The organism is Picosynechococcus sp. NKBG042902 (assembly GCF_963864045.1).
GTDB lineage: Bacteria > Cyanobacteriota > Cyanobacteriia > Cyanobacteriales > MRBY01 > MRBY01.
This window is the reverse complement of the sequence record NZ_CAWLTV010000077.1, coordinates 1-115,343: the sequence shown is the minus strand read 5'-3', so window position 1 is coordinate 115,343 and position 115,343 is coordinate 1. Positions and strand designations below refer to the sequence as shown.

General features: G+C 50.1%; 111 protein-coding genes, 2 tRNA genes, 2 pseudogenes and 1 riboswitch (1 of these 116 running past the window's edge). Of the genes and pseudogenes, 54 read left to right on the top strand and 61 right to left on the bottom strand.

Going from position 1 to position 115,343, the window contains the following annotated elements:
- From AACR41_RS15645 to AACR41_RS15590, 12 genes are all read left to right on the top strand, one after another.
- Positions 1–230, top strand: the end of a protein-coding gene (locus AACR41_RS15645) for a D-alanine--D-alanine ligase family protein (protein ID WP_030005887.1). 925 nt of this gene lie to the left of the window's left edge; the window shows 230 of its 1,155 coding nt (coding positions 926–1,155); its start codon lies off the left edge, out of view; it ends in the stop codon at positions 228–230.
- Positions 231–298: 68 nt separating this feature from the next.
- Positions 299–445, top strand: a riboswitch (cobalamin riboswitch).
- Positions 446–810: 365 nt separating this feature from the next.
- Complete coding sequence (locus tag AACR41_RS15640) at positions 811–2,781, top strand: TonB-dependent receptor plug domain-containing protein (RefSeq protein ID WP_030005886.1); 1,971 nt, start codon at positions 811–813, stop codon at positions 2,779–2,781.
- Between the two features lie 40 nt (positions 2,782–2,821).
- Positions 2,822–3,589: a metallophosphoesterase gene (locus AACR41_RS15635; protein ID WP_030005885.1), complete on the top strand. Its 768-nt coding sequence runs from the start codon at positions 2,822–2,824 to the stop codon at positions 3,587–3,589.
- A gap of 11 nt (positions 3,590–3,600) precedes the next feature.
- Entirely contained in the window at positions 3,601–4,815 is a 1,215-nt protein-coding gene (locus tag AACR41_RS15630) for an ABC transporter substrate-binding protein (protein ID WP_030005884.1), read from the top strand.
- Positions 4,812–5,864, top strand: coding sequence for an iron ABC transporter permease (locus tag AACR41_RS15625; protein ID WP_030005883.1), 1,053 nt, complete (start codon positions 4,812–4,814; stop codon positions 5,862–5,864). The genes AACR41_RS15630 and AACR41_RS15625 overlap by 4 nt, the downstream gene beginning before the upstream one ends.
- 199 nt (positions 5,865–6,063) lie before the next feature.
- Complete coding sequence (locus tag AACR41_RS15620) at positions 6,064–6,873, top strand: TIGR04255 family protein (protein WP_030005882.1); 810 nt, start codon at positions 6,064–6,066, stop codon at positions 6,871–6,873.
- Positions 6,870–7,586: a helix-turn-helix domain-containing protein gene (locus AACR41_RS15615; RefSeq protein WP_030005881.1), complete on the top strand. Its 717-nt coding sequence runs from the start codon at positions 6,870–6,872 to the stop codon at positions 7,584–7,586. The genes AACR41_RS15620 and AACR41_RS15615 overlap by 4 nt, the downstream gene beginning before the upstream one ends.
- A complete protein-coding gene (locus AACR41_RS15610; RefSeq protein WP_045441377.1) occupies positions 7,576–8,421 on the top strand; it encodes a hypothetical protein in 846 nt (281 codons plus the stop codon). The genes AACR41_RS15615 and AACR41_RS15610 overlap by 11 nt, the downstream gene beginning before the upstream one ends.
- Positions 8,422–8,645: 224 nt before the next feature.
- On the top strand, positions 8,646–9,131 hold the full coding sequence (locus AACR41_RS15605; RefSeq protein WP_030005879.1) for a crossover junction endodeoxyribonuclease RuvC: 486 nt from the start codon (positions 8,646–8,648) through the stop codon (positions 9,129–9,131).
- A gap of 93 nt (positions 9,132–9,224) precedes the next feature.
- Positions 9,225–11,039: a threonine--tRNA ligase gene (gene thrS, locus AACR41_RS15600; protein WP_030005878.1), complete on the top strand. Its 1,815-nt coding sequence runs from the start codon at positions 9,225–9,227 to the stop codon at positions 11,037–11,039.
- 19 nt (positions 11,040–11,058) lie between these two features.
- A complete protein-coding gene (locus AACR41_RS15595; RefSeq protein WP_152550957.1) occupies positions 11,059–11,652 on the top strand; it encodes a hypothetical protein in 594 nt (197 codons plus the stop codon).
- A gap of 9 nt (positions 11,653–11,661) precedes the next feature.
- On the top strand, positions 11,662–13,581 hold the full coding sequence (locus tag AACR41_RS15590; protein ID WP_030005876.1) for an ABC-F family ATP-binding cassette domain-containing protein: 1,920 nt from the start codon (positions 11,662–11,664) through the stop codon (positions 13,579–13,581).
- A 74-nt stretch (positions 13,582–13,655) separates the two neighbouring features.
- Here AACR41_RS15590 and AACR41_RS15585 read toward each other — a convergent pair.
- Positions 13,656–13,742: transfer RNA gene (locus AACR41_RS15585), tRNA-Ser, on the bottom strand.
- 71 nt (positions 13,743–13,813) lie between these two features.
- Between AACR41_RS15585 and AACR41_RS15580 the strand changes: the two genes are divergently transcribed.
- From AACR41_RS15580 to AACR41_RS15550, 7 genes are all read left to right on the top strand, one after another.
- Positions 13,814–14,182, top strand: a complete 369-nt coding sequence (locus tag AACR41_RS15580; RefSeq protein ID WP_012306254.1) for a 2Fe-2S iron-sulfur cluster-binding protein — start codon at positions 13,814–13,816, stop codon at positions 14,180–14,182.
- Between the two features lie 95 nt (positions 14,183–14,277).
- The gene (locus AACR41_RS15575; protein ID WP_030005875.1) at positions 14,278–15,120 is read left to right on the top strand and encodes an inositol monophosphatase family protein; all 843 of its coding nucleotides are present in this window, start codon (positions 14,278–14,280) and stop codon (positions 15,118–15,120) included.
- Positions 15,121–15,191: 71 nt separating this feature from the next.
- Complete coding sequence (locus AACR41_RS15570) at positions 15,192–16,124, top strand: J domain-containing protein (RefSeq protein WP_030005874.1); 933 nt, start codon at positions 15,192–15,194, stop codon at positions 16,122–16,124.
- A 34-nt stretch (positions 16,125–16,158) separates the two neighbouring features.
- Positions 16,159–17,373, top strand: coding sequence for an ATP phosphoribosyltransferase regulatory subunit (locus tag AACR41_RS15565; RefSeq protein WP_030005873.1), 1,215 nt, complete (start codon positions 16,159–16,161; stop codon positions 17,371–17,373).
- A gap of 43 nt (positions 17,374–17,416) precedes the next feature.
- A complete protein-coding gene (gene hisG, locus AACR41_RS15560; RefSeq protein WP_012306250.1) occupies positions 17,417–18,049 on the top strand; it encodes an ATP phosphoribosyltransferase in 633 nt (210 codons plus the stop codon).
- A 136-nt stretch (positions 18,050–18,185) separates the two neighbouring features.
- Positions 18,186–19,505, top strand: coding sequence for a 30S ribosomal protein S12 methylthiotransferase RimO (rimO, locus tag AACR41_RS15555; protein ID WP_030005872.1), 1,320 nt, complete (start codon positions 18,186–18,188; stop codon positions 19,503–19,505).
- Positions 19,506–19,685: 180 nt separating this feature from the next.
- Complete coding sequence (locus AACR41_RS15550) at positions 19,686–21,149, top strand: DEAD/DEAH box helicase (RefSeq protein ID WP_012306248.1); 1,464 nt, start codon at positions 19,686–19,688, stop codon at positions 21,147–21,149.
- Between the two features lie 156 nt (positions 21,150–21,305).
- Here AACR41_RS15550 and AACR41_RS15545 read toward each other — a convergent pair whose 3' ends face one another.
- From AACR41_RS15545 to AACR41_RS15500, 10 genes are all read right to left on the bottom strand, one after another.
- Positions 21,306–21,692, bottom strand: coding sequence for a RidA family protein (locus tag AACR41_RS15545; RefSeq protein WP_030005871.1), 387 nt, complete (start codon positions 21,690–21,692; stop codon positions 21,306–21,308).
- 39 nt (positions 21,693–21,731) lie between these two features.
- Positions 21,732–22,166, bottom strand: coding sequence for an NUDIX domain-containing protein (locus AACR41_RS15540; protein WP_030005870.1), 435 nt, complete (start codon positions 22,164–22,166; stop codon positions 21,732–21,734).
- 71 nt (positions 22,167–22,237) lie between these two features.
- Positions 22,238–23,884: a DUF3685 domain-containing protein gene (locus AACR41_RS15535; RefSeq protein ID WP_030005869.1), complete on the bottom strand. Its 1,647-nt coding sequence runs from the start codon at positions 23,882–23,884 to the stop codon at positions 22,238–22,240.
- Between the two features lie 161 nt (positions 23,885–24,045).
- On the bottom strand, positions 24,046–24,273 hold the full coding sequence (locus AACR41_RS15530) for a DNA-directed RNA polymerase subunit omega (RefSeq protein ID WP_012306244.1): 228 nt from the start codon (positions 24,271–24,273) through the stop codon (positions 24,046–24,048).
- A 72-nt stretch (positions 24,274–24,345) separates the two neighbouring features.
- Positions 24,346–27,354, bottom strand: a complete 3,009-nt coding sequence (locus tag AACR41_RS15525; RefSeq protein WP_030005868.1) for a DEAD/DEAH box helicase — start codon at positions 27,352–27,354, stop codon at positions 24,346–24,348.
- A gap of 26 nt (positions 27,355–27,380) precedes the next feature.
- Positions 27,381–27,453, bottom strand: a tRNA-Arg gene (locus tag AACR41_RS15520).
- Between the two features lie 498 nt (positions 27,454–27,951).
- On the bottom strand, positions 27,952–29,175 hold the full coding sequence (locus tag AACR41_RS15515; RefSeq protein WP_030005867.1) for an ABC transporter permease: 1,224 nt from the start codon (positions 29,173–29,175) through the stop codon (positions 27,952–27,954).
- Between the two features lie 81 nt (positions 29,176–29,256).
- Positions 29,257–30,705, bottom strand: a complete 1,449-nt coding sequence (locus AACR41_RS15510; protein WP_030005866.1) for a bifunctional orotidine-5'-phosphate decarboxylase/orotate phosphoribosyltransferase — start codon at positions 30,703–30,705, stop codon at positions 29,257–29,259.
- Positions 30,696–30,983, bottom strand: a complete 288-nt coding sequence (locus AACR41_RS15505) for a DUF3288 family protein (RefSeq protein WP_030005865.1) — start codon at positions 30,981–30,983, stop codon at positions 30,696–30,698. Before AACR41_RS15505 ends, AACR41_RS15510 begins: the two co-directional genes overlap by 10 nt.
- A 71-nt stretch (positions 30,984–31,054) precedes the next feature.
- A complete protein-coding gene (locus AACR41_RS15500) occupies positions 31,055–31,753 on the bottom strand; it encodes a response regulator transcription factor (protein WP_012306239.1) in 699 nt (232 codons plus the stop codon).
- A gap of 94 nt (positions 31,754–31,847) precedes the next feature.
- On the opposite strand from AACR41_RS15500, the gene AACR41_RS15495 reads away from it, so the two are divergent.
- The gene (locus tag AACR41_RS15495) at positions 31,848–32,261 is read left to right on the top strand and encodes a gamma-glutamylcyclotransferase family protein (RefSeq protein ID WP_012306238.1); all 414 of its coding nucleotides are present in this window, start codon (positions 31,848–31,850) and stop codon (positions 32,259–32,261) included.
- Here the strand turns inward: AACR41_RS15495 and AACR41_RS15490 are convergent.
- The 4 genes from AACR41_RS15490 to AACR41_RS15475 form a co-directional block, all read right to left on the bottom strand.
- Complete coding sequence (locus tag AACR41_RS15490; protein WP_030005864.1) at positions 32,258–33,400, bottom strand: 5-(carboxyamino)imidazole ribonucleotide synthase; 1,143 nt, start codon at positions 33,398–33,400, stop codon at positions 32,258–32,260. The two genes, AACR41_RS15495 and AACR41_RS15490, sit on opposite strands and share 4 nt — an antisense overlap.
- An 89-nt stretch (positions 33,401–33,489) precedes the next feature.
- The gene (locus AACR41_RS15485) at positions 33,490–34,662 is read right to left on the bottom strand and encodes an iron-containing alcohol dehydrogenase family protein (protein ID WP_030005863.1); all 1,173 of its coding nucleotides are present in this window, start codon (positions 34,660–34,662) and stop codon (positions 33,490–33,492) included.
- 56 nt (positions 34,663–34,718) lie between these two features.
- On the bottom strand, positions 34,719–35,240 hold the full coding sequence (locus AACR41_RS15480) for a Ycf51 family protein (RefSeq protein ID WP_012306235.1): 522 nt from the start codon (positions 35,238–35,240) through the stop codon (positions 34,719–34,721).
- 331 nt (positions 35,241–35,571) lie between these two features.
- A complete protein-coding gene (locus AACR41_RS15475; RefSeq protein WP_030005861.1) occupies positions 35,572–36,561 on the bottom strand; it encodes a phosphotransferase in 990 nt (329 codons plus the stop codon).
- Positions 36,562–36,809: 248 nt separating this feature from the next.
- Between AACR41_RS15475 and AACR41_RS15470 the strand changes: the two genes are divergently transcribed.
- From AACR41_RS15470 to AACR41_RS15460, 3 genes are all read left to right on the top strand, one after another.
- The gene (locus AACR41_RS15470) at positions 36,810–37,022 is read left to right on the top strand and encodes a high light inducible protein (protein ID WP_012306233.1); all 213 of its coding nucleotides are present in this window, start codon (positions 36,810–36,812) and stop codon (positions 37,020–37,022) included.
- A 162-nt stretch (positions 37,023–37,184) separates the two neighbouring features.
- Positions 37,185–37,760, top strand: a complete 576-nt coding sequence (gene rdgB / locus AACR41_RS15465) for an RdgB/HAM1 family non-canonical purine NTP pyrophosphatase (RefSeq protein ID WP_030005860.1) — start codon at positions 37,185–37,187, stop codon at positions 37,758–37,760.
- Positions 37,761–37,762: 2 nt separating this feature from the next.
- The gene (locus AACR41_RS15460) at positions 37,763–38,566 is read left to right on the top strand and encodes a M48 family metallopeptidase (RefSeq protein ID WP_030005859.1); all 804 of its coding nucleotides are present in this window, start codon (positions 37,763–37,765) and stop codon (positions 38,564–38,566) included.
- Positions 38,567–39,011: 445 nt separating this feature from the next.
- On the opposite strand, the gene argS is transcribed toward AACR41_RS15460, so the two are convergent.
- From argS to rseP, 8 genes are all read right to left on the bottom strand, one after another.
- Positions 39,012–40,769 (bottom strand): arginine--tRNA ligase, encoded by a 1,758-nt coding sequence (gene argS / locus AACR41_RS15455; RefSeq protein ID WP_030005858.1) that lies wholly within the window; start codon positions 40,767–40,769, stop codon positions 39,012–39,014.
- Positions 40,770–40,920: 151 nt separating this feature from the next.
- Complete coding sequence (locus AACR41_RS15450; protein ID WP_030005857.1) at positions 40,921–41,304, bottom strand: DUF4346 domain-containing protein; 384 nt, start codon at positions 41,302–41,304, stop codon at positions 40,921–40,923.
- 103 nt (positions 41,305–41,407) lie between these two features.
- The gene (locus AACR41_RS15445; protein ID WP_030005856.1) at positions 41,408–42,013 is read right to left on the bottom strand and encodes a Uma2 family endonuclease; all 606 of its coding nucleotides are present in this window, start codon (positions 42,011–42,013) and stop codon (positions 41,408–41,410) included.
- A gap of 116 nt (positions 42,014–42,129) precedes the next feature.
- Positions 42,130–44,178, bottom strand: a complete 2,049-nt coding sequence (bchD, locus tag AACR41_RS15440) for a magnesium chelatase ATPase subunit D (protein ID WP_030005855.1) — start codon at positions 44,176–44,178, stop codon at positions 42,130–42,132.
- A 109-nt stretch (positions 44,179–44,287) separates the two neighbouring features.
- Positions 44,288–45,013: a triose-phosphate isomerase gene (tpiA, locus tag AACR41_RS15435; RefSeq protein ID WP_030005854.1), complete on the bottom strand. Its 726-nt coding sequence runs from the start codon at positions 45,011–45,013 to the stop codon at positions 44,288–44,290.
- A 66-nt stretch (positions 45,014–45,079) separates the two neighbouring features.
- Positions 45,080–45,985, bottom strand: coding sequence for a S66 peptidase family protein (locus tag AACR41_RS15430; RefSeq protein ID WP_045441404.1), 906 nt, complete (start codon positions 45,983–45,985; stop codon positions 45,080–45,082).
- 42 nt (positions 45,986–46,027) lie between these two features.
- Positions 46,028–46,294 carry a DUF3493 domain-containing protein gene (locus tag AACR41_RS15425; RefSeq protein WP_030005852.1) on the bottom strand — a complete coding sequence of 89 codons (267 nt, stop codon included), beginning with the start codon at positions 46,292–46,294 and terminating at the stop codon, positions 46,028–46,030.
- Positions 46,295–46,348: 54 nt separating this feature from the next.
- A complete protein-coding gene (gene rseP / locus AACR41_RS15420; protein ID WP_030005851.1) occupies positions 46,349–47,440 on the bottom strand; it encodes an RIP metalloprotease RseP in 1,092 nt (363 codons plus the stop codon).
- Positions 47,441–47,625: 185 nt separating this feature from the next.
- Here rseP and AACR41_RS15415 point away from each other — a divergent pair, with 185 nt between their 5' ends.
- The 7 genes from AACR41_RS15415 to AACR41_RS15385 all read left to right on the top strand — a co-directional run bounded on the left by AACR41_RS15415 (position 47,626) and on the right by AACR41_RS15385 (position 56,842).
- Positions 47,626–48,888, top strand: coding sequence for an efflux RND transporter periplasmic adaptor subunit (locus tag AACR41_RS15415; protein WP_045441402.1), 1,263 nt, complete (start codon positions 47,626–47,628; stop codon positions 48,886–48,888).
- A gap of 28 nt (positions 48,889–48,916) precedes the next feature.
- Complete coding sequence (locus AACR41_RS15410; protein ID WP_030005849.1) at positions 48,917–49,234, top strand: ArsR/SmtB family transcription factor; 318 nt, start codon at positions 48,917–48,919, stop codon at positions 49,232–49,234.
- Positions 49,235–49,309: 75 nt separating this feature from the next.
- Entirely contained in the window at positions 49,310–50,449 is a 1,140-nt protein-coding gene (gene arsB / locus AACR41_RS15405; RefSeq protein ID WP_012306220.1) for an ACR3 family arsenite efflux transporter, read from the top strand.
- 16 nt (positions 50,450–50,465) lie between these two features.
- Positions 50,466–50,864 (top strand): arsenate reductase, glutathione/glutaredoxin type, encoded by a 399-nt coding sequence (gene arsC / locus AACR41_RS15400; protein WP_030005848.1) that lies wholly within the window; start codon positions 50,466–50,468, stop codon positions 50,862–50,864.
- A gap of 115 nt (positions 50,865–50,979) precedes the next feature.
- Positions 50,980–54,174 (top strand): efflux RND transporter permease subunit, encoded by a 3,195-nt coding sequence (locus AACR41_RS15395; RefSeq protein ID WP_030005847.1) that lies wholly within the window; start codon positions 50,980–50,982, stop codon positions 54,172–54,174.
- Positions 54,175–54,243: 69 nt separating this feature from the next.
- Positions 54,244–54,687 carry a VOC family protein gene (locus AACR41_RS15390; RefSeq protein ID WP_030005846.1) on the top strand — a complete coding sequence of 148 codons (444 nt, stop codon included), beginning with the start codon at positions 54,244–54,246 and terminating at the stop codon, positions 54,685–54,687.
- Between the two features lie 382 nt (positions 54,688–55,069).
- On the top strand, positions 55,070–56,842 hold the full coding sequence (locus AACR41_RS15385) for a TolC family protein (protein WP_030005845.1): 1,773 nt from the start codon (positions 55,070–55,072) through the stop codon (positions 56,840–56,842).
- Positions 56,843–56,845: 3 nt separating this feature from the next.
- On the opposite strand, the gene AACR41_RS15380 is transcribed toward AACR41_RS15385, so the two are convergent.
- Positions 56,846–58,615, bottom strand: coding sequence for an N-acetylmuramoyl-L-alanine amidase (locus AACR41_RS15380; RefSeq protein WP_030005844.1), 1,770 nt, complete (start codon positions 58,613–58,615; stop codon positions 56,846–56,848).
- A 73-nt stretch (positions 58,616–58,688) separates the two neighbouring features.
- Positions 58,689–59,963 carry a glutamate-5-semialdehyde dehydrogenase gene (locus AACR41_RS15375; RefSeq protein WP_012306214.1) on the bottom strand — a complete coding sequence of 425 codons (1,275 nt, stop codon included), beginning with the start codon at positions 59,961–59,963 and terminating at the stop codon, positions 58,689–58,691.
- Positions 59,964–60,224: 261 nt separating this feature from the next.
- Between AACR41_RS15375 and AACR41_RS15370 the strand changes: the two genes are divergently transcribed.
- Positions 60,225–60,422, top strand: a complete 198-nt coding sequence (locus AACR41_RS15370; RefSeq protein WP_012306213.1) for a hypothetical protein — start codon at positions 60,225–60,227, stop codon at positions 60,420–60,422.
- An 83-nt stretch (positions 60,423–60,505) separates the two neighbouring features.
- On the opposite strand, the gene AACR41_RS15365 is transcribed toward AACR41_RS15370, so the two are convergent.
- The 6 genes from AACR41_RS15365 to AACR41_RS15340 form a co-directional block, all read right to left on the bottom strand.
- Positions 60,506–61,699 (bottom strand): homocysteine biosynthesis protein, encoded by a 1,194-nt coding sequence (locus tag AACR41_RS15365; protein ID WP_030005843.1) that lies wholly within the window; start codon positions 61,697–61,699, stop codon positions 60,506–60,508.
- A 42-nt stretch (positions 61,700–61,741) separates the two neighbouring features.
- Entirely contained in the window at positions 61,742–61,891 is a 150-nt protein-coding gene (locus tag AACR41_RS15360) for a DUF2256 domain-containing protein (RefSeq protein WP_071819459.1), read from the bottom strand.
- A gap of 62 nt (positions 61,892–61,953) precedes the next feature.
- On the bottom strand, positions 61,954–62,925 hold the full coding sequence (gene sds, locus AACR41_RS15355; protein WP_012306211.1) for a solanesyl diphosphate synthase: 972 nt from the start codon (positions 62,923–62,925) through the stop codon (positions 61,954–61,956).
- A gap of 151 nt (positions 62,926–63,076) precedes the next feature.
- On the bottom strand, positions 63,077–63,916 hold the full coding sequence (gene murI, locus AACR41_RS15350; protein ID WP_030005842.1) for a glutamate racemase: 840 nt from the start codon (positions 63,914–63,916) through the stop codon (positions 63,077–63,079).
- A gap of 104 nt (positions 63,917–64,020) precedes the next feature.
- A complete protein-coding gene (locus AACR41_RS15345) occupies positions 64,021–65,838 on the bottom strand; it encodes an N-acetylmuramoyl-L-alanine amidase (protein WP_030005841.1) in 1,818 nt (605 codons plus the stop codon).
- 147 nt (positions 65,839–65,985) lie between these two features.
- Entirely contained in the window at positions 65,986–67,293 is a 1,308-nt protein-coding gene (locus tag AACR41_RS15340; RefSeq protein ID WP_223209845.1) for a cation:proton antiporter, read from the bottom strand.
- A gap of 287 nt (positions 67,294–67,580) precedes the next feature.
- On the opposite strand from AACR41_RS15340, the gene AACR41_RS15335 reads away from it, so the two are divergent.
- On the top strand, positions 67,581–68,456 hold the full coding sequence (locus AACR41_RS15335) for a GDSL-type esterase/lipase family protein (protein ID WP_152550956.1): 876 nt from the start codon (positions 67,581–67,583) through the stop codon (positions 68,454–68,456).
- Positions 68,457–68,506: 50 nt separating this feature from the next.
- On the opposite strand, the gene AACR41_RS15330 is transcribed toward AACR41_RS15335, so the two are convergent.
- The 6 genes from AACR41_RS15330 to AACR41_RS15305 form a co-directional block, all read right to left on the bottom strand.
- Positions 68,507–68,710 carry a hypothetical protein gene (locus AACR41_RS15330; RefSeq protein WP_030005839.1) on the bottom strand — a complete coding sequence of 68 codons (204 nt, stop codon included), beginning with the start codon at positions 68,708–68,710 and terminating at the stop codon, positions 68,507–68,509.
- Positions 68,711–68,866: 156 nt separating this feature from the next.
- The gene (locus AACR41_RS15325) at positions 68,867–70,879 is read right to left on the bottom strand and encodes a ribonuclease catalytic domain-containing protein (protein ID WP_030005838.1); all 2,013 of its coding nucleotides are present in this window, start codon (positions 70,877–70,879) and stop codon (positions 68,867–68,869) included.
- Positions 70,880–70,950: 71 nt separating this feature from the next.
- Positions 70,951–71,166 (bottom strand): 30S ribosomal protein S18, encoded by a 216-nt coding sequence (rpsR, locus tag AACR41_RS15320; RefSeq protein ID WP_012306204.1) that lies wholly within the window; start codon positions 71,164–71,166, stop codon positions 70,951–70,953.
- A 63-nt stretch (positions 71,167–71,229) separates the two neighbouring features.
- Positions 71,230–71,424, bottom strand: coding sequence for a 50S ribosomal protein L33 (rpmG, locus tag AACR41_RS15315; protein ID WP_012306203.1), 195 nt, complete (start codon positions 71,422–71,424; stop codon positions 71,230–71,232).
- A 52-nt stretch (positions 71,425–71,476) separates the two neighbouring features.
- Positions 71,477–72,016, bottom strand: coding sequence for an RDD family protein (locus AACR41_RS15310; protein WP_012306202.1), 540 nt, complete (start codon positions 72,014–72,016; stop codon positions 71,477–71,479).
- Positions 72,017–72,082: 66 nt separating this feature from the next.
- Entirely contained in the window at positions 72,083–72,592 is a 510-nt protein-coding gene (locus AACR41_RS15305) for a hypothetical protein (protein ID WP_030005837.1), read from the bottom strand.
- A 46-nt stretch (positions 72,593–72,638) separates the two neighbouring features.
- On the opposite strand from AACR41_RS15305, the gene AACR41_RS15300 reads away from it, so the two are divergent.
- Positions 72,639–72,998 carry an NAD(P)H-quinone oxidoreductase subunit M gene (locus tag AACR41_RS15300; protein ID WP_012306200.1) on the top strand — a complete coding sequence of 120 codons (360 nt, stop codon included), beginning with the start codon at positions 72,639–72,641 and terminating at the stop codon, positions 72,996–72,998.
- Positions 72,999–73,133: 135 nt separating this feature from the next.
- Here AACR41_RS15300 and AACR41_RS15295 read toward each other — a convergent pair whose 3' ends face one another.
- The 3 genes from AACR41_RS15295 to AACR41_RS15285 all read right to left on the bottom strand — a co-directional run bounded on the left by AACR41_RS15295 (position 73,134) and on the right by AACR41_RS15285 (position 74,970).
- Entirely contained in the window at positions 73,134–73,670 is a 537-nt protein-coding gene (locus AACR41_RS15295) for a CHRD domain-containing protein (protein WP_030005836.1), read from the bottom strand.
- A gap of 401 nt (positions 73,671–74,071) precedes the next feature.
- Complete coding sequence (locus tag AACR41_RS15290) at positions 74,072–74,422, bottom strand: phenylpyruvate tautomerase MIF-related protein (protein ID WP_030005835.1); 351 nt, start codon at positions 74,420–74,422, stop codon at positions 74,072–74,074.
- Positions 74,423–74,487: 65 nt separating this feature from the next.
- Positions 74,488–74,970: a flavin reductase family protein gene (locus AACR41_RS15285; RefSeq protein WP_030005834.1), complete on the bottom strand. Its 483-nt coding sequence runs from the start codon at positions 74,968–74,970 to the stop codon at positions 74,488–74,490.
- Positions 74,971–75,030: 60 nt separating this feature from the next.
- Between AACR41_RS15285 and AACR41_RS15280 the strand changes: the two genes are divergently transcribed.
- From AACR41_RS15280 to AACR41_RS15270, 3 genes and pseudogenes are all read left to right on the top strand, one after another.
- Positions 75,031–75,543, top strand: coding sequence for a MogA/MoaB family molybdenum cofactor biosynthesis protein (locus AACR41_RS15280; protein ID WP_030005833.1), 513 nt, complete (start codon positions 75,031–75,033; stop codon positions 75,541–75,543).
- A gap of 40 nt (positions 75,544–75,583) precedes the next feature.
- A complete protein-coding gene (locus AACR41_RS15275; protein ID WP_030005832.1) occupies positions 75,584–76,573 on the top strand; it encodes a vitamin K epoxide reductase family protein in 990 nt (329 codons plus the stop codon).
- A 203-nt stretch (positions 76,574–76,776) separates the two neighbouring features.
- Positions 76,777–79,421 (top strand): annotated as a pseudogene (locus tag AACR41_RS15270) (chloride channel protein).
- A gap of 34 nt (positions 79,422–79,455) precedes the next feature.
- On the opposite strand, the gene trpA reads toward AACR41_RS15270, so the two are convergent.
- The 3 genes from trpA to ndhL all read right to left on the bottom strand — a co-directional run bounded on the left by trpA (position 79,456) and on the right by ndhL (position 80,926).
- Positions 79,456–80,250, bottom strand: coding sequence for a tryptophan synthase subunit alpha (trpA, locus tag AACR41_RS15265; RefSeq protein ID WP_030005831.1), 795 nt, complete (start codon positions 80,248–80,250; stop codon positions 79,456–79,458).
- Between the two features lie 70 nt (positions 80,251–80,320).
- Entirely contained in the window at positions 80,321–80,641 is a 321-nt protein-coding gene (locus AACR41_RS15260; RefSeq protein ID WP_030005830.1) for a DUF3007 family protein, read from the bottom strand.
- Positions 80,642–80,692: 51 nt separating this feature from the next.
- Positions 80,693–80,926, bottom strand: a complete 234-nt coding sequence (ndhL, locus tag AACR41_RS15255) for an NAD(P)H-quinone oxidoreductase subunit L (protein WP_030005829.1) — start codon at positions 80,924–80,926, stop codon at positions 80,693–80,695.
- Between the two features lie 181 nt (positions 80,927–81,107).
- Here ndhL and AACR41_RS15250 point away from each other — a divergent pair, with 181 nt between their 5' ends.
- From AACR41_RS15250 to AACR41_RS15235, 4 genes are all read left to right on the top strand, one after another.
- Positions 81,108–83,591: a glycosyltransferase family 39 protein gene (locus tag AACR41_RS15250; RefSeq protein WP_030005828.1), complete on the top strand. Its 2,484-nt coding sequence runs from the start codon at positions 81,108–81,110 to the stop codon at positions 83,589–83,591.
- 79 nt (positions 83,592–83,670) lie between these two features.
- Entirely contained in the window at positions 83,671–84,258 is a 588-nt protein-coding gene (locus tag AACR41_RS15245) for a peroxiredoxin (RefSeq protein WP_030005827.1), read from the top strand.
- A 69-nt stretch (positions 84,259–84,327) separates the two neighbouring features.
- A complete protein-coding gene (gene rlmD / locus AACR41_RS15240; RefSeq protein ID WP_030005826.1) occupies positions 84,328–85,686 on the top strand; it encodes a 23S rRNA (uracil(1939)-C(5))-methyltransferase RlmD in 1,359 nt (452 codons plus the stop codon).
- A 169-nt stretch (positions 85,687–85,855) separates the two neighbouring features.
- Positions 85,856–86,320 (top strand): ATP-binding protein, encoded by a 465-nt coding sequence (locus AACR41_RS15235; protein WP_012306187.1) that lies wholly within the window; start codon positions 85,856–85,858, stop codon positions 86,318–86,320.
- 228 nt (positions 86,321–86,548) lie between these two features.
- Here the strand turns inward: AACR41_RS15235 and AACR41_RS15230 are convergent, their stop codons facing one another.
- Complete coding sequence (locus AACR41_RS15230) at positions 86,549–86,869, bottom strand: hypothetical protein (RefSeq protein WP_012306186.1); 321 nt, start codon at positions 86,867–86,869, stop codon at positions 86,549–86,551.
- A gap of 115 nt (positions 86,870–86,984) precedes the next feature.
- On the bottom strand, positions 86,985–87,167 hold the full coding sequence (locus tag AACR41_RS15225; protein WP_152550954.1) for a hypothetical protein: 183 nt from the start codon (positions 87,165–87,167) through the stop codon (positions 86,985–86,987).
- On the opposite strand from AACR41_RS15225, the gene mtnB reads away from it, so the two are divergent.
- From mtnB to mtnC, 3 genes are read left to right on the top strand one after another with little or no spacing between them, the layout of a single operon-like run.
- Positions 87,168–87,806 carry a methylthioribulose 1-phosphate dehydratase gene (gene mtnB / locus AACR41_RS15220; RefSeq protein WP_030005825.1) on the top strand — a complete coding sequence of 213 codons (639 nt, stop codon included), beginning with the start codon at positions 87,168–87,170 and terminating at the stop codon, positions 87,804–87,806.
- Positions 87,803–88,333, top strand: a complete 531-nt coding sequence (locus AACR41_RS15215) for a 1,2-dihydroxy-3-keto-5-methylthiopentene dioxygenase (protein ID WP_030005824.1) — start codon at positions 87,803–87,805, stop codon at positions 88,331–88,333. Before mtnB ends, AACR41_RS15215 begins: the two co-directional genes overlap by 4 nt.
- Positions 88,330–89,016 (top strand): acireductone synthase, encoded by a 687-nt coding sequence (gene mtnC / locus AACR41_RS15210; protein ID WP_030005823.1) that lies wholly within the window; start codon positions 88,330–88,332, stop codon positions 89,014–89,016. Before AACR41_RS15215 ends, mtnC begins: the two co-directional genes overlap by 4 nt.
- 86 nt (positions 89,017–89,102) lie before the next feature.
- On the opposite strand, the gene AACR41_RS15205 is transcribed toward mtnC, so the two are convergent.
- The 4 genes and pseudogenes from AACR41_RS15205 to chlG form a co-directional block, all read right to left on the bottom strand.
- Positions 89,103–90,059 carry a M48 family metallopeptidase gene (locus tag AACR41_RS15205; RefSeq protein ID WP_030005822.1) on the bottom strand — a complete coding sequence of 319 codons (957 nt, stop codon included), beginning with the start codon at positions 90,057–90,059 and terminating at the stop codon, positions 89,103–89,105.
- A gap of 42 nt (positions 90,060–90,101) precedes the next feature.
- Positions 90,102–91,571 carry an amidophosphoribosyltransferase gene (gene purF, locus AACR41_RS15200; protein ID WP_030005821.1) on the bottom strand — a complete coding sequence of 490 codons (1,470 nt, stop codon included), beginning with the start codon at positions 91,569–91,571 and terminating at the stop codon, positions 90,102–90,104.
- A 243-nt stretch (positions 91,572–91,814) separates the two neighbouring features.
- Positions 91,815–92,504: a PHP domain-containing protein gene (locus tag AACR41_RS15195; protein WP_030005820.1), complete on the bottom strand. Its 690-nt coding sequence runs from the start codon at positions 92,502–92,504 to the stop codon at positions 91,815–91,817.
- Positions 92,505–92,751: 247 nt separating this feature from the next.
- A pseudogene (chlG, locus tag AACR41_RS15190) lies at positions 92,752–93,754 on the bottom strand (chlorophyll synthase ChlG).
- Positions 93,755–93,956: 202 nt separating this feature from the next.
- Here chlG and pyrF point away from each other — a divergent pair.
- The 4 genes from pyrF to AACR41_RS15170 all read left to right on the top strand — a co-directional run bounded on the left by pyrF (position 93,957) and on the right by AACR41_RS15170 (position 95,850).
- On the top strand, positions 93,957–94,646 hold the full coding sequence (gene pyrF / locus AACR41_RS15185; protein ID WP_030005819.1) for an orotidine-5'-phosphate decarboxylase: 690 nt from the start codon (positions 93,957–93,959) through the stop codon (positions 94,644–94,646).
- 96 nt (positions 94,647–94,742) lie between these two features.
- A complete protein-coding gene (locus AACR41_RS15180; protein ID WP_012306177.1) occupies positions 94,743–95,003 on the top strand; it encodes a BolA family protein in 261 nt (86 codons plus the stop codon).
- 60 nt (positions 95,004–95,063) lie between these two features.
- Positions 95,064–95,393, top strand: coding sequence for a Grx4 family monothiol glutaredoxin (grxD, locus tag AACR41_RS15175; protein WP_012306176.1), 330 nt, complete (start codon positions 95,064–95,066; stop codon positions 95,391–95,393).
- 118 nt (positions 95,394–95,511) lie between these two features.
- Positions 95,512–95,850, top strand: coding sequence for a hypothetical protein (locus AACR41_RS15170; protein WP_030005818.1), 339 nt, complete (start codon positions 95,512–95,514; stop codon positions 95,848–95,850).
- A gap of 50 nt (positions 95,851–95,900) precedes the next feature.
- On the opposite strand, the gene AACR41_RS15165 is transcribed toward AACR41_RS15170, so the two are convergent.
- The 3 genes from AACR41_RS15165 to AACR41_RS15155 form a co-directional block, all read right to left on the bottom strand.
- Positions 95,901–96,158, bottom strand: coding sequence for a DUF6761 family protein (locus AACR41_RS15165; RefSeq protein ID WP_012306174.1), 258 nt, complete (start codon positions 96,156–96,158; stop codon positions 95,901–95,903).
- Positions 96,159–96,555: 397 nt separating this feature from the next.
- On the bottom strand, positions 96,556–96,831 hold the full coding sequence (locus AACR41_RS15160; protein WP_045441371.1) for a hypothetical protein: 276 nt from the start codon (positions 96,829–96,831) through the stop codon (positions 96,556–96,558).
- Positions 96,832–97,248: 417 nt separating this feature from the next.
- Positions 97,249–97,896, bottom strand: a complete 648-nt coding sequence (locus AACR41_RS15155) for a DciA family protein (RefSeq protein WP_152550953.1) — start codon at positions 97,894–97,896, stop codon at positions 97,249–97,251.
- A gap of 135 nt (positions 97,897–98,031) precedes the next feature.
- Here AACR41_RS15155 and AACR41_RS15150 point away from each other — a divergent pair, with 135 nt between their 5' ends.
- Positions 98,032–98,517, top strand: a complete 486-nt coding sequence (locus AACR41_RS15150) for a J domain-containing protein (protein ID WP_030005815.1) — start codon at positions 98,032–98,034, stop codon at positions 98,515–98,517.
- A gap of 85 nt (positions 98,518–98,602) precedes the next feature.
- Positions 98,603–98,878, top strand: a complete 276-nt coding sequence (locus AACR41_RS15145; RefSeq protein ID WP_030005814.1) for a DUF3143 domain-containing protein — start codon at positions 98,603–98,605, stop codon at positions 98,876–98,878.
- On the opposite strand, the gene AACR41_RS15140 is transcribed toward AACR41_RS15145, so the two are convergent.
- Positions 98,835–99,359, bottom strand: coding sequence for an AAA family ATPase (locus AACR41_RS15140; protein WP_030005813.1), 525 nt, complete (start codon positions 99,357–99,359; stop codon positions 98,835–98,837). The genes AACR41_RS15145 and AACR41_RS15140 overlap by 44 nt on opposite strands.
- A 130-nt stretch (positions 99,360–99,489) precedes the next feature.
- On the opposite strand from AACR41_RS15140, the gene AACR41_RS15135 reads away from it, so the two are divergent.
- Together AACR41_RS15135 and AACR41_RS15130 are read left to right on the top strand one after the other, a co-directional pair.
- The gene (locus AACR41_RS15135) at positions 99,490–101,925 is read left to right on the top strand and encodes an O-antigen ligase family protein (protein WP_339367645.1); all 2,436 of its coding nucleotides are present in this window, start codon (positions 99,490–99,492) and stop codon (positions 101,923–101,925) included.
- Between the two features lie 38 nt (positions 101,926–101,963).
- Positions 101,964–103,196 carry an MDR family MFS transporter gene (locus AACR41_RS15130; RefSeq protein ID WP_030005810.1) on the top strand — a complete coding sequence of 411 codons (1,233 nt, stop codon included), beginning with the start codon at positions 101,964–101,966 and terminating at the stop codon, positions 103,194–103,196.
- A gap of 35 nt (positions 103,197–103,231) precedes the next feature.
- On the opposite strand, the gene AACR41_RS15125 is transcribed toward AACR41_RS15130, so the two are convergent.
- From AACR41_RS15125 to AACR41_RS15110, 4 genes are all read right to left on the bottom strand, one after another.
- Positions 103,232–104,656, bottom strand: coding sequence for a glycosyltransferase (locus tag AACR41_RS15125; RefSeq protein WP_030005809.1), 1,425 nt, complete (start codon positions 104,654–104,656; stop codon positions 103,232–103,234).
- 130 nt (positions 104,657–104,786) lie between these two features.
- Complete coding sequence (locus AACR41_RS15120; RefSeq protein WP_030005808.1) at positions 104,787–105,368, bottom strand: Uma2 family endonuclease; 582 nt, start codon at positions 105,366–105,368, stop codon at positions 104,787–104,789.
- Between the two features lie 24 nt (positions 105,369–105,392).
- A complete protein-coding gene (gene pcrA, locus AACR41_RS15115) occupies positions 105,393–107,759 on the bottom strand; it encodes a DNA helicase PcrA (protein WP_030005807.1) in 2,367 nt (788 codons plus the stop codon).
- Between the two features lie 68 nt (positions 107,760–107,827).
- Positions 107,828–108,250: a tellurite resistance TerB family protein gene (locus AACR41_RS15110; protein ID WP_012306161.1), complete on the bottom strand. Its 423-nt coding sequence runs from the start codon at positions 108,248–108,250 to the stop codon at positions 107,828–107,830.
- A 242-nt stretch (positions 108,251–108,492) separates the two neighbouring features.
- On the opposite strand from AACR41_RS15110, the gene zds reads away from it, so the two are divergent.
- Positions 108,493–109,956, top strand: coding sequence for a 9,9'-di-cis-zeta-carotene desaturase (gene zds, locus AACR41_RS15105; RefSeq protein WP_030005806.1), 1,464 nt, complete (start codon positions 108,493–108,495; stop codon positions 109,954–109,956).
- Positions 109,957–110,172: 216 nt separating this feature from the next.
- On the opposite strand, the gene AACR41_RS15100 is transcribed toward zds, so the two are convergent.
- The 3 genes from AACR41_RS15100 to AACR41_RS15090 all read right to left on the bottom strand — a co-directional run bounded on the left by AACR41_RS15100 (position 110,173) and on the right by AACR41_RS15090 (position 112,627).
- Complete coding sequence (locus tag AACR41_RS15100) at positions 110,173–110,316, bottom strand: high light inducible protein (RefSeq protein WP_030005805.1); 144 nt, start codon at positions 110,314–110,316, stop codon at positions 110,173–110,175.
- A gap of 163 nt (positions 110,317–110,479) precedes the next feature.
- On the bottom strand, positions 110,480–111,109 hold the full coding sequence (locus AACR41_RS15095; RefSeq protein WP_030005804.1) for a precorrin-8X methylmutase: 630 nt from the start codon (positions 111,107–111,109) through the stop codon (positions 110,480–110,482).
- 222 nt (positions 111,110–111,331) lie between these two features.
- Positions 111,332–112,627 (bottom strand): D-alanyl-D-alanine carboxypeptidase, encoded by a 1,296-nt coding sequence (locus tag AACR41_RS15090; protein WP_045441395.1) that lies wholly within the window; start codon positions 112,625–112,627, stop codon positions 111,332–111,334.
- A 146-nt stretch (positions 112,628–112,773) separates the two neighbouring features.
- Here AACR41_RS15090 and plsX point away from each other — a divergent pair, with 146 nt between their 5' ends.
- Positions 112,774–113,871, top strand: coding sequence for a phosphate acyltransferase PlsX (gene plsX / locus AACR41_RS15085; protein WP_030005802.1), 1,098 nt, complete (start codon positions 112,774–112,776; stop codon positions 113,869–113,871).
- Positions 113,872–113,921: 50 nt separating this feature from the next.
- Entirely contained in the window at positions 113,922–114,926 is a 1,005-nt protein-coding gene (locus AACR41_RS15080; RefSeq protein ID WP_030005801.1) for a beta-ketoacyl-ACP synthase III, read from the top strand.
- A gap of 33 nt (positions 114,927–114,959) precedes the next feature.
- Here the strand turns inward: AACR41_RS15080 and AACR41_RS15075 are convergent.
- Positions 114,960–115,343: hypothetical protein (locus AACR41_RS15075; RefSeq protein WP_030005800.1), on the bottom strand; the 384-nt coding region annotated here is incomplete at its 5' end.

The following is a 115,343-nucleotide window of genomic DNA, read 5'->3' as shown; positions in this document are numbered from 1 at the left end:
TCGATGCCCGGATGGATGCGGCGGGAAATATCCAAATTTTAGAGGCTAATCCCAAGCCCGATCTTAAGCGGCCCGCTGCCAATGTCACCAGCCTCGTTGCCCAGGGGCTATCGGAACAGGGGATGACCTATGAGGACTTGATTTTGTCGCTGATTAGCGATCGCCTGGATTATTTATTGACCAACCATACCCAGATTATTCCCCACATTACGGCCCTGCTTAATCCCTAAAGGTGCTTTTCTCCCAAGGCTCAAGGGGACTTCATAAATCTATTTACATCGGGGGCGATCGCCTGCTATATAATTAGACTCTGTTCGGTTTTATCGGGGATCAGCCGATAAAAGCAATGGGGAAAGAACGGTGCAAATCCGTCACTGTCCCGCAGCTGTAAAGAAGTTTCTAATAATTTCTAAGTCAGAATGCCCGCCGAGCCAAGCATAAACGTTTTAGTAATTACCCATCTGCGAGGTACGGATGATGTTTTCTTTTAGCACTCAATCTTTTTCTGCTGCCCATAATTTCTATCTTTTGAGACTGCAATATCGCCGCAATCAGCAAACCCAGTCTCGTTAGCGAGTTTGTCTTAAATATTGCTTTAACCCGTTATTCCATCAGCATTAGCCTCATTCAATGAGGTTGAGAAATGCATTGATTTTGGCAAATCAGAAAAAAATCGACGATATTTTAATCGCTCAACTGCTTTGCTTTTCTTAAGGTTATTGACCAAGGCTTTTTATGACTTAAAAGTCTTGCTACTACTCCATGAATTCTCCCTTCATTACATTAAAAATTAGCCCAAAATATTCTTAGATGACGTCATTTTTTACGCCCCAGACGATTTGCTTTACTATTCTTTGTTTTCTCTGTAGTAGTATCGCTGTTTTTGCTCAAGAAGAGAACGATCTAGATGATGAACAAGAGACCGTTGATTTTGAACTAACGGTCATTGACCAGCTATTAAATCAACCTGTATATGCTCCGTCGCGCCAGGAAGAAACGGTTCAAGATGCAACCCGTGCGGCCTATGTGATTAACCGGGAGCAAATTGAAGCCCAAGGGTATCGCACCGTCAACGAAGCCTTGAAATATTTCCCTGGGATTTTTATTGATAGCACGGCTGGATCTCGCCTCGGTGCCCAAAGTTCTCAGATTTTTCGGGGGGCTAATAGTTCTTCCCAAACATTAATTTTGCTTGATGGCAGGCCGCTTAATCGTTTCGATTCAGGGAACTTCGATCTGTCTAATTTGACTACCGATAATGTCGAACGCATTGAATTAATCCCTGGGGGCAGTTCGGTGCTGTTTGGTTCCAATGCCATCGGCGGCGTGATTAACATCGTCACGCGACAGCCGGAATTTAATCAGCCTGTGGTCGTAGAAACGGGGTTAGATGTCGGTAATTTTGGTTATAACCGCCAAAAAGTGGGCGTTAGTTTTGGGGCAGAAAACCAAGCGGTACGGATTGCCTATGACCGAACCGCCGCAACGAATGATTTTGATTATGATATCCGAGCGCGTAATCTATCCGGAACTCGGGACAATGCCGCCAGTAATATTCAAAACATCAATCTCCAGGCGGTGAGTCAGTTGGGCGATCGCCACCGGTTGCGCTTTAACGGCATCTACAGCAGTAAGGATTTAGAAATTCCGAGCAGTGTTTCTTCCCCAAGTCCAAATGCGACCCAATACGACAATAATTGGTTGTTGTCCCTGGATTTAGAGTCTCGCCTGGGGAATAGCGATGATTCTCTGCTGACGACAAGATTATTTGCGGATCTGAATGATTTTCGTTTCTTTGATGAGAATCAATTTGGGACAACCGATGCCCGCTATGAAAACAATTCTTTTGGTGCCCAGATTCAGCACAATTGGCAACTGAATGAAACCCAAAATCTCACCTATGGTTTTGATTACCGCTATTTGACTGCAAAAGCAGAAGATCCTGGTGTATTTGGCTTTAGTTACGACGAAAACCTCAGTCAAGGGGCCATTTTTGCCCGCTATGGCCTGGATGTTACCCCGGAACTGGCTTTAAATCTGGGCGTGCGCCAGGACTTTAATAGTTTGGCCGATGGTTCGGTCACATCACCCAGCGCAGGGTTTGCCTGGCAAGTGGGAGAATCGACTCGCATTCGGGGTAACTATGCCCGCAATTTCCGGGTTCCGACTGCCGTGGATCTCTATTTTCCTGGGTTTAGCAATCCTGATTTAGTGCCGGAACTGGGTAATAGTTTTGATCTGGGCATTGACCATCGCTTTTCGGATCGTGCTTTGGTGCGCCTGACTTATTTTAATAACACCCTCGATGATGCCATCGTTTTTGATCTTGGGACATTCACTCCTCAAAATGTCCGGAAAGCCCGCAATCAAGGTTTAGAAGCAGAGGTGACGTTGCAATTGTCCCGATCTTTTTCTGCTTTTGCTAACTACACTTGGAACAACTCAGAAATTCTTGCCGATGCGGATCCGACGGTGGTTGGTAATGAGGTCGCCTTTGCGGGGACAGATTATTTCAATGTGGGTCTTGCCTACGAAAATCCCCAGGGAATTTATGCCGGAATTTTCCTGAAACGGGTGGGCGATCGCCTGACGAATAATGCCAATACTGAATCCTTGGCAGGCTACACAAACCTGGATCTGCGGGCGCGCTATCCCATCAGTGATACCGTAAATTTAACGGCGAGTGTGGAAAATTTGTTTGATGCGGATTTTGAAACATTCCCCGCTTACCCTGGAGTGGGGCGTCGGTTTCAGATTGGTGTCAATGCTCAATTCCGTTAAGCTGCTTTGTTTCGTTTCCCAATTTTGCCCACAATTTCCTATGGTTCTCATTGCCCAAATTACTGATACCCACCTCCTCGACCATCCCGATGCCGAAATGCGGGGCGTAAAAACGGATGCGTCGTTTCAGGCAGTATTGGCGGCGGTGCAACGGTTTAAACCGGATTGCTTGATTTTGACCGGGGATTTAGCCCACCACGGTGAGGCGATCGCCTACGAACGGCTACGGGATTTAGTCGAAGCAACGCAGATTCCTAGCTATTGGCTGCCAGGGAACCACGACGATCCAGAAGCAATGGCCGGGATTTTGCAGGGAGATTATCTTTCGCCAGACAAGAACATTTCTTTGGGGAACTGGCAACTGTTGCTGTTGGATTCGTTTCTTGAGAACCCAGAATATGGCGAGGGTTTTTTAGATACAGCGCAACTGGCTTGGCTCGCGGAAAACCTGGAACAATCTTCACACTCTCCGGTGGCGATCGCCATCCATCACCATGTGGTGCCAGCAGGCGTTGATTGGCTCGATCAAATCGATGTGACCAACCGCGCCGAATTTTGGCAGATTGTGCAACATCATCCCCAGGTGAAAACGGTTTTCTTTGGCCATGTGCATCTGGAATACAGCGTCACCCAAGGGGGCATTTCTTGCTTTGGTACGCCATCAACCTGTACCCAAGTGACCCCCCCGGATCAAGAATTGCGGGAAGGCGATCGCCAACTGTGGGAACAACCGGGTTTCCGTCTGTTTGAACTCCAGGACGATGGTCGCTTCCAGACAAAAGTCCAACGCATTCCGTGGTTTGCGTAGGAGAAAAAACGATGCGTTTCCCCTTCTTGCCACACCGTTCGATTCCTCTGCTGGGCCTGGGTTTATCCCTGTGGCTAGGGGGGTGTGGCCCCACCCAACAAACCGTAGAAACCCCAACTTCGACGGCGGCCTGTGTCGAAAATTATGACCCGGCGGTGGATTATTTCCCCGATAAGGTGACACCAGAATTTGCCAGGGGCTTTCAGGTGACATACCACGACCATTACAAAGTGGTGACGGTGCGGCAACCCTGGGAAACGGCCCAGCAGGATTTGACCTATGTTTTCGTGCAGTGTGGTACGCCCATTCCAGAGGATTATCCAGGGGCGACCATTGTTGAAGTGCCTGTAAACCGGGTGATTGCCCTTTCGACGACCTATTTACCCCATTTGGAAATTTTAAAGCAGTCGGAAAATTTGGTGGGGGTAGGCGATCGCCAATTGATTTACAGTCCTGAGATCCGGGCGGCCATTGAAGCAGGTGAAATCAAAGAAGTGGGCAACCTCCAGCTAGACCGGGAAGCGATCCTCAGTCTCCAGCCCGATGTGATTTTGAATTATCGCCTCGATGCCAGCGAGGGGAACAATACCAGCGCCTTGGATTCTTTGGGGTTAACGGTGGTTTTAGACGCAGCGCACCTGGAACCGACTCCCCTGGGCCGGGCGGAATGGCTTAAGTTTACGGCTCTATTATTCAACGCAGAAAAAAACGCCAACGCAACCTTTGGGGCGATCGCCAACCGTTACCAAGCCCTCGTGAACCAAGTCAAAGATTTAGACACCACGCCGATGGTGCTGAGTGGGTCGCCCTACCAAGGGGTCTGGTATGTGCCGGGGGGCGAAAGCTATGTGGCCCAACTGCTGCGGGATGCGAACGTGAATTACCCCTGGGATGCGACAACGGCCCGCTTGAGCTTACCTCTAGATTTTGAGGCTGTTCTAGGTCGGGCAAAAACAGCGGATCTTTGGCTGAATGTGAATCCTGATTGGCAAACCACCGCCGATATTTTCCAGGAAGACCCGCGCTATGAACTGTTTGAGGCAGTACAAAACCAGCAAGTCTATGCCGCCAACAACCGGGTTGCGTCTGGGGGAGGTAATGATTTTTGGGAAGGGGGCATTCTCAATCCCGATGTGATCCTCGCCGATGTGATTAAAATCGCCCATCCGGATCAATTACCTGACCACGAGCTTTATTATTACCGTCACTTGCAAGATTCCCCGTGAAAATTCCCTACACCACGACCCCTCTAACTTGTTTGTCCCTACCGGAACTGCGGTGGCGATCGCCCTCGTTATTTATCCTGCTGGGGGGATTATGGGGGATTTTATTTTTCCTCAGTTTGAGTTTGGGCTCGACGACCATTCCCTGGGATCAACTTTTGGCGATCGCCTTGGGTCAACCCATTGACAATCCGGTGTGGGCAGAAATCGTTTGGCAACTGCGCTTTCCACGGGCGATCGCCGCCACCTTTGCCGGAGCAGCCCTAGGGATTAGCGGCCTCCAGATGCAAACCCTATTTAATAATCCCCTCGCTGGCCCCTTTGTGCTAGGCATCAATTCTGGGGCGAGTTTGGGGGTGGCTCTGGTGCTGTTGGGAACGGGTTTTATGGGCGGTCTTTTTGGAAATTTGAGTGTGGCGATGGCAGCAAGTTTGGGGGCGGTGGCGGTGTTGCTGCTCGTTTTGGCGATCGCCCGTCGGATTCCCCACAATGGCACCCTATTAATTTTGGGGTTGATGCTCGGCTATGTCAGCAATTCCCTCGTTACATTGCTGTTGCACTTTAGCCCCACAGAAGCGCTGCGCCTGTATCTCAGTTGGACGTTTGGCAGCTTTGCGGAAATCCAGCGGGAACAGTTGCCTATTTTTATGGTGTTAATTTTTGCGGGGGGACTCCTGGCTTTTTTTCAGGCGAAACCTTTGAATGCGCTTCTTCTCGGCAAGCAGTACGCCCAAAGCGTTGGCCTCAACCTGAAGGCAACCCGCCGTCACATTATTGTTAGCACTGCTCTTCTAGCGGGATCTGTCACGGCATTTTGTGGCCCGATTTCTTTCCTAGGGATTGCGGTGCCGCACCTCTGCCGGGGCTTACTGAAAACGGTTGATCATCGGCTTTTGGTGCCAGCGGTAACTTTATTGGGATCTAGTCTGGCGTTGCTGGCGGATATTATTGTGCAATTGCCGGGCAGTGAATTAACGTTACCCTTGAATACGGTTACAGCGATGTTTGGTGCGCCGATTATTGTGATCTTAATTTTGCGTCGCCATCGTTAGCGGAACGTAATACGAAAAGGAGATGAAGTAGCAGATGAGCACATCGCAAAAACGCTATGGTTGTTTGAAAATTTTTGTTTATACTTCACACTTTAATTCACATTAGTGAATTAAAATAGCATTACACAAAATAGTAAACGCCTTGTGTGTAGTTCTTTGGTACTAAAAATGCTTATTTTTGTCCACAATTTTCAAAAGGATGCAAAAAGTGGCTAGTATCAACAATCCACTTATCGATTCACCTCCTTCAGAAGTGCCTTTAGCAAATGCACCTCTTGTTCGCGTGATTGCCCAAGTACGTTTTCCACTTATTCTTGCAATTGAAAAAGGCGATATAGTGAGTCAATTTCAAGAAAAAATTCGAAAAAAATATCCTATTCTTAAGCCTGAAAAAACGCAGGGACTTATTCTTGGTAGGCAAGGTTTTGAACAAACACCTCCTCAAATAACTTGGCGATTTTCAGATGTTGAAAATCGGTGGCGAGTATCATTAACACCTAACTTTATGGCACTTGAAACTACTAATTATTTAAGTCGTACTGATTTTCTGGAACATTTGCGATTTCTGTTGGTAGCACTTCAGGAGACTTTTAATCTTAATGTTATTGAACGATTTGGATTGCGATATATAGATAGGCTAGTTGGACAACATACACAAGATATTTCATGTCTTGTCAGATCTGAGATAGCTGGCATTACAAATTCTGAATTAAAAAGTTATATTCAAGAAAGTATTAATCAATCTTTGTTTATCATTCCAGAAGAAGGTGGGCAAATTCTTGCCAAATGGGGACTGATAGCGGCAAATACGACTTTCGATCCAAGCGTACTCGAGCCTATTGCCGAACCAAGTTGGATACTAGATCTAGATATGTCTCTTTCCAAGAACCGAGAGTTCAGTGTTGAGAAACAAATGGCTGAAGCCAAGCGGTTTTCGGAGCGATTATATACGTTCTTTCGATGGATTGTGCAAGATGAATTTTTACGACGTTTTGGAGGTGAAGGATGAATAATCTTTTAGAGAAGAAATCAAATGATTTGACTAGCACCTCTGCTCGTGGTTCTATGATAGACTCACAATCTCAATCAATGATTCCTAGAGGTTTTTTTGCCAGAGATAATACTATTGCTTTAGACACAATTGTTGATTTGGATTGGTTAACAGCTTCAGATTCTACAACAAGTGGGGTTAATCCAACTGCGGTCTACTATTATCTTAAAACACCTCATGAAATTCAGAGTAATACGCAAAAGTCCATTAATGAACTAAGAAGACTAAGTGGATTAACTTGGGAACAGCTTGCTAGATTATTTAATGTTTCACGCAGAACCCTTCATTTCTGGGCAAGTGGACAACAAATTAATAGCTCCAATGAAGAAAAGCTTAATCGATTGTTGGGTGTTATTAAATACATTAACCGAGGTAGTGCGAGTCTCAATCGTAATCTTTTGTTGATGCCTATTAAAGATGGAATACTTCCTTTCGATTTATTAGTAGATGGGAAATACCAAGAAGTTAAAAATATTTCAGGTTCGGGCAATGCACCTCAAAAACCAAAGCTCAATCCTTTATCTGAAGATGCTCTTGAACTACGTAGACCCGTAAGTCCAGAAAATCTTATTGATGCTTTACAAGATCCTATTGAACCTATTCGTCGCGAAGCTAGACGTTCTAGACCTGCTAAATCAGTAAGGAGTCGCAAGAATAGTAGTGGAAAATGAGCGCGATACTTGGATTCGAGAAATAGATGCTGTTCTTCAGGAATGGTGTCAGGGGGATTATGTGCTTGGAGAATATTGGTTTGTTCAACGGTGCGATCCCAAAAGACCATTAACAAAAGAATCTGAAGAAGCAGCAACAGAAGAAATCAATTTAGCAGAAGTACCAATTCCTGGTTTTGTCGTAATTACGCAAACTTGTGATATTGTTCGTTCTTGTAAAGAGCGTCCATTTATTGAAGTTTCTCCTCTTTTTGAGGTTGATCCACAGAGATTATTAGAAATTCAAAAAGCAAGAAGACCACAATATACTTATATTCCAGGGGTTGCAGAGCTTAATTTAGTTGCCGACCTCGATCGCGTGATGACAGTAGAAAAAGCTGTTGTTGCTGAATGGAAACGCCAACAAGGATGTCGAGACGATGAGGAAATTAGAGCATTAGGTCAAGCATTGGCGCGAAAACGAGTTAGGTTTGCTTTTCCTGATGACTTTGTTGGATTTGTGAGCGAACTCCAAAAACGTATTAAGAATAAGCATAATAAATCAAGCAATGAGGGTGATGCTTTACGTGCTTTGCGTGAAATTAGGGTAAGAGCATCGCCTTCTTGGAATTCTCCTAATATTGAATTAATGTTTTGGTTTATTCGTGATGAAAACCAAGTCGATTTTCAAGGATTGGGATGGAATCAATTATTAGAAACATGGTTGCAATTAATTCCTAAACATGGTCGTTTTCAAGATGTAAATGGTTCAGTTGTAACTATGGAAGATATAACAGCAAAAGACTACCTTGAAAGCGATCCACTAGATTTAGACCACTTATCTTCTCAAAATTAGACAATATAATTCTTAAGCTGATTCTATCTAATTGTCTCTTTAATCTCAATTTAGATCGATGCAAAATTGAGATAATAGTTTTTATCTAAATGCGATCGCATCGTTTTTAAATATTTGCTATGGAAACTATGAGAGCCTTGACAGCTCAAATGCACAGTCAGTGTACTTTGAATGTCGTGCTAAATTTGTGACTGAATAAATACCCATATAAAAATTTTTTCGCTATGAAGCGTTGGCTTGGCATTGATCCTGGTTTAGCAATTATTGGTTGGGCGGTCCTCGAAGAACAGGGACAAACGCTGCCACAAATTCTTGATTACGGCATTATCGAAACAGCCAAAAATTTATCGACGCCCCAACGACTCCTAGAAATTGAACAGGACTACACAGAAATTTTGGGGGAATTTCACCCAGAGGCGATCGCCATCGAGATGCCCTTCTTTAGCCGTCAGATCAAAGCAGCAGGGGGCGTATTACAGGGTCTAGGCATTTTAAACTTGGTTAGCCTGCGAGAATTAAACATCGAACCGATTTATCTGCACCAATCCAGTTGGAAATGCCACATCGGTAATGCAAAGGCCGATAAGCGGGAAGTAGCGACCCTCGTGCAGTCGATTTTTGGGATGGAGACGATGCCTATCGATGACAGTGTCGATGCCATTGCGATCGCCTATGCCGCCGCCTGTGGTTTGCGTAATGAGATTCGGTAAGTGAAAATTCCCCAGTCCAGCAGAGACAACGGATAACATAGAATGGCGACCTGCTAAACTTTTTGGAGCAATTTTAAGGAGCATATTTCAACCATGGATCAGGTGAATGGTGAACAACTCGAACCGATGAAACTTCCCAAAACCAGTGAATCAGACACCCTCAAGCGGATTCGCCACACCACCTCCCACGTCATGGCGATGGCTGTCCAAAAGCTATTTCCCGACGCCCAGGTCACCATTGGTCCTTGGACAGAGAATGGGTTTTACTACGATTTCGACAAGCCAGAACCTTTTACGGAAGCGGATCTCAAGGCGATTAAAAAAGAGATGGTGAAAATCGTCAAGAAAAAATTGCCTGTGATCCGTGAAGAAATTTCCCGGGCCGAAGCCGAAAAACGGATCAAGGAAATCAACGAACCCTACAAACTCGAAATCCTCGCAGGGATTCACGACCCGATCACCCTCTACTACCTCGGTGATCAATGGTGGGATCTTTGTGCTGGCCCCCACGTGGAAAATACTGGTGATATTAACCCCAAGGCGATCGCCCTCGAATCGGTCGCCGGAGCCTATTGGCGGGGTGACGAAAATAATCAACAACTGCAACGCATCTACGGCACCGCTTGGGAAACCCCCGAACAGCTCAAAGAATACCAACGCCGCAAAGAGGAAGCCCTCAAACGCGACCATCGCAAACTCGGCAGAGAACTGGGTTTGTTCATGTTCTCCGATCAAGTCGGCCCTGGTTTACCCCTCTGGACGCCGAAGGGAACGTTGATCCGTTCCACCCTCGAAAATTTTCTTAAAACGGAACAAACTAAACGCGGTTACCAAGGTGTCGTGACTCCCCACATCGCCCGCGTGGATCTTTTTAAAGTGTCCGGTCACTGGCAGAACTACCGCGAGGACATGTTTCCGATGATGGCGGACGGCGACGCAGAACGGGCGGCGGAACAGGGTTTTGTGATGAAGCCGATGAACTGCCCCTTCCACATCCAAATTTATAAAGATCAACTGCGCTCCTATCGGGAATTGCCGATCCGTCTGGCGGAATTTGGCACGGTTTATCGTTACGAGCAATCCGGTGAATTGGGCGGTTTAACGCGGGTGCGGGGCTTTACTGTGGACGATTCCCACCTTTTCGTTACGCCAGATCAACTCGAAGAAGAATTCTTTAACGTTGTCGATTTAATTTTGACCGTCTTTAAGAGTCTGCAACTGAAGAATTTCAAGGCGCGACTGAGCTTCCGTGACCCCAACTCCGATAAATATATTGGCTCCGATGAGGTCTGGGAAAAGGCACAAAACGCAATCCGTAAAGCCGTCACCAAGCTGGATATGGACTACTTTGAAGCCGAAGGGGAAGCGGCGTTCTACGGCCCGAAACTCGACTTTATTTTCCAAGATGTCCTCGAACGGGAATGGCAATTGGGTACAGTACAGGTGGATTACAATCTCCCTGAACGCTTTGAATTGGAATATGTTACCGAGCATGGCGATCGCCAACGGCCGATTATGATTCACCGAGCACCCTTCGGTTCCTTGGAGCGATTGATCGGCATTCTGATCGAAGAATATGCGGGTGATTTTCCTCTATGGCTCGCCCCCGAACAGGTCAGAATTCTCCCCGTTAGCGATGAATTTTTCGACTACGCCAAAGCCCAAGCGGATAAACTGCAAGCCGCTGGCATCCGGACGATCGCCGATGCCTCTGGGGAACGTCTGGGCAAATTGATCCGCAACGCCGAAAAACAGAAGGTTCCTGTGATGGCGATCGCCGGGGCGAAGGAAGTCGAAGCCAATAGCCTCAGTATCCGCACCCGTGCCTCTGGAGAACTCGGCGCGATTCCGATGGAGGAAGTGGTTCAACGCTTAGTTGAAGCAAACATGAGTCATATCAACTTCTAAAAAACGTCTCGTCAATTATTTGGGGCGATTTGAAGCAGAAAGATACTTTGGCTTAAAATCGTCCTATTTTTTAAATTATTATCGAAAAGTGCTTATGATACTTGAGTCACTTAAAATTTTAATTTCTAATACAACTCATTCTATAAATCCTTCTTTTTTTGCAGCATTTGCCTCTGCAATTGCTGCATGTATTTCAGCTTACGTCGCATGTCAGCAGTATACAATCAATAAATATCGGCTTAAATTTGATTTATATGAACGACGGCTAAATATTTTTAGTGCAGTGATTAAATTTATGGTTTCTGTTCGTAATCATCCATCACTTCTTGATCCAGAAGCATTTTATGATGCTCGTTTAATAGAGTTAGACTTAAATACTAGAGACGCTACTTTTTTATTTGATGAAAACACTTGTAAATACATAAAAAAGATCAGAAAAGAGTCTTTGGACATACTGACTATCGGCCATTCACTTGCTGAAAAAGATTTATCTCAACATGATCGAGATATTCATGCGGAAAAAAAAGCAAAAAAATTGATCTGGTTAACTAACCAGTTAGAAGAATCACAAAATGAATTTAGAAAATATTTAAATCTAGGCATACTTAAATAAATTCTTGATATGAGTATCATTACCCTCCAATCCATTAAAAAAGATTTCGGTATTAAAGAAATTCTCAAAGAGGCGAGCTTGAGCATCGATGATGGTGAAAAAGTCGGCTTGATTGGGGTAAATGGGGGGGGCAAATCAACCCTTTTAAAAATGATTGCGGGGATTGAACCCATTGATGGAGGACAGCGGCTCGTTCGTTCTGGGGCAAGGATTATTTATCTACCACAACAACCAGAAATTGATCCAGAAAATACCGTTTTAGATCAGATTTTTGCCAATTGCAGTGAACAAATGAAATGGGTTAAGGCCTATGAAGACTTATCCCACAAAATGGCAAAGGCTTCTGGTGATGAATTGAATAGTCTCATGGGCAAATTATCTAGTATTACCGAAAAAATGGATGCCCTGAATGCTTGGGAAGTGGAAACCAATGCCAAGATTATCTTGAGTAAATTAGGCATTGATGATTTTGAGACAAAAGTAGGGGATTTGTCCGGTGGTTACCGCAAACGCATTGCCCTTGCTTCAGCATTATTATCGGAACCTGATTTGCTCCTAATGGATGAACCAACGAACCACCTAGATGCCGATTCAGTGGAATGGTTAGAGGGCTATTTAACTCAATTTTCAGGGGCATTACTATTAATCACCCACGACCGTTATTTCCTTGACAAAGTCACCAACCGCATCATCGAAATTGATCGCGGCGATCTGTATACCTACGCCGGAAATTATTCCTATTACCTAGAGAAAAAAGCCCTGGCAGAAGAGGCAGCGGTTAGCAGCCAACAGAAACATAAAGGGGTATTGCGACGGGAATTAGAATGGCTCAAACGGGGGCCGAAGGCGAGGAGTACCAAACAAAAAGCGCGCATTGATCGAATTGCCGATATGCAAAATACAACCTTCAAAGAAGCCCAAGGTAAAGTTGAAATTGATACACCGGGGCGACGGATTGGTAAAAAAGTTGTTGTCGTCGAAAATCTCTGTAAAAGTTTCGATGATAAAACGATCATTAAAGACTTTAGTTATGAATTTAATCCCGGCGATCGCCTCGGTATTATCGGCGGCAATGGGGCGGGTAAATCGACCTTTTTAAATCTGATTACAGGACGACTCGAACCCGATAGCGGCACAGTAGAAATTGGCAGTACGATTCATATTGGTTATTTTGACCAACATTCCGATGATTTACTTGATGAAGCCACACAAAATCAACGGGTGATTGATTACATCAAAGATGTTGCTACCTATGTGCAAACGGCGGATGGCACACAAATTACAGCATCCCAAATGTTGGAACGATTTTTGTTTCCGCCTGATCAACAATATGCGCCGATTCAGAAACTTTCTGGGGGTGAAAAACGGCGTTTATTTCTGCTAAAAGTGCTGATGGGTGCGCCGAATTTACTCATTCTTGACGAACCTACGAATGATTTAGACGTACAAACCCTGTCGATTTTGGAAGATTACCTCGAAGACTTTAATGGCTGTGTGATTATCGTTGCCCACGACCGTTATTTTCTCGACCGGACAGTGAACATGATTTTTGCCCTCGAAGGCAATGGACTGCTGAGACAATACCCCGGCAATTATTCCCTTTATTTAGACTATAAACAGGCAGAAGCCGCCCAAAACCCACCGGAAAATCCTCCTCAAAAAGAGGCGATCGCCAAACCACAAACCCCTAGCAAGCCAAAAGCAGCCCCATCCCGTCGCCTGTCAAACTACCAACGGCGTGAACTAGCACGTCTCGAAAATGAGATTATTCCTGAGCTAGAAATTCAGCGGGAAGCATTGCAAACAGAACTCAGTAACCAAGCTGACTATGAGCAATTGCAGGCCCTTTCTTTAAAATTAGAAGCCCTAAATCAAGACATCGAAGCAAAAACAGAACGGTGGTTAGAACTGGCAGAAATGGAGCATTAACCATCGTCTTTCAAGCCACAAAAAAGCCCTAGACAACACATCTAAGGCTTTTGTAAATAGGTTCTAAATTAGAACGGAGAGAGAGGGATTCGAACCCTCGTTAGAGTTACCCCTAAACAGCATTTCCAGTGCTGCGCCTTCAACCGCTCGGCCATCTCTCCAGATGGGGCACGGTTAATGATTATACAATAACTAAAGGAAAAGGCAAATTTTTATTTTTTCTGCTGTAACCATGGCTAAAACTCACAAAATCACGATTAATTACCGGCAAATTAACGAAACCCAGACTTTTACCGTCCCTGAGGACGAATTCATCCTGCGGAGCATCGAAAAACAAGGGTTTCAGATTCCCTTCTCCTGTCGCAACGGGGCCTGTACGACCTGCGCTGTGCGGGTTTTGTCCGGGGATCTCGAACAAAAATATGCCATGGGACTTTCCCCGGATCTGCAACGCCAGGGTTATGCGCTGATGTGTGTGAGCCATGCCAAAAGTGATTTGGTGGTAGAAACCCAGGATGAGGACGAAGTGTATGAACTCCAGTTTGGGCGCAACTTCGGTAAGGGTAAGATTCGCTTTGGTCTACCCCTTGATGAAGACTAACGGTATTTAGACACCCCCATTATCAACTCTGATCCTGGGGCGATCGCCACTTTCTTGGATTCAAACTTTGCCCATCTCCTTTTATAAATATCTCTATGGCCCTTCCCTCCCTACCCGAACGCCAAACTTACCTCGACATTGCCACAGAAGCCGCCCTCAGTGCTGGCGCAATTCTCAGAAAATACTACGGCAACCTCCAACAAATTCGGGAAAAAGCAACCCCAGGCGATCTGATCACAGAAGCGGATACCACCTCCGAAGCCGCCATTATCGAGCTGCTCCAAAGACATCTACCGGATGTGCCGATCCATGCCGAAGAAGCAGGCCAGTTAGCCACAAATCAGCCCAGTCCTTACCTCTGGATGATCGATCCCCTCGATGGCACAGTGAACTACGCCCATGGCTATCCGATGTTTTCAGTTTCCATTGCTCTGTTATATGCCGGCGAACCGTTAGTGGGCGTTGTTTACAATCCCTACCGCGATGAACTCTTCCGCGCCGCCCAAGGATTAGGGGCCACCCTAAATCGCCAACTGATCCAAGTTTCAAAAACAGATCAGCTACAAAATAGTCTCCTTACCACTGGCTTTGCCTATGATCGCCGGCAAACGAAGGATAATAATTACCGTGAATTTTGTTACCTCACCCACCAAACCCAGGGGGTCAGACGGGGCGGATCGGCGGCCCTTGATCTCGCGGATGTGGCCTGTGGTCGCCTAGATGGTTACTGGGAACGGGGCATCCAACCCTGGGATATGGCGGCGGGCATCTGCATTTTGCGGGAAGCGGGCGGCCTCGTCACCAGCTACGATCAAGCCCCCCTCGATATGGGCAGTGGTCGGCTCTTGGCGACGAATGGCAAAATTCATACCCCGTTGAGTGTCGCCCTCCAAGAGGCCCAAGGATGGTTTCAGAGTTATTACGCTGCGGATTCATAAAAACCATCATTAAACGGTTGTACCTTTTTTAGAATCAGTCATAATTAGGTCAATGGGACCCCCACAAACATATGTCGCTTGCCATTAACCAAGGATTATTTGCTCGAAAAATTGCCGACCATTTTGCGGTGCTCGGCTTGCCCATTGATGCGAATCCAAAAGTCGTGCGCAAAGCCTATTTACAAATTGCCCAACGGCTCCACCCGGATACCTGTACCCTAACCCAGGCTCTGGATAAACGCTTGGCCAGTGAATTTTTGTCAAAGCTCGTGAATCCGGCCTACGAAAAACTATCTAAGCCCGCTTCCTGGTCAGAATACCAAGTGATTCTGGTGCAATTGAGTCAGCAATTGAGTAATGAGACAGATAACCTTGTCCTCACCACGACGGAAGCCCAGGAACTCCTCGATACCCCAGGGAATATTTCGGCGCTCTACCGGGAGAAGGTGGCCGCTTTGGCCCAGGCAAATTACCAAACGATGGCCACAGTCCCCCAGGCGATCGCCACCTTAAGCGAACTGAACCTCGTCTATCTCCAATACCTCGGCAAGGTTAAAAAAGTCGAGACCAAAGAAACCATGCCCCAATATCCTGGGGAAACCATGGCGACATCAGGCACTACCGTCAGCCCGCCGCCGCCGAAAAATACCAGCACATCTTCCCTAGACGCAGCCCTTTGGCGGGGAGAAGAACACCTAAAAAAGAAAAACTATGCCAAGGCCGTGCTGGAATTCCGAGATGCCCTCCAGCTCGATCCCAACTGCATCAAGGCCCACGCCCTCATGGGACTGTCCTATCTCAGCCAAAACCAACTGGCAATGGCCAAGGTGCATATCAAAAAAGCTTACCTCTCCAAACCAACAGATCCCCTCGTTCGCCAAGCCAAGCAAGCCCTCGAAAAAGTGATGGGCAGCGCCCTAGAGACCCAACCAGGGGCCAAGAAAGGGAGCTCCGATAAACAAGGGGGTTTATTTGGCGGTTTGTTTGGCGGGAAAAAGAAGTAGAATAGGCGACGGCAAAGCTCAACATACGGATTTCATGATTCATCAACCCCCCGCAGGTGCCAGGGATTTATTACCCCTCGAAGTTGCTCAAAAGGCCTGGATTAATGACAATCTCCAACGGGTTTTTCAACAGTGGGGCTACCAGCGGATCGTCACCTCTACTTTGGAATGGTTGGAGACGCTCACGGCTGGCGGGGCGGTGGATCGCACAAAGGTCATTCAACTACAAACGGCAGAAAGTCAAGCTTTGGGTTTGCGCCCAGAGTTAACGGCCTCGATCGCTAGGGCGGCTGTCACCAGAATGGCCGAAAATACCTTTCCCCAACGGCTTTGTTACCGGGCCAATGTGTTTCGCCATCCCCCCCGGGGCAGCCACGGCAAACAGATGGAGTTTTACCAAGCGGGAGTAGAGTTACTCTTTGCGGCAGGAATTGTGGCGGATGCAGAAATTTTATTGCTTCTAGCAGATTCCCTCGATGCCCTGGGTTTAGAAGATTGGCAGTTAATTTTAGGGGAGGCGGCCCTGGGGCGATCGCTCTTGGATCCGTTTCCTGAACCAGTAAGAGAAACAGTTCGTCATTGTGTGGCCAATTTAGACCGGGTTGGGTTGCAGGAATTACCCCTGGATGAGGATCTCAAGGCCTATGCCCTGGACATTTTTGATCTGCGTGGCGAGCCGGAAACCGTATTGGCGCGGGTGAGTCAGTTTGATCTGGGGCCAGAGGCGCAGGAAATCGTCGCGAATCTTAAGGCTCTCTTTGCGTTATTGGCTGGGAGTACCCAGAAGCAACTGCCAATTATCTTGGATTTAACCCTAATTCAGACCTTTGATTACTACACGGGCATTGTGTTTGAGGTGGTTAATTTTGCCAATCATCAGTCCTATATCTTGGGTCAAGGCGGCCGCTATGATCAGCTTCTGGGCCTGTATCATCCCCAACGGGAAAATCACCCCGGTATTGGCTTTTGCTTGAATATTGAAGAACTACACACCTGCCTTTTGGCGAGTCCCCAATTGCCAAAACAACTCGCTGGCAGTGCTTGGTTGGTAATTGCGACGGAACCTGAGGCCCAACAACAGGTATTTCACTATGCCCAAACCCTGCGTCAAGGGGATGAAATGGTGCGCGTCGAAGTGGAACTGGGAGGGCGATCGCCTGCCGAAATTTATGCCTACGCCCGCAGTAGCCACATCACCCACCTCGCCTGGATTGACCCCAGTGGCGAACCCAAACTCGAAACCCTCTAAATCCCGTTTTTTAAAAGATTTTTGAATCACTGCTAACGAAAAAATGCTTACCATTGCCATTCCCAAAGGTGGCCTCCTCCCAGAGGCGATCGCCCTCCTCCAACAAGTCGGGTTAGACTTTAGCGCCTTCCTCGATAAAAAAAATCGCCAACTGCAAATCACCGATCCCACTGGCACTGCCCGGGCGATGCTCGTGCGCACCCATGACGTTCCCGTCTATGTCGAATATGGCCAGGCCCAACTGGGCTTTGCGGGTTACGATGTCCTCCGGGAGAAAAAACCCGATGTCGCGAATCTGTTAGACTTAGGGTTCGGTGGTTGTCGCCTCTCCGTTGCCGTCCCCAAGGCCAGCCCCTACAAAAATCCCCGGCAACTCCCCCCCAACTGCCGTGTAGCCTCCAAATTTGTTAATTGCGCCAAAGACTACTTCCGCGATCTCGATCTCCCCATTGAAGTCATCCCCCTCCACGGCTCCGTCGAACTCGGCCCCATTACCGGCATGTCCGAGGCGATCGTTGACCTTGTTTCCACTGGGAATACCCTTAGGGAAAATAACCTCGAAGAAGTTGAAGTGCTCTTTCATAGCACCGTCCGCCTCATTGCCCACCCCACCAGCTACCGCGCCAACCGTCACAATATGCTCGATTGGGTGCAAAAATTGGAGCAAATCCTCTAAATTTTTGGGCAAATGGTAACAAGGTTTGCTGACAAATTCCTAAAAAATATTTCAGCATCGCCCCAAGATCCGTTACAATGCATTAAGAAATCGTTCCTAGATCTTGACCTAAACTCCGTTCTTTACTAGAAACTGCATGACCACAAAACCGACAATCGCCATTTCCCATCTTGGTTGTGAAAAAAACCGCATCGATTCCGAACATATGATTGGGCTATTGGTAAATGCTGGTTATGAGGTTGATGCAAACGAAGAACTAGCCGATTACGTCATCGTCAACACCTGTAGCTTCATCGAAGATGCCCGCGCCGAATCTGTGCGTACCCTAGTGGAATTGGCAGAGGCAAACAAGAAAATTGTCATTTCCGGTTGCATGGCGCAGCACTTCCAAGAGCAACTCTTAGAAGAATTGCCTGAAGCCGTTGCTCTCGTAGGCACTGGGGACTATCACAAAATCGTTGACGTGATTCAACGCACCGAACAGGGCGAGATTGTAAAGGAAGTTTCCCAAGAAATTACCTATATCGCTGACGAAACTGTGCCCCGCTACCGCACCACCAACGAAGCGGTGGCTTATCTCCGGGTAGCGGAAGGCTGTGATTACCGATGTGCCTTTTGCATCATCCCTCACCTCAGAGGGGATCAGCGATCGCGCCCCATTGAGTCCATCGTGGCCGAAGCCAAACAATTGGCTGAGCAAGGCGTCCAGGAAATTATTCTGATTTCCCAGATCACCACCAACTATGGCAAAGATATCTACGGCAAACCCAAATTGGCAGAACTCCTCAGAGCCTTGGGTGCAGTCGATGTGCCTTGGATCCGCATCCACTATGCCTATCCGACGGGGTTGACCCCTGAGGTGATCACGGCGATGCGTGATACCCCCAACGTTATTCCCTATCTGGATCTCCCGCTACAACATTCCCATCCAGATATTCTTCGGGCGATGAATCGTCCTTGGCAAGGTCGCGTCAATGATCGAATCATTGAAGACCTGAAAGAGGCGTTACCCGATGCAATTTTGCGCACCACCTTTATCGTGGGTTTCCCCGGCGAGACGGAAGAACACTTCCAGCACCTCGTGGATTTTGTGAAACGTCACGAGTTTGATCATGTGGGTGTGTTTACTTTCTCGGCTGAGGAAGGAACCCCTGCCATTGATTTACCGAACCAACTACCGCAATCTGTCAAAGATAGCCGTCGGGATGCTCTGATGGAAATTCAACAACCGATTGCTGCCCGCCGCAATGAACTTTGTGTCGGACAAACGGTGGATGTGCTGATCGAACAGGAAAACCCAGCGACTGGTGAATTAATCGGGCGATCGCCTAGATTTGCCCCAGACGTTGACGGACTGGTATATGTCACCGGAGAAGCCTCCCTCGGCAGTATTGTCCCTGTTCAAATTACCGCTGCGGATATTTATGACCTCTACGGCACCATCGTGGAAGCATAACTAGACCGTCCAGCCACACCCCCGGCATTGTCCAGACTGCCAAGAAGCATCCAATCGGTTTTATTTCAAAGAACCCAGTTTGGGAAAAGGGTTGGGGGAGGGATTGCCCTTAGATAAGACGCATTCCCAATTTTTGTCAAACCTTAGCAAAAACCCATCCATAAACCTTACAACTTTTTTATGACCACTTCTTTTCAAACCATCGGCTTATCCGACGCCCGCGTTGACCTATTAGAAAATATTGGCTTCGAGAAGCCCACCGAAATTCAAAGTAAAGCGATCCCCGCAATCCTCGAAGGACGGGACGTGGTGGGACTATCCCAAACAGGTACAGGTAAAACCGCCGCCTACTCCCTGCCTTTCCTCGAAAAAATTGACCTGGAACAAAAGACTGTCCAGGGATTGATTCTGACCCCTACCCGTGAACTGGCGGTGCAGGTGACCCAGTCCCTTAAGGAATTCGCCGTGGATCGTCGTCTCTGGGTGCTCACCGTCTGCGGTGGTCAATCCATGGAACGGCAAATTCGCAGCCTGCAAAAGGGCGTCCACATTGTTGTGGGCACGCCGGGCCGGGTCATCGATCTTCTCGAACGGGGTAAGTTGTCTTTTGAAGAACTCCGTTGGGCAGTGCTTGACGAAGCCGATGAAATGCTCAGTATGGGCTTCATTGATGATGTGAAAAAGATTTTGCGTCAGTCCCCCAAAACACGCCAAACGGTTTGTTTCTCGGCGACCATGCCCCCCGCAATCCGGGATCTGGTGGAAAATTTCCTCAATGACCCGATCAACATCACGATCAAACAGCCCCAGGTTACGCCTGACCGCATTGCCCAAGAGGTCTACATGATTCCGCGCGGTTGGTCAAAAACTAAAGCCCTCCTGCCCATCTTGGAAATGGCAAACCCAGAGTCGGCGATTATCTTCGTGCGCACGAAACGGACGGCTTCGGAGTTGACCAATGAGTTGGTTGAAGCGGGCCAAAGTGCCGATGAGTACCACGGCGACCTCAACCAAAACCAACGGGAAAAACTGGTACGTCGCTTTAAAGACGGCAAGATCAAGATGATTGTCGCCACGGATATTGCGGCGCGGGGTCTGGACGTGGAAAACCTCAGCCACGTGATTAACTTTGATTTACCGGATAATACGGAAAGTTATATCCACCGGATCGGTCGGACGGGCCGAGCTGGTAAAACGGGTACTGCGATCGCCCTCGTCGAACCCAGCGATCGCCGGTTGTTGCGTCAAATTGAACGGCGCGTCAAACAGTCCCTCAAGGTTTCGACTATTCCGAGCCGCACTGAAGTAGAAGCCCAACGGGTGACCCGCCTGGAAACCCAAGTACGGGAAGCCTTGGCTGGAGAACGGATGGCCTCTTTCTTACCGATTGTGAAGCGTTTGGGTGATGAGTATGATCCCCAGGCGATCGCCGCAGCGGTATTGCAGATGATGTACGACAATAATTCCCCCGAATGGCTCAACGAAGATTGGGAAGTACCGGAAGTCAACACCAAGACAGGTCTCCCCAAGCCGACGAAAAAAGGTGGCCGCAGCGGACGTCGTTCTAACTACAAAGGGAGTGGCGGTGGCTACAAAGGTGATCGCTCCCGGGGACGCCGTTCCTACAGTTCCAACCATTCCTAAAAACGTGATATCGCTGACTTCCCAGGTGATCCAACTCACTAAATCTAGGGGAATGCGACAAGCATTATAGAAATAAAAAAGAGCCTCCATTTCCGATGAGAAGTGGAGGTTTTTCTTTGGGTAAAGCTTTATAAAAATGCAGCTTTAGTGGTGTGTTTAAAGCACGGCAATACATTCAATTTCGACGAGGACATCCTTCGGCAGACGCGCCACCTCAACGCAAGCGCGGGCGGGGGCAGTGGCTTCATCAAAGTAGGTGGCATACACAGCATTAACCGCCGCAAAATCATTCATATCCTTGAGAAAAACGCCCGTTTTTACAACATTTTCCCAGGTGGCGCCAGCTTCTTTTAGCACCGCCGCTAAATTTGCCATGACTTGTTTCGTTTGGGCTTGGACATCCCCCTCAATAATTTGGCCCATGGTTGGATCAAGGGCAATTTGGCCAGAACAAAATAACATCTTGCCTGAAGCGGCGATCGCCTGGTTATAGGGGCCAACGGGGGCGGGGGCATGATTAGTTTGAATAACTTGTTTTTCCATCACTAAATTCTTAAAACCGTTAAAAAATTGCAGATCACGTTAAGCACCCAAACGGGGACGCATCCCGTGGTGGCGGTAAGACCAATAATCCTGCAAAATGCGCCCATGATCAAAACATAAATTTTGCGGAACTTCCCACGGCTGAAAAATGCCGACCGTTTTCGCATCATCTGCCGCTTTGGGGTCTCCCGTTGCCGTAGCGATAAAGACCACACTAATGGTGTGTTGGCGCGGATCACGGGCGGGATCAGAGTACACACCCAATTGCTCAACCAATTGCACCTCTAGGGAAATCTCCTCTAAAGCTTCCCGTTTGGCGGCTGTCTCTACTGTTTCGCCATAATCCACAAAGCCCCCTGGAATTGCCCAACCAAAGGGTTCATGTTTGCGTTCAATCAAAATAATTGGTCGATGGGGGCGATCGCAGAGTTCAACAATGATATCGACAGTGGGAGCGGGATTACGGTAAGCCATGGCAGAGAAAGGCAATTGCAATCAGGATCATAGCAGTTTCTCTGAAGCCAGTTTGCAGACTTATTGTCTTCTTAGGAATTTTTTCGGGTCATGTTCGCTAGCTCAATTTGGCGCGCCCGGAGATGTTGCCAACTGCTGCCAGCTCCTTCGACGATGCCCCTAGCGATTAATCCAAGGGCTCGGCCAATCACATTGGTCAGCACATAAACTAAAATTTCACCGAGCCAGGCCACGAGGGCGCGAATCCGGGGGGCAAGGGCATCCCTGAGTTCCAGGAGAATCGTCACCAGCCAGGGAATGCCCTCAAGGTTGGCGAGTTCCGCGGAGCGGGGCTGGTAAACGGCCGTTTGCACGATGCCGACTGGACTAACGCTCAAAAATTGATGTTGACTTTCAAAAATGGCCTTCGGTTCTAACCAATATTTGCGCAGGCGATAGGCCCACGATAGATCATTGCGAAAACGGGCAATGTTGCGGGAAGAGCGCAGTTTTGGCTGATAAATTTCTGCCTTGAGTAATTCTGGCTCCGGTAGGGTATTTAAAATAAATTGCAGGATATCGTTACCGACGGTGATCAACAAATTTTCTAAAATGAGTTGGCTGCGTAATAAGGCTTCCCTAGACTCAAGGCGATAGGTGACATTATCAATCTTGAGGGGCTGGTCTTGCAGGAGATAGGCGAATAAGTCGTCGCTTTGGGGTAGTCTTTGGTTTAGGTCTGGGGCATTGGCGATCGCCACCCGATTGAGCAATTCTAAAAAGCCTTCAGCCTGATTGTCAGCGGTGAGATGGTAGCGGCCAATAAATTCCTGGGCACTAAATTTCCAGAGGTTACGAATGCTGCGTTGGTATTGGGCTTGGAAGGCTTCGGGATCTAAATTTTTCCACTGGGGATCATTAAAAATAAAATTGAGTTGTTGCAGAATGATGTAAAGCAGTTCCCGCCGTTTTTCTGGGGTGACAATCTCTAGTTCTAGGCTACTGCCAGTGGCATTTTTCAGGGAGCCATTGAGCTTCACAAAGGTCTTTTCGAGGAGGGTTTGCCAGCGGCTATTGGTCGTCGTGATCTCTACGGGCGAGGCAATGGCGATCGCCCCGGCAGGAGGCGTTTGGGGCTGGGCGGGAGGAACTGTATTGAGGAAAATGGCACTTTGGGGCAGACAATGGCGCAGGAGCCAGGCTGCTGTTTTGAGTTCCCGTTGTTGTCCAGCGAAAACTGCACGGTACAGGGGCGGGAGATTCTCTTGGGCGAGGTAAGTTTCGACGCGATCTAGGGCTGTGTAAATCTGGTTGAGGCCCCGGCGACGCATCCCAGCGAACAAATTTTGGTTAATATCCTGGGGACGTTGGGACCAAACTTTACCACCAGCGGCGATGGTACTCAGCTCCGGGACGAGATCGGCGATCGCCAAGCCTTTCGGGAAATAACCCGCCAGTCCATCCCGTTTTGCCTGTAAGATCCGCTCCGAATCCAGTTGTGCCGTACAGAGGACTAGGGGTGTTGTCGGGTAAAGAAGTTGCAGTTCGCGGTATCGACACCAATGACGATCCCCCTGCCAGGCGGGATCACAGAGAATTAGATCCAAATCCTTGCGGGGGGATGCTGCCAAAATGGTGCTGAAATTTTCTGCGGCGATCGCCCAATCTGTTTCCTGGGCCAAAGCGGTACAAAAGCCTAGACGAAAAATGGGATCATCATCTACCAACAGCAGTTTCATGGGAAGCTTACGAATGTCTCACACTGAGTTACCAATGCTCCCAGTGTACTGGTTGACGCCTGTAATACATCGCTCCCCACAAACTTCTTGTGGATTTTTTGCTTAGGGGCTACCTGTTAACCCCTTCAGGACGACGAAACTAGATGAGCACGGAGTTTGAATTATTCCCCAATAATTTCAGGCTGGGTCAGTTCGTCGGACATCTCGATAATGGCGCGGATCGGCGGCTTCATTAACGGATCTTCAACAGCATCAAATTCTTCGTAACGGCGGCGCTTAGCCCGCTGAGCCACCTGCACAGTAATGCGGTAACGATTGGATGCGGCCTGCATGAGATCTTCAGCCCGGTGCATAATTTCTGCAGAATCGAAGGAGCTACGTTTTTGCATACGAGGTGGTAATAAATCTGTGGGTTGGGTGTTCAGGCTTTCCATTATAACGGTGTGGGGGAGTTCGCCTGGTTATTCTTCCATGAGGCGATCGCGCTCTAGGAGCAGTAAATCTCGCAGTTGATTCGTATCCAGTTCCGTCAGCCAATTTTCTCCCGTATCAACGGTTTGTTCGGCCAGTTCTTTTTTGCTGGCGATCATGGCACTAATTTTTTCTTCGAGGGTGCCGGTACTGACGAATTTATGCACCTGGACATTTTGCTTCTGGCCAATGCGGAAAGCGCGGTCGGTGGCCTGGTCTTCTACCGCCGGATTCCACCAGCGATCGACGTGGAACACATGGTTGGCGCGGGTTAAATTCAATCCGGTGCCCCCTGCTTTGAGGGACAGAATGAAAATGGGGGGGCCATTGGGATCATTTTGGAAGCGATCACACATCTGTTGGCGGGCCTCCCGTCGGGTCGCCCCATAGAGAAAGAGGACATCCTGGCCGAGGCGTTCCTGGAGGTAGGGTTGGAGCAGTTTCCCCCATTCAGAAAACTGGGTGAAGATCAAAGCGCGATCGCCTTCGGAGATTAATTCTTCGAGCATTTCTTCAAGGCGGAGTAGCTTGCCGGAACGGGGGGCGAAATTTTTGCCGAGTTTGGGTTTGCTCTGGAGCAGTACAGGGTGATTACAAAGCTGTTTGAGCCGTAGCAGCAGGGTGAGAATTAAGCCGCGCCGTTGGATGCCGTCGGTGTTTTCGATTTCCGCAAGGGATTCATCCACCAGTTTTTGGTAAAGGTTGGCTTGGTCTTTCGAGAGGCTACAAAAGACTTCCATTTCCTGTTTTTCGGGCAGGTCTTGGATAATTGTCTTGTCGGTCTTGAGGCGACGCAGGATAAAGGGTTGGGTCAGCTTACGGAGGCTCTGGAGGGTTTGGCGATCGCCATATTTTTCGATGGGAATTGCAAAGCGCCGTTGGAAAAATTGTTGCGTACCAAGGAAATTGGGATTGAGAAAATCAAGGATTGACCAGAGTTCCTTGAGGCGATTTTCCACAGGGGTTCCCGTGAGGGCAATGCGAAAACCACTGTCGAGGGCGCGCACCGCTTGGGACTGTTTTGCCTGGGGATTCTTGATATTTTGGGCTTCATCGAGGATCATGCCCTGCCAAGACACCGTTGCTAAATCTTTTTGATCCCGAAAAACCAAGGAATAGCTGGTGAGAATCACATTATATTTTTGGGCCGTGCTCGCAAAGGTCTTTCCTTTGGCGCGGCGATCGCCATGGTGAATCAAGGTTTTTAAGCTGGGGGCAAACTTGTGAAGTTCTCGTTCCCAGTTACTGACTACGGAGGTGGGACAGACCAATAGCACTGGCTGGGTTAGTTTTTTGTTTTCCTGGAGGGTCAATAAAAAGGCGATCGCCTGAATCGTTTTCCCTAGGCCCATATCGTCGGCGAGACAAGCCCCCAAGCCCCATTTTTGTAAAAAGCTCAGCCAACTCATCCCCTTGTGCTGGTAGGGCCGGAGCGTACCTTGCAGAGAGTCAGGCGGCTCAATTAGCTTCAGGGCTTCATTATTCGCCAGATGATCGAGGAGTTCCCGTAACGCCCCCGACGCCTCAAAGCCAACCACGGGCAACTTCGCAAACACCTGGCCCGGTTCTGCCCCCAAGCGCAGGGCGTCCTCGACCCGCAGTGGTTGTTCAGCCATTTTTGTTTGGTAAATTTCCTGGGCGGCCCGCACATCGGTGGGTTGGAGGGCGAGCCATTGACCATTGACTTCTACCAAAGGCGATCGCCGCGCGAGGAGAGCCTGAAATTCCTGTTCGGTCAGGGTCGTTTCGCCAACGGCCACCTCTAGTTTGTACTGCAATAGACTCTGGAGGTTTAAGCGACTTTCATCTTTGACCTGGGCAGAAATTTTAATGCCCAGGCGTACTTCATTACTCCCGGCCTCTAAACCCGCTGGCAGGATGACCCCCAGGCCCTTATCGCGCAGTTGCCAGGCCACCGAACGGATAAACTCATAGGCTTGGATCGCATCGAGGGGACAACCACAGGGCTGCGGCCCCCCTAAACTTTCACCAATGGGTTCGTACAACCGGGACGCCAGGCCTAGACCCTTTAATAAAATTTCCTGGGGTTGGCTGGGATCTTGCCAAACTTGATCCGCCGTGACAATACTTGCCGCATTTCCCAAGGCCTGCAAACCATATTGCAATTGCCAATGGTCTTGGGCGGTGGTGGGGGGCAACAGTTGGAAACAGGCGCGAAATAGGGGCTGATTCAGGGCAAAATCCGGCGGATTTACCAAATATTCCCGCACGGGGAATGTCCAATTTTCGTAGGCATGGCCCAGTTGGCGGGGCAAATCTTCAAAGGTCGCTTTGGCTTTGGAAAGGCGATCGCACCAGGGAAAAACCACAGAGGTTTTCGGAAAATTTTGTAGGGGCTTGGCATGGGGACGCACCTGGGCATCGACCATCGCCGTGAGAAAACTCAATAACACCTGGGCTGGCGTTTGACCGACCGCACAAATGCCCGGCATCTGTTGCAAAAACTGGGCAAACCGCTGTTGTTCTGTGACGCTATCTAACAAAGGTACCCACGTCGCCAGGGCTTCTCCCGTTGGGAGGAGGGTCACATGGGGCAGAAATTTACGCCGCACAACTAAATCAAGGCTCCAGCGGCACACCTGCCACCAAAACCGGAGATCCCCCGCGAGGGCGTCATCGGTGAGGGGTAATGTTTGAATAATATTCGTTGCTTGGCGGGCGTTTAGGGCGAGGCCCATAATTTGCCAGTCGGCCCAATCAAGTTGATCGGGAATCTGGGTTTGATTAGACAAGAGTGGGATCGAGGGTTTGGTCTTGGTGCCTTTGGTACTGGGTAGAGAAAGCGTCGTTTCTAACCACTGGGCATTTTCCGGCACCGTCACCCCATAGGCCTGGAGTTGGGTTTCGAGGCTTTGGCGATCGCCCCCAAAAGGATAAGCGGGCGGGCTGACTGCGGACTCACTGCGCCAGGCCTCACTCCACAGAAAAAAGTAGGATTGCTGTGCCTGAAAAATCCAAGTGCCGTGTACCAGTGCCATAGACGATATGTATTTGTCGAGAAAAACGGACGCAGCAGGATTCGAACCTGCGACCGACCGCTTAGAAGGCGGTTGCTCTATCCACTGAGCTATGCGTCCAAGGGTTTTGGGCTAATAAAGTATAGCAGATTGAAGTTTGGCTGTAGACCCTAATCTATCCCTGTAAATTAGGGGCAAAATTTTACCAGAATCCGTCGCAGTGCTCTGCCCATAGCCAAAGGCTTGGGGGGGGAAGCGACGGGCGACCAGAGGGAGTAACCTGCTATGATCGACAAAACACAGGGTTGGCGACCCATGCAGGATATCCATAACCGGACTCCGAGGGCAGAAACGCACCAAGGGAGTTGTGCCCCTTTTGAACCTTGACAACAAAGTATCGGGTTCCAGAACTGAAGCGTGTTCTGGGTAAAACTTTGTGCGTAAGAGGTTGAACATGCAGTTTTTGTACTTGTTCATCGTCTGCGGTGGGGCGTATCGTGGACGTTAAATTAAAATGCCTGCGGAGACGGTCTGGCGGGGGTTGGGGCAACTCAATCTAGTTAAGAGTCTTTGAAACAGGAATCTCCGACCATACCCGCCAGGGTTGGGGGGAGAGCGTCAATCGCTGCGGAGGGCAACAATCGGATCTAAACGAGCCGCTTGCCGCGCCGGAAACACCCCAAAAAATAAGCCAATTCCCCCAGAAACGCCCACCGCCATCACAATCGCTGTCACAGAAATAGGGGCCGCCAGGGGGGTCAAGACATTGGCGAGAAATACGCCCCCCAAGCCTAGACCTGTCCCAAAGATCCCACCAATCCCTGCCAGGATCACCGATTCAATCAGGAATTGATACAAAACGTCGTTTTCTGTGGCACCAAGGGCTTTACGGAGACCAATTTCTTTTGTGCGCTCGGTGACAGACACCAACATAATATTCATGATGCCAATCCCACCAACGAGGAGAGAAATACCGGCGATCGCCGCCAACATTGTGGTTAAAGCCCCGGTAATTGTATTCGCCACGTCCAATAAATCCTGTTGACTTTGGACGCTAAAATCATCCTCATCGACGATCTTATGGCGGAGCCGCAATAGGTTTTCGATCTGAAACGTCATCGCCCTGACCCGGTCTTCACTTTCGCCGGAGACGGAAATAAAGGTTAACTCGGTGCCATAGGGAGATGTGCGTCCCACCACCTGGTTGGACATCGTGGTTAGGGGCATATAAACGGCGTTGTCCTGGTTGGTGCCAAAGGAAGCTCCTTTTTCTTCTAGAACGCCAATCACATCAAAAGTTAGATTTTTAACCCGGAGTTTTTGACCCACCGGCTCGATATTTGGGAAAAGTTCCGTGGCAATCTCAGACCCAATCACAGCGACACGCTTATTGCGTTCCACATCACTGTCGGTCACAAACCGTCCTTGGGCCAGGGTGAATTCGCGCACATCAATGAATTCGGGGGTAATGCCCAAGAGCAGAGAATCTTTATTAATCCCCCGAAATGTGACTAGACCGCGACTATTAATCTGGGGCGCCACCGCCGCCACATTCGGCACTTGTTCGGCGATCGCCTGGGCATCTTCCCAAACGAGGGTCTTGGGTAAATCAATGGTGGTGCGTTGGGCCGCCCGGGAGCCGGGAATGATAAATAAAACATTGGAACCGAGGGATTCAAACTGCTCTGTGGCTAATTTTTGGGCACCTTGGCCTAAGCCAACCATGGCAATCACAGACGCATTGCCGATGATGATGCCGAGCATCGTTAAACCACTGCGCATTTTGTTGGTGCGGAGGGTGGCGATCGCCATTTGTAAATGCTCAAACAGATGTAATCCCATGGGGCCGTCGTCGATAAAGGTGCTTCTTCTCTACTGTACGCAAAAGACCCAAGCCCTGGCAGAATTTTGTCCGAAAAAAGCTCAATGGTTCACGAGGCAATCGTACTGACTCTGGTTAATGCGGCCCGCTTGGAAAAGGGTTTCGGTGATTTCAGAAATGGTTAAAATGGCGTGGGCTTGATATCCCTGGGCCTGGAGCCGATCCTTAACGCCCGCTTCGTGGTCAATGAGAACCACCATCTCCTTCACGGTAAGGCCCGCCGACTCCAGTTTTTTCGCCCCCTCAACGATACTTTTGCCCGTAATCAGCACGTCATCGACGACCAAAATCGTTTCCCCTGGCTCAAAATGGCCCTCAATCACCCGCCTCGTCCCGTGGGCCTTAACTTCCTTACGGGGGAAAATCATCGGGTAATTTAATTTCAGGGCCAGCCCCGTTGCCGTCGGGAGCGAACCATAGGGAATCCCGGCGATACGGTCAAATTTCAGGTTTTTGGCGATCGCCCCGTAGGCATTGAGCACCTGGTTAAAAACCTGGGGGTTAGAAATAATTTTGCGCAGATCAATGTAATAGGAAAACGTCGCCCCAGAGGCCTGGACATATTCCCCAAAGAGCAGACAGCCCAGGTCAAACAACTGCACGATCAACTCCGCCTGGGGGTGCGCTGCGGGGAAATTTGTCGGTACTTGGAGCAAATCACAGCGGGCATTACTGGGGGTATAACGCTGGCGAATGTCTTCAATCTTTTGCCGTAGCTGGGCGACGGGTTGCCGACAATCGGTTTGACTCAGGTCATCGTTAGGAATGGGAATTAAGAGGCCAGACCCATTGGAATTTAAGCCCTGGTGAATGATTTCTTCGAGGTTTTCGCTCCGTTGCCAGATACTGCGAGCGAGGATCCACCGTTCTGGGGCAATGGCACGCACTTGACGAAAAACCGCCGGGCGATCGCCCCCAATTTCTAGGAAAAGTTGTTCGGGGGTGCCCCACTGTTTAATTTCTTGGATCAGGTGCAGATAAAAAGGCCGTTGCGGGTCGGGGTAATTTTGCAGGGGAAAGGCGCCGGGGTTAGAGGTGCGACATTGCAAGAAAACGCCTTTGTCGGGATAGAGCAGAAAAGGGGCAACGTGGTCTTGGCCGGGGTAGGCGCTGAGGGTGACTGCATCCACTTGCCACGCCTCAAAAATCGCCTGGGCGAAAAGGCTGCCGGTATTGAGATCGGCGTGTTTCGCATCGAGAATAATGGGGATATCAGGCGGAATATGGGCTAAAACCGTTTCTAACAGTTGCAACCCCGGCACCCCTAAGGCTTGATAAAAACCGAGGGTCGGCTTGTAGGCACAGACGAGATCCTGGGTCTGGTCAATGATCCCCAAAAGCCACGTTTTCAGGTTCTGAATTAAATCTCCGGTGCGCAAAGAATCCGGCAGCATTTCCGGGTTCGGATCGAGGCCCGCCACGAGGAGGGTCTTTTGGGCGGCGATCGCCCCGGTGAGTTTTTCGGTGAAAGTTGCGGGTGCTAGCTCCAATCTTGTTGCTCCTCGCCATGGCGTAGATGTTTGTAGGCCCGCCCGGCCGCATGGATTTCCCTTGTTTTGGCGAATAAAGCTTCCTCTGTCAGGCCCCACTGTTGGAACAGCAATTTCAAATCCTGTTGAATTTCCCTTGCCCCAGGGAAACCGTCATAGCGCAGATGGAGCCGTGCCAATTCCACCAGAGCATTTTCTGTGGGTTCTCCCTTGAGGAGACTATCCACAATCAGGCGATCGCGGTTGGCTTGGGGATGGACTTGATCTTGTTGGGGCATCGGCGCGAATGGAACTAACAGTGCAAAAAGGGCTAAATCATGGCGCGAGACTGAAGGAATGTCTTCGTCAACTATTGCGTTAAGCCGTGCTTGAGGGCGTAGCGTACCAATTCTGTCCGACTATTGGTTCCCGTTTTGCTAAATAGGCGACTAACATACTTTTCGACGTTGCGGACGCTGGTTTCTAGCTCCTTGGCAATTTCTTTATTCATCAGTCCCTGGGCCACGAGATCGAGGACACTTTGTTCCCTAGGGGTCAGGTCAATTTTTAAAGGCGGTGGGGTGGTGACCAGTTGATTTTGCTGGCCGAGGAATTGCTTAATCTCCCGGAGATCCTGGGCGATGCCTTCGAGATTGCTGCCGCCACCGTCTTGTTGTTCGGCGATCGCCGCCTCCCGGGTCAGGAGATTTTTGACAATCGCTTCGAGTTCTTCGGGTTCAAAGGGTTTCGGTAAATAGGCATCACAGCCTGCTTGGTAGCCTTGGATGCGATCGCCAGTCATGCCACGGGCCGTTAGAAAAATTACCGGAAGCGTTTTAAAGCGCGGATCTTCGCGCAGTTGCCCCAAAAACTGATAGCCATCCACCTGGGGCATCATAATGTCAGAAATGACCAGATCCGGTGTAAACGTTTGCAAAACATCCCAGGCTTTTGTGGCATTCTCAGCGGTGGTGACGGTTAGGGCTTCATCATCTTCTAAATAGGCTTGAACCGCCTCCCGGACGCCCGGTTCATCATCGACAAGCAAAATATTGTAGCGTTTATCCATCGCCCATTTTCCCCTTACGAAAGCGCATGATCTTGCCCCTGATTATAGCTTTTCACGGTTTCGCCCTCTGTTGTTTTTTGTCGGAAATCACACCATGCTCAAGGTTTTCGTGTATGGCACCCTCCAGCCAGGAGAAGCAAATTTTCCCCGCTACTGTGCCCCCTATCACCCCCACATTGAGAAGGCTTTCATCCCAGGGAAGCTTTATCAGTTACCGGTGGGTTATCCGGCCCTCACCCCAGAACCGGGTTGGGTAGAAGGTTGTCTGTTGCGATTCAGGGATCCCAATGTTTTAGGGAAACTAGATGTCCTTGAAGATTATCAACCGGGGCGATCGCCAAGCCTCAATGAATATCAACGGCGTCAAGCGCCTGTTTACACGGAGACAAAAACGCTCCTGACGGAGGCTTGGGTCTATGGGATGACCCCAGAAAAGGTTGCCCAACTGGGAGGGACGCCTTTCTCTGGTTCCCGCTGGACGGCTAACCAAAACTTCTCGAACTTCTAGGTGGGGCTAGAGTCACCATACCAAATGGCTTCAATTTGCTGGGCGATCGCCGCCAATGTTTCTCGGTCATTCGTCTCACTTAAAACTGTGACATGACCCAGTTTGCGGCCTGGGCTGGCGCTGGTTTTGTCGTACCAGTGGACATGGCTATGGGGAAACTGGGTCAACATCTGCCGTTTGTGGGCATAGTTCCCCGTACTGTGCTCAAACCCTAGTAAATTAACCATTACCGCCCCAGGGGTGATCATCTTGGGGTTCCCTAAAGGCAGATCGGCGATCGCCTGGAGTTGCATTGCAAACTGCGAAGTCTGACAAGCATCCAAACTAAAATGGCCGGAATTGTGGGTGCGGGGGGCGATTTCATTCACCAACACCTGTCCTTCGGGAGTGAGAAACAACTCAATCCCCATAATGCCCACCAGATTTAACCCTTCAGCTAAGGTGCGGGCAATCTTTTCGACCTGATTCACTACATCTTGAGCGATCGCCGCAGGGGCCAGCACCCAACGACACACTTGATCAATCTGTTGGGTTTCCACCGTCGGAAAGGTGCGAATTTCTCCCCGGCGGTTGCGGGTCACCATCACCGCTAATTCCTGCTCAAAGGGCACAAACGCTTCTAAAAGTAAGGGAATATCAGCTAAATCCGTTGGTAAAGTCTGTAACGCCGCAGCATCTTTCACGATAAATGTCCCTTTGCCGTCATAACCATGGCGACGGGCCTTCACGACCAGTGGAAATTCCCAACCAGAGGGCAGCGGTTCCCCCAGTTGCCAAGGGACAAAGGTCGGCACCGGAATGCCGAACCGTTGACAACAGCGCCGTTGATCATATTTATCCAAGAGGGCAGCGAGAAAAGGCAGAGAAGGGAAGAATTTTGCCCCCCGTTTAACGAGGGTATCGAGGGCTTCGAGATCAACAAATTCATTTTCAAAGGTGACCACATGGCAGTTTTCCACCAGCTTGGCCGTAGACTCTAGATCGTCGATCGCCCCAATGATCACCTGATCGGCATTAGAAACCGCCGGATCACTGGCGTTGGGTGTTTGTACCCACAGTTCCATGCCGAGGCTCCGGGCTTCTGCTCCCATCATCCAGGCGAGTTGTCCGCCGCCAATGACACCCACTTTATGTTTCATGCTCTTGTTTTGCCGTTTTTATATGGATTGCCCGTGCCCCATTAAACCCTAGGAGGGCTGCCGGATGTCAATTGTCTAGATCCGCGAGCCTAAGCCTGAGCTTTAGTTGCCTCTGGGGCAGACTGGGTCTCAGAGGCGTTACTCTCTCTAGTTGCTTCTGTGGAAACCATCGCCGCCATTAACTGGTCTGGGTTGACGGTAAAGGGTAAACGGTGGATGTCTGACTGAGGCTGACAGGTGATCTCTGCCACCTGGCGCAGCTCGGCCAAGGTCATTGTATTTAGACCGAGATCAGCGAGGCTCTTTGGTAAGCCAATATCGCGGTAAAACTGGAGGAGCTGTTGGCGGGCGGTCTCAGCCAGTTGACTTTTTTGGCAAATTTCTTCGAGGCGGAGTTGCACCAAAATGCCGTAGGCAACTTTTTCACCATGCAAAATGCCATGGGCGGCGGACAGATGGGTTAACCCATTGTGAACCGCGTGGGCGGCCACGGTGCGACAGTTGGCCCCTCCCAAGCCACCGATCACGCCAGCGAGGAGAACCGTTGCATCAACGACTTCCTGCCATTCGGGACTGTGGACATCGGCGATCGCCTGGGAGGATTTTTGAAAGAGGAGATCCCGGAGAATCCGCGCTTCTTGGACGGCGGCAATGGTGAGGGTCTGGGGGGAATGGCCACTGCTGACAGAAGCTTCGTACCATTTGGCGATCGCATCCCCAATCCCGGCAATGAGAGTCCGTTGCGGCGCCGTGCGTACCAACTCGTAGTCCAGGATCAACAGATTTGGGCATTGCTCCAAGGCCACATCATATTGAAAGGCCCCTTGATCAGAATAAATATTCGACAGAGCCGTCCAAGCAGCGCAGGTAGCCGCCGAGGTGGGCACGGTCACAATGGGGCAACGTTGCTGATGGGCAAGGAGCTTGGCCGTATCTAGGGCCTTACCGCCGCCGATACCGATGACAAAATCTGCTTTGTGGGCTTTGAATTTTTTGTTGAGTTCCTTGAGGGACGTTTCGGAACAGTCAGGACTATAGCTGCCACTGGCGAGATCGAGTTTTTCTTGCTCGGCTAGGGTTTGGAGCGGATCTGCCAATTTTTCGAGGCTCTGCTGCCCTCCCACCACAAAAGGACGTTTTCCCCAACGGGCGATCGCCGCACCAGCTTGGGCTAGGGCGTTATTTCCCTTGAGCACTTGGGCCGGCGCAATCAGCACTTGCATGGGAACAGTTTGGGTTTGGGTAGCAGCAGGCTTTTTCATGGGTATTGGTAGCGAAGAAATGGCGACGAAACGGTTGAGAAAAACTTCCCTAGATCCTAACTAATCGCATTGGGTTGGGGCAGCTTTTTGAGATTTTCTGGATAAAGCTGGATGTCCAGGGCTCCATTTTCACGGTCAGCAATGGCGCGTTGGACTTGACCCAGATAGAGGGGTTCGGAAACGCCGGGTTCGGGGTGACTCATGACCCGGAGGCGCACGGTAAATTTATTATCGCCATTGCCAATGCGTCCGTAGGAAAAGAGGTCATTAGAAGCTTGGCGGAGGGTTGCATTGACTTCCTCGGCAGTCACTTCAGGCTTCACGGAGACAACGGCTAGGTTTGCACCATTGTCATAAACCAGGGCATAGCGCACGGCCCCCGGCACGACACTACGGCTAAAGAGTCCTAAGCTGAGGCCAAACAAACCAATGGTAAGCACAATCATAAAGCCGGTGGTGCCGACTAAGCGGAAACGGATGCCCCACTTAAAAAGAAACGCGGCGATCGCCAAGACCGCAAAGAACAAGGTGGCGTAGGCAGACCACTGGGTATAAAGGGCAAAATCTAAATTTTCCATGGGTCAGTTCGGTAAAAACGTTTTGGCACAAGGCCAGTGCAGTTAATTAAGGGATCATTAAAAGTTGTGGCTTCCATTATCCCAGCAAGGGCCCCAAGAAAAAACCAGCGAGGCGATCGCTGGCATGACTCAAGCTTGTTGTTGTTTTTGCATCGAAAAAATACAAGATTTCAAACCACGCGTTCCCAGCACGAAGCTCGAAATATTTCTTTACACAACGCTAAGTGTAGCAGAACATACCATTTTTGATCAGGGAATTTTTCAACTTTTCGCGACATTTTCCCTCAGCCTGGGTCATGTCACGCAGATCTATATGCTGGAGAGATTTTCTTTAGAATAATTGCCAATCCCGCGAAGATAAAGCCTTGAGTCGTTCTAGCCGCTGGGTGAGGTAATGACGATCCAGTTGGCTGTTGTTAAAAATTTGAATACTAGTGAGACTGATGCGCCACGACCAAATATAAGCCAGTTGGGTGAGAGCTTGGAGGGCCGCCTGTTCCTGGGCGACAAAGGTGGTTTGGGACTCATAGCCCGCGATAAAGGCTTCTCGCACCCGTCGCTGGAGACCTGTGGTGAGTGCCCCCTGGAAAAATTTGCCAATTTCAAAGGCGCGCCAACCGTAGCCGCATTGGTCAAAGTCGAAGAGGGTGAGCTGATGATCTTCGGTGAAATGGACGTTGCCGCAGTGAGCATCCCCCCAACAGACCGACCAGAGGGGCTTTTCCTTGGGGAGTTGCGCTAAAGTTTCACGGATTTTGTGGGCAATGTCCTGCATGAAACCCCAATCCCGGGGGCGATCGCCAAAAAACGGCAAAATCACGCCCAAGGATTCATCCAACAAATACTCAAGGTCTAGGGGTTTGCGCGGGTGGTCACAGATGAAGTCTTGGCTGACCTGATGGATCTGCGCCACCACTGCCCCTAAATGACGACTTTGGCTTTCGTTCCACCCCCCTAGGGCAATTTCTCCTGGGGCAAAGGGAAACAGAGTGGCATAGCGATCGCCTTCTGGGGCTTGAATTTTGACCGCCCATTCACCAGCTTCCGTCGCCAGAGGAGCCGCCACCGGTAAACCCTGGGCCTTGAGAAAATTTAAAAAATCGAGCTCGAAAAAAATTTCCGTGGGCGATCGCCAATGGTGGTGGGAGACCCGCAAGACAAACGTATCCTGGGCTGCTTGCACAAAATAAATATCACTCAAGCCCCGATTCCATAACTCACATTGGCTGACAGTCTTAAGGCCATATTGTGGCAGCACACGCTCCCGGAGGGCGATCGCCGATAGCGTGGAGTAAATGACGGGGAAATCCGAGCAGACCATAGACCGCAGCCCCTCAGGTGCAGGACAAATCAACTATCAACCTAAAAAGATATGGGCCAAAAATCTGTAGCCCATGGCACCATCTTCCAGAACATCAAGAAAAAGTTTGCAATTCTTTTCTAAAATAGGATAAACGCTTATACCTACAGCTTTTGTCAACCTCGAAAAATAAAATGTTGCAAATTGTTACAAAACTTGTTAATCTTGAATCAAGATAAAAAACAACCTAATTTACCCCAGATAACAATATGGCTAAAAAATACCAAGGCAACATCATCGACGACCAAGGCAAAATGAACACCTTTGCCGTAGAGCCCACCGTTTACGTCCAAGAAAATCCCCGCGTCGGCTTTACCGAATACGCAGAAAAATTCAATGGTCGCGCCGCAATGATCGGTTTTGCTTCTTTACTTCTTCTCGAAATCTTCACCGGCCACGGTGTCATTGGTATTTTTCAGTAAGACCAACAGCTTTTAATTTTTTCAAACAACATCTCAACAGCATAAGTTTGTGTAGGGCGGCCCTTGGTCGTCTTTTTTTTCGGCAAATTTCCTTAAAATAGAAGTCGCTGCCCGGTACTCCCGGTTAACTTTTTTAATTTCTCATTCAGATATTTAACGCCCATGCCCGTCCTCGTCGTCGCCACCGGAAACCCCGGTAAATTACAGGAAATGCAAGCCTATCTCCAGGATTTGCCCTGGGAATTGCAGCTCAAGCCCCCGGAACTCGACATCGAAGAAACAGGCACAACATTCCTCGAAAATGCAGCTCTCAAGGCCTCTCAAGTGGCAAAGGCCCTCAACCAATGGGCGATCGCCGATGATTCTGGTTTAGCCGTCGAAGCCCTCAACGGTGCCCCTGGTCTGTATTCAGCCCGCTACGGCACCACCGACCAAGAACGCATTGAACGTCTGTTAACGGAACTGGGCAACAATCCCAATCGCCGCGCGAAATTTATCTGTGCGGTGGCGATCGCCAAACCAGACGGTACCATTGCCGCCCAAGTCCAAGGAGACTGTCCCGGAGAAATTCTCCCGGAACTGCGGGGGGCAGGGGGCTTTGGCTATGACCCCATTTTTTATGTGCCAGAATATCAACAGACCTTTGCGGAAATGTCAGCGGCGCTCAAACATAACGTCAGTCATCGGGGCCAAGCCTTTGCACTGCTGTTGCCGCGTCTTGCCACACTCCCCGATTAACGATGCCTGCTCCCCCCACCCCAGAAGATCGCAACCCTGAAGCGTCCCTCCGAGAACTCCTCACCCTTGGGGGAATGTTTATCTGTGCGATCGCCCTCTTGATTTGGCTATTAAACTTCAGTGTCAACTGGCTCATTGTCCAGATGCCCGTGAGTTGGGAACAACGGTTAGGGCAAGCCCTGGTCAAAATCTACGAACCCCAAGCCGAACCTTCGCCCGCCCAAGACGAACTAAATGCCCTGCTCGACCGCCTGGAAGCAGAAATTCCTGCTGGCGCTAAAGAAAAACGCGACTACCAACTCCTCTATATTCCCCAGGATGTGGTGAATGCCGCGGCCCTGCCGGGGGATACGGTATTGGTCTATCAAGGCTTGTTAGATCAAATGGACTCAGAAAACGCCTTAATGATGGTGTTGGGCCATGAAATCGGTCACTTTGCCAACCGAGATCACCTGCGTAATATTGGTCGGGCCCTCGTGATCCGTACAGTGATCTCCTCTATTTTTGGTGATGTCAGTTGGTTGGGAGATGTCGCGCAAATTGTCAGTACCTCGCGCTTTTCCCAAGCCCAAGAAAAACAAGCCGATGAATATGGTTTAGATTTGCTCTATGCCACCTATGGACAGGTCGCTGGTGCAACGGATTTCTTTGAGGCGATGAGCCAAAAACAAGGGGCCAATTGGGATTTTCTTGCGACCCACCCGGCCCCCGCAAAACGAGTGCAACACCTCAAAACGTTAATTCAGCAAAGGGGCTACCCCATCGGTGAATATACCCCTCTGCCAGAGGTATTAACCCAAGATTAATCTACCGCTGTTTGGGATGATTTTCCCCTAAACAAGGCGAAAGCCTACTCAGGGGAGCAGGCTTACAATCCAAATTTAACTAACAAAAAGATTTACCAAACAACAAAACGAGGTTAACAACGAACCCAACAAGCGCTTCTCGAAAAACGATACCTAACAGGCAGTGATTATAGCCCGATTACCCGATTCCGTTAGGGGGAATAACCGAGTCTATCTTCAACTTGAAATGTTGAGAAGGACTTCTGGGCGAGACCGAACAAAGGAGGTACAACCGCTCAATCTCTTCGTCCGAATAAAAGCTTTTTCAGAACTTTTATTTTGTACCTTGCTTATAAGGTATCAGCAAAGATAGGTAGCGGTGATGGATACTTTATATCTTGTAATATTTGCTTATCGATCTCGCGGGCGATGTTGGCAACTCTTCTGAGAGAAGAAGGGTTCAGGACTACATTCGGTCTAACACCTCAATCCCCAGGAGAGATAAACCCAATTTGAGGGTGCGGGCCGTGGTGTCGGCGAGGATTAACCGGGAAATGCGGCGATCGCCTTCGGCCTTGAGGATCGGGCAAGCCTCATAAAATTGGTTGAATTTGCGGCTGAGGTCATAGAGGTATTCACAGAGGCGATTGGGCATCAGATCCTGCTCAACGCTCATCAGGACTTCACTCAGTTGCAGTAAGTGTTTAGCCAGGGTCAGTTCAGCGGCCTCTTCAAGAATAATCGGCGTATCGGTGGGTAGGGTGCTGAGGTCAATGCCCCCTTGGCGACTGACCCCTTGGACACGCACATAGGCATAGAGCATATAGGGTGCCGTGTTGCCCTGGAGCGCCAACATTTTATCGAAGCTAAAGATGTAATTACTGGTGCGATTTTGGCTCAGGTCAGCATATTTCACAGCTCCAATCCCGACCACCTGGGAGACTTTTTCGATGAAGTCTGCTGTTTCCTGGCGTTCATCTTCGGCGAGACGTTTTTCTAAATCAGCGCGGGAGCGGTTGACAGCTTCATCCAATAAATCCTTGAGCTTGATCGTATCGCCAGCACGGGTTTTGAGTTTTTTGCCATCTTCTCCTTGCACAAGGCCGAAGGGCACATGGGCAACTTCCACATCATCGGGTAAAAACCCAGCACGCTCTGCCACCTGGAACACCTGGGCGAAATGTCCGGCCTGACCAGAGTCTGTCACGTAGATGATCCGTTTGGCCTGATCTTCTGTGATGCGATAACGAATTGCTGCTAAATCAGTGGTGGCATAGTTAAAGCCCCCGTCGGATTTTTGGACAATCAATGGTAGGCGATCGCCATCTTTATTTTTAAACCCTTCGAGGAAAACACATTGCGCCCCGGCATCTTCTTCTAACAAACCCACTTCGTCCAATGCTGTTAGAACATTTGCTAGATATGGATTGTAAAAAGACTCGCCCCGTTCCGTTAATTTGATATCTAGAATGTCATAGATCTTTTGAAATTCCCGGCGGGATTGTTCACAGAGCAATTGCCACGCTTTTTGACTTTCTTCGTCCCCAGATTGCAATTTTACGACTTGATTTCGAGAGGCTTCTTTAAAGGCTTCATCTTCATCAAAACGAACCTTTGCTTTTTTATAAAATGCGACCAAATCACCAATGTCGAGAACATCTGCTTTCGTTAAAGCATCGGGATAGGCTTCCTTTAAATAGGTGATCAACATCCCAAATTGCGTTCCCCAATCCCCCACATGGTTGAGGCGTAAAACATCCTGGCCCCGAAACTCTAAAATTCGCGCAATCGAATCCCCAATAATCGTTGAGCGGAGGTGGCCGACGTGCATTTCTTTAGCAATATTCGGACTAGAAAAATCTACAATGACTTTCTGGGGATTTTCTGCTGGCTCAATGGCCAGGCGATCGCTTTGCTGAACTTCCTTTAAAAGTGTGGCTAAATAGCTCGGTTTGAGGCTGAAGTTAATAAAACCAGGCCCGGCAATGGTCGGATTTTCACAAAGATCAGCAATGTCTAAAGCTTCGATAATACTTTGGGCAATTTCTCTAGGATTTTTCTTCAGTGTTTTCGTTAGCGATAGGGCGACATTAGACTGATAATCACCAAATTTTGGATTACTAGCAGGGACAACGAGGGGATCAGTATCTTTAAGATCTTCGCCAAATGCCTTGATCAGAGCCTCAGAAACAGCCGTTTTTAATTGCGATAAAATAGACTTCATGATAAATGATTATTTTTTTAGTTTTAGTTATAAAAAAGAGTTTTATATTTTGTTTGCTGTAAAAGAAATATGCGAATTAGTTTGGCGAAATATTATTCTTACTTGAAGATCGCATTGACAAACATCTTTTTTTAGATATGTTTCAATTCAATTAATCTTGAATGTATTCTGTGCCGGAAAGAAGGGCGATTTCTGCTTTGACAAATTCCCGTCCGAGATATAGGGCATGATCTAACTTGGAAATGGGACAGGGATCGGCTTTTTCGGTGATTTCAATGCCTAATTCTTTTGCGGTGCGGCCAGTGTAAACAGTGACATGAGTCCGTTCTAAACTACCTTTGCAGGCGAGGACTTCTCCGGTTTCTGGATCTGTGGCTAAACCTTTATCGTTAATCGTATTGGTGTAATGTTTCGCGCAAATTAAGCCTTGTTCACGGTCTAGGTAGATAATAAAATAACCGTCGGGATCGAGGTCAATAAACCGATTGGATAATTCGTTGTCAAGTTTAGCCCGTTCTTCGGCGTTAACAGTCATGGTGAAGGCAGTGATCTTGGATGGCGTTTGGCACAGCTTTTTAGTATAGCCTACGGGGTTTCGTCACCAAAAATTCTTGAACTAAAAGGCGATCGCCTAAAAATCACCAAATTTTTGCGAGGGATAACGTAAATCCTGGCAGTTCAGGATCGGCACAGACTGTTTCCGGATTTTCAAAGATTTGGGGCGATTGCTGGGGTCGATAAACGTGGACGGTGCGGTTTTGGCGATCAATGAGCCAAGCCAAAGACACACCATTTTCCAGATATTCCACCATTTTTGCTTGTAGCGTTTTGAGGGCATCACTTTTGGAACGCAACTCAATTACAAAATCGGGACAAATCGGCGCAAAGGAATTTTTTTCCTCATCGCTTAGGCTGTCCCACTTTTCACGGCGCATCCAAGACGCATCGGGGGAACGGGTCGCGCCATTAGGCAACGTAAAACCGGCACTCGAATCAAAGCCTAGACCTGTACCATCCTGTTCGCTCCATAACCAAAGATAAGCAGCGAGATTAAAATTTCGATTGCCAGTATCCGAAGTGGCAGGGGACATAATGATGACTTCTCCTGTGGCAGTTTGTTCGATGCGTAGTTCAGGGTTGGCGCGGCAAAAAGCATAAAATTCATCTTTTCCCATTTTGGCGATCGCCGGAAAAGAAACCTCAAGAGGAGCCAGATTGCTTTGAATCAAGAGAGTGGTTGCCATGGTATGTTTTCCCGTGAGCCAGATGGTTTCATTGTAGCCTTGCCCCCAGAAGGAAAAATAAAGGCGATCGCCTTTGTAGACAATCGCCCCTGAAACTTTTATGGATTTAAAATCGCCTAAATTTCGGCCATTGCTCCTTTGGCCATGGCGGCGATCGCCTGATCCGTGGCCTTGGGCAGACGGTAATATTTACCCCCCGCTTTAGCAGCTAATTCTTTACCGAAGCCAGAGGAAATAAACTTCTTCTCTGTGTCAATAATCAGCAGTTTCATCCCAGAAGCACGGATTTTACTGGCAATATCCAGAAGTTCCTCTTTGATATCAGGTTTTTCCTCCCCTTCCTCTGGTTTTTCACCAAGGGAACGAGAGAGGGGAATATTGCCCCGACCATCAGTAATCGCAACAATGACTACTTCACCCACATCACCGGACATTTGCGCATTCACACCGATATGCACAGCTTGGGTTAACCCATGGGACAGCGGTGAACCACCACCACAGGGCAACGTTTCCAATCTATTGCGCGCCAAAGTAATCGAACGGGTAGGAGGTAAAAGCACCTCCGCCATTTCGCCCCGGAACGGAATCAACGCAATTTGGTCACGGTTTTCATAGGCTTCTGTCAGCAGACGCATCACCGCCCCTTTTGCTGCCTGCATTCGGTTTAGGGCCATAGATCCAGAGGCATCAACAAGGAAAATCATCAAAGCCCCTGCTTTACGGGCCATCCGTTTAGAACGCAGATCGCTTTGTTCGACGATCACTTTTCGCTCAGGGTGTCGCAGTCGTCGCGCCTTTTGGTAGGGAGCCGCCGCCCGCAGGGTCGCATCCACTGCAATGCGTCGCACTTTCCCCCTCGGTAACATCGGCTTAATGTAACGGCCCCGGTCATCGGAAAAAATTAAGCCCCGTTTCCCGGAGTTGCCTTTGTTTTGCATCATCTGGGCAAAAGCGAGAATCCCTGGGTCAAGCACAACCCCCTCTGGGTCAAATACAAACTCCTCGGGAATCGTCGGCTCCTGTTCCGGCTGTTCCTCTTGGTCTTCGTTTTGATCGTCGTCGTCTTGATCCTCTTGATCTTCGTCCTGGGATTGATCCTCCTCGTCCTGTTGATCGTCTTGGGATTGAGGGGGTGGCGGCGGTGGAGGTGGCTGCATATCCTCATCCTCTGGGGTGGGGATTGTCGTGGCCCTGGGCAAAATCACCAGTTCGACCGCTGTGCGGAGATCATCGGCAATTACTACATTCCGGCCATCAAGGGCAGCGGCAGCCATGGCAACGCGCACGGCAAACAGTTCGGCTCGGTGACCTTCGACACTACCACGCACTGCTTCGCTCACGAGGTAAGCCACTTGGTCTTTGCTGATTTTGACTTCCTTGAGCCATTCCCGGGCCAGGATAATTTGGGTGCGGAGGGCATCAAGGTCTTCTTCATAGCTTTGGAGAAAATCCTTGGGAGCCGTGGCATATTGCACGACTTGATCCACCGCTGCTACCCGTTCTTCGAGGCTGAGGGGGCGATCGGCGGACAGGGTAATGGCGATGCGATCGCGGAGGTGTTCCCGCAGATTTCCTTCTTCGGGGTTATAGGTGGCAATGAGGAGGGGCCGACAGGGGTGCGAAAAACTAATACCTTCCCGTTCGATTTGGTTGCGTCCTTCGGTTAAGACCGTCAGGAGTTGGTTGGCAATTTGATCATCGAGGAGGTTGATTTCATCGATGTACAATACACCCCGGTGGGCTTGGGCTAATAGGCCTGGTTGGAAGACGGGTTCTCCCTGGCGCACGGAAGCTTCGACATCCACAGAACCAAGGAGACGATCTTCAGTAACGCCCAGGGGAATTTGCACAAAAGGAGCCGCAATCACTTCTGTGGGAATGTTTTCGCTGGCAGTCTCGCCATAGGTCGCTGCGGTGAGATCGTCCCAGTCACTGCGGTTCTGCACATCACAGTTAAAGGGATTGTCCTGAATGACTTCGATGGGGGGCAAAAGGGAATGAATTCCCCGGGCCATCACGGATTTTGCGGTGCCCCGTTTCCCGGCGATCGCCACCCCACCAAGGGCAGGATCAACGGCCCCCAGCAGGAGAGCAGTTTTGATTACATCTTGACCAACCACCGCTGTTAGGGGAAAGGTCGTGCGCGATGTCGTGAGAGTAGGCATCTATCAAAAAAGTTTTTATAAAAAGTTTGGCAATGTGGAAATGAAAAGATGATTAAAACGTAGGGGTTTACCATGGTAAACCCCCACCCAATGAAAAATTGATTAGAACTTACACATAGTTCACCAAGCGGGCAAAACTCTCTGCCTCTAGGCTCGCACCACCTACCAAGGCTCCATCAATTTCGGGCTGGGCCATAATCTCATCAACGTTATTCGGTTTAACGGAACCACCATATTGAATGGTGACATTTTTATTGGTGAGTTTTTCGCGGATCAGACCAATGACTCGGTTTGCTTCGGTGGCATTACAGGTGTCACCTGTGCCAATGGCCCAAATGGGTTCGTAGGCAACAACCAAGTTATTTTGATCAATATCGACTAAATCTTGCTCTAACTGGGCAAAAATCACCGCTTCCGTTTCGCCAGCATCCCGTTGGGCTTTGCTTTCACCAACACAGAGAATCGGCGTTAGACCGTGGCGTTGGGCCGCTTTAAGGCGTTGATTTACGGTTTCATCGGTTTCACCAAAATATTGCCGTCTTTCGCTATGGCCCACAATGACGTAACGGACGCCCATTTCCGTCAGCATTGACCCGGAGATCTCCCCAGTAAAGGCACCTTCGTCAGCCCAGTGGATATTTTGTGCTCCCAGACGTACCCGCGTTCCGTGGAGACTCTTGGACATCAAGCCTAAATCGGTAAAGGGCGTACAGAGTACCACTTCTCGTTCTTCATGGTCATCGGCGATTTTGGGCAGTAATGCTTTGAGAAAGTCTAAAGACTCGGCTTGAGTCTTATACATTTTCCAATTACCCGCAATAATGATCTTTCGCACGGCTTTCCTACTAATGCTTTCCTTACAATGCACAGGGATCCAGTTTACCCCATTGCCGAAGCGGTGCTAATGGGGGGTCGGCTTCTCCGGGAAAGAGAGTAAACCGCGATCGCCATCTAAAATTACCGGAACCCCCACGGGTAGAGCGGCATTAGCACCATCATGGCCAAAGGGCAACTCGGCGACGATCGGAATGTTTAAATCCTGGAGGCGATCGCCAAGCACTTCCATAACGCTAAAACTGTCCGCTGAACCCAACTCATCACATTGGCTAAAACGACCGAGGGCAATGCCTTTGATTTTTTCAAAAGCCCCCAACAGTCGCCATTGGGTTAACAGGCGATCAATGCGGTAGGGCGCTTCTGTCACATCTTCGAGGGCCAAAATTACATTCTTAAAATTCGGCTGTAACGGTGTTTTGAGAATGTGGGTCGCCACCGTCAAATTCGCGGGCAATAAAATTCCTTCAGCTTGGCCATTGCCCCAACCCTTGCCCTGGAGCGCTTCAAGGGGTTTTCCTGCCAAGAAATCAAATAATCTTTGCCTAGACCAATCGGGTTCTGCCGCAAAAGTAGTTAAAACGGGGCCGTGGATACTGGCAATGCCCACCGTGCCTAAACTCCACAATAGACTGGTAATGTCCGAAAAGCCGATCAGCCATTTGAGAGTCACTTGGTCGATTTTCCAGTCCCAATTTTCTAGGAGGCGCATCCCGCCATAACCGCCCCGCGCACAGAGAATGCCTTTGCAATCTGGGTCAAACCAAGCTTCTGCTAAGGCGTCCCGTCGCCCCTGATCGTTGCCCGCTAAATAGCCCCAGCGCGCATCCCAACCCGCCGTCAGTTCTACCTGATATCCTTGCGATCGCCAAATATCTACCCCAGCCCAAAAGGCATCCTGCTCTAGCAAACGACCACTAGGGGCAATCACTTTCAATAAATCCCCCGGTTGTAACCAAGGGGGCAGCATCAATTTATTCATTTAAAATTAACGGGCCAATTGGTGAGATCCAGCTTATTCTTTCTCTTGACTGGCGAGTTTATTTTTGTTTTCCCAGCGCCAGAGAAAAATCATTAACCCCACAACCCCAGCCTGCACCACAAGATTCGGAATCGCTTGGTCTAAATCTCGCCCAGCGGCAATTTGCAACAGAAAAATCATCCCCCCAACGCCCCCAGACAACCCAAAGCATAGATAAATAAATTGGCGGAGCGAACGGTAAGGATTTTTGGCTTCCGCCCGTAGACGGGCCATTTTTTCGGGGGTGAACTTTTGACTCATGGTTGTATCAATTGCGAGGGATTAACCAGCGTTAACCCCTACAGAACAAAGAAATTAACGGATTAAATTTTGGAAAAAAGCCAGATTGACGGTGTCGCGCACGATGAGAAAAACCCCAAGGCCAAGTAACAGGACTAAGCCCGTTTGCATAATGTTTTCCTGGAGGCGCATCGGCAGAGGTTTCCCGCGAATTCCTTCTACTAGGAGAAAGGCCAGTTGGCCGCCGTCTAAAGCGGGTAAGGGCAAAATGTTAATAATCGCCAGGTTAATGCTAATGAGTGAACCAAATTGGAACAGATTACTCAGATCATCTTTTGCTAAATCGGCTCCCACCGCCACGATCGCCACGGGGCCAGCCACCTGTTGGGCTGTTTCTTGGAAATTGAAGATGAGTTGACCAAAGCCTTGCACTGTGAGACTGGCAAGCCGCTGAAACTCCCGGGAGCCTGCCTGGAGGGCCGCAATGGGATTACCGGCACGGTTGCGCACAATTTCACCATTGGGAGCTAACATCACCCCAATTTTCCCTTGCCCATCACTCCCCGCATCGGGGGTTACATCTACAGTGAGCGTTGCTGCGCCCCGTTGGAGTTGCAAATTAAGGGTTTCGTTGGGAGCCTCCTGAATCAGCACCCGCAATTCCTCAAGGGCGGCTTGGCCACTGGGGAGGGTTTGGCCATTAACAGCCAGAACAATATCTTCGCTTTGAATACCTGCTGCGGCTGCTGGGGAGTCTACTTCGGTTAATACTTGGGGAATGCGTACACCCGGTTGATAGTTAATATCTTGAAAACCCACGGTGCCTGCCTGTACCACGAGGAGGAAGTAGGCAAAAATTAAATTGGCAATGACCCCGGCACTGATCACGATCGCCCGGTCAAAGACGGGACGATTGCGCAAGAGGTTCGGGTCTTCTGGGGGGATATCACTGTCTGGATCATCATCGGGGAAGCCCACATAGCCACCGAGGGGAAAGGCGCGCACCGCATACTCGGTTTCTTTGCCTTGGTATTTGAGCAGGGTCGGCCCAAAGCCAATGGAAAAGCGGTTGACATGGATATTTTGAAGTCGGGCTGCTGAGAAGTGACCCAACTCATGGATCACGATGAGGAGTGCCAAAACTGCGATCGCCGCCAGTACGGACATAACGTTCTCTTGATGTTGTAGTGATTTTTTATGTTCTAGCTATTGTAGGCGATCGCCATCGGAGTTATGGGAGAAAGACCTGGGTGAGCGGCAGCCTCAAAATTGAGATGTTAGAATCAGCGGCGACAAAACCTTTAAGAAACATTAAGTTTTTTGCCTGCTATTCCCCTCCTTGGTGCTCTCCTATGGCTCAGCAATTTAATCTCCCCATCGGTGCCTGTTTATCCCTAACCCTGGCCTTTGTTTCGACAGGATGCGCCCTCGAACAAAATAGCAATGCTCAACCGGCGGGCCGCCTAGAACAGTCAGACCAACCGCCCCTAGTCGAGGTGGCGATCGCCACTGGGACAGAAACAGCCCCCACCGCCAGCTATACCGGCACCACCATGGCCCTGAAACAAGTGGTAGTCCGCTCCCGGGTCGAAGGACAATTACTTACCCTCAATGCAGATGTGGGAGATTTTATCCGCCAAGGTCAACTGCTCGCCGCCGTGGAACAGGACTTACCCCGCACCGATGTCAGTGAAGCCCAAGCTGAACTGGCCGCCCGGCAATTTGAAGTAAAAGAAGCAGAATCCGTTCTTGCCGAAGCCAAAGCCCAGGTAGAACGGAACCGGGCCGAACTCAAACAAGCCGAAGCCGATGCCCGCCGTCTCCAACAGTTAGCCGAAGCGGGGGCGATCACCGCCCAACAAGCCGAGGTTGCCCAAACCCAGCAAGCCACCGCCGCCCAGGTACTAAAAGCCAGCCAAGAACAAGTCATTACCCGCCAACAGGCGATCGCCGCCACCAAGCAACGGGTGACGGCCCAACAAGCGATCCTCGCCCAGGCCCAAGAACGCCTCACCTATACCCAAATCACAGCGCCCCAAAGTGGCATTCTCCTTAGTAAGCAAGCCGAAGCTGGCGATACGATTCAAGGGGGGCAAACCCTCGTCGAAATTGGCGATCTGAGCGCCATTAAAGTTGAAATCCAAATTTCTGACCGGGATCTGAGTCAATTTGCCCAAGGTCAACGGGTTAATGTGGCCCTCGATGCCTTCCCTGGGGAAACCTTTCCCGGCGAAGTCACCCGCATTTCTCCTGTGGCCGATGCCGCTGCCCGCTTAATTCCCATTGAAGTGACCATTCCTAATCCCGCAGGAAAAATTGCCACGGGGTTATTGGCGCGGGTCAGCCTTACAGATCCCAACCTCACCACCACGGCTGTCATGATTCCCGCATCCGCCCTCACCACGGGTAGTAATGCCAACCAGACGACGGTATTTGTGCCTGTTACCCAAGGAGAAACAACAACTGTGCAAGCGCGTCCGGTGCAGGTCGGCCCCGAAGATAATGGCATGGTCGCCATCTTGAGTGGCCTCAGTGCCGGGGAACGGTATGTTGTCCAAGGCGATCGCCCCCTGGAAACTGGACAAACAGTCCGCTTAAGTTTGCTGTCCGAATAACCATAAAGCATCAATTATTTTTGATTTAATGTCCCTCACCCAAGACCTAACCTTAATTTTGCAGGGCTTCAAAGCCTTAGGAGATCCCATTCGTTTGGAGATCCTGGAACGGTTGCGCGCCCAAGAATTATGTGTGTGTGAATTGTGTGATGTCTTGGATCTAAAGCAGTCTAAACTTTCTTTTCACTTGAAAATCCTTAAAGAGAGTGAGTTGGTACTGACCCGACAAGAAGGCCGCTGGATTTACTATCGGCTGAATTTGGCCCAATTTATCGCCCTAGAATCTTATTTGGCAGCATATCGGCGTTTTGGGGAAATTTTACCTGCTCGTCCCTGTGCTGATTAAAACCTCAATCCAGAATATAAATCAATTTTTTTTGATATATTGAGTCCTGTAAGCCTCAGCAGGATTTTTGTAGTCATGGTTAAAACCAAGGCGGTGCAGGCAGGGGGGCAGCTCAATATATTTGAGAAATACCTGACCCTCTGGGTGGCCCTTTGTATCGTTGCGGGGATTTTGCTCGGTCGTCTCTTTCCGGCGATCGCCCAAAGCCTCGATGCCCTCAGTCTCTACAATGTGTCGTTGCCGATTGCGGTGTGTCTGTTTTTTATGATGTACCCAATCATGGTGAAAATTGATTTTTCCCAAGCCGTCAAAGCAGCCCAAACGCCAAAACCAGTGACCCTCACGTTGGTGATCAATTGGTTGATTAAACCCTTTACGATGGTCTTTTTTGCCCAGTTTTTTCTGGGGTATTTATTTCGGCCTTTGCTCAGCGCCACGGAGATCATTCGGGGGACAGAAATTGCCCTGGCGGATTCCTATATCGCGGGTTGTATTCTGTTGGGAATTGCCCCCTGTACGGCGATGGTGCTGATGTGGGGCTATCTGTCCTACAGCAACCAGGGTCACACCTTGGTGATGGTGGCAGTAAATTCTTTGATGATGCTCTTTGTCTATGCGCCCTTGGGGAAATGGCTCCTGGCGACGAATAATCTGACGGTACCTTGGCAAACCATTGTGTACTCGGTTTTGATTTATGTGGGCTTACCGTTAGCGGCGGGCATCTTGAGTCGGCAATGGCTGCTGCGTCGCTATGGTCGGGCCTGGTTTGAAACCCAGTTTTTGCAGTTTCTCACCCCGGTGGCAGTGCTGGCATTACTAACAACTTTGGTACTGCTCTTTGCCCTCAAGGGGGAATTGATCATTAATCAACCCCTCCACATTCTGCTGATCGCCATCCCGCTCTTGATCCAAACCAATGTCATTTTTGCGATCGCCTATGTTGCGGCCCAGAAGTTGGGATTTACCTATGAAGATGCAGCTCCAGCAGCCTTGATTGGGGCGAGTAATCATTTTGAGGTGGCGATCGCCACGGCAGTGGTGCTGTTTGGGTTAAATTCTGGGGCTGCCCTCGCCACGGTGGTGGGGGTTTTGATCGAAGTGCCAGTGATGTTGATGTTGGTGAAGGTGTGCCAGAAAACCGCCTTTTGGTTTCCCCGGGAGCCGGAAAAAGCGACGCTCCCCGATCCCCGTTGTCTTAATTCGTGCAATTTTTAGGGAAGCAAAAGCTGCCATGAAAAAAATTATGTTTGTCTGTCGGCGCAATTCCTGTCGCTCTCAAATGGCGGAGGGTTGGGCGAAACATCTCGGTGCAGACAAGGTGATCGTCCACAGTTCCGGTCTCGAAGCTTCGCGGGTCCATCCAGGGGCGATCGCCATCATGGCTGAAGTGGGTCTTGATCTGACGCCGCAAACCTCTAATGCTTTAGCCGAATTTAACCCAGAAGATTACGATGCGGTGATTTCCCTCTGTGGTTGTGGGGTCAATCTGCCCGCCGCCTGGGTGACACGGCCCCTCTTTGAAGATTGGCAAATTCAAGATCCCGATGGGCAGCCTCCCGAAATTTTTCGGAATGTCAGAAATGAAATACAAGAACAAGTCAACCGGTTGCTAAAAAAGTTAACATCTTAGGGTGATTTGCAGGAGGTAGCGGTTTTTTGGCTAAATTGACAAATTTTGAACCAAAGATGGCTCCCTAATGTCTAAAAAGTAGCTTCTTCTTGTCCAATTTCCCGGTACATCCGCCATGAGCGCAAAATCAAATCTAAGCTTGACGACCCTCGCCATCCGGCGTCATATCGGCACCCTGATGTTGGCGATCGCCGTCGTGGTGATGGGATTTTATGCCATCTTCAGGATGCCCGTGGATTTACTCCCTTCCATTACCTATCCGCGTATTGGTGTACGGGCTGATGCCCCTGGGGTCGTCCCCGCAGTGGCCGTTAACGAAATTACCAGACCCCTCGAAGAAGCCCTCGCCGCCACGGAAGGGGTGACTCAAATTTTTTCCCAGACCAGGGAAGGCCGGATCAGTATCGATCTCTTTTTTCAGCCTGGCGCCGATGTCGATCAAGCCCTGAACGACACAACAGCAACCCTTAACCGGGCGCGCAATTCCCTCCCCGACAATATCAGCCAACCTAGGGTATTTAAATTTGATCCGTCCCAGTTGCCTGTCTACGAGATGGCCTTAACCTCCAGTACCCTAGCGCCGGTGGATCTACGAATTTTTGCCGATAATGACCTGGCGCGAGAATTAATCCGGGTGCCGGGGGTTGCCAATGTGGATATTTCCGGTGGGGTTGAAGAAGAAATCCAAGTCAACCTCGATTTAGAACGCCTCCAAGCCCTGGGTTTAGATGTCCCCACCGTCCTCAACGCCCTGGGGGAACGAAACCAAGATGCTTCTGGTGGTTTACTGCGGGGCGGTGATCAAGAATCCCTCACCCGCCTGTTGGGACAATTTAATAACGTAACGGAAATTCGTAACTTACCGATCCGCCTGGGCACCCCAGAAAATCCCCAGACGATCACCCTCCAGGATGTGGCCCAGATTACGGATGGCACGGTGGAGGAGCGGTTAGTCGTTACCCTCAATGGCCAACCAGCGGTGAAGGTGAGTGTCCAGAAACAACCCGATGCCAACACGGTGCAAGTGGTGGATGGGGTGAAAGCGAAGTTGGCAGAACTGCAACAATCCGGCCTGATCCCTGCGGATATGGATCGTACGGCAACCTTAGACGAGTCGGTGTTTATCCGCAGTTCAATTCAGAATGTGGCGGTTTCAGGACTGACCGGGGCAACCCTCGCGGCGATCGCCGTTTTATTGTTTCTAGGCTCAGTACGCCAAACCCTCATTATTGTTTTGTCTATTCCCTTGGCGACGTTGACGGCACTGATCTTGATGTTTACCTTCAATCTCTCCCTCAACGTGTTTAGTTTGGGGGGCCTAGCCCTGGGGGTCGGGGTCGTGGTGGATAACGCCATTGTGATGCTCGAAAATATCACCGCTGGGGCCGAAAAAGTGAAATCCGAGCATGGTTCACGCCGGAAACTGCAACGCACCGTCGAAGCCAGTAGTCAGGAATTGGAATCGGCCCTATTTGCCTCGACGACGACAAACCTGGTTTCCGTGTTGCCCTTTCTGTTGGTGGGGGGCTTTTTAGCGCTGATTTTTAGCGAACTGATTCTAACTATCAGTTTCTCAGTGGCCGCTTCTCTGATTATTGCTCTGACGGTGGTACCCGCCCTTTCTTCACGACTACTCGCGGTACGTTGGTCAAGCAATCTTCAGCGGGCGCTGCCGATTCAGTGGTTTGGTGCTTTTATCAGCCGTTTAACGACCCTCTATAGTCGCGTTTTGGGCCTGATTCTGCGGCGGAAATTATTGGTGATTGCCGGGGCGATCGCCATTTTTGGGGGCAGCAGTTTGTGGATGGTGGGCCAATTGCCCCAGGAAATTTTACCCCGGATCAATACAGGCCAAGCGGAATTACGGGCGGCCTTCCCCCCAGGCACTACGGTCGAAGAAAACCGCACAGTCATGCAAGCTGTAGAAGAGTTGCTGCTCGCTCAACCAGAAACAGAGTATGTTTTTACCACTTCCGGGGGGGCTTTATTCGGCACTTCAACGGTCAGTAATGCCCTACGGGGATCGAGTAGTGTCACCCTCAAAGCTGGTAGCAATGTCCAAGCCTACACCGACCGCGTCAATCAGCTCGTGGCCGAACAAATTCCGGCGATTGGCACTTCGATTCGGATGCGACCGGGCAGTGTGCGGGGCCTGATTTTGAGTAATTCTCCGTCCCGGGCCGATGTGGATGTGATGCTCCAAGGTGCAAATACAGACATCCTTGAGCAGGCGGGAGAACAGGTTTTAGCTGCCCTTGAGTCCCAGGCAACCCTCGCCAGCTATGAACCCGATGCGGCGCCTCCCCAACCGGAAGTACAAATCCGCCCCGATTGGCAACGGGCCGCCGCCCTAGGACTTTCTGCCGAAGCGATTGGCAGCACGATTCAAACGGCCCTCGATGGCTCTGTGCCCACCCAACTGCAACGGGGCGATCGCCTGGTGGATATCCGTGTCCAACTCGAACCCCAGACCATTCAACGGGCCGCCCAATTACGGAGTATTCCTTTATTTACCAGCACCCGACAACCAGTACAACTGGGGGATCTCGCCACCATTACCTCCGGTGATGCCCCAGGGGAAATCCAACGCATTAACCAGCGACAGGTGTTGATCCTCGAAGGAAATCTCGTCGAAGGGGCCAGCCTGAGTGACGCCCTCAGCGAAGTAAATCAAATCATTGCTGGTCTTGAGTTGCCAGCAGGGGTGAGCCTCTTGCCCAGTTCGGCAGCAGAAACCAATCGTCAAATCCAACTGGCCCTCCAACTCCTTGGGGGGATGGCGGCTTTCCTCGTGTTTGTGGTGATGGCAGTGCAATACAACTCCCTCATCGATCCGTTGGTAATCATGCTGACGGTGCCCCTAGCTTTGGCAGGCGGCATTTTGGGTCTATTTGTTACCCAAACGGCAATTGGGGCGACGGTGATTGTTGGGGCGGTGCTCTTGGTGGGGATTGTCGTTAACAACGCGATCATCATGGTAGAACTGGCGAACCAAATTCGAGAACGCGATCGCCTTAGTTACCGGGCGGCGATTTTAGAAGCTGCTCCCCAGCGTCTCCGGCCGATTCTTATGACAACAATTACGACGGTCTTGGGCTTATTTCCCCTGGCCCTGGGCATTGGCGAAGGCTCAGAATTTCTTCAGCCTTTGGGGATTGTGGTCTTCTCCGGCCTTTCTTTGGCAACGGTGTTGACCCTCTTTATTATTCCCTGTTTTTATACCCTGCTCCATGAACTGGGTACCCCCCGCACCAAGCGTCCCCGCCCGGTGGTTGTAGAAGAAGAGCTGCCGACTAAAGTCCTACGTTAGGGCCGAAAAAGTGCTGAGAAAAATCCCTCTACAATGGGGAAATGATCTTCGTTATGAGAAAAAATTGCCATGGGCGATCGCCTCCTGTTTCACCTTGCAATTCCGATTACTGACCCAGTTGTCGCCAAAAAATTCTATGCCGATGCCCTCGGTTGCACGGTGGGACGAGAAAATAGCGGGGCGGTGATTTTTAACTTCTTTGGTCATCAACTGGTGGCCCATGTCACCAAGGAACCCCTCCGCCCCCAAAAGAGCGTTTATCCGCGCCATTTTGGTCTAAATTTTCTCGATGAACAGGATTGGCAACAGGTCTTAAATCGGGCAGAAAACTATCAACTCTCCTTCCGCGATCGCCCCCGTCTCCGGTTTCCAGGAAAATTAACGGAACATCGTACTTTTTTCCTCGAAGATCCGTTTTTTAATCTATTGGAATTCAAATGGTATCGCCATCCAGAGGCAATTTTTGGTGGTCGAGAAATCACCGAAATTGGCGATCGCCCCGAAACTCACTAGGTTTTGCTTTGAGATTATGCGGCTTTAGTAAGTTGCATCACTGTTATTGATGCCGTTGGTCGTCAAAAAAATAAAGGGGCAAAAATCGCCCAATTTAAGTGCTTTATTTGGTGACGACATAAAAGCTTGTGGGATGCGCAGCTAACGCTTAACCACGGCCAATGCCATTCAATTACAGAAAAATTGCAGGCATTCCAATGGTTTGTTTCAGTTCTTCTGGTTAGATCAATTGGTTTTTGCCGGAGGATTTAGTGACAAGTAGTAGTTTAAAGTTTTTTGACTTAAACTAAGTCATTAGCTCCTAGGCCGCGCAATTTTTCCCGTTGCCAAGCTCGCTAGTGGGCAATTTTTAAACTATTTTCAGCTGGACCCTTAGAAGCTAATGTTCGCTTTTCGAGATTTTCTTACTTTCAGTACCAGTGGCCTCGTGGTCCTCTCTGGTGGTGGGGTGGCGATCGCCCAAACAACCCCGCCGCAAATCGCTACGCCAGAGCCTCCCGTCGGTCAGGCCCCCCAGGCGCCATTGCCACCATTGGCCACTCCTGGCGTTGATCCCCTCGATACAGCAGCCTTTTTACCCAGCCTCGGTGGTCTCAGCAAGCCCACAACCCTGGCGGCTCTGCCCCTACCTGCCGCAGATCTCGATTTAACGCCGACTGCTCACCTCGGCACCATCCAGGCCCCTGCGCCCCTCCTCGCCCAGGGAGATGCCACAGAAACCCCCTCAACAACGGGAGTCGATGTAACGCTGCCCACCGCAGAGACAAACCCGACAATTCCCCTTGTGCAACCCTTACCGCCGGATCGGGTGATTAATGAAGATCTAAATCAGCTTCTAGAACCCATTGAGAATCCGGCAGTGACAGTCCCCCAGGAGGCCACAGCGGTGACGGCTGATAATGTTGTTGACCTCACCCTAGAAGAAACAATTCGTCTGGCCCTAGAGCGCAATGAAACACTCCAGGAAGCCCGTCTGAACTACGACCGATCAGAGGAATTTGTGCAAGAGGCGATCGCCGCCGAATACCCAAACCTCAGCAACCAATTCGACATTACCCGCACCGACAGCGCCAACGGAGAACTCCAGGCCCGGAACCTAGGCAGAGACAACAACGCGACCACAGCGATCAATGGCCGTCTCGAAGTCAGCTATGACATCTATACCGGGGGGCGTCGCTCTGCGCAAATTGAAGCGGCCCAGACCCAATTGCAAATTGCCGAACTAGACATTGAGCGCCTCACCGAAGAAACTCGTCTAGCCGCTGCGGTGAACTATTACAACCTCCAGAGTGCCGACGCCCAGGTGGTCATTGAACAAAGTTCGGTGTTTGATGCCACCCAGAGTTTACGGGATGCCACCCTACTAGAACAGGCAGGCTTGGGCACAAAATTTGATGTGTTGCGGGCCGAGGTCGAACTCGCCAGCGCCCAACAGCGGCTTACCAGGGCTGAAGCCACCCAAAGAACCGCCCGGCGTCAACTGGCTCAACTCCTGAGTTTGGAGCCGACCATCGATCCCCGCACCGCCGATGAGATTAACCTCGCTGGAAGATGGGAAATTTCTTTAGAAGAAACCATTGTTCTGGCACTGCAAAACCGCCAAGAATTGCGCCAGCAGCTCCTCCAGCGGGAAGTTGATGGTTACCAGGAACGGATTGCATTGGCTGCCGTTCGACCTTTAGTCAGCGTTTTTGCGAATTATGATGTCTTGGAAGTGTTTGATGATAGCCTTGGCCCCGCCGATGGGTTAACGGTTGGGGCCCGGATGCGTTGGAATTTCTTTGATGGGGGTGCAGCGGCCGCCCGGGCAAATCAAGAAAAAGTTGATCAGGCGATCGCCGAAAATCGTTTTGCTAACCAAAGAAACCAAATTCGCCTGGCGGTGGAAACAGCCTACTATGACTTTGAAGCCAGCGAACAAAACATCACGACGGCAGCCGCCGCAGTCACCTTAGCAGAAGAAAGTTTACGCCTGGCTCGTCTGCGCTTTAATGCGGGGGTCGGCACCCAAACCGATGTGATCTCTGCCCAAACGGGTCTGAATACGGCCCGGGGCAACTATCTCCAGGCAGTCACCGATTACAATCGTGCCTTTGCCCAACTGAAGCGGGAAGTCGGTTTAGGGGATGCGGTGATCGCCCCGGCGGCTCCCTAGGGATTATTGAGCGATCGCCTTGGTTTGCAGCCAGGTTTCAATTGCCTTGGCGATCGCCCCGGCGAGTTCTTCCTGGGCCTGGGGATCGGTAATCCACTCAAACTCCGTGGGATTAATCATAAAACCCAACTCCATCAAGACCGCCGGAGCTTCCTGGGGCCGGGTCAAAGCCAAGTTATTCCAAAAAACACCATAACTGGGACGGCCTAACTGCGTCGTTAAGTCGTCGTGGAGAAACTGCGCCAGGTCATGGGCCTGGGGATGGTACCAAAACATTCCGATGCCCACCGTATTTTCTGCGTCCCCCGCATCGGGCAGGGCATTGTAATGGACAGACAGAGCCAAAGTGGGCTGGAGGTCACGGATCGCGGCCTGGCGATCACCCAAGGATAAATCTTGATCCGTGGTACGGCTGAGGATTACTTCCGCGCCCTTGGCTTCTAGTTGTTTTTGAATTTTTTGGGAAATGAGCAAATTAATTGCTTTTTCAGGGTAGCCCGTTGGCCCCAAGGCACCGGATTCAGCCCCCCCATGGCCAGGATCGAGCCAAATGGTCGCGCCCCGGAGCGAATTCCCCTGGAGTTGTGGTGGGTGCCGGAGGGACAAAATTAAATTGCTGCCTTCATAGCGGAGCGAATGGCCCCATTGTTGGTCTGTTTTGAGGCGGAAATCATAGCGGATCGTTTCTGGATCAATCTGCGCCCAGTCGAGGCGGCGGATAATTGGACTTTCGTCTAGGTAAATGGTGTCGGTTTGGGCGATCGCCTGGTGGAGCGTCAGGCTAAAGGTGTCATCATTTTGACTGACGGTAACTGGTACGGGCCTTTGGAGGGGAAAAATGACATTTGTTTCTGTGGCGGTGGTTTGCGATCTCAGGCTGCGAATCAATGTTGTCGGCGGCACTGCACCCTGGATCGGTCTGGTCTCCGAAGCGCGAATCCAAGCGCCATAGTCTAAACGCAGCCAATCCCCTTCTTTACCAGTAACCAAGGCTTGGGTTCCCTGGGGCAAAGGCGTGAGGCGGGAAAAATTGGTACTGGGGCCTGTGCGGGCCACCCCAGCTAAACTGGTGACGGCGATCGCCTCAGTATTTTGGGCGTCTAAAATTTCTACACGACCAGGGCTGGTGGCGGTACTGGTTTGCCCCTGGACATTCATCTGGTAACGGGCTTGGCCGAGGTTCCCGCCTTGGGTAAAGCGCTGACAGCCCCCATAGGTTCCCGTAAAAACTTCGGCGGGGGCTTCATTCTCTAGGGTTAAGACGGCGGCATTGCTGGGCAGCGTCACCGTGGTCTGGGGTTGTAGGGGAAAAGATTTTCCGCCGAGGGCAACCCTAACTTGGGCTTGGGCTGGCCCCTGGACTTGGAAACAAATTGTCTCGTCGGCTTGCCGGGCAATATCCACCGCCGGGAAAGGGGCTTCGAGTTGGTTGGGCGGCATTGTATTGTTAGCCAAACGCTCAACGGTGAGGGTTTTTGTTTCCGTCTGTCCCGAAGGCTGACGATAGGTCAGGGTGATTTGGTTTTGACCTACCGCTAAGGGCAAACTGGGGGCAAAATGACCCAAGTCACTCCGGGTAATCGGTTCACCATTGATCGCCACGGTGCCCGCCGCTGGGGCTGAGCCAATCAAGAAAATCTGGGTGGCGCTGGTTTGGTGATTGTTTGGGGGGTAGACCAGTTGGAGGCGATCGCTTTGGCGGGGAAACTGGGCGATCGCCGGAAAGGTCAGGGCCACGGCAATACCAGAACTGAGGGCGATCGCTTTAAACATAAATCTTGTCCTTAACTTTTTAAGCTTACAAAGGCCATCTCCATTGAGACAGCGTTCTTTGAGGCGTTGAAACCTAGAGGGTGCTATCCCCCTGAACCACCTGTTTAATGGTCGTAAAACTTTCGAGGCCAATTAAACCCCGGCGATTTCCCTTTTGGTTCGAGACCCCAAGAAATACCGAATCGCTCCCCAGGGGATGACGCGAAAAACAAGGGGAGGCATTGATATAGATCAAAGCACTATCGAGGCCCATGGAAAATTGCCGACTTTCATGGTAGGACTCCGTGACAATACAATCAGCATGGCCACCGGAGTTGCAATTAATTTCAGTGATAGCTGCGGCCAGATCCGGCACCCGTTTAAACGCCACAATTTTCTCCAAATAAGCCTGTTGCCATTCTTCTTCGGTACCGATGGGGGCGAGGTGTTCAGGAAATTCTTCGACGAGGGACGCATCCCCCCGTAGCTCAAAGTCTTGTTCTTGGAGGGATTTAAATAGACTAATTAAATGGGATGTTTTCTGCTCAGGACACACCAGGACTTTTTCGATGGCATTGACGGCATCGGGTTCGTAATTATGGCTGTCTTGGATCACCCAACTGGCCAATTCCAGATCACCACTGGGGGCGAGGTAGAGGTAGCAATTGCCTACGGTGGTTCTCAGGACAGGGGTGGTGGCGTGTTGCACCACCTGTTGAATCATGTTGGGACGGCCATAGGGAATGATCAGGTTCAAGTAGCGATCCTGGGCCACTAGCTGTTGTACGGTACAACCTTCCTCAGAAGAGAGAGATTCTAAACAGCCTGCGGGTAAGCCCTGGTCAGCAAGGGCCGTTTGCATAATCTCAGCGATCAGGTGATTGGTATGGCTGGCATCACCGCAACCGCGAATCACGAGGCTATTGGCTGTCTTTAAACAAAGTCCAGCGGCGATCGCCCCTAATTCGGGCAAAGCTTCATGGATCAGACAAATCACCCCCAGGGGCATCCGTTGAGAGTAGGTCTGATAACCACTAATTTGATAGGTCGCATTTTTCACCCGTTGCAGCGGATCGGGCAGTTTTGGCAGTTGACGCAGCAGACGCACTGTTTTTTGCAGCCGTTCGGGGGTCAACTTTAACCAATCCAGAATCAACTTTGGCACGGCCATTTCGCGGCTGGCCTCTAAATCTTTGGTATTCGCTTCGAGGATGACGGAAATATTGGCCTCTAGGGCGGTGGCGATCGCCTCAATACCCAGATGACGTTCACTACCTTTGAGTAACTCTAATTCTAGGGAAGCCTGATGGGCCCGCTGCAAGGCTGCCGTAATCGGATCACTGCTCTCTAACGGGGGAGTAGATGCCATTTGATTACCCATGAAGTCCCAATGTACTCGCGAAAGTTTGCGTAAAGCCTCACCAGATCATACTGATTGCCCTAGGGGATCGCAAGAACCTGCCAGCTAGCAAGGTTGCTTTCTCCCAACTTTTTTTGTCAAAAAGGCCAGTTGCTCTTATTAAAATATGTTTTCTGTATCAAATTTTACAGAAAATAAAATATAATGAGGTAGGGGACAAAGCATAAAACACAAATCCCCCGTGTTTCGCGGTCGGTCAGGAGCAAAACCATGAGAACCCAACAACAAGCCCGTGCATTAATGATGCGCCATCACCACGCCATTAAAAATCGTCAAATGTCCCTCCTGAACCGTTCTGCCACAGAAATCGGCATGGCACCAGAAGGAGACTATCAAGGCACGATTCAAGGTAAACTTCCCCGTCAAGTGCGTGCGGACTATGGCCCTAGTCATGCCACCATGAGCTAGCAAAATTTACTGGGAAAATTCTGTTTTCTAAAAAATGATCGATGGTCACCGCCGTTTCAGGATGGTGGCTTTTTTCGGCAGTATTACAAACGCTGGCTCCATTGGTCTTGGGATAAAAAGGGGCGATCGCCACTGATGGTTGCCACGGGTTCGGTGAGGGTAAAATCTCCGGCTTGAATCCATTGTTTGAGGGTTTCTGCCACTTGATCCGCGAGATATAGACTCGTGACCGGCGCGACTTTTACGGTTTTTCCCTCAATGGTTAATTTCCCAGTTTTGAGCTGGCCATAGCTCACCAAACCAAAGGTGGGCCGCACCCGGCGCGGAATCGAAAAATCCATCACCGGGGCGACAATTTCTTTATCTTGGACGGCACAGTGGGCGATGACTTCCTCGTGGAGAACTGGTAGGGGCACCCCCACGCCCAACATTAAAGAAGGGCCGTACTTGGTGAAATAACAACCCCGTACCCACTTGGGATCCATTTGTTTTGCGTCGCCAATCAAAGCCAAGGTGGAGGCTGGCCCCAGGGGGGTGCGATTGCCCAGACGTTTCTGGAGGGGAAAATGCTGGGTGCCTTCCCAGGCCACATAACCAATACCGCCCCCCAAGAAAATTTTGCTGCCGACCCCAATTAACTCTAGATCGGGATCATTTAACAAAGGAGAAATTGCTCCAGCACAGGCATAGACGGCATTTCCCAAATGGGGCTGGAGGGGGCCGAGGTAAGTATAGAGGGGGCGATCGCCACCGTTAACACCCACAATAAAATTTTGATAAAGATTGCGGGGATTGAATAGATAAAACTGATTAATTTGATCTTTCGTGAGGGTATTGTCCCAGGTGGCGCGCGGATAACAATCGGTCACATGGCCCAGGGCATGGAGATGGACGGTTTTACCCGCGATCAGATCTTCAATCACATGGCCACCGCCTTTCTGGGAGAGGGGGCGATCGCCAATTTCCGCCGCTTCATTTTCCAGGGGATCTTCCATCATGGTTGCCCCTAGGTAAATATCCACCGCCCCCAGACCAGGATAAGCAGGCACCCCATTGAGCCAGCATTTGCGAATTTTAATGGGGGGATCCGTATGGCCCAGGTTGAGCATTGCTCCCGAAGATTCCATCGGCTCAAAGGTACCCGTAGTCACCACATCAACGGTTTCAGCAATTTTTTTGATGCCCCATTCCGCCACCCGTGCTTTCACTTCAGACACCGTCCAGACAACGGCCTGGTGGGAGAGAATCTTGTCGTTGATGCTGGCGATCGTTCTCATGGTTGAACAGAGGGAAGCGTACCCTTTCATCCTAGGAGAAAATTACCCTTGGTTACGCCGCCGTCGGCACCGCTCTGAACAATATTTCACGTCATCCCAGCATTTTTCCCATTTTTTGCGCCAGGTAAATGGCAGTCCGCAAACGGTGCAAGTTTTTGTCGGGAGATCGGCTTTTTTACGCTGTCGTGCCATGGTCAATTATTGCAACTGGATGTCGCCTTGTTTCAGGTTGCTTTTTTACTTCAGGGTACGGCCTAATACATCCGGCCCAAAACGTAGTCAATGAGATCCGTGAGGGCATCTTTAGAGGGAGACGGATCTAGGCACTCTAAACTGTGGCGAGCCAATTGACCGTGATGGGCTGCAAGTTCTTTAGCGCGACTGATCCCATTACTGTTGCGCACAATTTCGAGGGCTTTTTCGGGGTCACCATTTTCAGCAAATTCCCGCTCGATCAGTTGGGTTAGGTTGGGATGTTCTTCCATGGCAAACAGGGCTGGGGCGGTGATGTGGCCGCCGATTAAATCAGATCCGGCGGGTTTCCCCAAAACATCAGTAGAGCCAGTGAAGTCGAGGATGTCATCGACAATCTGGAAAGCCAAGCCTAAATTGCGGCCATAGTCGTAGAGGCGATCGCCAATTTCTGGGTCAACCTCACTGAGAACAGCCGCCGCTTTGGCACTATTCCCAATCAATGACGCTGTTTTGTAATAGGATTTTTCGATGTAAATTTCGAGGTTCATTCCGGTGTCGAAGCGGTTCAGCCCCTGTTGAATTTCCCCTTCGGCAAAGTCTTTGATCACCTCAGAGAGCAATTTCACCACGGTGAGATTATCTAAATTCGCGAGGTACCAAGAGGATTGGGCAAAGAGAAAGTCTCCGGCCAGAACAGCGATGCGATTATCAAAAAGGCTGTTAACAGTAGGCACACTCCGGCGCAGGGCCGCTTCATCAACCACATCATCGTGGACAAGGCTCGCCGTATGAATCATTTCGGTAATTTCTGCCAGGCGACGGTGCCGCTGGGTCAAGGGGCGATCGCCTAGGGTTGCCCGGGAGGCCAAAAGCACAATGGCGGGTCGAACTCGTTTCCCCCCCGCAGAAAACAGATGCTCTGCCGCGGCCCCCAAAATCGGATGTCGGGCGCTAATTAGCCGCGTCAGATTTTCACTGAGCTCCTTGAGGTCGGCTTCGACGGGAGAAAAAAGGGTAGTCGCTGAAATCATTATTAAGCCGAGGGAAACGAAATTTACGAAAATTTACATATTCTATATTGTATGGCAATGGATTCGTTTCAGCAGAAAACGGCTCTTTTTTGCGGGTCTACCCTGGCCCGATCGCTCGTAGGGACACCTGTTTCAGGCAGGCGATCGCCCTTTAGCCATTGGTGATCGAAAGGGGCGATGTATTCACCATAAGGTTTTTTAAGTCCACCTGTTCCACTAGGGGCTGATGTCCAAGCCATCCCTTTGCCGATTGGGCGAACTGGTCTGGGCAACCGCTCACCGCAAAGCGGGTTGGTAATGGTGACTGGGGATTTTTCCAACCCATCAATTCCAATTCCTGTTCCGTGGCACTGACCACATATTCCGCCGGATCGACACAAATCACATGGCTCGGCAAAATTGATTGAATTACCCCAGACAAGTGGCGATAGTGGGTACACCCATAAACTAAGGTATCAATGCCCTGTTCGAGGAGGGGTTGCAGACGTTTCTGAACAATACGTTTCGTGTGGGGATCGTTAATGCGATTGGCCTCAATGAGGGGGACAAATTCTGGGCAGGGCATTTGCCACACCGCCGCCTCTGGGTTCGCTTCCAGAATTGCGTTTTCGTAAGCGCCGCTATTCACTGTGGCCTGGGTGGCGATGACTCCGATGCGTTTCCCTTGACTGACTGCCCCCCTTGCTCCGGGAAGAATCAGCCCTAAAACGGGGGTTTTAAATTCTGAGCGGATCACATCCAAGGCGATCGCCGAGCTTGTATTACAAGCCATCACCACCATCTTCACCCCTTGGGCTTCCATCCAAGTCAAAATCTCGCGCACATATTGAATCAACTCTTCGGGTGAACGATCACCATAGGGTAATCGGGCCGTATCGGCAAAATAGATAATCGACTCTTGGGGGAGTTGTCGGTAAAGGGCTCGAAGGACGGTGATGCCCCCCAAGCCACTGTCAAAAATGCCAATGGGGTGTTGCTGTTGGTTGCCCATAGATTCTCGTTCACACCAAATAAATTAAACAAAGATTAGCGCAGTTTTAAGGTATTTGCGCTTATTTCTGTGGCGAATTACTGATTTTCTGGCAACCCCCTGGGCTAGCGCACATTGTTTTGGATATATTCCAGGATGCCAGCGGCGATCGCCTGGGCCATTTGGCTCCGAAATGCAGGATCATTCAAGCGGGGAGCATCTTCCCGACCCGTGACAAAACCTGTTTCCACGAGCACTGAAGGCATCGATGTATTACGCAATACATAAAAGCGCGCCGTTCTCACACCCCGGTCTCGCATTTGGATCCGTCGCATAATGTTGCGGTGGATGGATTCAGCTAAGGCTCGACCACTTTGGTGATAGTACACTTCCAAGCCGTTCACATCGGGGCGACTCATGCTGATGGCATTGGCGTGGATACTCACGAATAAATCGGCATTGGCATTGTTAGCCAGTTGAGTACGTCCTTCTAGGCTGACAAAATAATCCGTATCCCGGGTCATTCGGGCTGTGATGCCACTTTGTTGTAAAATTCGGGCTACTTCCTGGGAGATGGGAAGAATCACGTTTTTTTCCTGTAGGCCGCCAATCCCCACAGCACCGGGATCACGACCACCGTGGCCGGGGTCGATCATGACCATAATATTGCTCCGGGGCGGGCGAAAATTTGGCAGTACCGCTTGGGTTGTGGGGGGCGGTGCCGTTGGGGCCGGCGGCACAAACAGAGAACTTGTTGTTTGGGGACGATTGAGGTCTAGGGCAAGGAACTGAGCGTTGGGTTGACTGAGACTCCCAATTTGTACCCCCTCGGCGGGTTCAATCTGGACGAGCACCGTATTGGCCGTTTCCTGGCGGATGGCAATGCGGGAAATGGGACTATCTCCCCCCCACTGGGGGCCACGCACAGGTTGAGCAAGACGGGCGTTGTTAATGCGAATTTGGTAGAAGCCGGCGTTACGATTCCAACCACCGTCGGCCTGGAGGCGATCGCTGCCACGGATGACTAACTGGGTACTGTTACGGGCAAGTTCTAGGGCTTCAACGATGGTTTGTTGGGGTTGAGCCGTGGCGACTGACTGTTGGGTAGGAACGGCGATCGCCCCGGTTTCTCTTCCCCCTAGGCTACTGGTGCCCCCATCCGGAAGCAGTACCAAACCGCCATCACCGTAGGTGGTATACAGCGCACGCCACCGGGGGCTACCGGGTTCTAAATTTAAGGTAATGCGGGCTTCGGTACGGCTGGGTTGCTCAAATTTGATTTGGCGGACTTTGTAGCGGTTAACATCTAGGGTCTGATTTTCTAAGCTCCGGGGCAATTGCAAATCCCGCAGGGTAAAGGTAAGGCGATCGCCATCTTGGTCGGTGGTGATGCGACTACCGGGCCGGGGATCCAGGTTAACGAGGAATCCCTGTTGGGTTACCTGCACCAAGTTATTAAAAAAAGCTTCACCTGGAGCAGCATTACTAGGATTTCCAGGATTGGCAGAATTGTTGAAAATTTCTGGGGTACTGGGAGCTACTGGAGCTACAGGAATGAGTTCCGGTTCTGGTAAATTCACAACCCAATCCGTCGGCGATCGCCCTTCAAAACGAATTGCCTCAGGATCTAAGGTATAGCCAGGGGCTAATTCCACCACCAACCGTGTGACATCTGGCGCAAACTGACCTAGCCGTACGCTCGTAATTTTGCCGCCATAGCTGCGATTGACCGTAGAGCTTCCCAGGACAGTGCCCGGTAAATCAATCACCAAACGGCTGGGATCTGGGATCAGTTGCGCTTCGGGCTGCACCCGTTCATTGGTGCGAAACTGCAATTGACGTCGTTGGGTATTAAATTCCCAAAAGACCAATTGACCTGCCCAAGCCGGTAGTTGCCAAGTGGATAGCGTCAGTAGCGTCAGAAAAAACCAGAAAAATCTCACAGTTAAAAATCCTCGACTCACAAGGGAAAATGCCACGCCCTCAAGATATAGAACAACTCCGGTGGATAGAGATAAAACCTCTTCCTACCGTTCTCCCAAGGGACGTGGGTCGCTTAGGATATGTTTCAATGGTTGCCCAAGGCTGAATTATTGTAGCTTCTCCGGCGTCTCTCCAGTGGCGATCGCCGCCTGGGGTTCCTTAAAGACCAAACGCAAAAATGGCGGTGCAATAAATGTCGTCAAGATGACCATCATAATAATTGCCGCTTCCGTCGATTCCGAGAGGGCGCCACTGGCCGAACCAACCCCTGCAAACACAAGGCCCACTTCGCCCCGGGGAATCATGCCTACCCCAATCGCCAACTTGTTCAACTGGTCTTGGCCGAAGACGGTAAAGCCCGTAATGACCTTACCGACAATTGCGACCACGATCAAAAAGGCGGCAATAATTAATCCCTCACGGTTCGCGGGGACAGCCGGGTTGAGGACACTGAGGTCTGTTTTTGCGCCGACGCAAACAAAAAAGATCGGCACAAACAAATCCGCCACCGGCAATACCTGTTCTTCTAGTTCGCCCCGTTTATCCGTTTCCGCCAAAATCAGTCCAGCCGCAAAGGCCCCAAGAATCGCTTCCAGTTGGATCACCGTTGCAATGTAGGACAGCACAAAAGCAAAAACGACGGATACAGTTAACAGTTGGCCTCTGGTTTTCATCCCATCCACCAAACTGACAAATAAAGGACTCAGGAGGCGACCGACAATAATCGCACCAATGAGAAACGCCCCAGCACTCACAATGAGCCAGATGGTGCTGACAACCTGCACTTCTCCTGTTTTCGCCAAGCTTGCAACCACAGCGAGGACAATAATGCCGAGGACATCATCGAGTACAGCCGCGCCAATGATAATTTGTCCTTCCTTGGTGGTCAGTTGACCCAATTCTGCTAGCACCTTCGCGGTAATCCCGATACTGGTTGCCGTGAGGGCTGCCCCCGCAAAAATCGCTGGCACTGTACTGAGATGGAATAAAAAGACTAAACCTGCTGTCCCTGCGGCAAAAGGTGCCACAACCCCAACCACGGCAACAATGGCAGCTTGGGGGCCAACTTTAATCAATTCTTGTAGATCCGATTCAAGACCAATTTCAAACAGAAGGATAATGACCCCTAGTTCTGCGAGGACAGAAATCACTTCGCTTTGGGTGGCAAACACTGCCGGGGCTGCCTCTGGACTTAAACCGGCTGTATTTTGCAGAAATTGCATCAGTAGTGATTGGGACGCTTCGATGCCCCCTTCTGGAAAGACCAGTAAACTCAGGGCAGATACGCCCACCAATACTCCGCCGACTAATTCGCCCAGTACTGGAGGGAGGTTAATGCGGGAACAAAGCTCTCCGCCCACTTTACTTGCAAAGTAGATGACCACAAGGCTCAGTAGCACCGCAGCCAGAATCATGGAGGGTTCCGCTGCTTCACTGGCGGGGGGCGCGTTGAGAAGGAACGATTGAAAATACGGCATGAATTTTTGATTACAAGGTAACGACAAGCGTAGGGACCAAAGTTGTCCGGGGAGGTTTGGCTTCGGTCAAAAAACGGGGCAGAATAACCAGAGGCTTCCTGGTCGCGTTTTACCAGATTAATGTAACAAACCCCTGGGTCATTAAAGGGTTTATTCTTGACGGATTTATCAGCAACTTTTCGTTTTGGGACAATAATTAGAAGGTGTTTGCCCTGGAAATTGCCATGTCAGAACCGTTATTTTTAGTTGCGAATTTATTATGCCGAACGCCGACTGCTGTTCATTCGGTCAAGGCGATCGCCCCCCAAACCTGTGTCCAAAGGGCAAGCAATCCAACGGCCACCAACCTTTGGGCAACGGCGACACCGCAATATTTAGCTAGCCCTCGCTTTCGTTCCGGGGCGCAACTCTATACTTTTCGTCTCAATGCTTTATTACGGGGACAGATCCAAACCGCCCTTAAGGCAGGGGCAAGTACCCGGCTATGGACAAATGGCGCGCCCCAACCCACCTATCAGCAGTGGCAACAGCTCTTGAGCCAAGAAGTACACTTAGCGGCCCAATATCAAGGGCGGCAGTCCCTCGGCATTTTGTTGGGGGATTCCCTGAGCCTTTGGTTTCCCAATGACCTTTTACCGGCTTCTAAAATTTGGCTGAACCAAGGGATTTCAGGTGAAAATACGAGTCAAATCCTGGCGCGCCTCGGAACGCTTCATGGCCTCCAAGCAGACACGATTTATCTCATGGCCGGAGTCAATGATCTCAAGCAGGGAGTTTCTGAGACGACGGTACTGAATAATTTGCGGGCAATCATTCGTCAATTGCGCTGCCAACATCCTGAGTCAGTGATCGTCGTGCAGTCCCTTTTACCCACGAATCACGGTTATTTACGCAAAGACCGGGCCATTCGTATTAATCAACAACTCCAGGCGATCGCCTCCCAAGAAGGTGTCAATTACCTCAATCTTTATCCTTTATTCACCGACGCTAATGGTGGACTCCGGTCGGAGCTAACCACCGATGGCCTCCACTTGAACGATGCTGGCTATGCCCAATGGCAGGGAGCTTTACAACGCCTAGAAGATTGTTTGGCCCAATGATTTTTAGGAGTTAAACCCGATAAGATTCCGAGCATCACCCCTAGATTTTTTTAGGCAATTTGGCGGGAAGCCAATTTTTCCAAGTGGAGTTGGGATTCATGAAGCAACTGATGCCGACCATCCTGGGGATGTTCTAGGGAAGGCACGAGATTCTTGGCCTGGAGTGCCATATGGAGTTGCAGTTGGGCCACATATTCACCCATATCTTCTGCCCAGGGATTGACTTGATTCTTTGTAGAGTAAATAGCAGTCATTGCTTTCACAGTTGTTCGAAAACATTTCAAGTTCGCTGGCTATGAGGTTACCATGCCCAGGAGAAACAATGGACGCTCTCCAGAGAACTGCAATATTTCTCAATGGGGAACCCGCAGAGTCTGTTATAAATCTTGATGTTTTGACTGCTTTCTATCCTAGGAAGCCGCCGCAATCTCCGTTTCGAGCAGTTCCCGGAAGCGAATTTCATCTTTATGGGGATCGGCTTGGCTGACTTTTACTTCCAGGCGATCGCCCAAGGCAACGGCCCGTTCAAAGCGATGGGGAAGTTCTAGACCCAGTTCTTCTAGGAGGATAATGCCTAATTTTTCATCTTCCCGGAGCCAGCGTAGGACTAACCCTTGCCACACTTGATCCGCATTACGACGTAAGTATTCGAGGCTCCAATAGCGATTGGTTTGGCGCTCTACATGGACAGCTTCCTGACTGGAAGTAACAACGCTGTAGAGAATTTCCTTGAGTTCATCCACCGAGAAAGGCAGTTCATCCCCCCGCAGATGGGCCTTGATTTGGAAATGGGCCAACAGGTCAGTGTAACGACGAATGGGCGATGTGACTTGGATATAGGAATCTAACCCCAAACTGGCATGGCGTACGGGATTGGTGCCCATTTCACTGCGGGGCATACAACGCCGTACCGCACAGGCGCGCACAGGCCCAGCAGGTAATAATAATAGTTCCTCTTGGGGGGGCAGTTCCGGTTGGGGTTGTCCCCGAAAAGGCAGGGGTAAACCATGGGTCCGCCCATAATGGCCTGCCACTTCGCCAGCGAGGATCATCATTTCAGCGACCAGTTCCCGGGACATGGAGGCATGGAGGACTTCGATGAAAATGTTTTCGTCCTGCACCTTAATGGAGGCTTCTGGCATCTTGATACTGATGGAGCCTTGGGCATCTCGCCACTTTCGGCGTTTGTGGGCAAAATCCGCAAGAAGAGCGATTTCTGATTCGGCCTGGATCCGCAGATGGAGCATTTCGTCCACATCGTCATAGGTGAGGCGATAGGTGGGCTTGACCCAACTGGGGGTGATTTCATAATCGGCGATCGCCCCGTTTTCTGTGAGCAAAACCCCAAAACTGAGGGCGGCACAGACCTGACCTTGGCGTAAGCTCATCGGCCCCGTCGCCAGCTCTTCCGGGAACATGGAGATCATCCCCGTGGGTAAATAGAGGCTGGTACTACGACGCCGGGCTTCTAGATCGAGTTCATCTCCAGGGCTCAATAGTCGTGTGGGATCCGCGATGTGAATCCAAACCTTATGGAGACCGTCTTCTAGGGTTTCGATACTGAGGCCATCATCAATTTCTGAGGTACTCTCATCGTCAATGGTGTAGGTCTTGAGATGGGTTAAATCGATACGGTTCCCCTCATCGGTATCACCGGGCGAGGCTGACAGGCGGGCATGGGACACATCGAGTACCTTCTGAGAAAATTTTCTGGGGTAACCGCTCCGGAGGAGAGCAAGATTTTCGTGGGAACTCCACCAGCCAAGGGAGACCAAGAGGCGGAAAGCCTGTTCTGTCGTGGGCGATCGCCCCAGCATTTCGAGGAGGTCGTGGGCGGCTCTGGCTGACTGCTCCGGGTAGAGGACAAATTTTTCTAGGCTTTCGAAACGTTGCCGATCACTGTCTTCCCAGGTTACTGTTTCTCCGGCGATCGCCTGGTTAACCCGCTGTAAAAATTCTGTTTTTTCACGTTCTTTCTGAGCTTCAACTTCTAGCTGATGCTGAATTTCGCGAACCTGTGCCTCTGCACGGGGTTCATAGAAATCCCCTTTGCGTTTGAAGAAAATCTTATCTTCCGCCAGCATCAGATGACAGGCATAACATTGCTGGGGCGTTTTGGCCGAAAACAAAAGTTGCGCGAGGGATTCTGGGGTTGCCGGTTCCGAGGCTTCAACGAGAAACTCCCAGGCGACGGCCAGATTGTCGGGATCAACTAATGCCTGACTCTCTGTGAAAAAGCTGGGGATCTCAGTTGGATCGTAGGGGGAACCCGCCACGGTGTATTCAACCCTTTGGGGACGCAGCTTATGGGATTGCCCCCGTCCATCGATTACGATCCAATCTTTTTTTCCTTCAGGACGCTCAGCGACAGCAAGTACTCGTTCTCCCTGTAGCCGAAACTCAATCAGTTGTCCTTTTTCCACCAGCTTTGTTGCCTAACGCGACTATACAAGAGCAATCCTAAACTCAACACCTAGAATTGCTTGGCATCACTTTAGCCTTCTTTGTTGATGAAGGGCAACAGGGCCAGCATCCGTGCCCGCTTAATGGCGGTATTGACATCCCGTTGTTGACGCGCTGTTAAGCCGGTGATCCGACGGGGTAAAATTTTGCCGCGCTCGGTGATGAATTTGCGGAGGAGTTCGACATCTTTGTAATCGATCGGCTGGCTAGGAGGAATCGGAGAAAGACGTTTACGGTAGTAGGCCATGGTTAATAAATAACGTTAAAAATAAAAAATTTGTCGATAAAATTTCAGTGGTAAAGGAATTACCTACTTAATTTCTTTGTGGACAGTGTGCGCGTTGCAGTGGGGGCAGAATTTTTTGATTTCGAGCCGCCCGGTGGTGTTCCGACGGTTTTTGCTAGTGGTATAGCGGGAAACGCCATTGGAGCGCTTGTTGGTATTGGTGCGACATTCGGTGCATTCCACGGTGATGGTAATGCGGACGCCTTTTTTGCTTGCCATAATTTTTTACTAGATTAGCGGTTGTGGATCGCTAAGGTTTACACACAAATTTCTATTTTTGCATATTTTGTCTTAGCTCGGCAAGGATTTGTTTGAGACGTAAATCTAGGGAAAAACCGCGCTGGGTTTGGATCATATAGGTTTCGGCGATGCGATCATGGAAGGCTTGGTTGAATTCTTCGTCGGCGATCGCCACGCCACAGGAGGCCAACAGGGGAGAGATTAACAAAATCAAAGAAATGCCGTTCCCCATCAGAAAAAAACTTTGGATCCCATACATGGCAAGCATGGCGGCAAACCCTAAAATGCCTTCTCGTTTGCTGAGGTTGATAATTTCTGGCACTCGGTAACGGATGTCGATGACTTTGATATCAAAGGCCCAACTGCCCAGGCTTTGACCCTGGTTACGGCTGACGAGAAAGACCCGCAGGCCAAACCAGACGACGAGAAAAACCAACCACTGTAGGGTTAAACCCCCTAAGCCACTGACAATCCAAGCGACGATAAAATCCACAAAAAAAGCCCAAAAGCGTCTGTCTAGGGGGACTTTTGGGAAACGGCGGACGGGACGGTAATCTTCTTCGTCATACATAGGCGGGGAAATCGGGCAAAGACGGATTGTTTTTATTGTAGAGGGTCAGGGAAACGGGGATGAGGCCTATCGAGGGAGTTGTTGCGATCGCCAACCCTGAGGATTTTTTTCGAGCGATCGCCAGGTTTTTCCTTCCGGTTGCCGTTGGAGATAAACCTCAAAGGGATTGCGGCGACGATTTTCTGTGCGCTGGGAAGGAAAATTCAGTACCACATCATAGGTGCCCTGGAGGTGATAAACCGGCAGTGCCTGGAGAAAAAAAGAATCGAGCTTTTTGACCTGGATATTTTTCAGTTCCAAGTTGGGCGGCGGCGCATTAATGGTCTGGCTCAGTTGTTGGTAATGGCTTCTAAGTTTGGTGGCGATCGCCCGTTGGATCACCTCACCGTCCGGGGCAAATTCCCGGGGAGCCTCCGTCCCAGTACAACCCCAAAGATTGAGTAAAATGACACCGAAAATGACAAGCTGCCCCAGACGTTTCCACTGGAGCCTCATTTTTTGGAAGATTGGTAACCCTGGCGCATGGTTTGTCGCCGCACCAAGGAAAACTTTATCTGTACACTGGGGAAATGTCACAATAGCAATTGTTGCAGAATAATTTTCATCTTATCTGTTAAGTCCTATGCTGCTTAAATCCACGACCCGCCACGTCCGCATCTACACTGCCGAAATTCAGAAAAATGAATTAATCCCCAGTGAAACTGTGCTCACCTTGGATGTCGATCCAGATAACGAATTCGTTTGGCCCGAAGAAAGTCTCCAGAAAGTCTATCGCCAGTTCGATGCCCTCGTGGAAAGTAACAGCGGCGAGGATTTAACCGAATACAACCTGCGGCGGATCGGCTCCGACCTAGAAGCCTTTATCCGTGACCTCCTCCAAAAAGGTGAACTCCGCTATAACCTCGACTCACGGGTAATGAACTTCAGCATGGGCTTACCCCAAATGGATCACCCCGATAGCCAAGGCGCTTACCTCCAGTAAGGTTTGGCCCAGGCTTCAAGTAATCAGAAAAACCCGCAGTCTTTGATGAAATTCCCCTCGGAAAGACAAAAGAAACTGCGGGCGATCGCCCCAAAAAATTCAGCAGAAAATCTTGTGAAACTGTAAGCCCTATCCCTAATGAGAATGGGAATGAATAGAACTCAGTTGACCCCGAATAGCACCGTTCGGGAACTGGGGATTATGAACATTGATATAAAAATCGCTGGGATTCTCTAAAATACGTTGCACAATTCCGGTTTCACCCGTGGGAAATTTCCCTTCTTCCCCTTCTGTCAGGCAGTCCGCAGCATTGCCATCCTCTGGCCCGGCTAAAACTGCGACCACTGGGCCATTTTCATCCATTGCGCCTTCGTGAATATGGGCCGCCATCCCAGAGCCGACGGGAACGAGTTGGATCCCAGTGACCGTCATCGAATAACAAAGGGTAGTCGGATCATTATCAATGCCAAAAACGTAGGCATGGCCTTCACCATTGGCATCACCGACAAGCATTTCCATATTGCCGTCTTCTGGCACCTCTGCGCTACCATCCATCATCGTGTGCAAAATAGTATTGGTATGGCCGGCGAGGGCAACCGAGGGAACCATTGCACTAAGGGCGAGGACGAGATAACTACAAGCGCGTCTTAGGCGTTTTGTTTGACTTTTCATCGGAACTCCTGATTGAAATTGAGATAGCTTTGCAAAAAACAGCGATCAGAACTAGCTATTGATCGTTGTACTATCTCAGCGAAAATAAAGCTTGAATTTGGACGTCAAAGCTCACTTTTTCCGCATTTTGGCGCAGATATTCGGATTTTTAAATTGTTTTGTGAAACAATCAGCCAGGAAATGTTTCTTTGATCCTGCCGACATCAGCAAACTGTCCCATTCTAAGTATTTTTAACTACTGTAAATTGCCTAATTTGCCTCCGGCGATCGCCTAAAGATTGTGAGCTTTGCCGCAAAAAAAAGCCGCCCCAAATTTATAGATGCGGCAGCTCCTTGGGATTAGTTGGCGTTTGTCAAGATAAACCCAAACTTAATTGAATCGCTTTGGTCATCGGCTACGGTTAACCGAAAGTCGAACCATTCCAGCCCCACATACTGCCTTTGGCATCGGCAAACTCAATGTAGATACGGTTTTTGGCAACACCAAGACTCTGGTGAATTTCATTACAGAAGTCTTCACTCATGGTGCGGGTGCGATCGCCCATGGTGCCCACACTTTTGATCTCCACATAACAAGCCGGATCAATCGACCCCCCAAAGGTCATGGGAATCCCGGCCTCAAAAGCGGTCATCACATAGGCTTCTGGCTTGCCGAGGTGCGCCGCGAGTTTGCGGGACAAATTGAGCAAAAGGGCTTCTACATCCCCTTGGGAAGCGGGCGGTAAAGATGTTTGAACTTTAATCAGAGGCATCGTTTTAAATCAGGAAAATTTTGTTAAAAGACTAGGTCGGTTTTCGGCAAAATAGAGCCTTACTTTTAGCCGCCGTAACTCCAGCCCGTGCTCTCTAGGTCGAGAATTTTGCCTTCCCGATGTACGCCTGCGCCGATCACTTCGCCCACAAAGACCGTGTGATCGCCTTGTTCAACGGCCCCGACCACTTTACATTCCACATAACCAAGGGAATCTTTAATCACGGGGCAGCCCGTTTCAGCCCCTTCGTAAAATTCCACATCTTCAAATTTGTTGCCGACCCGACGTTTGGGTTTGAAGAAATTGGCGGCCATATCTTTTTGGGAGTCGTCGAGAAAACTCAGGGAAAAGACGCCGGTTTTTTTGAGCATGGCGTGGGAACCAGAATCGGAGCGGACACAATTGACCACGAGGGGGGGCTTAAAGGAACCTTGCATCACCCAACTGGCAGTAAAGCCATTCATCTCATCACCATCCCGCACACCGCAGATATATAATGCGTGGGGAATGTGGAGGAGCATTGTTTTTTTGGCCTGTTCGTCTAGCATTTTTTAACTTCTCCTGTAGGGGTTTGTTGTCACAACCATTGTTAATCATCTTTGCTGATCATGCTGCAACCTCATCCTGATCCTGCTGCGCGTGTCGTCCGTTGTGGGGTTATCACTGTCAGCGATACGCGATCGCCAGAAACAGACAAAAGCGGCCAGTTAATTCAAGCATTACTCACCGCCGCAGGCCATGAAATCGGGGATTATGAGGTGATTAGAGATGATCCAGAGGCGATCGCCCATCGTTTGGAGAGCCTCGCCCACGCGAATTTAGAAGCATTAATTTTCAATGGCGGCACAGGCATCGCCCACCGAGACAACACCTACGATATGCTGGCCAAACATTTAGAAAAAACCTTGCCGGGGTTTGGGGAAATTTTCCGGGCCTTGAGTTACGAGGAAATTGGCTCTAGGGCGATCGCCTCCCGGGCGGTGGCAGGCACCTATCGAGGCATGATTTTATTTTCCCTACCCGGATCGACTGGGGCGGTGCGGTTAGCCATGGAACAACTCATTTTGCCGGAACTGCGCCATTTAGTCAGCCAACTGCAACCCGTCGCCCCGCAGGTTTAAGATGTAGACAATTTATTGCTTGGAATTTTTTTGACGCGCTATGGTACGCCGACGTTCTCAACCCTGGATCCATCAGTGGTCCCGCCCTATTATCGGGGCGATCGCCATCATTGGCTTTTTGCTCACCAGTTACCTGACGATCTCCAAACTGTTCGGGGCAGAGGTGGCCTGTGGTACAGAAGCAGCAGCGAGCTGTAGTGATGTACTCTCTAGTCCCTACGCCTTTGTCTTTGGCTTGCCCTTGTCACTGTTTGGGGCGATCGCCTATCTCGCCATGGCCGGTTTTTCCCTAGTGCCCCTGGCGATTAATCCTGAAGACAACAAAAAACTGCGGAACAAATACGAAGATTGGACATGGCTCTTTCTCCTCATTGGTGCCACCGCCATGAGCCTGTTTAGTGCCTACCTGATGTACATTCTCTTTGCGAAAATTGGCGGTGTTTGTCTCTACTGCATTACCTCGGCCACCTTTGCCGCGAGTTTTCTCCTGTTAACCCTCTTTGGTCGCTTTTGGGACGATTGGGGTGAAGTATTCCTGACGATTTTTGTGGTGGCGATTATTACCGCCCTCGGCACCCTCGGCTTATACAACAGTATCGAACGCAATATCCAAGGTAGCGTCCCGGTGCTCAATGACCAGGGCCAAGAAATTATTACCCAAGTCCCCAACCGTGCCCCCGAACCGCCCATAGGCTGGGAAATCACCACCACCTCTGGCCCCGCAGAAATTGCCCTAGCCGAACACCTCACAGAAATTGGGGCGAAAGAATATGGCGCTTACTGGTGTCCCCACTGCTACGACCAAAAACAGTTGTTCGGGAAAGAAGCCTTTGCCAAAGTACCCTACATTGAATGCGCCCCCGAAGGAGAAAATGGCCAGCCTGATGTTTGTGCCGCCGCTGGGCTAGAAGGATTCCCCACCTGGGAGATTAATGGGGAACGTTATGCTGGCACCCAAGCACTGCAACGCCTGGCAGAGCTTTCTGGCTACCAGGGTTCCACTGATTTTAAATATGCCTTGCCCCGTTAAGGAGTGAATGCATTACCCATCGGCTTTTACATCTCTAAAATGCACTACCTGATCTGCCAAGGTCAGGTTTTTTTTGTCAACGATTGGGCTAAAATTTGCCAAAAATTTTCCTGGAAGGCCCGGGGAAAGATCGTGCTAATCTGCTAGGGGAAAGCTGAAACCAGCGTTTCTGAATCTTTTGAAGCATCTTACGGGCGATCGCCATGGCTTCTGTGCGAAATTGGTGGATTTTTCGATCCTTAGGCCAGCACAGCTTAAACAATAACTATTTATTAATCGAAGCCTGCCTCATTGGTGTCATCTCCGGTTTGGCGGCCCTTTTCCTCAAACAAGGCATCGGTTTCGTGGGGGGATATCGGGTCATCCTGAGTCGTCAATACGGCGCCTGGTTAATCCTGCCTCTATTTGGGGTGGTTTGCGGCTGGTTGGCAGGCTATCTCCTAGAGACCTTTGCCCCAGAAGCCAAGGGGGGCGGCGTCCCCCAGGTCAAGGTTGTCCTGGCCCAATTTCCCCTGCCGCTAAATTGGAAAGTGGCCTTAGCTAAATCCATTGGCACGATTTTGGTTCTGGGTGGCGGATTAACCCTCGGACGGCGCGGCCCCAGTGTCCATATCGGTGCGGCTCTCGCAGCTCAACTCAGTCAATGGCTGCCGACAACCCCAAACCACCGACGGCAAATGATTGCAGCCGGAGCAGCGGCGGGTTTAGCGGCGGGATTTAATACCCCCATTGCTGGGGTACTGTTCGTGGTCGAAGAACTGATGCGGGATATGTCAGGGCTAACCTTAGAAACGGCGATCGTTGCCTCTTTTACAGGTTCGGTGGTCTCCCGTTGGTTTGGCACTTCGGATCTGAATTTGCCCGCAGAACTATTAAACGCGGCGAATCAAAGTAATTTTTATCTGGCAGAAATCCCCTGGTATTTGCTATTGGGGGGCTTGGCGGGAGTTTTGGGGGCTTTATTCAATCGCGGGATCTTAACGGTTTTGGGGTTTAATCGTCGTCTCCGTTTGAGCTTGGGGGTGCGGATGGCGATCGCCGGGGCGATTTCGGGCACTGTGGTCGCGTTTTTGCCGCCTTTTTTCCGGGACAATGCAGGGCTACGGGATTTTTTGCTTACGGGGGATGCGGGCTGGCAGGTAATTGCGATCGCCTTTGTCGCCCATTTTTTCCTAAGCTTGATTGCCTATGGCTCCGGCGCACCGGGGGGACTATTTGCACCGACCCTCGTTTTAGGCACAGCCCTCGGTTATTTGGTGGGCACCTGTGCCGAGATCTTTGTGCCAGAGGCGACCCAATATACCTACGCCCTTGCGGGGATGGGGGCTTTTTTTACAGGGGTGGCGCGGGTGCCAGTGACCGCGATTGTAATTGTCTTTGAGCTGACCACGGATTTTAATTTAGTCCTCCCCTTAATGCTGGCTTCGGTGACAGCGCTCATCGTAGCCGAAAGCATTTTTAAAGGTTCGATCTACGAATATCTCCTGGAGGCCAGCGGCATTCACCTAGAGGAGGAAAAAAATCCCCAGGTATTAACGGATCTCACCGCCGCTCAGGTGATGCAACCGGAAGTAGAAACCCTCGAAAGCCATCTCAACTTAAAGGATTTAGTCCCCATCCTCTCCGAATCACCCCACCGGGGTTTTCCGGTTTTAAAACAGGGCAAGCTCGTCGGCATCGTCACCCAAGGGGATTTGGCCCAAATGGCGGCCCAGGGCAAGAATTTAACGGTGGCCCAGGTGATGCAACGCAAGGTGATTACGGTCTCTCCCCGGGCTTCCCTCAGTGATGTGTTGTACCTGCTCAATCGCTATCAAATTTCCCGCCTACCTGTCGTCGATAATGATCAGCTCCAGGGGATTATCACCCGGTCAGATATTATTCGTGCCGAGGCCCAGGAACTCCTTGGGAAAAGTCACCATGCGGTACAGCGCACGCCGTCCTATTGCGTTTATCAAACCCACACCAGCGACAATTACAAGCGCAAACTCTGGGTGGCGATCGCCAATCCCAATACCGCCGAAGCCCTCATCACCTTTGCGGCGGCCATTGCCAAGGAAAAAATGCCATGGTCTATTGCCTAAATGTGGTGCAGGTGGCAGCAACCTATCCCCTCACCGATGCCCACATGAACACCTATCCGGAACGGCATCTGATGGAAAAACTCGAACGCCTTGGGGAGACATTGGGGATCTCAATCCACACCCAGGTGATCCTCGCCTACGATGTGGCCGGAGCCATTCTCCAGGAAATTTCGAGCAAGGATCAGGGGTTAATCTTGGGTTGGCAAGGCGATCGCCACCCAGGGGGGCAACTCTTCGGGAGTGTAATGGAATATCTCGTGAAAAAAGTGCCCTGTGATGTGATTTTGGTGAAAACGAGCCACGCCCATCCCCTCCAGTTTAAGGCTCAACCAGGAAAAATCCGCGCCCTTGTTCCCATTGCTGGCGGCCCCAACGCCGAACGCGCCCAGGAATTCATTCCGGCACTGTTGCACCTGTCCCCAGAGGTGGTGCGCTATTCCCTGCCATCCCAAATTTGCCTCTGTCAGGTCTATCAACCCCAACAACGTCCCCAACATTTTCCGCTGCTCGTCCAGGCCAAGCGAGGCCTGGATCCCCTGGTCGAAATTCCCATTATTCCTCTACCCATTCGCTCGTCCCACATTGCTGACAGTTTAATCCGCTTAATCAAAGAAGAAACCTATGATCTGGTGATTCTGGGAGCCAGCCGAGAGAGCTTATTTCAAAAGGCGCTCCATGGAAATATTCCGGAGGCGATCGCCAAGGGGACAAACCGCACAGTGGTAATTATTCGGGGGGCCTTAGACATCACTGACCCCGAATGATCTTTCATTTTCTCGATCTACAACAGGCCCATCGTTAGGCGATCGCCTCCTTGAGGGACTCACAAAATTCTTTGACTGCCGCTAAACCTTCGGCGGGCGTTCCAGTGGCGAGGCGTTTGACCACCGCACTGCCGACGATGACGCCATCCGCGCCCCATTCTTTTAGCTGTCTTGCCTGGGCTGGATCCGAAACCCCGAAACCAACCCCGATGGGCTTATCGGTCACTTGACGTAACTTCGGCAACAGTTCCCCGACACGGCTGGCCACAGAGGTTCTCGCCCCCGTGACCCCCGTCACACTCACGAGGTAAATGAAACCCTGGGAGGCTTTGGCGATCGCCTCAATTCGCGCCGTGGGACTGGTGGGCGCGACCAATAAAATCAAATCAAGACCATGGCTCGTTGCTGCATCCAGCACCATCTGGGATTCCTCTAGGGGCAGATCCGGGATCACCAAACCTTTGACTCCCGCCGCTGCCACTTGGGCCATAAAAGCATCAATGCCCCGATAAAAAATCGGATTGTAATAGGTAAATAAAATAATCGGTGCTGTTAATTGCCCATGGACTCGTTGCACGATCGCTAAAACTTGCTCAAGGGTGACGCCTCGACTCAAGGCTCTAGTTGCTGCCGCTTGGATTGTCGGCCCATCGGCGAGGGGATCAGAATAGGGGACGCCGAGTTCAATAAAATCGGCCCCAGCTGCGTCTAAAATTTTGAGGGCCTGTTCTGTCGTTTCTAAATCTGGGTCACCCGCTGTAATGAAGGGAATCAGCGCACATTGGCCCGCCTGCTTGAGGGATCGGAAACGTTCAGAAACAGAGGTCATGATTTTGTTCGATAAAAACACACAAGGGGTTATTGTACGTCCCCAACTCCCCCTTCGGTAAAGATTACCGTTACTTTTTTGGCGAAGTTTGATCTTCCGTTGCTTCGAGTTCTGCCTGGAGTTGGGCTAATTCTTCTGGGCTCATCTCATCTAAGCGCCGCTGCAGGGCTGCTTCTTCGTAATCTCGCCGCTGTTGATGAAAGGTCATATTGCGGGTTCCTACCCGAAACAGATAGGTTCCCACCCAGACAAACACCACAATTACCAGCAATGCCTGGGACCAGATCCCCGCATCTAAACTTTCGAGGCCCGCAACTTTGAGGCCACCATAGAGTAGCCCACCCACGATGAAAATACCGAAACTGATGGCCAAGATATCAATGCGTCGCATGGTTTTAGGGGGAGAAGTTGGCAAGGATGGGAGAATTCATTCGGCAAAGCCTTAGACTTCGCGACGACGGGGGCGGAAATTCAGGAAAGGGCTTAGGAGTAGCATCCCAGGGAACAAAAAGAAAACGAAGAAATACATCACAAGTCGCTCGATGGAACTGGCGACATACCAACGGTTATTGAGATAAAAATAGAGACCAGCAGGCAAAACGAGCAGGTAGGTCACGCTGAGGCTGAGATAGAGGGTGGCAACAAGGAGGGTTTCAACGGGAATATCAAAGGGCATGGGTTTGTGGTGGTGATGATTTGCTTGGGGATTATTTTATCCTAGTGCCCCAAGGGTCAAGCAAGGTGTGGTGATTTGAGAAATTATTTTTGTCTATGGCAAGGATAAAGAGAAGCTTTACCTTGAGGGATTTTTTCCGATACATTGCAGCTAGGCTAAATCCATCAGGGGAGTTTTAACATTGCAGGATCAGGTCGCAAAATCACCCAGAGCGCCTTGGAAGACTGGGTTAGTTTTATTGGGGTTGTGGCTGGGAATTAATCTCGGCGATCGCCTGTGGTTGAATCTGGATAATACGGTGCCAGCCTGGGATCAATCGAATCACCTCACAGGCAGTTTAAATTTTGTCGAAAATATCCGCCACTTTCCTGGTTGGCAGGAGTTTTGGCAGGTCTCAACGAAATATCCACCATTCCCCTACATTCTTGCGGCCCCTTTTCAAATGCTTTTTGGACAGGGAAATGATCAGGCCTTGTTAATGAATCTCTTCTTAACCGGAGTGTTGATTTGGGCCGTTTTTAGCCTTGGGAAACGCTTGTTTAACCCAACTGTGGGCTGTTATGCCGCCGCAATCACCCTGCTGATGCCCCGGATTTTTCTGTTCCGGCTCCATTACATTACCGATTACACCTTGGTGGTGGCGACGGTTGCGAGTTTTACTTGTTTAACCCATTGGTATTTTGCTGAAAAAAGAAACGTTCAATGGGGTTGGGCGATCGCCTTTGGTTTTTGCCTAGGGCTGGCCATGCTGACTAAACAGAGTTGTCTATTTTTTCTCTTTGTCCCTCTCTGTTGGGCGCTTGTCATCAACTTTAGAAATAAGCAGTGGGAAAAGTTGCTGCAACTTGTGGTTAGCGGCATAACTTCTTTACCCATTTGGTTGGGTTGGTACAGCACAAACTTTATCTACATTTTTAGCCTCTTTGAGGTCGTTAACGACATTGCCCCAGCCGCCGAAGGCGATCCCAAATTAAATACCCTTGCCGCTTGGATCTATTACTGGAAAGATCTCCCCAGTGCGGTCTCTTGGGTGCTTTTTTTGCCGCCTATTGTGGGGTTGATTCTGCATCTGGCCAAAAAACTGCCCTCTCGCAAGACCGTCTATGCTCTGCCTGAAAAAGAAAGCTTTATTTGGCTCGGCATTTATTTTGGGGCGTCTTATCTGATTTTTTCTGGTTTCTACAACAAAGATACCCGCTATATCATGCCCTATCTACCAATTATGGCGGTTTTCTTGGGGTATGGCCTGACCCAGTGGCGCGGTAAATGGCAACCTGTGCGTTGGGGAACCGTGGGTTTAGCTGCAACTTTTTGGCTCATCCAATTGTTTCCTTTGCCAGTCATTGCGGGACTGGTGCCAGATCCTAATTATCCGGATCGGCAGACCTATCCCCACCCAGAAATTATCCAGGAAATTATTCAGGAAACTCCAGATTTAAGAAGTAACTTGGGGGTGATCCCTGGGGTGGCGATCGCCAATAATCACACGCTTAATTACTATGGTGCTCTACGGGATTTTCAGGTGTATGGGCGGAATTTAGGGAGTACTCCAGAACAGTTGGCTCAAGACAAAGAGTCCTTTGATTGGTTCCTCACGAAAACAGGAGAGGACCCCCACCGCAACGCGGATCAGTTGGCCCTCGCGGCGAGTTTAGATACTGATTCTGAGTTTCTGCTCCAGGGGAGTTGGCCACTGCCGGATCAAGATCAGCTAAAGCTCTATCACCGTCGCCAACCTTTGGTTTCTGTCGAAGCTGCTGATACCACTCAAAGTCCTGTGGCATTAAAAAATGTGGCCGTCGCATCAGAGGCGATCGCCGGCCAACCTCTTCCGATTACCTACACTTGGTCGGGAAATCGGCAGGATTTAACCAAGGGTATGGTGTTACTCACTTGGTCGAACGGCGAACAGTTTTGGATCCAGGATCATCAGTTAGCCTTCGGGATGCTACGGGAGGATGCAGAGAACAAAGGCGATCGCCTCGAAATTATTGAACGCACCGCCACCTTACCCCCAGCAGATTTACCAACGGGCCTTTACACTTTGGACGCCCAATATCTCGATCCGGCTACTGGGGAAGCTCGCCCATTGGAGCAACCGACGGTCATTGTAGAAATTTTGTCGGCCACAGGCGAAGTCTTAACACCAACGCAATTAGTGGCCTTGGATTGGCTGACCCAACTGCGGGAAATTGCGCCCCAACTTGGTGGAGGCATTGCGGGTTTAGAGCCATTATTTGCTCACGTCGAACGGCTCAACCAGTACGATCCAGTCCAGGATTATTTACAGCAAGTGGAAGATAGCCTTGCCTATCGCCTCACACAAACGCCAGCCAACGCAACCAACCGCCCCCAACTGCGGGATTGGTATTGGGCCAAAACCCTTGCCCATGCTCTCCAGGAGGAATCTCAGGCCACCATCGAGACCCTGACTCAACTGCAGCAACTGACCCCAGACGATCCCTGGGTGAATGCCTACATCGCTTTCGTCCATCTGTACCGTTGGGAACCCAGACAGGCGGAATTGGCCATTACGCCAGTTTTAGACAAGCTAGGGGATGTCCCAGAAATTCAGGCGATCGCCGGGGTGGCGGCGCTCCTCCAGGGGAAACTCTTCAAAGCCTGGTCAGTGGTGCAAACCCTCAAGGCCCAGGGCGTTTTGTAACCCATTTTCACTGGTTTTCGGGACGAAAAATAGCGGTGTGATACCTTGGGAAAAGATTTTGCGTTGGAACACGATAACCATGGCTGCACAAGTGGGACAATTGGCACCGGACTTTACCGCTACCGCCGTCATTGATCAAGAGTTCAAAACCATTAAGTTGTCCGACTATCGGGGGCAATATGTGGTGTTGTTTTTCTACCCGCTCGATTTCACTTTTGTCTGTCCAACAGAAGTGGGAGCCTTTAGCGATCGCCACGGGGAATTTCAAAAACTCAATACAGAAGTATTGGGCGTTTCCGTAGATAGTGAATTTGCGCACCTCGCCTGGATCCAAACAGACCGCAAAATGGGTGGCGTGGGCGATTTAGCCTTTCCACTGGTGTCTGATTTAAACAAAACCATTAGCACGGCCTACGGCGTCCTCGAACCGGAAGCGGGGATCGCTCTCCGGGGACTTTTTATCATTGACCCGGAAGGAATGATCCAACACATCACCGTGAATAATTTTTCCTTTGGCCGCAGCCTTGATGAAACCTTGCGGGTACTCCAAGCGATTCAGCACGTCCAGACTAATCACAATGAAGTTTGTCCCGTCGATTGGCAAGTGGGCGATCGCACCATGGTGCCAAACCCAAGCGAAGCCCAGGCTTATTTCTCGACCCTCTAGGGAAAAACTGCCGGATTGACCGCAAGAAAGGCTAAAGTGTGAAGGCACTTTGAAAGCGAACTTAGCACCATGCACCAAGGCGATCTGATTGAACTCTCCATCCATGACCTTAATAGCCAGGGGGCTGGGGTCGGTCGCCATGGGGATCAAGTTGTGTTTGTGCCGGATACGGTGCCAGGCGATCGCCTCCAGGTGCGGATCGTCCGTCTCAAGCGCCAATATGCCATCGGTCAACTGCAAAAAGTTTTAGAACCAGCCCCAGAGCGGCGGCGTCCCCCCTGCATCGTGGCGGACAAATGCGGCGGTTGTCAGTGGCTCCAGGTAGAAGATTCTCTACAACAGCAGGTCAAAATCAACGAAATTCAACAGGCCCTCCAGCGCATCGGTGGTTTCCAGGATCTCGACATTCAGCCAATCCTGAGTGGTGACGGGCCATTGAGTTATCGCAATAAGGCCACCTATCCCCTGGGTCGTTCCAGCAGCATGGGCAATGTGCAAGCCGGGTATTACCGCAAAGGAAGCCACCAACTGATCAACCTCAACCAATGCCCAGTACAGGATTCGCGCCTCAATCCCCTCCTGGAAAATGTCAAAATTGACATCCAAAACCAAGGCTGGTCGATCTACAACGAAACCAAACACCAGGGCAAATTACGCCACCTCGCCCTCCGCATTGGCCAGCGCACCGGGAAAATGCTGCTTACTTTGATCTCAACCAGTGCTGATCTGGTGAACCTAGAAACTCAAGCTGAAACCTGGCTCGAAGAATATCCTGGTCTCGTGGGAGTTTGTTTGAACGAAAATCCGAAAAAAGGCAACCTCATCTGGGGTGACACCACAAAGGCGATCGCCGGTCGTCCCTACCTCGAAGAAATCTTTGCGGGGCTAACCCTCAAGCTCCGGCCTGAAACCTTTTTCCAAGTGAATACCAGCGCCGCCGAAGCCCTCCTCACAGCAATCACTCAACAGCTCACCTTTACCGGCGAAGAAATCCTGATCGATGCCTACTGTGGTGTGGGAACCTTCACCCTGCCCCTAGCGAAAAAAGTCCAGCAGGCGATCGGCATCGAAGTTCAAGCAAGCTCGATCCAGCAGGCCTGGGAAAATGCCCACCACAACGATATTCATAATGTGGAATTCCACGCTGGCACCGTGGAGTCAATTCTACCTAGTCTGGATGTCACCGCTGATATCGTGCTCCTTGATCCCCCCCGTAAAGGCTGCGATCGCCAAGTGCTCGATGCTCTCCTTCACAGCAAACCCAAGCAAATTGTCTATATCAGTTGTAATCCTGCAACCCTTGCCCGCGACCTCAAACATCTTTGTGCCACTCAACAGTACCAAATCCAGTGGGTGCAGCCCGCCGACTTCTTTCCCCAAACGCCCCATGTCGAATGCGCCGTTCTCTTGAATTTCGTGGAAACCTAAAATTTTTTGTATAATACAAGGCAGAAACCACGACAAGATCGTTCGGGATTCCCTACAGGCAAACAAACTATGTTGTGACCACTACTTTTTGGGTTTATGCCATAAGCTACCCCACTGAGCCCAGTTTTCCCCATTCATCCCTGCGCACATCCCCAAAGGAGCATTAACTGTGATCGCGATTTCATTGCCGCCGCTAAAATCCCATTGGACGACCCTCAGTTTTGCCTCTACCCTCTACTTAGTCCCGATTCTCGATCTTCTCCTAGACCGTATCCCCAGTGACTGGCGCTACGAAGTTCAACTCGGTCTCCAGGAAGCACTGATTAATGCGGCCAAACATGGTAATCGACTAGATCCCAGCAAAAAAGTCATTGTTCACTTCTACATGGGGGCAGAACAATGCTCATGGATTATTACCGATGAGGGTCAAGGCTTTGACCGTCAGGCTCAATGTTGTCAATTAAATGATGATCTCCTCCCCCCTGAAGAAGATGAATGTGGTCGTGGCCTCTGTTTGCTTTATCAAATTTTCGACCAAATTCACTGGAACGCCGCCGGTAATCAATTACGCCTAAGTAAACGCTTCAGTAGCGCCCCGGTGATCTCCCTAGACTCTGCACCGTCAATCCATTAAGCGGCCCCAGAAAGTCCTCAAAATTTTTCCAGATTTCTCTAGTGCAACCGCTAGCGCCCCTGTTTTATGGGGCTATTTAACTGTTGGGAACCTCGAAAAATTCAAAATTTCGCCAGATCGGCAACGTATCCTCGTTGTTTCAGGCTCAAAAAATCGTCAAAAAAGCAATTAATCGAGGTTCCCTGTTATCTCTGGCTGGGCCTGGGCCATCACTTCCGTAATTCATCCCTAGCTTGCCGTTGCCGGATTAGTGGAGGAAGGGGGCGTACGACGGCTTGGGAAGGTTTTAGAAGATTCGGATTCGCCCATGGGCACGAATTCAATGTGATTGAGTAGCGTTGTCACAAAGGCAAATAAGAGAAAGGGCAAAGATAAGACAACAACAAGGGCAACGGTGGCCAGAGCATAAACTTGCCGGGTTGCACTCCAAAGGGCAAGGGTGGTCGCAAGACTCAGAAAGATGACAATCAGCCAAACAATAATTTGCCCATAAATATCGCCAAAGGTTAGGGTGCAAACCATGCGGTATTTTTTAATTTCGTTATCCATCATCAATAATTGATTTTTAATTTTATTTTGTTTTTAGCCAAAGATGACTGATTGTAGTCAGCATCATGTTCTGGTTGTAAACGATTTATGAGAATGAATGGTCAAAGTTGCAACATCAATTAACAAAGAAAGCAACTAAAAGTTGAGTAAAAACACTTATCTGCAATGGTGTTTTGGCTAAAAATTTCCCGTAAAAAGATAAAGCCCCAGTTGTCGCTAGAAATGTTGCGCTAACCATGACATCAATCAGTAAAATATTAAGATTTGCTTTTATTTTTTCTGCTTTATTTGTGCCCAAATGTCTTTAGAGAACCAGACCCAAAAAGAAAGGCTATGTGCTGTGATACGGCAACTGCATGCCCAGGGAAAATCACCGGCCACTTCGACGAATTATTCATTTTTGGACGAAGATCAAGTTATTTTTGTCTCCCGCAGTGGCGTTGATAAATCTCAATTTCAACCGGAGGATTTTATTGCAGTAGATACAACGGGTTTGCCGCTGCCCCCCAATGAAGGAATTAAGCCTTCGGCAGAAACTTTAATTCACTGCTTTATTTATCAAAACTTTCCGGGAATTACCTGTGTGTTGCATACCCATTCAGTGGCGGCAACGTTGTTGTCTGGGATATTTGCGGCGAAACAGGCTGTTACTTTTAGCGGCTACGAGGTAATTAAGGGGATTGCGAGTCAAACCACCCACGAAACGGCGATCGCCTTACCGATTTTCGCCAATGACCAAGACATGAAATCATTTTGTCAACAACTCGCCCAGCGACAGGAGGAGTTAAATAATTACGGCTTTTTGATCGCAAAACATGGCCTTTATGCCTGGGGAGAAACCTTGGCGATCGCCAAGCGTCATCTAGAGGTTTGGGAGTTCATGTTAGAATGCGAGCTTGAGCAATTGAAAATCACGCCCCCCTTGGCTGCCCGATGACGACGTTATATCAGACCGAATCGAAACAAACCCTGACCGACACCGCGACGATCAAAGATTTTTTAAAAAGCCATGGTATTTGGTTTGAGCAATGGGAAACACCTGCCCAGTTAACCCAGGAGGCGTCCCAAGCAGACATTCTCGCCGCCTATGCCGATGTGCTCGATCCTTTCATGGCGGCCAATGGTTACCAAAGCGCCGATGTGGTGAATATCCACAGTGGCATTGAAAACTACCAAGCGATCCGCGAAAAATTTCTCGCAGAACATACCCACTCCGAAGATGAAGTGCGCTTTTTTGTCGCGGGTCAGGGTTTATTTTGGTTTAACCTCGACGGTACCGCCGTGTTTAATGTTTGTTGCGAAGCTGGTGACTTGATCTCTGTCCCCCAGGGTACTAAGCACTGGTTTGATGCGGGGCCAGTGCCCAATGTGAAAGCCATTCGTATTTTCTCGGATACCGCAGGCTGGACGCCCCACTACACCAGCTCCCAAGTTGAACAACAATACCGCGCCATTACCCTATGATTCAGTTTGTCTTGATGGACATCGAGGGCACAACCACCTCCGTGAGTTTTGTGTTTGATGTGTTGTTTCCTTACTTTCGGGACAATATCCAAAGCATTGCCAACCGGGCCGAGGAACCAGAAATTGCGGCAATCCTCAAGCAAGTACAAGATTTAATTCTTGCCGAAACCGGAATATCTCTCGATCAAACTGGGGCGATCGCCACATTACACCAATGGTCAGTAGAAGACCGCAAAGTTCCTCCCTTGAAAGCAATGCAAGGATTTTTGTGGGAAGAGGGTTACAAAAATGGCGATTTCCGGGGCCATGTTTATCCAGATGTATTGCCCAAACTAAAAGAGTGGCAAAAAGAAGGCATCCAGTTGGGGATTTATTCCTCTGGCTCGGTTAAAGCCCAAAAACTCCTGTTCGGCTACTCTGACTATGGTGACCTCACGGGCTACTTCGATTACTTCTTTGATCTCAAGGTCGGCCAAAAACGAGATGTGCAATCTTATCAGGCGATCGCCCAGACTGTGCAACTGCCCCCTGAGGCAATCCTGTTTCTATCGGATGTCCCTGCCGAATTAGACGCCGCGATCCGAGCCGGATACCAAGCATGGCAACTCGTCCGCCCCGGAACAACTGCTTCTCCGACCCATCAGCAAGTTACGGACTTTGGGGCAATTACAAGCCTGCATTAAGGGGGTGCATTGCTGGCATCGCTCAACATCGCAATTCTAACCTCAGCCCTAGCCATCCCCCTTCAATCCCTTATCCCCCACGGGATTTATTCGGCTCCTTTGGCCTTTTTGATTTCTGCTTTGAGTTCTTCAATTTGACGACGCAAACTGTCTAGATCACTCTCATCTTCGGCACTGACATCCACCGAGCCAGTGCCTGCTTGGGCATAATGACCCTGTTTAATCCGTTGATATTCTTCAGAGGCTTCCCAGGTTTTGATAAAGCTCAAGCGCTCCACCGGGAAAGGATGACTTAAAAATGTCCCATTACCGCCGTTGTAGATCAAAAACTTATAAATTTGGTTCAATTGATCCTGATCAAGTTCATCGTAATCCTGGGACTGTTGGGTAAACTCAGTCAAACTCATTTCGTGGCCGTATTTCGTACTACCGCCGGCGAGCTTCATCATGGTATGCAAAATGGGGTTGAGATCATCCATCACCAGGAGAGCGGCCCGATCCGCCGAAAGTTCCGCCTTCCGCCGCCATTCATAAAAAGCGTAAAGTAACCCTGTGGTGATGACATTACCGAGGCCAAGGGTAATTTCCCCCAGGAAAGAAGCTGCCCCCATGGCCCACATCGCCATTTGGATCAAGATCGTATGGTCGCATTTAATGTGTCCCAACTCGTGGGCCATCACCGTCCGTAACTCTGTTTCATCGAGTAAATCCATTAACCCCGTATTCACCACAATGTAAGGATGATCATGGCCGAGGGCGTAGCTATTCACCATCGGATTTTGGTTGACATAAAGGGTCGGCTCTGGGGAAATATCCAAATCATGGACACATTCCCGAAAAATGCCGTACAGGGTTGAATACTGACGGGGGCCAGCTTTGATATTGTTGCCCATTAAAAAAACCTGCTGGGGTCGTTCGTAGATATATTCCACAAAACGACTGGCCAACAGCTTAAAACCGGGCAGATTACGGAGGGCTTCTTCCGCTTGGCGATCGAGGGGATGACGAAAGGCTTCGCTAGAAATTCCGGGATAGGTCGGCATTAATACTTCCTTTACCGCTCTCAATCCATGGGAACGGCTTTGCTAGACAGTGGCTTTTTCTAACATTAGCTTAGATGACTTGATCGCGTCCGGAATTTCAATGGGATAGTGACCATCGAAGCAGGCAGTACAGAAACTAGAAGTGCGTTCGTTGGTGACATCCAGCATGCCCTCTTTGCTGAGGTAGGTCAGGGAATCAACTTCAATTTGTTTTTCGATTTCAGCCAGGGACTTTGTCGCAGCAATCAGTTGATCTTGACTGTCGGTATCGATCCCGTAGAAACAGGGATGGGTAACAGGGGGCGAGGAAATGCACATATGGACTTCGGCGGCCCCAGCTTGCCGGAGTGCCCGGACAATTTTACGGCTGGTAGTGCCGCGCACAATGGAGTCGTCCACGATGATAATTCGTTTACCTTGGAGGACATCTTTTAGGGGGTTGAGCTTCATGCGGATCCCCACTTCCCGCATGTGCTGGGTCGGTTGAATAAAGGTACGGCCTACGTAGCGGTTTTTAATGAGTCCTTCCCCAAAGGGAATCCCAGAGGCGCGGGAAAAGCCAATGGCGGCGGGAATGCCAGAGTCAGGAACCCCCATGACGAGGTCGGCTTCGATGTTGGATTCTTTGGCCAGTTGCGCCCCCAGGCGGAGACGGTAACTAAAAAGGGTTTCGTCGTGGACAATGCTATCGGGACGGGCAAAGTAGATCATCTCGAAAACGCAGAGCTTCCGGTCTGGTTTTTCAGACCACTGCTGGGCAGCTAGGCCAGATTTGGTGATCCAGACCATTTCGCCTGGTTCGACGTCCCGCAGATAGTCCGCACCAATGATGTCGAGGGCACAGGTTTCAGAAGCCAGAACATAACGGGTGCTGCCATCTCCCTCGGTGAGAGTTCCAATGACAAGGGGACGAACCCCCTGGGGATCCCGCGCACCAATAATGCCGTCCGGGGTGCCGATGACTAGGCTATAGGCACCGGAGCAGAGATTAAAGGCTGCGATCGCCGCTTCAGTCCAATCCTTCCCCTGATCGACATAGATGGCGATCGCCTTAGCGATCATTTCTGAGTCTGTAGTCGTCTGAAAATCTAGACCATCGGCAAGGGACAACAACTTATCCTTCAGCTCGATGGTGTTCACCAGGTTGCCGTTGTGGGCGAGGGCCAAAGTCCCCAGGCGAGTTTCTTCAAGGGCAGGCTGGGCATTGCACTTATGGCTAGAGCCAGTTGTGGAGTAGCGGTTGTGGCCCACAGCCCAAACCCCAGGCAGTTCCTGCAATTTTTCTTCGCTAAAAACTTGGGAAACAAGGCCCATACCTTTGTGCACGTGCATTTGCGTACCGTCAAAGGTCGCGATCCCTGCGGATTCTTGCCCCCGATGTTGGAGCGCGAAGAGTCCGAAATATGCCAGTTTTGCCACTTCTTCCGTTGGGGCATAGATGCCGAAAACACCACAGTATTCCTTGGGTTTGTCGGGAAGATCGTTGGCATAGACAGTTTGAGGGACAGTCATCCTACAGGTTGCACTCCTAGTTAGTGGGTGAAAAAGAGTAAGGAAATTCAGCGGTTACGATGGCTACAATACCACGTCAATGAATGCCTTGAGGGACAAAATCCACAAAGGCTTTAACCCCACTTAATCTCGTTTTAAGGGTCGCGGCATGATTAATGGGGGCAAAGGAGGAAAATATTCCTTAGGTAAGTTTATTTTAGGCCAGAATTTTGCTATGCGGGGATCAAAGTTTCGCAGTGATCCCTAAAGTCGTTGTTGGAGGCTGCGACCATGGGTATCTGTGCCGCAGGTGAGCCATAGATTGTGCCGATGGCCAAGGGCAGCCACCACCGGGGTATGTTTTTGGCTAGGCACCCAGGGTTTTGGGTTGTCGTAGGCGTAATAGGCTTCTACACCATCAATGTTAAGGGATGCTGCTGCCGGGATTAACTCCGTGGCAGGACGACGATAACGGGCGGGATGCGCCAGAACAGCTAACCCTCCAGCGGCATGGATCGCGTCAATAATCACTGCTGCTGCTGCGCGATCGCCTTCCGGAATTTCCCGGTTAAAGTAAGGGGCGATCGCACTGTGATCGGGGTTAAACCCATAGGCAAGGATATGTACCGTGGTATCAAGGAGGATGCCGTTAATTTCGATGCCCGTCCAGAGGTGGGGCAAGGGTCGTGTCGTCTCGTTCTGCTGTCGGCTGAGGTAGCCTTGGGCTTGTTGGTAACCTTGGAGCGTGTGGTGGTCAGTGATCGCAAAGCCTTTTAGACCGATGGCGATCGCCTGGTCAACAATTTCTCTGGGGGTGAGCTGACCATCGGAACAGACCGAATGCATGTGGAAGTTGTATTGATTGGGGCAACTGGTTGCCGTTAGACTGCGCCAAGCCTTTTCGAGCGCTTGCAAATCTTGAGCCGCACTTGGAACAGACAAAGTAGAAGTCATGGCGAAGGCGATCTTTGGCGATCGCAGATTTAAAGGGCGAGCGGGATGGTAATAAAAGGGTAAAGAAAACCTGAAAAAAAGATTAGATATTGCAAATTGTTACAAACAAGATAGCAAAGATTTTTGCCCTTGGGCAGCACCATTAAAAAATCCCCCCGTGTCCTCAACGACCCGGAGAGAAAGAACCCGATCTGCATTGCCGAAAATTTAAGCAAACAAGAGCCAGGTGAAGCCGAGAAAATAAAGCTTAGGAAATCCCCGCATGACCCATCGCAAGGCCTGCCACCAGCATCCCCAACACCAAAAAAGGCTGGGCACTGGCTTGGTATTTCACATCATTTTTCAGGGGATCCCGCAGGAAATACATATCTTGGAAGGTAATTTGGGGAATCACAAGCAGCAAGAGAATCGTGGCATATAACTGTTCGTGGATACTGACCAGGTAACCCGCAATGCCCACCTGAAAAATATCAATCATCAGCACACAAATCCAAGCTGCAGTTCCGACTCCAAACATGACCGGGAGAGATTTTAAACCCAGTTGGCGATCGCCTTCGACGCTCTTGAAATCATTTACAACAGCAATCCCTAGACCCGCAAAACTATAGATCAAGGTCACCACCATCACCGTCGGCGTCAACGTCCCAAACAGCGCGTGGCCAGCCCACCAAGGCAGCGCAATATAACTCGCTCCCAAGGCATAGTTCCCAAGCCAACCATTTTGTTTCAGCTTCAGCGGCGGCGCAGAGTAGATATAAGCAATGAAGCAGCCCACTACCGTTAAGACCAACATCACGGGGAAATCATGGCCCGCCCAACGGTCGAGGAGATAGCTCAAACCGATGCCAGAACCCAGGAGTCCGAGAATTTGCGTCACTACCTGGGGTACAGAAATTGCCCCCGAAGGAATAGGACGGTAGGGTTCATTGATCGCATCAATCTCCCGGTCATAGAAATCATTAAGGGTTTGGGTATAGCCCGTGAGTAAAGGCCCTGACAACAACATACAGGTCATGGCCTTGAGAAAATCTTCGACTCCCCACACATAGCCACCGGAGGATGCTGCCCCGCAAACAACCCCCCCAGATCAGCGGAATCCAGGTGATGGGTTTCATCAATTGCAGGCGAATTTTCCAGATGGAGGTTTCCCCCCCAGCGGCGCCTTTCATGCCGAGGAGTTGGCGAGCCTTAGAACCCTGTTCCTCTGGGGCTGTGGCTGGTTTTGTGTCTGGATTAGGCGTTTCTGTCATGGCGTCTGGATTGGAATATTTTGTACAGAAAAAGAGCGTAAAGGAAAACCACTCGTCATTGGGCATATTACGCCGCAAGGGGTTTATTTTAACCTAGTCCCCGGTGGGATTTTGCCAATGGGTGAGCCTTGGCTCAAAAAGCTCAAAACACCGTTATGCTGAACATGACCGTCTCTAATGAAATTTACGCAAGCAATAACTGATGCAAGATACTGTGATTGTGCCCCTGGATGTGCCGGATCTCCCTGCGGCGATCGCCTTAGTCGAGAGCTTACCGGAGGTCACTTTCTGGAAAGTGGGCCTAGAATTATTTGTCGCCACTGGGCCGGATATTTTGCGCTACCTCAAAGACCAGGGCAAACGCATTTTTCTTGATCTCAAATTCCACGACATTCCCAATACCGTTGCTGGTGCCTGCCGTTCGGCGCGGGCCTATGAAGTAGATCTTCTGACTATTCACGGTGCTGCCGGGGCGATCGCCTTAACGGCTGCCAAAGAAGCCCTCGGAGATTCTCCGACTAAACTAATTGCGATTACTGTCCTTACCAGTATTAGTCCAGACCAGTTGCGGGACGATTTGCAAGTGGATCTGCCCCTCGATGCCTTTGCCCAACACATGGCCAACCTGGCCCAAGGCGCTGGGTTAGATGGGGCGGTGTGTTCCCCCCAGGAAGTGGCGATGCTGCGGCAATGTTGCGGTCAAGATTTCACCTTGGTTTGTCCAGGGGTGCGGCCCACCTGGGCTCAATCAGGGGATCAACAGCGGGTCATGACTCCCCAGGCGGCAATCCAACAGGGGGCAAATCACCTCGTCATTGGCCGACCGATCACCCAGGCCGCAGATCCCCAAGCGGCTTGGCAGAAAATTCAAGCAGAGTTGGCGATCGCCTAAATCATTCACCCCAGCAAATCCAGAGACGGAAGACTAAAGATACAATGGCTTAAGTATTCCTGCTTACATTTAGGATTGATTTCACACTAATTACCTATGGTTAGCTTATCGGCAGTCAAAACCTCCATTGAAACCCATCTTTCCGGAGCCCAAGTGTTCGTGAAAGATCTCACCGGTGGCGGCGATCACCTAGAGGCCATCGTCGTTTCCCCCGACTTTGCGGGTCAATCCCGGGTACGCCAACACCAAATGGTCTATGCTGCCCTCAAGGAGGATTTAGCCTCAGAAGCGATCCATGCTTTAGCCCTGCGGACTTTCACCCCGGAGAAATGGGCAGAAGTGGGTCAACCCACTTAAACGGTCGGGGAAACAATGTTTTCCTGAACCCTTATCAACCCATACTATGAGGAAAAATAGATGTCTTTAACCCCTGAAACCCGCGAAAAAATTGATCAATTGGTCAACAGCAGCAAAATTTTTGTGTTCATGAAGGGCAGTAAGCTAATGCCCCAATGTGGCTTTTCTAACAACGTTGTGCAAATTTTTAACAGTCTCGGCGTTGAATATCAGACCTTTGATGTCCTAGAAGACTACGATGTGCGCCAAGGCATTAAGGAATATTCCAACTGGCCGACGATTCCCCAGGTCTATGTCAATGGAGAATTTGTGGGTGGTTCCGACATCATGATCGAGCTTTACAACTCGAAGGAACTCCATGAAATGCTTGAGGTTGCCCTCGCGTCCTAAGGCGATCGCCTGTTCGAAAACGAAAAATAACTTTGGGAAACAGCGCCACATACCTGTGAAGTCAGAGGCTGTTTCCCGACATTCTGGCCGTCTCAGATAGGCCAAAAATCCCCAGGTTATGCTTAGCCCCGAACTCCATGCTCAGTTACTCCGAGGCGATCGCCTTGCGGCTGAACTGCCCGCCCGCCGTACTGATCACCGTCGCTACATCGTTATTTGTGGCGTCAAAAGTATTCCTACCAAGCATCCCAACTTCGATCATCAGCCTTGGCGTTTTCGCATAAAACACTACGAAATTCACGAAGCATTTCTCGACGAATACCCTGGCGAAGAAAACCTACGGGACTATAAGACTGAAGTTGTTGCCGATTTTGAGACCCTAGAAAAAGCAATTCTTCGTTTGGCTGGAAAGCCTGTTACTTTTCAACACGCTGCTTTTATCGATGCGCCCTACTAACGATCATCTCTCTAGCTATCTAGCCAAAGGTGCAGCCTTAGGGGGTGACTCTAATAATAAAAATCTGTTTCCGTTTGGGTTTGGGGGTAGGCCATCTCAAAATTTGATGGATCCCGCAGAAAACGAAAAACTTCTTCTTCTAAGCGGTGAATCTTATACACTTCAAGGGCTCCCGTGTGGTGAAGACAGGCAATATAACCGTCCATGTATTGACGAATATCTTCATAGCGGTTGCCTCTGCGCCACAGTTCTACCATGGCGTCCGTTAAGCGTTGATAGTAGCGGATGGTGAGACTGTCTTGGAGCATAGTCACGGAAGATTAAAAAAACAGTAGATGAGTCTGGGTACAGAGGGAAACGGTTATCGTGTCACCTGATACCTGTTTCTCTTGGCCCTATTTTAGCGATTTTTGTGAATTGGCGCTGATTTTTTCCTTTTTAAAGGAGATCTCGGCTCTTCGCGCAACAACAAAAATCCCCTTCAAATACCCTAATTGCCGATAATTTTTCTTAAAACAATATTAAGTTTTACCAACAAAAAATAAAAGTATTTCCCAAAATTAATTTTTACACCACGGGGGCGATCGCCGTTATTTTTTCGCTGAACAACACCAGTAAAAAAGCATGGTTGCCCATGCTAAGTTTTTTGCCATCAATTTTTTGTTTTTAAAGCCATTTCTTTGTCGGCCAGAGAGCCAATCCCGACTATTGGGGATGAATCTCAGAATAGGTCGTTGGCAGCGGGGCGATCGCCGTTGGTACTTTTTGGGCCACACATTCCAACGAAAAAGATTTTTCGAGCAATACCAAATCCGTTGTGGGTTCCCAATTGTCTTCAAAAATAGGGAGTGCAAAGGGACAGCTTGTCCAGTCCCCTGCCGCAAACGTTTCGAAGCGTTTACAGATGCCGCCACGACGCCCTTCAGCCTGAAAACAACGACAATGCTTACAAGTGGAGACTGAGCAACTTTGCGGTTTCATAAACGCTCCCCTAGGGACCCCATGTCATAAAAATTTTATTTATGTTTTCATTATGTGACTGTTACCCAGATCACCAGATCCCCTGAAGCTTAATCCCTGCCCTTGATTAACCCGGATCAAGGCACAATTAAAGTTTGTTTTTTTTATATTTGATGTTTCAACTTCTTAACAGTAATTTTAAATAGGTATATGTGCCTGTAACCCTCTAAGATATGGCAAAAACGCAGTCAATTCACTATGGGGATCATTTAACAATCAAGATGTTTTTTCTCTGTATTCCCCCAGAAAAATAAAATAAGCCAGTGATTACGTCCAAAAAACCTTGGCGATCGCCATATTTTTACCGAACATTTCAGAATTCCCACAGCTCAACAGTTGCGATTCCGGCGCTTTGCTTTATTGCCTGCAAAAAGTGAGTTAGGGATCATTCCCAGGGGGAGCACTTTCTGGCTCGGTAGAAGTTTCCGGGGCTGAAGATTCAGGAGGAAGGCCCAAACCTAAGGGTTGTTGTTCCTGCCAAACCTGCACAATACAAAAGCTACAAACCTGCCACCGTTGTAGTTCCCCAGGGGGCGTCGCTCTTTGGCAACGGGGACAGGCAGGTAACCCAGCGAAGAGTTGCTGTTGGGTTTCGGCCCAGTGGCGTGCGGCTTCGAGGGGATCTTGATTTGTTTGACGAGTATCCGGGCGCTGGGGTTGGTCTGGACGAGGGGGGATCTGGCTCGGATGGGGGAGATTTGGGTCGGCGGCCAGGGGGGAATAGGCAGGCCGTCGGTGCCAATGGACGGTAGAAAATCGGAGATCCTTGAGGGGAGGGTTTAGTTGGGCATTGAGCTGGGCCAGCAGGCGGCGGCGCTGGAGATTCAGATGCTGTGACCAGGTGTGATTGGGGGTGGCGACCCACAAAACGTCATCAATGATCCGAATGGGATGACTGTTCGCCAGGCTTTTTTTCGGCAGGATCTTTTGCCAACGCTTATTAACGGCTGTAAAACGTTTTTGGTGCGCCCAGGCGGGTTGGTCAAGCAGATGGTTGAGGAGATGATCAATGGATTGGAATCCCATGGGGCGTCGGAGAATGCAGGGCAAGGGACAAGGGAAAATGGCGAAAGGGCGATCGCCTTTTGTCTGTTACTACCACATTACCTCTGGGGAGAGAGAACGATAAAATATGGGGCAAGTCTTTGGGGTTTGTTCACGATGGCTCGTTCTTCCCAACGGTCTCGCACCACCGAAAAAGTCCTTAGTGTCAAAACACGCATTGCCCAGAGTCATTATGGTCTTTTGGGCCTATCACCGACGGCATCACCGCTAGAAATCCGCCAACGTTACCGGGAACTTAGCAAGCAGTTTCACCCCGATACGACGGTGTTACCGGAAGCGGAAGCCACGGCAAAATTTCAACGCCTCAATGAAGCCTACGGCATTTTAAGTAGTCCGGAGCGGCGATCGCTTTACGATTTGCAGATTGGGTTTTCTCGCTATAGTGTGATCCAGCCTTTGCAAAATGAACAGGGAGAGCGTGGTTATTCAAATTCTGCCTATCTAGATCCGACGGATCGGCCCCTCTCGGCGGGGGAAATTTTCGCACTTTTTATTATGGGTTTAACTTTTGTCGGTTGTGTATTGTTGGCGATCGCCTTGGGCATAAGCCGCCAAACCCTGAACTTGGAAGGCTTATTCTAGCGTCGCGGTGCCGTTGCCAGCCAAAAGAAATTGGTAGACTGAACTGTGGCCTTTTGAGCCAAGCCAATCACCCTCTACCAAAACCATGTCCACGATGCCTTCCCTTGATAGCCCCCTCTACAACCATCCCCTCCCCAAAATTGAGCAGTGGCTCCGGGAGATGGGCTGCGAGCAAGATCCCCAAAATCTCCACTGTTGGACAGTCGGCCGCCCTGGTTGGCAAGCAGAAATTCGCCTCGAAATCGAAGAGCTGGCGGTGTCCTACCTCAAAGCGGGGGCTGATGGTTCTGACATTGAGCGTTCGTTTAAATATTCCCTTAGCCGTCGAGATATTGAAGCTGCTGTTTTTTCAGGGCCTTAAGGGTTTCTGGTTGCAAATCCGGCAGCGTAATGATTTCCAGAAAGCCTTCCTGGGCCTGGGGTGGCGCGGCTTCGAGATCGTGGATCATTTTTTCGATAATTTCTGGGGGAACCTGGCGTGATCGCCTTTGGTTGCGGGCCAAGCAAATCCCTAAAGGACAAGCGAAATACCAAGCCAGCCAATCCATGGGCGGGCATTTTTCTAAAAAATCTAATCGCCAGGGTTGATGGCAGTTGGTGGCATCATAAATGACAGGTTTTCCCTGGGCGATCGCCTGGTGCAGCCGCCGTAGCACAATCGCCTCAATGGTGGGCCAATCCCCTTGAATCCCTGGGTCGCCGTACAATTGCGCCCGAATCCCATCGGTAGAAATTAAGCAAGCCTGGGGCATACTTTGGCGCAACCACTGGGCAAAGGTGGATTTGCCAGAACCAGGGGCACCAATGAGAAAATGCGATGGGGGTTGTGCCGAGGAAAACACAATCAGTTTGAACTCATGTTTTGCGTAATATCGACGAATTAACGGGGATAGATGAAAACTTTTGCTGAGATGACAACGGGACGCTGGCTCGCCTGCGGGGGCTTGGCACTCTTGATTTTTTTTATGTTTTTTGCCGCCGAGTTATTACCTCATGGCCGCCTTCCCTTGGATCTTACTCTGGCAGGGGGGATTCTTACTGTTGGGCTTTGCCCTCTTGGTGATGCTCCGGAAATTTGAGCTGCCTTTTCGTCCCCTAGGCTATGGTTTGGATTGGGGCATTTTAGCGGTGGCGATCGCCTGCGGACTATCCACCGTATTTGCGCCGTTTAAAGGGGTTGCCCTATTTAATCTTGTCACTGTTTCCGGGTATGGCGTTGTCCTCTACGGTCTCCGGAACCTTGGCGGCCTAGGTGTTTGGACTTGGCAAAATCAATGGCGGGGCCTTGTGGGGCTGGGTTTTGGGATCAGTTTCGTGAGCCTGATTGGTTGGCTAATGGCCAATGGCGAGCTAGAACGCAACTCCATTCCCCTGGGCCATCACAACTTTATGGCGGCCTATTTCTGCCTTGTGTTGCCGATGATCTTGAGCTTTGCCCTTGCCCACCGGGGAAAAATGCGGGGTTTACTCTTGGTGCTGAGCACTCCCCTGCTTTATCTCCTCTACACTTGCTCCTCTCGGGGGGGATTTGTGGGGTTATTTTTGTGGGCGATCGCCACCATCGCCTTCGTTATTGGCCGCACAAAAGGTAAAAAACGTTTAATCTCCGGCACCATTGCCCTATTTCTGTTGGGGATCATGGTGACAGCGGGGTTACAACATCCCCGGGTGCAGCGGCTGATTCAAATTGATCTCAACGATGGCCTCCCAACGGTGCAGTTTCAGGTGGATGGGGAAACCGAAGACCGCTTGTTTATGTGGCAGGCAGGCTTAAATATTTTGCGAGATCGCCCTTTAACGGGGGTCGGCCCTGGGACTATGTCCCGGGAATATAACCTCTACCGTCCGATCAATGTCGGCTCCGGCGCCGCCCACATCCAACAACTCCACAGCAATCCGATCCAACTCCTGGGAGAACTGGGTTTAATTGGTGGGGTGGCGATCGCCTTTGTCTTGGTGCAGCTAATTCGGCTCGGTCATCGTATCCATCACCACACAGATAACCCGCAAATTAAACGTTTACTTTACGGCTTAGGGGGCGGTTGGTTTGCCTACGCCATGGCGACCCTCACCGATTACCAATTAGAAAATATCCCGATCAGCCTTACCCTGACTTTAACGATTGTGCTGCTACTGAGCGTTGCGGATCAGGTTTTACACGAAGCCACTCCCCAGCCCTTGCCCATTCCCCAGCGTCGTTTGTGGAGCTTAGGAAGCCTCGCTGGTTTTCTGGGAGCCTTGTTAGTTGCGGTGCCCTACAGTGCTGGGATGTATCTTTTTTCGCGGGGACAGACCCTCTGGGCCAATGGGCAACCGGAAGCAGCCTTTACCGCAGTGAACCGCGCCTATGCCCTCAATGGCTGGAATGTGAATTATCCCCTCCGCTTGGGCCTGTGGCTGTGGGGAACGCGCCAGGCAACGGATAACCCAGAAAGCAACCAACAAACCACAGAACTGGCGGCGGAATATTTCCTCGATGCCCACTCCCTGATCCCCAACGATTACTATGCCAACGTTAATACAGGGGTTGTGCTGCGGGAATTAGACCCAAGCTTGGCGCAACCATACTTTGAACGGGCCATCCAGTTGCTCTCACGGGAAGCAGAACCCAGCTATTTTCTCCTCGGTCAAACCTACCTCCAGGCCGATCAACGGGAAAAGGCGATCGCCGCCTTTGCGCTCCAGGGCTTAGTTGACCCCAATATCATGACCCTCGGCCAATGGGAACAAGAACCCTTTGCGGCGGTGCGGGTGGAGGCTGTCGAAGCGTCCCTCGCTTTGTACCAGGAGCTACTTGAACGTCTTGATCCCCAAGATCCTTACATCATCACCCTCCAGGAACGGATGGCTTGGTTGGCTTGGTGGCATAGTCTGCCGATTCCCCACCGGGATCATCTCAGTCAGTTTTCACCGATGGTGCAGGCATTGATTTTAGGCGATCGCCAACCCGAACAAGCCCTGAAAATTATCGACCAACAAATTGCCCAAAACCCAGACAATAATACCCGTTGGCTCATTCTCAAGGCCTGGTTTCAGCCGGACTTTAATCTAAATCTAAACCTCAAACAAGCCGATGCAGAAGACTCCCAAACCTATCTCCTGACCTCCCGCCGTGCCGAAGGGGTGACGCTCCAGGCATGGCTGAAGCAGATTGCCGAACTTGCCAAACCCGTCGGTAGTGAGCGCCTAGCCTCTCGACTGCTTTACCGTAGTGAGGATTTTGAAGCGGTGGATACGGTGTTGCGTCCCGATGATCTCCAGACGTTTCGTCTCCTGTCACTGTTGGGGCTGGGAAGTGGTTATCCCCGCACGTTCCCGGTTTTAGATCAGCTGATCAACGATGTCCGTACCGAGGCGTTGGGCCTGCCTCACCCCACTGAAAACGATTTCCAACTCAGGGAACAATAGATTTCACGGTCAACATTTAAGCGCAATTTAAAAATTTCATGGGTAATGCATCAAAAACTTGGCTGTTGGGCCTTGATCGCCAGATCTGGATCCTCGCAGCAGGCCGACTCCTTTCCCAGATTGGCACCGGGTTCACTGCCTTTTATGCGCCAATCTTTTTCGTAAATCAGGTGGGCCTATCAGCGACCCAGGTGGGCCTTGCGTTAGGGAGTGCCTCGGTTTCGGGGGTTGTGGGCCGTTTTTTAGGGGGAACAGGGGCGGATAATCCAGCCTGGGGACGCAAAAAAACGCTGCTGGCTGCCGCAGGGGTTTCGGCGATCGCCGATGTGGCTTTGGCAACGGCAGATACGTTTTGGCTGTTGGTGTTGGGAAATTTGTTAATGGGCTTGGGGATCGGTTTGTATTGGCCTGCGACAGAAACGGTGGTGGCAGATTTAACCAGCGGTAGTCAGCGCAATGAAGCCTTTGCCCTGGTGCGCCTGGCGGACAACATTGGCCTCGGTACAGGGGTGATGCTGGGGGGCTTGATCATTGCGACGATTCAAAATTATCGTTTGCTGTTTGTCCTCGATGGCATCAGTTTTGTGGTGTTTTTTGGGGTGATCTGGGTGGCGATCGCCGAAACCTACCAAAGCCATGAGGATGTCCAAGCTGAAGGTAATAGCTGGTTAACGGCCCTCCAGGATCAACGGCTGGTAATTTATATGGCGGTCAATGTGATGTTTACGCTGTATATCGCCCAGATCCAAAGCACCGCGCCCCTATACCTCACGAACTTCATTGAATTTTCTCCCCAGGTTATTAGTGGCCTGTTTGCCTGGCATATCGTGTTTGCTTCCGTCTGTCAGTTGCCCATTGCCCGGCGTTTAAATGGCTTGAGCCGACCCCATGCCCTGATGGTTTCTCTCCTGTTGTGGGGAATAGGCTTTACGGTGATGTGGGGAGCGGGTATTGGTGCAATTCCGGCATTGGTGGGAGCGATCGCCAGTTTGGGGATTTTAGCCCTAGCCACCGATGCCTATACCCCAGCCGCTTCTGCTTTAGTGGTTGATCTCGCCCCAGCCTCCCAACGGGGTGTTTACCTCGCACTGAATTCCCAATGTTGGGCCATTGGTTATTTAATTGGGCCACCGATCGGCGGTTGGGCCTTGGATCAGGTGCCGGCGATCGCCCATGGATTTTGGCTGGCGGGGGCAGTGAGTATTGTCCCTTGTCTGTTGACCTTGCGGTACCTCGAAACCCTCATCACCCACAAAAAAACGGAGGGTTAACTCCGTTCAATGGTTAATTATTTCCTGTAAATTCACTAAGTCTGAGAAACAAAACTTTCTTCTTCTCCCTGGTGGGTGGTTTTAACCCACTTGAGCCGTTTGGGGCGCACCGACATCCGGGCCGTAGTCAGGGGCATCACGACCATCCAGTGGAGCATATAAACCATCGTCAGACCACAGGCCGTAAAAATTTTCGTGACCTTCGCCCAAGTCCAGGGCAACTCGTGATAGACACGCATATTTCCCTGCACCATTGCCCAGAGGGATAGGCCAAGGGCGAGGGTCGTCATTGGCATCAGGACGGGTAAATGGCCCTTCAGTACCGCAAAAATAAAGTCAGGGATAGCCGCAGTGGGGAGCAAATATTGCATCAAAATAAAGGAAAAGAGATCGACTTTTTTACCAAAGCCGAGGCGCTTATTCGAGAAATATCGCCAATAGTCGAGGTAGCGCTGGTAACCCCCTTCGGCCCAACGGCTGCGCTGGTGCCAGAGGGCGATCGCCTTGGTAACTCCTTCTTCGTTAACAGCGGGATTAAGCAAAAAGCCAATTTTCCAATTGTCCAGGTGAAGGCGGATGGTGAGATCCAAATCATCGGTGATCGTTTCTTCGTTCCAACCACCACATTGATCCAATGCAGAACGGCGCACAAACTGACCATTGCCCCGCAGTTCACCGATGCCCCCCAGGGCAATCCGTTGTTGTTGAAAATAACTGTCGAGGATCATTTCTGTAGCTTGACCCTTCGTCCAGAAATTTAGCGGTTCATTGGCGATCGCCTTCCGGACTTGGATCGCTCCCACATTTTCATCGGCGAAGAGGGGCACCACATGGCGCAAAAATTCCGGCGGTACCGTGGCATCGGCATCAAAGACGGCAATAATTTCGCCCTGGGTTTGGGCTAGAACTTGGTTGAGGGCACCTGACTTCCCACCACCGGCATTGGGAGGGCGATGCACCACCTTTAACTGGGGGTATTCCAGGGCCAATTGATCGAGGATCTGGGGCGTTTTGTCGGTGCTGGCATCATCAATTAACCAGACCTCACATTTCGCCGTCGGGTAATCCAATTGGCAGAGATTTTTTACTAAACGCCCAATCACTGCCTCTTCGTTCTTCGCCGAGACAATGAGGGAAACGATGGGTGCAGTGGTTAAATCCTCGTCAGCTAGGGGTTGGGGTTGAGGATCAGGCTGGGCGCTAACCAAACGGATCGCCTGAATCAAAAGCAGACCCGTAGCCCCCAAAACCGCCGTTGACCCCCAGCTCACACTGTGCAGGACAAAGGCGATCGCCCAGATGAAACTGAGCATCAAGGCTGACTTTTTGCGACGCCCCCCTAATCCCTGGAAAAAATCACTCCGAAATTCCGCTTCGGCTACCTCTGGATCAGTCAGTTCATCTAAAAAAGCCCCAAGGGGATCGTGATTGTCATCGGTTTGCCAGGGTTGATTTGCCATGCGGAGATTCTCCTCTTCCAAAAAGTGCGGTTCGGGGGCTGGGGATAATTGCGTTTGCCGCTCGACATTCATGATAATCGATAGGCCTGCCCCCTTGGGGAACGGTTCTCAAGGGACTGTGTGACCATCGCTACGGAGTTGGCGCAGTGAAGGTTACTCCTTCGTAAATGTCCGTGAGGGGGGCATCAAGATCAAAGGATTCTAAATGGGCGATCGCCCCAAGCCCTTCGTAAATTTGTACTGTCCAGATGTCTTGGGTCTGTCGGCGAAAACATTGCACAAAGGGGCTTTCTGTGCCAACCAGTAAATATTCTTCTAGGCTGGGCAGGGTGCGATAGTACAAAAATTTAGCAGTTTGATCAAAACTTTTCGTCGAGGGGGAAAGCACTTCGATGATCAGTTTCGGTTTCTCCACAAACAGTTCGCTTGTGCCATCTTCTGGATCGCACGTTACCACGAGATCGGGGTAGAAAAACCGCCGACCTGTTTGTAATTTGACTTTAATATCAGCCATAAAGGTCGTACAGCCGGAGTTTCGCAGATGGCGACGCAGGAGGATGTAAAGATTCCCACTGATCAGGTTATGGTTTTTACTTGTACCTGCCATGGCGTAAACTTCACCATCGACGTATTCGTGGCGGATATCACTGGCGGCTTCAAAGGCGAGATATTCTTCTGGAGTTAGGTATGAATGGTCACTGAGGGCAATCATAATCTTTTTTAATTTGGTATCTACTTAAAGCTTTTTCATCGGGGCCACCCGGGGATCAATGATTTTTTTACCGAGATTGGGAAACTGGATCGCCAGGTTGGTCTTTTTGTCATCCCCAAAAATTTTAATCACTTCCCCTTCCCCAAAGACGTTGTGGTGGACGCGATCGCCAATGTCCCATTTTTGTTGGGCCACTTCGGTGCGGGCGGCCTGTCGTTCCCGTCTTTTTTGGGAGCGTTGCTTCTGGCTAATGGACATCATTTTGGGTTCCTGCTTCGGGGGCATTGGGGCCGGCGATCGCCCATTGGAAGTTACCAACTCCTGGGGGAGTTCCGCGAGAAATTGCGAGGCAACGGCAGGCTCTCGATAACCCCACATATACCGCTCCCTGGTATAGCTGAGGAATAATTGCTCCTGGGCGCGGGTCAGACCCACGTAACACAACCGCCGTTCTTCTTCTAAAGCAACGGGATCATTTAAGGAGCGGGTATGGGGAAATAGCCCTTGCTCTAGCCCTACCAAAAAGACCACCGGAAATTCCAAACCTTTCGCTGCGTGTAAACTCATCAAGGAAATTTTTTGAGTTTCATCGTGATCACTCTCAGAATCAGTGCTCAAAGAGGCATCTGACAAAAATGTAGTTAATGAGCTATCTTCATTTTCTTCCGCTATACTGGCAGCCTTGCCATACAGCTGGTCAATATTTCTTGTTCTTTCTTCTGCTTCACTCTGGGGAAGTTGTTTTAAAGAATCCAGATATCCTGAATTCTCCATAACATTTTCTAGAATTTTGGCAGCAGATAATTCATTCTTAAGATTCCGCATTTCTTGAATCAAGCCAACAAATTGATTGATTCTGCCAGCTGAACGACCTGCAACTGTTGCTACAGAAGTTTCATCATTGATGATTTCCCATAAAGGACAACCTAACTCTTGTGCAACATTGTTGAGGTTATCAATAGTTACTTTGCCGATACCACGTTTTGGGGTATTGATCACCCTCATGAGGCTAATTGAATCAGATGGATTTTCAATTATCTTCAAATAAGCTAAAGCGTCTTTAATTTCTTTACGGTCATAAAACTTAAACCCTCCAACAACTTGATAAGGGATATTGCATCTGTTTAAAGCTTCTTCAAAGGGGCGGGATTGGGCATTGGTGCGGTAGAGGATCGCAAAGTCGCCCCAGTCGAGTTCTGGATTCTTACGCCGCAGACCAAGGATCTGATTTAAAACAAACCGCGCTTCTTCATTTTCGTTGTCCGCCTTGTGGCAATAAATTTCTTCTCCGGCGCCCCGGGTGGCCTTGAGCACTTTATCGATGCGCTGGCTATTTTGCTCGATCAAGGCATTGGCGGCTTTCAGAATATTTTCCCGGGAGCGGTAATTTTCCTCCAACTTAACCATCGTCTGGGTCTCGTCATCGGGGAGGCGATCGCCAAAATTTTCTTGGAATTCCAGCAAGATTGTGAAATCCGCCATCCGAAATGAATAAATGGACTGGTCTGCATCCCCCACCACAAACAAAGAGCGATTATTCCAGCCCAAAGCGGCCTGGTTTGTCTCACCATTGGTACTCAGCAAACGAATGAGTTCGTACTGAATCCGGTTTGTATCCTGATACTCATCCACCAGGATATGGTGAAATTGACTGTGCCAATAACCGAGGATCGATTCATTTTGCTGGAACAGCCGCACCGGAATCAGAATTAAATCATCAAAATCGAGGGAATTATTCGCCGCCAAGGCCGTTTGATAGGCTTCATAAACCTCCGCGACCACTTTGCCTTTGTAACCCCCCTGCTGCCGGGCATAGTCATTGGGGGTAAGGCCGAGGTTTTTGGCATTACTAATCTGATAGCGGATGGTGCGGGGATTGAATTTTTTATCGTCTAGGTTCAGTTGCTGGGTGACAATGCGTTTGATCAATGTTTGGACGTCGCTATCGTCCATGATCGTGAAATTGCGCTGCCAGGTGCGGCCCCGTTCGTCCTGATATTTGTTGATGTCGTACCGGAGAATTCGCGCGCAGAGGCTGTGAAACGTGCCAATCCAGAGCTGTTTTGTCACCTGCTTGTAAACCTGCGATCGCAATTTTTTTTGCTCAAACTCCGGCAGCCCTCCCAGGGGTTTACCATGTTGCAGTTCTGCGAGCTGTTGGGCATAGAGCAGTTCTACCCGTTCTTTCATTTCGCGGGCAGCCTTGTTCGTAAAGGTGACGGCCAGAATATTCTCTGGATCAACACGGTGGTTGCGAATCAAATGGGCAATGCGAAACGTCAAGGCCCTGGTTTTGCCTGAGCCAGCCCCGGCCACCACCAGGAGTGGCCCACAAAAATGTTCAACAGCACGACGTTGGGAGGGGTTGAGTTGGGCTAACAAGTCAGACATGGAAGGTAAGGTTCACAGCACAAGGAGAGACCTTATTTTGACATACTCCCCGGCGTGGCAGGGTTCGGTTAGTTCATCTCGGCGATCGCCCCTTTGTAGAGTTTTTGGATGGACTTGATCACCCGCTGAAAAGGAGAGTTTGCGTGCTGGGACTCCGGCGCTAGAGATTGCAAGCGATTAAGCAATTTTGCCTCTTCCGTTTCAATTTGACTATCGCTATAGACCATGTGACTAACCGCATCGAGCAGTTCTTGGTATTCCGCCTCGTTGGTATGGTCATCAATATATTCTTCAACGAGACGGTAACAATCCTCTGGTTTGACGGGAACCGCCTCACATAACAAAGCCCGAATATCCGGATCTTGGGAGAGGTTTTTTTGATCCGCAATTTGGTGGAGATATTGACGTTCTTCTACCTGGATTTCGCCGTCGATCCAAGCGGCACTAAAAAGAATTTTAAAAAGTTGTTTGTTTTTATCTGCCGTCTGCATGGGGGGTCCTCCCGAATCAGTGGGGAAAGTAATGGGCCAAAACCTTCTTGATTGTCTCTACCCTAAACTCCCCGTCTTGTGACCCCGAATTTTCTGTTGAATATCTTAAACATTCTGACTTGAACTTTTCCTGAACCTGCACCGATTCAACCAGAAAGAAAGGCGATCGCCCCGAAGAGACCCCCACCAATCGTTTACAATAATTAATACTTTTTTGAGAATCAAACCGTAGGACAAAAGTAATGCGTGTAGCAATCGTTGGAGCAGGCCTCGCCGGACTCAGCACCGCCATTGAACTGGTCGATGCAGGCCATGAAGTCGAAATCTTTGAAGCTCGCCCCTTTGTCGGTGGAAAAGTCGGCAGTTGGGTTGACAAAGACGGCAATCACATCGAAATGGGCCTCCATGTCTTCTTCGGTTGCTACTACAACCTATTTGCCCTGATGGAAAAAGTCGGTGCCGGTGATAACCTCCGCCTCAAGGAACACACCCACCAATTCATTAACGAAGGGGGCAAAATTGGCGAACTCGATTTCCGTTTTCCCGTCGGTGCTCCTTTCCATGGTCTCAAAGCATTCTTTACTTCTTCTCAACTTTCGGCGATCGACAAAGCCGCCAATTCCCTAGCCCTAGGGACGAGTCCCATTGTGCGTGGCCTCGTTGATTTTGACGGAGCCATGAAAACGATCCGCGACCTCGATAAAATCAGCTTTGCCGATTGGTTCCGGAGCCATGGCGGTAATGACGGCAGTCTGAAAAAAATGTGGAATCCGATCGCCTACGCCCTTGGTTTTATCGACACCGAAAATATCTCCGCTCGCTGCATGTTGACCATCTTCATGTTCTTCGCCGCAAAAACTGAAGCCTCAGTGCTGCGGATGCTCGAAGGCTCTCCCCACGAATATCTCCACAAACCCATCGTCAACTACCTCGAAGCCCGGGGCACCAAAATTCATACCCGCCATCGGCTCACCGATATCCACTACACCCTAGAAGGACAACCCAAAATTGATGGTCTCGTCATTAACAACGGTGAAACTACCGAGACCATCACCGCCGATACCTATGTTTTTGCCCTTGATATCCCTGGTATCCAGCGCATTATTCCCGAAGCTTGGCGTCAATGGTCGGAATTTGACAACATCTACAACCTCGAAGCTGTGCCTGTCGCCACTGTGCAATTACGCTTTGACGGTTGGGTAACAGAACTCAACGACCCCGAAAAACGTAAACAACTCCAAGAAGCGGTCGGTATTGATAATCTGCTCTACACCCACCAAGCCGATTTTTCCTGTTTTGCCGATTTAGCTCTCGCCAGTCCCGCCGATTACTACAAAGAAGGTGAAGGTTCTCTTATGCAATTGGTTTTGACGCCCGGCGATCCATTTATCAAAAAGAGCAATGAAGAAATCGCCCAGCACGTCTTGGCCCAGGTACATAAACTCTTCCCTTCTTCCCGAGAGCTCAATATGACTTGGTCAAATGTCGTCAAACTCGCCCAGTCCCTTTACCGAGAAGCCCCCGGCATGGATGTGTATCGCCCAGCCCAAGCGACGCCCATCAACAATTTATTCTTAGCCGGAAGCTATACCCAGCAAGACTACATCGACAGCATGGAAGGCGCAACAATTTCCGGTCGCCAAGCAGCAGCAGCAATCCTCCGTACCGTCGAAGAACCACGCGAGAAAACCCCTGCGGTTGTGTAGGACGAAACTACTGCGGCATTATTGCAACTGAAAAAATTGTCCACCAAGCCTCCTGATACCAATTAGACGGAGGCTTTTTTTATTAATCGCGGACAACAACCATGGTGGATAATCAAAAAAAAAGAGAGGAATTCAATCCTCTCCCAGACTTTTAAGTGCTTTTTTTAACAATCAATTTGTGATAACTGATCCTGGAATGTCGTCAGTTCTCAGAAATTACATGAGGCCGAGTTGTGCCAGAATACCTTTTCCGGTTAGGAGCTCAGTCAAAAGACCGATTACGAAACCGAGCATTGCTAGGCGGCCGTTCCAGTTTTCAGCGAAGGCGCTAAAACCAAATTTGCTTTCTTGATTTTCCATAATTTATTTCCTCAGAAGAATCTTGACGTATATAGTTGTTTTCTAGTCAACCAGTTGATACTTAATTTAACAAAAGTGCAGATATCTTGCAACGTTTTGTTACTTGCTTGAAGGGGAATTTCTTTGAAGATTGACACGAAAACAGGGCTGGAACTCTTCTCCTTCAAGGGTTTTCGCCTACATCTTGTCCGTAGGCTTTCCATGACAAACTAATCAAACCATTGATAATCGCCACGGCAACGGTCGCGCCACCTTTACGACTTTGCATGCAAATGTGTGGAATCGCCGCTTCTTCTAAATACTTTTGGGGCGCTGTGCCTGTCAGAAAATTCGCAGGGGTAAAAATGACCAACGCAGGGCGAATGATGCCTTTTTTGACTAAAGTGACCAGACTAGACAGGGCGGTTTGGGATTGGCCAATGACAAAAATTGCTTCTGGATAACGGCGCGCCAGGGTTTCCATGCCCCAAGCGGTTTTTGTCTTTTCCCGCTGGGGGCGGGTGAGGGTATCGGCGCTACAGTAAACGGGATTGGCGAAGGAATTTTGAAGCTGTTCTGTGATGCCGACACGAACCATCGGAGCATCGACGATGATCGTACCGCGAGCGGCCAGGGCCGCTGCACCAGCCTGGAGGGCATGTTCTGAAAAGTGAATCAGTTGAGCATACTCAAAGTCAGCGGTACAGTAAATGACCTGACGCACAATTTCATATTCGGCAGGGGAAAAGGAGTGTTTGCCAATTTCGCGATCAATGAGGGCTAAACTTTGGGCGTCGGTCAGATGCCATTCCATCATATTTTGTACTGCCTAAGCGTTATCGGGCTCTGTTCGGTAGTCCTCCACAATTTTGACATACCCGAAAAGCCACTAGAGTAGTTCTCCGGGAAAAATTAACTTGACATTAGTTTCATTGCAAGGCGCCTAAATATCTTGATAGGTAAGTGTTTCGGCATTATTCGGACAGTTTTTTATCTCGGCTTAGAATTTTGGAAGTAATGATTGGATCTTTGGTTTTTAATTGCCTTGAATGCGTTCGGGATTGCCGAAATAGTCTGGGGGAGATTTTTGAGTTGAGTCAACGGGGGGAATTACCGGCCACTGCTCACTTAGGGTTTGTAGGAGTTGATCCTGTTGTTGTCGATAGCCGCTAACGTCCCAGGTGCCGTTATTGATAATGGCAAACCAGACATTGCCTTGGGTTTGGGTTGGCATAACCCCAGCGAGGGCACTGACTTGGTTGAGGGTGCCCGTTTTAAAGGCGATGCCTGGGGGAATGGTGCGGTTATTGACGGTGCCGCCGCGATCTTGGCCTGCAATGGGTAGGAGATCGAATACGGTAAAGGGTTGTCCTTGGAGTTTGCTGTCGATGGCTTGGAGCATTGCTACGGCAGCCCGAGGGGAAATTTTGTTTTCGACGCCGAGGCCAGATCCGTTAATGAGCTGGATTTCTGAAGTTGGTATATTTAGGCTTTGGGCAATGTCTGTTCCCATGGCTGGGCCACCGTTTAGGTTTTGGGCGATCGCCTCGGCCACAGCATTGTTGCTGTAGAGATTCATTTGTTTGAGGATGTCGGCCAGGGTTAAGGATTGATGGCTAAGGACGAGGGTTGCACCATCGGGTAGGGCTTGGCGAGTGAGGATTTTTCCGGCGATCGCCACCTGGGGACGAGACGGACGCGGTGACATCTGTTGATATTGGGTTTCGATGGCGTCGTTCCAGGCGCGTTGATCAAGGGCGAGGCGCAAACTGTCTCCAGAGGTGGCAGGCTCGGCGACATAATTCATCATGAAGTCACCGACAATAATTAAATCTCCTTCAATTTGACGAATTCCCGCTTGATTTAGGGCGTTGCCCAGGGCGATCGCCTCTTCCCAAACAAATAAAGGATCGCCACCCGCTTCAATAACCAAATCTCCCTGAACTAGACCATTAGCCACCGTCCCCGTTGTGTAAACACGGGTGCTAAAACGATGGGTCAACGGCCACTGCTCCAAGGCCGCTAGGGTCGTCGCAATTTTCGTTAGCGAGGCCGCCGACAACGGTTGATTTCCCTGGTGGCTCCCCAGGGTTGACCAGGCTGATTCTAGCCAAATGCCCTGTAACGCCGGATCTTTGCCGCCAGAATCCAATTGCGTTAAGTATCGATCCACGATGGTTTGGGTATTGGTGTCCTGTTGGTAGCGAATCTCGAAGAGGCCCGCTTCTTGCCATTGCAAGCTTGCATAGGGGGCGATCGCCAAATCCATGCCATCCCCTTGCTGAAAAAAGCCCAAAAAAACCAAAATCCCCAAAGTTAACCCATTTAACATACCGTAAACCCCCATTGATCCCCGTCAATGCAAAATCACAATCAAAATTTGGGTCAATGATATCAACATCAAAATCTTCTCAGCCGTGACTTCAGTGACCCAACAGGCTTCTGGTAATATGTTGAAGGCTTCTATTCCTGATAAAAATGTCATCGACACGCGCAAAAATAGCCGTAGACGCTATGGGGGGAGATTATGCTCCAGACGAAATCGTTGCTGGGGCGATCCGAGCCGTAGAAGAACTCAATGTAGAAGTTTTTCTAGTCGGTGACCCTGTCCGCATTCAAAAGTATTTAGACGAACATTCATCTCCAGCCAACCAGTTTCTCCATGTGGTAGAAGCCGAAGGAGTGGTGGAAATGTGCGAAGAACCCCTCGTGGCCATTCGGCGCAAGCCCAAAGCGTCAATTAATTTATCGATGCAGCTTGTCCGTAAAAAACAAGCCGATGCCGTCGTTTCAGCGGGGCATTCTGGGGCGGCGATGGCTGCGGCTCTTTTGAAATTAGGTCGCATTAAGGGCATTGATCGGCCTGCAATCGGGGCTGTATTTCCGACCTTGGATCCCGAACGCTCGGTGATCGTGCTCGACGTGGGAGCGAATGTCGATAGTCGTCCGAAATATCTGGAGCAGTTTGCCCTGATGGGGACTATTTACAGCAAGTATGTCCTGGGGAACCGGGAACCACAGGTGGGCTTATTGAATATTGGTGAGGAGCCTTCCAAGGGCAACGAACTGGCCCTAAAAACCCATGAACTATTGAGTAGTAACCCTGCAATTCCTTTCAAGGGGAACGCTGAAGGACGGGATGTGCTGTCCGGTGAGTTTGATGTGGTGGTCTGCGATGGTTTTACGGGAAATATCCTCCTAAAGTTTGCAGAATCAGTCGGCGCAGTGCTCCTACAAATCTTAAAAGAAGAATTACCCCGTGGTCTGCGGGGCAAACTTGGGGCGGCGGTATTAACTCCAAACCTGAAGCGAATTAAGCAACGCATTGATCATGCAGAACACGGTGGCGCACTGCTATTTGGAGTGGCTGGGGTGTGTATCATTAGCCATGGTAGCTCGAAGGCGCCGTCTATTTTTAATGCAATTCGTTTAGCCAAAGAAGCAATTGACAACCAGGTAATCCAACGGATTCAAAATTACACGGAGGAACACCAAGCTCTGCTTGAGCAGCAAACGAACTCCACCACCACACTCTCTGAAGTGGCATCCAGTGCCATGATAGAAAAAAGCGAGTGAATGAATTACTATCAGATGAATCATCTCCGAGGAAGGAAGGGAGTCGAGCATTGAAATTTGATGGGGCAGGTATTGCCATTACAGGAAGTGGCTCTGCCACACCAAAAGCAGTCATCCATAATGATGATCTGAGTCAGTTGGTAGAGACTTCAGACGAGTGGATTCGCACGAGAACGGGGATCGCAAATCGTCATTTACTTCCAGAAGATAGTAGTTTGAGTGAACTGGCGGCAGAGGCGGCAAAAAAGGCGATCGCCGCGGCCCATTTACACCCAGAAGAAATTGATTTGATTATCCTGGCGACCTCCACACCGGATGATTTGTTTGGCAGTGCCGGGAAAGTGCAGCAGTTGATCGGCGCGAAAAATGCCACCGCCTTTGATCTGACGGCGGCCTGTTCTGGCTTTGTCTTTGGCTTAGTCACCGCAGCCCAATATCTCCGCACAGGCACCTTTCAAAAAATTGTTGTGATTGGTGCCGATGTGTTGTCCCGGTGGGTGGATTGGGGCGATCGCACCACCTGTGTGTTATTCGGCGATGGCGCTGGGGCCGTGGTCTGTCAGAGCAGCCCCCAGGATCAGTTGCTCGGCTTTGAAATGTACAGCGACGGTAGCCAAAATGAATGCTTGAATCTTGCCTACGGCGGGCATCCCAAATATTTAATCCATGATGTGTCAATTCAAAAAGGTGGCTATCGAGCAATCACCATGAATGGGCGCGAGGTCTATCGGTTTGCGGTGGCGAAAGTGCCGGAAGTGATTGAAAAAACCCTATTTCGGGCAGGTCTCACCACAGAAGATATTGATTGGCTCATTCTCCACCAAGCAAACCAACGAATTATTGATGCCGTGGCAAAACGCTTAAAACTGCCCTCAGAAAAGGTAATTGCCAATCTCCAGGAATATGGAAACACTTCGGCGGCTTCGATTCCCATTGCCCTCGATGAAGCGGTGCGGGCTGGAGAAATCAAACCGGGTCAAACGGTGGCCACCTCTGGCTTTGGGGCGGGCTTGTCTTGGGGATCGGCAATCTTTAAATGGGGAATGCCTCATTAGTGAAAGAAAAAGGCGATCGCCGCTTTTAAAAGATCACTTGAGTAAAAATATTACGCTTGGGCAAAACAACAAAACAAGCATACCAATGCCTAAAAAATTACCTTTGAGTGGGTTGAAATTATCCACAATTTTTTGCCATGATAATCGAAATACAACTCTGCCAAAGTACACATCCAAAGACAACATCACCATAACCCAAATCAAGCCAATGCCAGCACACTCAAGCAGATTTTGAGGCTTGATCCAAGGCAAGCAAAAGTAGGCAATCAAGGTAAAAAGAAAGATTCCTGAGCAGAGGCTAATATTTTTTCCTTTGCGGCGGCCAAACTTTTTCTGGAGATACCTAACGCGAAAATTGCCATTAATAATTTCTCCAAAAGCAATTAGACTCCCAACTAAAAAGGCTCTAAAAATCAT

Coding starts and splice junctions, on each gene's coding strand:
- AACR41_RS15640 (WP_030005886.1), top strand. CDS start 811: ATGACGTCATTTTTTACGCCCCAGACGATTTGCTTTACTATTCTTTGT.
- AACR41_RS15635 (WP_030005885.1), top strand. CDS start 2,822: ATGGTTCTCATTGCCCAAATTACTGATACCCACCTCCTCGACCATCCC.
- AACR41_RS15630 (WP_030005884.1), top strand. CDS start 3,601: ATGCGTTTCCCCTTCTTGCCACACCGTTCGATTCCTCTGCTGGGCCTG.
- AACR41_RS15620 (WP_030005882.1), top strand. CDS start 6,064: ATGCAAAAAGTGGCTAGTATCAACAATCCACTTATCGATTCACCTCCT.
- AACR41_RS15615 (WP_030005881.1), top strand. CDS start 6,870: ATGAATAATCTTTTAGAGAAGAAATCAAATGATTTGACTAGCACCTCT.
- AACR41_RS15605 (WP_030005879.1), top strand. CDS start 8,646: ATGAAGCGTTGGCTTGGCATTGATCCTGGTTTAGCAATTATTGGTTGG.
- thrS (WP_030005878.1), top strand. CDS start 9,225: ATGGATCAGGTGAATGGTGAACAACTCGAACCGATGAAACTTCCCAAA.
- AACR41_RS15590 (WP_030005876.1), top strand. CDS start 11,662: ATGAGTATCATTACCCTCCAATCCATTAAAAAAGATTTCGGTATTAAA.
- AACR41_RS15580 (WP_012306254.1), top strand. CDS start 13,814: ATGGCTAAAACTCACAAAATCACGATTAATTACCGGCAAATTAACGAA.
- AACR41_RS15575 (WP_030005875.1), top strand. CDS start 14,278: ATGGCCCTTCCCTCCCTACCCGAACGCCAAACTTACCTCGACATTGCC.
- AACR41_RS15570 (WP_030005874.1), top strand. CDS start 15,192: ATGTCGCTTGCCATTAACCAAGGATTATTTGCTCGAAAAATTGCCGAC.
- AACR41_RS15565 (WP_030005873.1), top strand. CDS start 16,159: ATGATTCATCAACCCCCCGCAGGTGCCAGGGATTTATTACCCCTCGAA.
- hisG (WP_012306250.1), top strand. CDS start 17,417: ATGCTTACCATTGCCATTCCCAAAGGTGGCCTCCTCCCAGAGGCGATC.
- rimO (WP_030005872.1), top strand. CDS start 18,186: ATGACCACAAAACCGACAATCGCCATTTCCCATCTTGGTTGTGAAAAA.
- AACR41_RS15550 (WP_012306248.1), top strand. CDS start 19,686: ATGACCACTTCTTTTCAAACCATCGGCTTATCCGACGCCCGCGTTGAC.
- AACR41_RS15545 (WP_030005871.1), bottom strand. CDS start 21,692: ATGGAAAAACAAGTTATTCAAACTAATCATGCCCCCGCCCCCGTTGGC.
- AACR41_RS15540 (WP_030005870.1), bottom strand. CDS start 22,166: ATGGCTTACCGTAATCCCGCTCCCACTGTCGATATCATTGTTGAACTC.
- AACR41_RS15535 (WP_030005869.1), bottom strand. CDS start 23,884: ATGAAACTGCTGTTGGTAGATGATGATCCCATTTTTCGTCTAGGCTTT.
- AACR41_RS15530 (WP_012306244.1), bottom strand. CDS start 24,273: ATGCAAAAACGTAGCTCCTTCGATTCTGCAGAAATTATGCACCGGGCT.
- AACR41_RS15525 (WP_030005868.1), bottom strand. CDS start 27,354: ATGGCACTGGTACACGGCACTTGGATTTTTCAGGCACAGCAATCCTAC.
- AACR41_RS15515 (WP_030005867.1), bottom strand. CDS start 29,175: ATGGGATTACATCTGTTTGAGCATTTACAAATGGCGATCGCCACCCTC.
- AACR41_RS15505 (WP_030005865.1), bottom strand. CDS start 30,983: ATGCCCCAACAAGATCAAGTCCATCCCCAAGCCAACCGCGATCGCCTG.
- AACR41_RS15500 (WP_012306239.1), bottom strand. CDS start 31,753: ATGGATAAACGCTACAATATTTTGCTTGTCGATGATGAACCGGGCGTC.
- AACR41_RS15495 (WP_012306238.1), top strand. CDS start 31,848: ATGCTCAAGGTTTTCGTGTATGGCACCCTCCAGCCAGGAGAAGCAAAT.
- AACR41_RS15490 (WP_030005864.1), bottom strand. CDS start 33,400: ATGAAACATAAAGTGGGTGTCATTGGCGGCGGACAACTCGCCTGGATG.
- AACR41_RS15485 (WP_030005863.1), bottom strand. CDS start 34,662: ATGAAAAAGCCTGCTGCTACCCAAACCCAAACTGTTCCCATGCAAGTG.
- AACR41_RS15480 (WP_012306235.1), bottom strand. CDS start 35,240: ATGGAAAATTTAGATTTTGCCCTTTATACCCAGTGGTCTGCCTACGCC.
- AACR41_RS15475 (WP_030005861.1), bottom strand. CDS start 36,561: ATGGTCTGCTCGGATTTCCCCGTCATTTACTCCACGCTATCGGCGATC.
- AACR41_RS15470 (WP_012306233.1), top strand. CDS start 36,810: ATGGCTAAAAAATACCAAGGCAACATCATCGACGACCAAGGCAAAATG.
- rdgB (WP_030005860.1), top strand. CDS start 37,185: ATGCCCGTCCTCGTCGTCGCCACCGGAAACCCCGGTAAATTACAGGAA.
- AACR41_RS15460 (WP_030005859.1), top strand. CDS start 37,763: ATGCCTGCTCCCCCCACCCCAGAAGATCGCAACCCTGAAGCGTCCCTC.
- argS (WP_030005858.1), bottom strand. CDS start 40,769: ATGAAGTCTATTTTATCGCAATTAAAAACGGCTGTTTCTGAGGCTCTG.
- AACR41_RS15450 (WP_030005857.1), bottom strand. CDS start 41,304: ATGACTGTTAACGCCGAAGAACGGGCTAAACTTGACAACGAATTATCC.
- AACR41_RS15445 (WP_030005856.1), bottom strand. CDS start 42,013: ATGGCAACCACTCTCTTGATTCAAAGCAATCTGGCTCCTCTTGAGGTT.
- bchD (WP_030005855.1), bottom strand. CDS start 44,178: ATGCCTACTCTCACGACATCGCGCACGACCTTTCCCCTAACAGCGGTG.
- AACR41_RS15425 (WP_030005852.1), bottom strand. CDS start 46,294: ATGAGTCAAAAGTTCACCCCCGAAAAAATGGCCCGTCTACGGGCGGAA.
- rseP (WP_030005851.1), bottom strand. CDS start 47,440: ATGTCCGTACTGGCGGCGATCGCAGTTTTGGCACTCCTCATCGTGATC.
- AACR41_RS15415 (WP_045441402.1), top strand. CDS start 47,626: ATGGCTCAGCAATTTAATCTCCCCATCGGTGCCTGTTTATCCCTAACC.
- AACR41_RS15410 (WP_030005849.1), top strand. CDS start 48,917: ATGTCCCTCACCCAAGACCTAACCTTAATTTTGCAGGGCTTCAAAGCC.
- arsB (WP_012306220.1), top strand. CDS start 49,310: ATGGTTAAAACCAAGGCGGTGCAGGCAGGGGGGCAGCTCAATATATTT.
- arsC (WP_030005848.1), top strand. CDS start 50,466: ATGAAAAAAATTATGTTTGTCTGTCGGCGCAATTCCTGTCGCTCTCAA.
- AACR41_RS15395 (WP_030005847.1), top strand. CDS start 50,980: ATGAGCGCAAAATCAAATCTAAGCTTGACGACCCTCGCCATCCGGCGT.
- AACR41_RS15390 (WP_030005846.1), top strand. CDS start 54,244: ATGGGCGATCGCCTCCTGTTTCACCTTGCAATTCCGATTACTGACCCA.
- AACR41_RS15385 (WP_030005845.1), top strand. CDS start 55,070: ATGTTCGCTTTTCGAGATTTTCTTACTTTCAGTACCAGTGGCCTCGTG.
- AACR41_RS15380 (WP_030005844.1), bottom strand. CDS start 58,615: ATGTTTAAAGCGATCGCCCTCAGTTCTGGTATTGCCGTGGCCCTGACC.
- AACR41_RS15375 (WP_012306214.1), bottom strand. CDS start 59,963: ATGGCATCTACTCCCCCGTTAGAGAGCAGTGATCCGATTACGGCAGCC.
- AACR41_RS15370 (WP_012306213.1), top strand. CDS start 60,225: ATGAGAACCCAACAACAAGCCCGTGCATTAATGATGCGCCATCACCAC.
- AACR41_RS15365 (WP_030005843.1), bottom strand. CDS start 61,699: ATGAGAACGATCGCCAGCATCAACGACAAGATTCTCTCCCACCAGGCC.
- AACR41_RS15360 (WP_071819459.1), bottom strand. CDS start 61,891: ATGGCACGACAGCGTAAAAAAGCCGATCTCCCGACAAAAACTTGCACC.
- sds (WP_012306211.1), bottom strand. CDS start 62,925: ATGATTTCAGCGACTACCCTTTTTTCTCCCGTCGAAGCCGACCTCAAG.
- murI (WP_030005842.1), bottom strand. CDS start 63,916: ATGGGCAACCAACAGCAACACCCCATTGGCATTTTTGACAGTGGCTTG.
- AACR41_RS15340 (WP_223209845.1), bottom strand. CDS start 67,293: ATGATTCTGGCTGCGGTGCTACTGAGCCTTGTGGTCATCTACTTTGCA.
- AACR41_RS15335 (WP_152550956.1), top strand. CDS start 67,581: ATGTCAGAACCGTTATTTTTAGTTGCGAATTTATTATGCCGAACGCCG.
- AACR41_RS15330 (WP_030005839.1), bottom strand. CDS start 68,710: ATGACTGCTATTTACTCTACAAAGAATCAAGTCAATCCCTGGGCAGAA.
- rpsR (WP_012306204.1), bottom strand. CDS start 71,166: ATGGCCTACTACCGTAAACGTCTTTCTCCGATTCCTCCTAGCCAGCCG.
- rpmG (WP_012306203.1), bottom strand. CDS start 71,424: ATGGCAAGCAAAAAAGGCGTCCGCATTACCATCACCGTGGAATGCACC.
- AACR41_RS15310 (WP_012306202.1), bottom strand. CDS start 72,016: ATGTATGACGAAGAAGATTACCGTCCCGTCCGCCGTTTCCCAAAAGTC.
- AACR41_RS15300 (WP_012306200.1), top strand. CDS start 72,639: ATGCTGCTTAAATCCACGACCCGCCACGTCCGCATCTACACTGCCGAA.
- AACR41_RS15295 (WP_030005836.1), bottom strand. CDS start 73,670: ATGAAAAGTCAAACAAAACGCCTAAGACGCGCTTGTAGTTATCTCGTC.
- AACR41_RS15290 (WP_030005835.1), bottom strand. CDS start 74,422: ATGCCTCTGATTAAAGTTCAAACATCTTTACCGCCCGCTTCCCAAGGG.
- AACR41_RS15285 (WP_030005834.1), bottom strand. CDS start 74,970: ATGCTAGACGAACAGGCCAAAAAAACAATGCTCCTCCACATTCCCCAC.
- AACR41_RS15280 (WP_030005833.1), top strand. CDS start 75,031: ATGCTGCAACCTCATCCTGATCCTGCTGCGCGTGTCGTCCGTTGTGGG.
- AACR41_RS15275 (WP_030005832.1), top strand. CDS start 75,584: ATGGTACGCCGACGTTCTCAACCCTGGATCCATCAGTGGTCCCGCCCT.
- trpA (WP_030005831.1), bottom strand. CDS start 80,250: ATGACCTCTGTTTCTGAACGTTTCCGATCCCTCAAGCAGGCGGGCCAA.
- AACR41_RS15260 (WP_030005830.1), bottom strand. CDS start 80,641: ATGCGACGCATTGATATCTTGGCCATCAGTTTCGGTATTTTCATCGTG.
- ndhL (WP_030005829.1), bottom strand. CDS start 80,926: ATGCCCTTTGATATTCCCGTTGAAACCCTCCTTGTTGCCACCCTCTAT.
- AACR41_RS15245 (WP_030005827.1), top strand. CDS start 83,671: ATGGCTGCACAAGTGGGACAATTGGCACCGGACTTTACCGCTACCGCC.
- rlmD (WP_030005826.1), top strand. CDS start 84,328: ATGCACCAAGGCGATCTGATTGAACTCTCCATCCATGACCTTAATAGC.
- AACR41_RS15230 (WP_012306186.1), bottom strand. CDS start 86,869: ATGGATAACGAAATTAAAAAATACCGCATGGTTTGCACCCTAACCTTT.
- mtnB (WP_030005825.1), top strand. CDS start 87,168: ATGTCTTTAGAGAACCAGACCCAAAAAGAAAGGCTATGTGCTGTGATA.
- AACR41_RS15215 (WP_030005824.1), top strand. CDS start 87,803: ATGACGACGTTATATCAGACCGAATCGAAACAAACCCTGACCGACACC.
- mtnC (WP_030005823.1), top strand. CDS start 88,330: ATGATTCAGTTTGTCTTGATGGACATCGAGGGCACAACCACCTCCGTG.
- AACR41_RS15205 (WP_030005822.1), bottom strand. CDS start 90,059: ATGCCGACCTATCCCGGAATTTCTAGCGAAGCCTTTCGTCATCCCCTC.
- purF (WP_030005821.1), bottom strand. CDS start 91,571: ATGACTGTCCCTCAAACTGTCTATGCCAACGATCTTCCCGACAAACCC.
- AACR41_RS15195 (WP_030005820.1), bottom strand. CDS start 92,504: ATGACTTCTACTTTGTCTGTTCCAAGTGCGGCTCAAGATTTGCAAGCG.
- pyrF (WP_030005819.1), top strand. CDS start 93,957: ATGCAAGATACTGTGATTGTGCCCCTGGATGTGCCGGATCTCCCTGCG.
- AACR41_RS15180 (WP_012306177.1), top strand. CDS start 94,743: ATGGTTAGCTTATCGGCAGTCAAAACCTCCATTGAAACCCATCTTTCC.
- grxD (WP_012306176.1), top strand. CDS start 95,064: ATGTCTTTAACCCCTGAAACCCGCGAAAAAATTGATCAATTGGTCAAC.
- AACR41_RS15170 (WP_030005818.1), top strand. CDS start 95,512: ATGCTTAGCCCCGAACTCCATGCTCAGTTACTCCGAGGCGATCGCCTT.
- AACR41_RS15165 (WP_012306174.1), bottom strand. CDS start 96,158: ATGCTCCAAGACAGTCTCACCATCCGCTACTATCAACGCTTAACGGAC.
- AACR41_RS15160 (WP_045441371.1), bottom strand. CDS start 96,831: ATGAAACCGCAAAGTTGCTCAGTCTCCACTTGTAAGCATTGTCGTTGT.
- AACR41_RS15155 (WP_152550953.1), bottom strand. CDS start 97,896: ATGGGATTCCAATCCATTGATCATCTCCTCAACCATCTGCTTGACCAA.
- AACR41_RS15150 (WP_030005815.1), top strand. CDS start 98,032: ATGGCTCGTTCTTCCCAACGGTCTCGCACCACCGAAAAAGTCCTTAGT.
- AACR41_RS15145 (WP_030005814.1), top strand. CDS start 98,603: ATGTCCACGATGCCTTCCCTTGATAGCCCCCTCTACAACCATCCCCTC.
- AACR41_RS15130 (WP_030005810.1), top strand. CDS start 101,964: ATGGGTAATGCATCAAAAACTTGGCTGTTGGGCCTTGATCGCCAGATC.
- AACR41_RS15125 (WP_030005809.1), bottom strand. CDS start 104,656: ATGGCAAATCAACCCTGGCAAACCGATGACAATCACGATCCCCTTGGG.
- AACR41_RS15120 (WP_030005808.1), bottom strand. CDS start 105,368: ATGATTGCCCTCAGTGACCATTCATACCTAACTCCAGAAGAATATCTC.
- pcrA (WP_030005807.1), bottom strand. CDS start 107,759: ATGTCTGACTTGTTAGCCCAACTCAACCCCTCCCAACGTCGTGCTGTT.
- AACR41_RS15110 (WP_012306161.1), bottom strand. CDS start 108,250: ATGCAGACGGCAGATAAAAACAAACAACTTTTTAAAATTCTTTTTAGT.
- zds (WP_030005806.1), top strand. CDS start 108,493: ATGCGTGTAGCAATCGTTGGAGCAGGCCTCGCCGGACTCAGCACCGCC.
- AACR41_RS15100 (WP_030005805.1), bottom strand. CDS start 110,316: ATGGAAAATCAAGAAAGCAAATTTGGTTTTAGCGCCTTCGCTGAAAAC.
- AACR41_RS15095 (WP_030005804.1), bottom strand. CDS start 111,109: ATGGAATGGCATCTGACCGACGCCCAAAGTTTAGCCCTCATTGATCGC.
- AACR41_RS15090 (WP_045441395.1), bottom strand. CDS start 112,627: ATGTTAAATGGGTTAACTTTGGGGATTTTGGTTTTTTTGGGCTTTTTT.
- plsX (WP_030005802.1), top strand. CDS start 112,774: ATGTCATCGACACGCGCAAAAATAGCCGTAGACGCTATGGGGGGAGAT.